Origin of the sequence: Lactobacillus sp. MRS-253-APC-2B (assembly GCF_012843675.1) — a bacterium.
GTDB classification, from domain to species: Bacteria; Bacillota; Bacilli; order Lactobacillales; family Lactobacillaceae; genus Limosilactobacillus; species Limosilactobacillus pulli.
Genome location: NZ_JABAFO010000002.1, coordinates 115344 through 217503, shown reverse-complemented (window position 1 = coordinate 217503; position 102160 = coordinate 115344). Strand labels below are relative to the sequence as shown.

Sequence of the window (102160 nt, the reverse complement as noted above, 5' to 3'; positions counted from 1 at the left end):
ACGTAGTGGATGATCTGCGAAACCTTGCGCATGCCGCTGGCTGGATCTTTTTCTGGCTCCACTTGACTGTAGTGGTGACGCAGATAAATCGTAAACAACTGGTAGTTTTGATCATCATTGTCAAATCTCAGCTGTTCTCCCTTGGCTTGTGCGGCGGCTTGAGCCTGAGCAAAACCGTCACTGACTAAAACGTACTTGCCGGCTGGGTTGGTCTGAGCATCGTAGACCAGCTGGCTGAGCTGATTCTTGGTGTCATAATTGATCTGTTCATTGGTCTTGCCCTTTGCTTCATCGTAGGCCACCAGTGAGCCGCCATTATCGATGTCGACATACTTAATAATTGCCATCTGATCGTTTGGGCTGTAGGTTACGATGTCTAACAGATCAATTGGCGAATCATACTTGTCGTTGTCCATGGTCAGCGGACTGTATGACAGAATCGTCACGTCTGGCGTGTAGCCTTTGATCGTTGGGGAGGAAACATCGACAAACTTGCCTTGCCGTTCATCGGTCGTCCAGACGCCATTCCAGTCAATCATGCCGGTTACCATGTCCAAATCCCCAGTCTGTTTAAATGTCATGTCTTTGCCAGCATATGGATCAGCTGCCTGAGTACCATCCGCATATTGGTAAAGCACCGTCTGCTTAATGGTTTTCTCACGGTTGGCTGACTGCTTTAGAATATGATGCTTTAAATGAACGACAAACGTCTGATCAACCTGGCCGTCCAAGTCAAAGACAATGCCATCCTTCGTGCCATCGCTGACCAGATCATACTGACCGGTTGGATTGGTTTGTTCATTGTAGATCAGCTGATTCAACGTCGCAGCTGAGTCATAGCTGCTCTTTGCTCCAGACTTACCCGTCGTCTGCTCCATCGTAACGACTTTTTCATTGCTGTCATCATCAACATAATTAATGTTGGCCAGCTGGTCGTCGATAATGTAGTAGACCGTATCAGCAACCGTGAAGACCCCGTCACTGGCTTTGTCAAACGTATCCGCATCAATAACAACCGTCTTAGGACTAAGCGTATTAACGTTTAAATGATAGCCGGGAATCAATTCGGCAATGGCATCATAGACCGCGCCGTGCGTCAGGATCAGCTCGCCAAATTGGGCTTGATCCTTGTATGAGGCGTCATAAACGATCGTATGTGTGACCCGATCCTCATCGCCGGTTTGTTCAAAGGTCAAATCGGCAGCTGGGTCATGATAGTCAGATGCCGCCTTTTGCCCCTGCTTTGGTCCATCCCGAAAGACATAATGCACGACCCGCTGAACCTTAACCGGACGCGTAACCGTTGCATGACGATGCTTGAGGTAGACGACAAAGCTTTGGGAAACGTTATCATCATCATCAAACCGGATTGGCTGGCCGCCCGTTTCGTCGTTAACCAGTTCGTACCCTTTTTCTTCCCAAGCTTTTATCTCATCACCTGTCGTGTAGTCGCTTAATTGATTGCTGGAACCAGTCAGATTCTTTTCGCCAATGATGGTCCCAGTATCCTGGTCGAAGTATTCAATGTAGGCTGACTGCCGGTTGGCGGTATAGACAACTTGCTTGTAAACGTTCAGATTCTGATTGTAGTTATCGTTGTTAACCGTAATGGCAATCTCATCAATCTGACCAGGAACCGCCTTATAACCTTTAATCGTTGGTGAAGGTACGGCAGCAAACTTTTGAGTTGGCGTCCACTTGCCATTCCAGTCAACGATATTGTTAACCAGATCCTTGACCCCATCCTGGTTGAAGCTCAGTTCTTTGGTTACCTGCTGATCGCTAAGCACGACGCCGTCTTTTACGTAGTCGATGGTTTCGGTAACGGTCTTAGTGCGAGAGTCCTTTTTGGTTTCATGGCCAAAGTAGACATAGAAGACCTGATCTTCATCATCATGATCAAAGACGATCTCTTGGCCATTCGTTTCATCGGTCAGCAGTTGGTAGTGCAGCTTTTTGAGGCCCTCGATCATGTCGGTCGTCGTGTAGCCGCTGTTCATGTCGGACAAGCCGCTGAGTTCCTTGAAAAGCAGCTGACTGCCAGCTGGTGTCGTACCATCGATAAAGTAAACCGTAGCTTTTTGCGGTTGGGCCGTATACGTCACGGTCTCGTTGACAACCACCGTTTTTTGGTCAAAAGCATCTTCAGTTGGCTTGATCTCAGCAGCTGATACGACTGCCTTGTCATATTCATAGCCATCCATCTTTGGGGAAGCAATTTCCGTAAAGGTTTGCGGATCAAGCTTGTCCCAGGTAACATGCTTGTTGACGCGATCTTGAATCCCATTTTGTGTAAACGTAAGCGTCTGCGTAATCGGCGTAAAAGCGTTTTGACCCGCCTTGCCGCCATTGCCATAAACATAGGTAATAACCCGCTGGTAGGTGACATTGCGCGAAGGTGCTTTAGTGGTGCCGTGCTTGAAGTGAACCTCAAAGCTTTGATCGGCAGCATCATTGGCATCAAAGATCACATTTTGACCATTAGTGCCATCGCTGACCTTAACGTAACCCATCTGTTCGTAGCTGGCAATCGCTAACTTCGTATTGTAGCCACTGTCTGCGTTGGAGTCGCCCCTCAGAGTCAAGGTTGACATTTGCCGATCGTTTGCGTCTTTAGCATCGTCATCAATAAAGGTGATCGTTGCCGTCTGTAATTTAGGCATGTAGAGAATCGTATGCTCCAGCGTGTTATCCTGCTGCCAGTTGTCATTGGTGATCGCTGATGACTCGCCAACGATCTGATCAGGGTTAAGGGCAGTGTAGCCAGTGATCATCGGTGCCTGAACCGAATCAAAATCAGCCTGCGTCCATTCGTTCCAAGTTGTCGTGCCGTCAACCAGGTCGTGCGTCCCAGTTTGGCTAGCCTGCTTGGTGATGACCGTATCTTCAGCCAGCTTGCGTCCATCAGTCGACTGGTAGTGAATAATCTGCTTGACGTTTGCGGTTCGAGAAACGGTTTCCGTCTTGTGATCAAGGTAGACATGGTAGACCGTCAATTTGCCATTATCTGGAAATTTGATGCCATCTTGCGTCTCATCCTTAACGATCGTGTAGTTTTTGTAGTTCGTCAGCTTATTTTTAATGAAATCCTGAGCACTATAAGTCTGATGCTCGCCGGTCTTACCTTCCAAAGACTCAGCAGCGATCTCATTATTGGTTTTTTTGTCAATGTAGACGATCGCGACGTTTTGCGAGTCGGCAAAGTAGGTAACCGTCCGATAGATATCCAGATCCGTGTCATAGTTGTCATTGGTAATGGTGATCATATGCTCCGGCTCGCTGGCATAGTCATAGTGGTAGCCAGCAATCGTTGGCGTGTCAACCTTGGCCAGCGTCTGAGCAGCTGACCAGTCACCATTCCAGTCCGTTGTCTTAGTGACCCTGTCTAACTGACCACTCTGCTTAAACGTCAGCTCTTTGTGGTACGGATCATGTGCTTGACTGCCGTTTTCATATTGATACTTGATTTCTTCAACGACCGTCTTAGCCCTTTGTGTATCTTCATAGCCATGCTTTAGATGAACGGCATAGATCTGATCATTTGGATCGTCTGAAGAATTGAATTTCAGCGCTGCTCCGCCAGTATCATCAGAAACCAGCTCATAACCTTGGCCAAGATAGTTTTTAATCGTTTCAGTCGTGCTGTAGTTGGCGCTGGCGTTTGAATAGCCGTTTAAGAGCTTGTTTGCCAGCTGCTTGCCCGTGGTATCGTCAATATACGAGACTGAAATGTACTGCCGATTTGGCGAATAGGTGATCGTTCCTTCAAACTGTCCGTTCACAAAGTTAGCGTTGGTAACGGTAATCTTACGTTGAGCAATCGTTTGAATGTCTGGCGTGTAGCCGGCGATCGGTTTGGCTGCTACTTCCTTAAAATACTGGGTCTCAGAATAGCCGCTGTTCCAATCAGTCTGATCGGTTACCAGATCCTTGACCCCATTTTGCGTAAACGTCAGCGTGTTGATCTGGTCCCTAGGCTGCTGATGGTTATCGCTGAACTTAAAGTGAATGATCTGCTTAACGTCAACTGAGCGCGTTACTTCTTTTGTCTTGTGCTTTAAGACGATTTTAAAGATCTGATCTTGGCCGGCATCATCATTAAAAACAATCCCGTTGCTGGTTTCATCAGAAACAACCTCGTAGTTGGCATACTTGGCCAAGATTTGGTTGCGAATGCTCGTGTAGTCCAGTTTTTGATTGGAAAGCCCAGTCTGCGTATCAGTATCCAGCTCTTTATCGTTATCTGAGCCGTCGATATATTTGATCAGCGCGGTCTGCTTGAGCGGCGTGTAGTTGACCGTAAACGAGTAGGTCTTGCCTTTTTGATCAAACGTTGCGGCATCAACCGTCACGCTCTTAGCCGAAATCTCGTCAACAGAAACGGCATAGCCTTTCAAATTTGGCGTGGTAACTGCTTTAAATGATTTGATCTGTTTCCAGTCTTGATTCCAGGTCGTTGTATTAGTAACGTTATCAGTTACGCCATCCTGTTCAAAGACAAGCTCTTTGGTCAGCGGGTTGGCTTGCTTCAGCAGGCTCTGGTCGACCAGCGTGTCGTCTGGATAATTGGCATCGCCTTTGTAGGCATACCTGATCTCTTCAGTGACTTTCATCGTCCGACTCGTATTCGTCGTCTGATGCTTCAGATGAACCTCCAGAACCTGGTTGTTGCTGATGTCGTCTTCATCCAAGACTGGTTGGTTTCCGTTGGTGGCATCCGATACCAAGACATAATGCTGCCCTAGATACTTGCTGATCGTCGCTGTGGTCGTGTAGTCCAGCGTCTGACCTGATTGACCGGTTCCCGTCCAGTATTCAAGGACTTGATGCGTTGTGTCGTCAATATAGTTGACTACCAGGATCTGACTCTTGCCGACATAGATAATGTCATGGTGAACGTTTAGCGACTGACCATAGTTGGCATCAGTAACCGTGATTGCCACAGCATCAACTTTGGCCACATCAGGTGTGTAGCCGACCAGTACCGGCGAGACTACCTCTTTAAAAGTCTGGGTTGGTGTCCAATTCCCGTTCCAGGCCGTCTGATCGGTATACAGATCATGTACCCCCGATTCGTTAAAGGTCAGCGTAGCCGTGTAGACTGGAATCTGGTTTTTGACGTCGACATATTTGGTCGTGCCATTCAGCTGCTTGATGGCCTTATGGTGTTCGATCGTTTCGGTAACGGTCTTGGTTCGCTTGACGGTTTCGGTTTCATGAACGAAATGCACGAAATAGGTCTGCTTGCTTTGATCGTCCTTGTCGAAGATGATGTTTTGACCATTCGTGTCGTCACTGACCAATTTGAGATGCTTCTTAACGTATTCAGCAATCGCGGCCTCCGTGTTTCGACCACTGTCAGCCCCGGAATTACCGGAGAATTCCTTAACGGCTAGATCTTGGTTGGTCGTATCGTCATGATAGATAACCTTGACCGCCTGTTTATTTGGCACGTAGGTTACCGTCTCGGTTGAGTCATTATCGGTTGCCTTGATCGTTGTCCCAGCTACCGTCAGTTTATCAGCCGTATAGCCATTGATTTTTGGCGAGTCTTTTTGCTCAACGTTTTGGGCAGCAATCTTGCTCCAATCTTCCCAAATCGTGGTACCAGTTACGCGATCACGATCACCGGTCCGCGTAAACGTTACGCTTTGTTCAACCGATGGCGCGGCTTTGCCATCACCTTGGTAGTAGTAGTCGATCGTGCGCTTGACCGTTTTTTGACCATTGGCTAGATCCGTCTTACCGTCAACAGTTTCATGATGATGCTTTAAGACGACCTGGTAGACCTGGTCAACATTGGCATTGCTGTCATAGACGGCACCAGCTGGGAAACCGTCTTTGACCAGATCATACTTGCCATTTGGATTCGTCTTGGCATCGTAGACCAGCTGCTTGAGCTGATCAGCCGTCTCGAAATTGATTGGCTGCCCGTCATAGTCCGTCAACGTGCCGCTGCTGAAGATCACCTGATTGCCGCTGTCTTGATCAATGAAGTCAATCTGAGCTTTTTGCTTAGCCCGGTAGACAACGGTAATGTCTTGATCCAAAGAAGTTATGTATTTGGTTGGGTTAAAGGTATAATCCGTAACCGCGACGCCATTGATAAACGGTACGAAGCCCGCAATCGTCGGCAGCGTGACATCCGCCGCGCTGGTCGCGTCATCCGGATCGTTAGCGTATTGTGTTTTGGTTTTTTTAGCCGCATCAAACGCCGCGTCAGTTGAATCAATCACCAAGCTGCCCAGCTTTTTGTAGACATATTGTACATTGCGGGTCTGTGGGATGTAGATGTTGCTGATTGTTAGACGGCCGCCACTGCCAGAATTGACGGTAACTGACGATTTTGCTCCGCTTGGCGCCAATGTGTAGGAACCGCGCAGACGATTATTATAGTAGTAGTCTGCGCGCATCGTCCCGTCAGCACCGGTTTGAGTGAAGTCAACCCTATCGCCATTATGCCAGTTTTTGGTGTATGTATCGCCGATCTTGCCAAACTCAGACATGTAGCCGCTGCTGTTGCTAGGTACGGTTTCATAGTAGCCATTGACGACCTTCCCGCCAGTCGTGGTGTAGATTTGGCCGCTTAACCCTTGCTGAACGTGGCTTTGAGCAATCTGCTTGCCGTTGTCGTCAACATAGGACGTGGTCTGCGTCACCAGCTTAGGAATCATAAAACTGAGAATCGTGTAGTAGGTACTGTCAGAAACCGCGCCCCCTTGGTTGACGTTAAAACGCGGACTCCAGCTGTAGTATGTACTGAAATCATCGGGATTGCCAATGACGCCTGAATAATGGTCATTATAGATGCGACCCAGATATATGCTTAGCCATGAATCTTTACTTGTTCTAACGTTATATTCGTAGTCATCCTCTTTAATCGTATAACTATTGAGCGGGATTTTATTGGTAGAATCAAGAATCGTTACGTACAAGATCCCGCTACCAGAACGATCCGTAGACAAGACGATGTTATACTCACCAGTCCTACGAGTTCGATTATTACGGCTGGTAGCCCAAAAGAAAGTGTAATGGTCGGTAAGAGGATCAACGTACATTGAGCTTGGGTATTCAGGATCCTTGACTGAAAAAACTGCTGCCGTATCGTTAAGACCATTAGCGACCAGGCTATTGGCAATTGCATCCGCGCTGACAGCTGGCGTTGCTGCAGCCGACTCCAGATTAAACGTAACCGTCTTAGCCATGCTTGCTTGACTGTTGACGGCTAGCTGACTCGTGGCTCCATTCTTGGATGTGGCAGCCGCTTGACTATTGGCTGCTGATTGACTGGTTGGCGACACCTGACTTGCCGATCCGGTACTGGATGCAGCTGCTTGGCTAGATGCCGCGGCCTGGCTAGCTATCGATGACGTTGGGCCGGATTCTGACGCAGTCGTTGAAGCCGGCGTCTGACTTACCGTCGTTGCAGCAGCGCGGTCTGCTGATGTCGCGGCTGACCGAGCAGAAGCGGTTGCCGCCATGCTGGATGTCGATGCCGATTGCGCCTTAGCAGCTGTCGAACTCGTCAGTGAATTTACGGTTGAAGCAGCAGAACTGCTGGCTGCCGTATTGGCTGACAATGTAACTGCACTGCTGCTTGACGTGGCCGCCCGATTCTGCAGATTAACGGCCGGCTCAGCAGTACTGGCGGCAGCGGCATGATTCGTCGTCATCGTCATAGGCGCGATCGTAAAAGTAAACGTCACGATCGCGGCAAAGGCCCACTGCTTGCCATCTTTATACATTTTGTAATGTATTTTTTCATCATGCATATTGACTTCCCCCATTCACTTTTGGATTGCAGAAACACTCCCTGCTATCCTTAAGCCTATTTAATTGCAATCCGACTAATTTTAAGAAAAAGTATATAAACAATTTCTTTCTTATTCTAAAAATAGCGCTGATAAACAAAGAATTAAACTTTAATTTTTTACTTTTTTCTATACATCGCGTCCTTTGTTAAGCGTTTACAAATAATTGTTTATAAAAAAATAAATATCATTTTATAAACAGATGATTTTTTTTTCATAATTCACAATACCCGCTCTTTTTGAAAAGTTTTATTGGCCGTAACCGCTTTACCGCCATCCAAAAGCGAGGGTGCATCAACGATAATCTAATTAACATTTTTAATGTTGCCGCCTAATTAAAAAGACCCAGCCAGTCTGCTGAGCCTCATCTGATAATTAACTTTTTTCATGTCGAAGCATCATAAAGAGTCCTACTGGCAAAATCACGAACCCAATCGCCATGCCGATGATCGCAAACCAGTTTGGCACGATGCCTTGAGCAGTACTGATGCCAAACTCGCCGACCCAATCAAACTTGAACAGCAAAAAAATCGTCAAGGCAACCGACAATACCGGCAGCAATACGTCCGTCAGCCAGTTCCGCTCTGCTTTAAGCACTGGTTCGACATTGGTTCCCCGATAAAAACGAATCACGCCCAATGGAATCACGATAAACTCAAAGAACCGCACCATGGCACTCAGTACGATAATTGCCGTCATGTTATATTGAAAAGCCATCGGTATAAAGATTGCCAAAGCCAGCGTAATTATAAACGGATAAACCGGAAAGTCATGTCTGGTTCGCTTGGCTAGCCATTGCGGTGCTTGATGCTCTTTAGCCATGGCCTCCAAAACCCGCGGTGTGTGGAATGAAGCCGCGAGATTAATCCCGAACATGGAAATCAGCGCGCCCAGCTCAATCAAGATCCGCAGCCAACGTGCCTGAAAAATTGCGGCAATGGCAACGACCTGCTTGGTTTTGACAATTGCTGCTGGATTGATTGCCATTGCCACTAGGATGGTGCCGATATAGACCAGCGCTATCACCATAATTACCAGTGGAATGGCTCGGGGCAGATTCTTTTGCGGATCCTTCATGTCTTCAGAGCCGCTTGCCACGCTCTCAAAACCAGTAAAAGCATAGAAGGCGGCAATAACCGCCATCACCAAGCCAGACGTCGTGAACTTGGGAATCAAAGGCTGTCCATTGGCGGCTTTAAGCGTGTCCAGTTCGTGAAAATGACTGACGCCGGTTTTTAAAAAGACAATGATTCCCGCAACGATGATCAAGCCCAGCGCTAGCAGCTTGCCGATGGTTGCCAGGTTGCTGGCCCAGGTTAAGAAGCGCTGTCCAAAGAAATTGATCAGTAAAATAATCGCCATTAAGACAACAAAGCCCCAGGTAATGTTTTTAAAGCTGGTTGAGTCAGCACCAAAAATCGAAAGCGTGCTCTTGATTACACCAACGCCCATCACGCCCCAGGCCACGCTGGCTGAAAAGAATCGCACGACACCCATGTAAAAGCCCATATTCTCGCCATAGGCTGCCTTAGCATAGGAATAGGCCGCACCGCTTTTGGTAACGTACTTGGCTGCCGCGGCAAACGTCAAGGCCAGCATCGCCGCAAAAACCGCCGCGATCAGATAGACCAGTGGCGCCTTGGTTCCCACCATGGTCACGACCGAACCTGGCGTCAAAAAGATTCCTGAGCCGATAATTGAATTGATTGCTAATAGAACAATCGACCAAAAGCCCAGTTTGTCAGTTTTATTCTGCATGTTCATTCCCGCCTTTCCAACTGGCGCGACTGATAAGATAACTAAACAGCCGGTTCATCTCGGACTGATGAGCGTGCAGCATTTCAGGATGCCATTGCACGCCGATAACCGTTCCCGTTTCATTTTCAATTCCCTCATAGACGCCATCTTGTGCCAAAGCATTCACCTTTAGTCCCTTGCCAACTTTTTTAATCAGCTGATGGTGGTAGGAATTAACCCGCAGTCTGGGTGTCTGAGCAAAAATCTTTGCCAGATGCGTGTCGCTGACCAGTTTTACTTGATGCGTCGCCTGCCACCATGGCGTATCGCCCTGCCAATGCTTGAGCGTCGGCACCGGATAGTATTTAAGATCCTGATAGAGCGAACCGCCATAAAAGACGTTGATCAGCTGCGCACCCCGGCAGATGCCCAGCACCGGGATGCCGCGTTTTTCCGCCAGCTTCAACAGCCGCATATCAAACTGGTCGCGCGCTTGCCAAACCGTGCCTTGTTCGGGCTGCGGCTCTTCGCCATAGTTTGCCGAGTCAATGTCTTGACCGCCTGAAAGAATCAAGGCATCAACCAGTTCCAGCTGAGACTCGGTTACGTCGGCATCCTCATTGAACGGAATAATCAATGGTACCCCGCCGTTTTTAATAACCGCCTCACTATAGTCTTTATTGACGTAGCTGCGACGATAGCCAACAAAGGGCCCAACGTTTTTAGTCAGTTCACTGCCTGAAATGCCAATTACCGGCTTTTTCATAAACTCTGCTCCTTTTAGTAAAATAAAAGGGACCACTGACGCGCCGCCAGTAGTCCCTTGACTCAATCAGCAACCGGTCGCGGCTGCCTTATTTGGTCTTGCAATCTGATGGCAGAGCAAAAAACATGCGGCAATGCATGCAGCATGGACAGCACATTTTTTGCATCATCATTTGAGCAGCCATCAGTTCACCTCATCATTTTTTAATAGTCTAAGAATATTCCAATCAGTAACGTTTGTCAATACAAACTCGGTTAGCCCTGATCGTGATGGTCATCTTGTTTTTTCGGCATTCCTTGATGATCGCTCAAGTCAATCACCATTGAGCGCGGTTTTTGAGGCCGATCACCATCTTTGGGCGGCTGCCAGTTAAAGTGCCGAATCAAAAGTGAAAGTGGTGGAATCAGCAGCATGTAGAGCAGGGCCGTCAGCAGCGTCGTTGGCAAAGCCAGCCGCATAAATGGCATGATCCCACTGCCATGTGCAAATGCATCCCCGGCAATCCCGCAGAGCACCTCGGCTGTAATCCATTGTGAGATTCCGGCCGCCACTCCAACACCAATCGCCTGCCGATGCGTTACCTTGATATCGCGCGGCAATTGCCAGCCAATTAAGGCACTGATCATAATCATGTCAACCATCATATCCAGCGCGGTCATCCAATCTGCTTTTCCCAGCAGAATCAAGATTATCGTAGCGACAGTCGTAATTCCAGCCCCCCAGCGCAGATTCAGGCCCACCATTGAACTCAAGCCGATAATTCCGGCCAATTCAATGGCTACCTGACCTTTTGGCAATGGCGTTGACAGGCGCAACAGACCAACAATCACCATTAAAGCCGTTAGCACCAGCGCCCAGAGACCATCTTTCGTTCGCTGCTGCATAGGCTAATCCAGTGGCTTTTTAGCCGTATCCTGCATCCAGGCCAGAGCCAAGGCGCCTTGTCCCAGGTGTACGCCGATGACCGGACCAAAGTAGCTCAGTTCAAAATGAATATCGGGATGGTCGGCCTGCAGCTTATCCAGCCATTTTTGACCTTCTTCAGGACAGTTGGCATGCAGCACCATGGCCCGGACTGGATAGTCAAGCTTGGCCAAGTCTTCGTCAAAAATCTGCTCACAGCGTGCTTTGGCTTTTTTCATTGAACGCACCTTTTCAAACGCCTCGATCGCATAGTTTTGCGTGTGCATCGTCAAAAGCGGCTTAATCTTCAAAATGGAGCCAATAAAAGCTGAAGCATTGGAAAGCCGTCCACCACGGACCAGGTTTTGCAAATCGTCTACGACAAAAACGTTATTAAAGGTGTCACGATACTCGCTAACTTTTTTGACAATATCGTCCAGATCGTCACCCTGTTCAGCTAACTTGGCTGCTTCTAAAGCCAGATATCCCATCATCTTGACCGTCAGATGCGAATCAAATGGTACGATTTTGATCGTATCCTTCATATCTTCGGCAATCTGGGCAATCGTGTTGAGTAGACCGGAAATTGCCTTGGTCAAATGAATGCTGATCACCGCATCGTAGCCCTCATCTGCCAGCTTTTGGTAGGTTTCCATCAAAAGACCGATTGAAGGCTGAGACGTACTTGGAAATGACTTGGAGTGGGCCAGCTTGTCGTAGAATTCCTCTGTTGTAATATCAACGCCTTCTTGGTAGCTTTGACCATCGATCACCAGTGGAATCGGTACGACCGTAATATGATTATCCGCAGCTTCTTGTGGGGTTAAATAAGCGGTACTGTCGGTTACAACCGCGATTTTCATTGAGTTCTCCTCCAGTATGATTGCAAATTTAGAATAATATTTTAGAAAAATAATAGCATGATAAAACTGCCGACCTCAAAATAAGGTCTGCATTTAAATAGGATAGCACATTCAGCGCCTAAAACCAATTTTATGGCAGCCGATTGACACAGATCTGGCCAATCACTTCAGCAAACCCAGCCTTAATTTGGTCAGAAACGTTAATCCACGTTATAATAGACTAGTTATGCAAAAGCAAAGGAGCGATCAAAATGCCATTTGACGGTTTTTTCACCCATGCCATGGTCCACGAGCTTAATCAAACGCTGCAAGGTGGCCGTGTCTCCAAGGTCAATCAGCCATATCCAGCCGAAATGGTGATGGTAATTCGAGCCAATCGCCATAACTACTCACTGCTGATTTCAGCCAATCCATCCTATCCACGCATTCAAATTACCCAGATCCCATATCAAAACCCTGCCGTTCCCAGCAACTTTGCCATGACCATGCGCAAATATCTGGAAGGAGCGCTGGTCAAGGAAGTCACCCAGGTTGAAAACGACCGCATTATTAAGCTGACCTTTTCAACTTTAGATGAGTTGGGCGACCCACTGGAGTTGGTGATGATGGTTGAAATCATGGCGCGTCACAGCAACGTTACCCTGGTTAATGCCAAGACCGGCAAGATCATTGATGCCATCAAGCATGTCGGCAGCGACGTCAATCGCGTTCGTCTGCTCTTGCCCGGTGCAACTTTCATCATGCCGCCCAAACAAAAACGATTCAATCCCTACCTGCCCAACCAGATTTATTCTGATCTGGCCCGTGACTTAAAAAACGATTCCGCCCAGCTGGCTAAAGAACTGCAGCAAAGCTATCAGGGTCTGGCACCAGAAACTGCTAAAGAAATGGCGGCTGAGCTGTTAGCCAGTGACAATCTGCCCAGCGCCTACCAGTCGTTTTTGCGTCACTTTGAAAATCCCGCTCCGGTCTTGATCACCAATGAAAAGAACAAGACCAGTTTTGCGGCATTTGCGCCAATTAATACCGCGGGCCTTGTTCTACAGTCGTTTGCCACGCTTTCTGAGCTCTTGGACGCCTATTACGTCAATAAGGCGCAGTCTGATCGGACCAAAGAGCTGGCTGGTCAGGTCCTCAAAGTCGTGCATAATGAACTGAAAAAAGATCAGCGTAAAATGAAGAAATTTCAAAAAGAACTGGCTGATGCCGCCGATGCTGATCGCTACCGGATTCGCGGCGAGCTTTTGACCACCTGGCTGCACCAGGTTCCTCGTGGCGCTAAATCCGTTGAGTTACCTAATTTTTATGATGAGAACAAACCGTTAAAGATTACTCTGCAGCCAGATCTTTCGCCTTCACGCAATGCTCAGAAGTACTTTACGCGCTACAACAAGCTCAAGGCCTCGGTTAAGTACGTTAATGAGCAGATGGCCATCACGCAAAAAGAAATTGATTATTTCGAAACGATTCTCAGCCAGATCGATCTGGCCAATCCCAGCGACGTTCAAGAAATTCGCTTGGAGCTGCAGCAGCAAGGCTATATCAAAGCCAAGCACAAAAAAGGCAAAAAGCAGCGCAAGATTCCCGTTTCCAAACCTGAAGTCTTCCACGCTACTGATGGCACGGTTATTTTGGTCGGCAAAAACAATCTTCAAAATGACCGGTTGAGCTTCAAGACAGCCAATAAAAACGAAATCTGGCTACACGTCAAGGATATGCCAGGCTCGCATGTCGTCATTCGCGATACCACCAACCCTAGCGAAGAAACGATTCTGCAGGCGGCTCAACTGGCTGCCTGGTTCTCTAAAGGACGTGACTCTGCCCATGTGCCGGTTGACTATCTGCCAGTCAAGAATCTGCACAAGCCAAGCGGGGCCAAGCCGGGATTCGTAACCTTCCGTGGCCAAAAGACGCTGTCCGTCACGCCTAAAAAGCTGCCCAACTAATAAAAAGGACTTTGATGTGATACATCAGAGTCCTTTTGTATTTAGATTAGACTAAATAAGTCTGCTTGATTAATAGTTACCGGTAAACATTGCTTCGGCCTTAGGTGGCTGATATTCACCAAAGTAGTCGGCAAAATTCAGGTCCAGATAGTCGCATAGATCTTTAACCTCAGTCATTGTCTTGTCAATGACCGGAATGCCGTTTTCCTTACGATCGGCCATAGCCAAAACCTCTTTTTCACCATGCGTGTAGATGCGGTCATGACCATTGGCCTTAGCCGAATCACGCAGCTTTTGCAAATATTGCGACAGATGCTCACTGATAGTCTGACCATCGCCAAACGCATCTAGATTAATCGCCATAAAGCCATGACAGATACCGGATTTACCGTTTTGCATAGTTGATTCTGAAGTCATCCCCAGCGAAAGAATCGAAGAGAAGATCTCAGCAACCATCCCATTGCCATAACCCTTGTGTGAGCCCAATGTTTCAGTATTACCGCCCAGTGGCATGATCCCACCGCCGTTTTTGTGCACAATGTTGTTTAAAACGTCAGCTGCATCATTGGTTGGCTCACCATTGGCATCAAGTGCCCAGCCATCAGGCAGCGGCTGATTCAGCTTGTTGTACATTTCCAGCTTGCCCCGTGTTACGACCGTTGTTGAGGCATCAAACAAAAAATCATATGGTTTGGCTGGCAGACACCATGCTTGTGGGTTGGAGCCAATCATTGATTCTTTGCCAAACGTTGGTACCATAATGGCTTCGCTGTTGGTACAAGAAAAGCCCAACATGCCTTCTTTAGCTGCCATCTTGGCGTAATAGCCGGCAATGCCATAGTGGTTGGAATTACGTACTGAAACAATCCCCACGCCTGCCTGCTTGGCTTTTTTTATCGCCAGTTCCATTGCAAAATGTCCATTGAGCTGGCCCATACCATCATGACCATCAATGACTGCCGAAACCGGGGTTTCAAAAATGACTTCCGGTTCGGCATCGACCTTCATCGTTCCCTTTTGAATTCCTTTATAATAACGGACCATACGCTGCATGCCATGACTTTGAATGCCATACATATCTGCAGTCAATAAGACGTCAGTAATGATGGCAGCTTGTTTTTCGCTAAAGCCAAACTTTTGAAAGGCATCCATGCAAAGATGATCGAGCTGTTCGTAGGAAAACTTGACGACTTTATTTTCATTCATTTTGCAAGCTTCTTTCTGTTTATAAAACGTTTCACGACTTAACATGATTAAATCATAACACATTTTTATCCGGAATTTAAGCGCTTCCATTAATAAATATCAAATTTTTTGTATTTTTTACAAATTTAAAATTATTTGTAAAATAAAAGAGAGCAAGAAAAAGCTCCGCAAGGATGGCTAGGTTGGTCAAATGCTGATTTATCAGCGTTTGAACTGCCAGCTACTGCACTGAGGCATTATTATCCATAAAATAGTTAAGAGGTTGAGTTAATTCCCAGCCTCTTATCAATTTCAATCAAAATCCTCGCCATTCAAAAACTGCATCTGCCCGCCTAAAACGCGATTGATAGTTGGCTTTTGATGCTTGAGGTGCAGCGACTTGAATGGAAAGACTGCTCGGTAGACCGCCATTTTGGTTGTACCATTGGGAATCAGCGCCTCATTTAAGGCATCGCCATCAAGCCGTCCTAATGCCATCCGGACCGTAATCCCCGGTAGATTCAAACCTAATACCTTAGATAAAAAGGCAATCTCAGGCAGTGGCATATGCTGTATCAGCAGCTGCTTAAACGATCCATCAAAACGATGGACAAACACAACCTGATACAGCCCGGGCTCGCTTTGCTCACTGATGGCTTGGCTGCCCTGTTTTTCCAGCATTCCAAAATCAAGCGGCGTCAAGCGGGCCGGAAAACGCTGAGCGGTTGGCTGATAGCTCAGATCATCAGTTGACTGCAGATCGGCCGTAATCCCCAGTGGATAGACCAGCTGACCGTCAAACAGCGCGTTAAAGCTGTCCAATGGCTCACCGACTGCTAACGATGCCGGCCGCTGATCTTCAGGAATCTCGGCGATCTGAATATTTTTGGCAATTGGTCCCAGCTGATCGATCAGTTCATGACGACTGGCTGGGATCAAGACTACCTCGGGATGCTCAACGTCCAAAACGGCGCGGATATTTTCTGATTGCAGCGGCTCCAGATAGCGCTTGCGAGCCAGCATCGGCGCCAGGGTCACCGAACTGGGATTGTCGTTGACGATCACGGTCTGGTAGCCATGATCACGCAGCTCACGCAAAGTGTTGGCAACAAAGTAGTCACTGGCCGTACCATTTCCTAAACGCAGCGGACCGGTACCGACGACGACCGCAGTTGGTGATGGACTTGGACTGGCTTCGTCTTCCATTTCGTAGGTTGAGTAAAAGACACTGGTATGTTGATCAAATTCGCCAGCAGACGGTTCCAGCTCTTTAAAGGTTCGGTGAATGACCTGCTCATCACGCATTGCAACTACTCTGGTCGTTGGCCACTTCCAAATCTTGGCAATGCTTTCATCGCTCATGCCACAGTACTTGGCCTTTACCAACAGCTTGGCATCGCCAGGATGATTTTTGAGTTCGTCTTCTAAGCTTTGCATCTGACGCAGACAGGCAAAGTAATATGGGTCAATCTTGGTCAGCTCGGTTAGCTCATCATCCGTGTAGCCACGCCGTAAAGCTGCCAGCAATGTAAACAGACGTCCGGCCTGCGGATGAATCAAAAGCTGCACCAATTCGTCATCTGAAAGCTGGTCTTGCTTAGCCAGTCGTGAATCCTGCTCAAGGCGTGGAAAATCACTAATCGCCTTAAACATCGCTTCAGTCAGGCTGCGTCCTACGCCAATCATGGTACCAGTTGACTTTTTACGCGTCCCCAACTGACGATCAGCATCGGGTAATTCCGCAAAGGGCCAGACCGGCATCCGTACGGCCACATGATCCATGATCGGTTCCGTAACGGCAGCATGCTTGTAATAGCCATGGTCTAGGTGAATATTGCGCAATGTCTTACCAGCATACAGCTCGCCACAGACGCTTTGCAGCGCATATCCAGTGGCAGTAGCCGCAAAAGCCGTTAAGCGATCAAAATAAGGATTGTTCTTGATTACATAAAACTTGCCATTAGCCTGATCCAAAGCGAACTGCACGTGGTTGACCCCAACAATTCTAAGTTTGCGCGTAATGGCAAATGCCGTGTCGCGCATATCTTGAATTTCACGGTCAAGCAGCGTCTGGGCCGGAGCGATGGCGATTGAGTCACCCGCATGAATGCCAATTGGATCAATATCTTCAACACAGGCCAGCTGCATCATCGTACCAAAACTGTCTCTTAAGACCACGACCTCGATTTCCTTAAACCCGGCTAAGCTTTGCTGAACGGTAATCTGTCCCGAGCGCGATTGCCTTAGTCCAACTGCCACGGCCCGTTTAAGCTCTTCTTGGTCATGTACCAAAGAGCGCCAGCCAGGCCCCTTAGGTAAAACCGAGCGTACAATAATTGGATAGCCGACCCGGTTGACCATTTCTAAGGCATCCACAAAATTATCGACCTTTGAGATAGCCTTGGTGGGGACCTTAAGATTATGCAGCGTCTTGCCAAGCAGCATGGGATTGTTGATCTGGCGAATCGTCGCTTCTGGGACACCGATCAATTCAATGTCATCAGCCTGCAGAATTCCCGTCTCGCCGACTGCCTGCATTAATTCAAAGGCCCGGCGGCCACCAAGCGTCGGGATAATCGCATCGGGATGATATTCATTGATTGTATCAACGACGTTTTCAACCGTCAGCGACTTGATGCAGGCATGGTCAATGGCATCAGGACAATCCAGAGTAAATGAAAATGGGTTGTCGTCAATTAAGATCGTCTCAAAGCCTTCAGCTTTTAAGACACTGGCCACCTGAAAAGCGGCTGCATCCAGCTCATCGCCATGCTCGATGCTGTCTGCACCTGCACCGATCAGAAGTACTTTTTTCATGGTCAGTCCCCCTCTCGCTGCTTCATAACGTCCATAAATTCATCAAAAAGATTATTGGTTTCATCCGGCCCCGGCGCACCATCCGGGAAAAACTGCACAGAAAACGCCGGATATTGGCGATGCCGCAATCCTTGCACCGTACCGTCAAGCATATCGACGTAGGTAATAAAAAGCTGTGAGCGATCGACTGAGTTGCGCCGAATCACATAGCCTTCACCTTGCGAAGCAAAGACGATATGATCGGTAATAATCTCTCTGATTGGGTGATTCATACCATGGTGCTCGGTTGCCAAGCGCTCGACCTTACAGCCATTGGCCAGGGCAAACAGCTCATGACCTAGGCCAATGGCAAATAGTGGTACCTTAGCCTCAACCTGTCTGATCATTTCCAGCACTGAACGCTTCAAAGATTCTGGATTGCCTGGACCACTGGATAGGACAACGCCATCCGGATCAAGTCGTAAAATATCGTCAACGCTGGCTGTGTATGGTAATACGGTTACGTTGCACTTGCGCCGCGAAAGCTCTCTTAAGATCCCGTTTTTAAGACCAAAGTCAATCACGACCACGCTTAAACCGATATCAGGATTAGGAAACGGTTTTGGCGTAGCAACCTGAGCCACCTGCTGATTGGTCAAAACGGTGGCATGCAGCTGATCAAACGCATGATCATCAGGAACTGGCACGATGCTGCCCTTCATCGGCTTGCCAACCTTGCGCAGATGTCTGACAATGGCCCGCGTGTCAACGTTGGTCACGCCTGGAATGTTCATCTGCTTGAGATACTGATCCAAAGTCGTGCCATGCCGACGCTCCTTTAATGGTGCCAGATTGCGGCAGACAACACCCTTGATTGAAGGCACAATCGACTCATAGATGTTGCGTTGAATTCCATAGTTGCCAATATTGGGGTTGGTAAAAACGACGATTTGATTATGGTAGATTTGGTTGGTAATGATTTCTTGATATCCCGTCATGCTGGTATTAAAAACCATCTCACCAAACGTTATGGCAGGCGAGCCAAATCCCTCACCCTCAAAGATGGAGCCATCCTCAAATATCAAATATCTTGCTGTCATCCAATCTCATCTCACTTTGCAGCCGCCAATTGTCTATTCATCCCGGCGGTCAGTTTTGTCTAAATGCTCAAGCATCTTGGTAAAATAGTCTGGTAATGGTGCGGTAAAAGTCATCTCCTGACCGGTCCGTGGGTGTTTAAAGCCCAGCAGGCCCGCATGCAGATACTGTCCTGGTCCAGCCAGCGTCTTACGCGGTCCATACAAGGGATCGCCAGCCAATGGATGGCCGATATAGGCCATGTGAACCCGTATCTGGTGCGTACGGCCAGTTTCCAGACGGCATTTAACCAAGGTATAGTGCCGGTAACGCTTCACTACCTCAAAATGCGTAACAGCATGGCGGCCATCCATTACGACGGCCTGCTTCTTGCGGTCTTTTTTAGATCGACCCAGTGGCGCATCAATTGTCCCCTGGTCTTCTTTGATTACTCCATGAACCAGTGCGACATACTCACGCTGGTTAGTCTTGGCCTTTAGCTGGGCGGCCAGACTACGATGAGCCAGATCATTTTTGGCCACCATCAAAAGTCCCGAAGTGTCCTTATCGATGCGGTGCACGATACCAGGTCGAAACTCGCCGTTGATTGTTGAAAGCGGCGAATGGTAAAGCAATGCATTGACCAGGGTATGCCCAGGATGCCCAGGAGCAGGGTGGACCACCATCCCCGCTGGCTTGTTGACAACGATTACGTCATCATCTTCATAGACAATATCTAAAGGGATATCTTCCGGCTCTAGATCAATCGTTTGTGGTGCTTCAGGAATGATTTTGACCACATCGCCGGCTTTTAGCTTATACTTGGTTTTAACGACCTGACCATTGACGGTTACATGGCCATCTTCAATCCATTTTTGCAGCTGCGAGCGGGAAACGTCGCTTAAAAAATGGCCTAAAACCTTATCAATGCGACCAGTCAGATCCGCGTCAATCTCAATTTGTCGTTCTTCGTTCATTTGTGATCATCCTCTTTCAGTACTACGATCAGCATGATAAACACGCCGATCGTCAGACAGGCATCAGCAACGTTGAAGACTGGAAAATTGACGTTTTGCAGCGCAAACATGTCCACCACATATCCTTGGCTGAGCCGATCAATAAAGTTGCCGACCGCGCCGGCCATAATCAAAGACAGTCCCGTCATCATCCAGGCTGCGGTTTTATTTTTCCACATCAGCCAAGCAACTACGATAATAGCAATTACCGTTATGATCGCAAAGAACCATTGGCGTCCCTCCAGCATGCTCCAGGCAGCCCCGGTATTATGCAGATTATCCAGATCAAGCAGCCCCGGTATCAAGGTTTTGCTGCTGTTTAAAGGAATATTTTGAGTAACCCAGTGCTTAACTGCTTGATCAATCGCCACCAAGGCAACAATCAAAACCAGGTACCATGGCAATAACGACTTGTTTTTTATATGCTTTCGTTTGGTCTTACTCATGATCTTTTTTCACCGCGTTGCCTAGAGTAATCTTTAGCGAATTAATCGAGCGCGCCGAAAACGTAAACGTCATGACCTCACCATTAACCGTCATTGTCAGCGTATGCTTGGTAAAGCGTGGCTGGCGAATGTCCTTTAGTGGAATCACCAAAAAGCGGTTCTGCAGCATCCGGTCAAATACCATTTTGGTTGGCGTAACCAAAACTGAGCGACGACCGATCGCCAAAACTGCTAGAATAATAAAGATCGCCAAAAGCAAGGCCGTAATCCAGTTAAAATGGGTAATTTCAAGCCAGACCACGACACCGGCGATCCCAATTAAAAGCAACCAGCACCATTGAATCGTGGCCGTGGTTAAATCCGGCTGATAAAAGTAGCGTTTTTCTTCTTCCAAAAATTTCACTCCCTAATCAATTCCGAGGTAATCAAATGATCAAATTATATACCGATGCTGCTACCAAAGGTAATCCGGGCCCGACCGGACTGGGAATCCTAATCGTCAAAGATGGCAATCAGCAACAGCTTAAGTCTTTTTTGCCGCTTGCTTCCAATCATCAAGGTGAGTTCGCCGCGGCAATTCAAGGTTTTTCCTATTTAAAAAAGCATTTTTCCAATCAAGAAACCGTACTGTTTTATACCGACAGTCGTCTATTAAGCGATGCCGTAGGTAAGGAACATGCGCGTCACTATGAAAAAGAATTGGACGAGCTTTTGGCCAGCATGGATGATTTCAAAATGGTCGTCATACAGTGGGTTCCCGAAAAAGAAAACCAAGGTGCTCACCAATTGGCTAATCAAGCTTTACATGAGCAGACTAATCAAGCTGACCATCAGTAATCAGTATAACAAACTTTGTCCAGTTCTGATCAATAATCCACTGGTCGCAATAATTTCTTAACCGCCCTCATCTTACTATATGTAAATTAAGCATTCATGCATTATTTTTAGTCGAAAAAATCGCCCTGCCTTGCAGACAGGACGATTTTTTCGACTATTTGGGTTACTCAATTACAATGTAGGATTTGATCGTCTTACGGTCAGCCATATCGCGATAGGCCTCATTGATCTGATCCAGCGTGTAGGTTTTGGTAAACACTTTGCCTGGATTGATCTGACCATCCAAAACCGCCTTTAAGAGCACGTTTTTGTCATAGGTCGTTACACTTGCTGAACCACCTGTCAAAGCAATATTGCGGGCAAACAGCGTGAATGGATCAACATTGCCATGAGGTACGCCAATGCGACTGACGTGACCACCATTATGAACGACCGCCAGGCATTGATTGATCGAGGCTTCAGAACCAACGCAGTCCAAGGCTGCATCAGCCCCGCCACCAAGCAGCTCTTTGACTTTTTGCGCGCCTTCTTCGCCACGTTCAGCAACATAGGCCGTTGCACCAAATTCCTGGGCCAGTTTTTGCCGATCCTCATGCCGACTCATAATTACAACTTGTGAGGCACCCATCATCTTGGCTGCAATCACGGCACATTGACCAACCGCGCCATCACCAACAACGACAACGCGGTCACCATGCTTGACATCAGCCGTTCTGGCAGCATGGTAGCCGGTTGCCATGACATCGGCCAGCGTCATAAATGATTTCATCATCCCTTCACTGTAGTCGGCTGGCTGACCAGGAATCTTGACCAGTGCCCAGTTGCCATAAGTAAACCGAATATATTCAGATTGAAAGCCATTGCTCCAGTTGGAATAGCCCTGGTGCTCATCACAGGTTCCGTCATAGCCAGCCAAACAGGCAGCACAATGTCCACAGCCATGCGTGAACGGCGCAATGACAAAATCACCTGGCTTGACCGTCGTAATTGCACTGCCAACTTCTTCAACGATGCCCAGCGCCTCATGACCGTCATTGATGGAGTTCTTCTCTTTTGCATCGCCTTGTGAATAGGACCACAGATCCGATCCACAAACACAGGTGCGAATCACGCGAATGATCACATCATCATCTGCCTGCAGCGTTGGCTTTGCAACTTCTTTGATTACCATTTTGCCAGGTTCTGCAAAGATTGCTGTTTTCATAATGGTTCCTCCTGTTTGGATAATCAACGCATCTAATCATCATTACAGGATTATCATATTCCTTAAAGTGTACTTTAAGTCAACCCCAAGCAAAACGACCCGCCTAATATTAGACGAGTCATTTTAACTATAGTGCCTGCGTGGCAAATGAGCGGCTCTCCAAGGCCTTGAGCAGCGCGTTGACGGTATCCAGTGCCGTCAGCAGCGGAATATTATGCTCAATGGCCGTTTGCCGAATCACAAAGCCATCCGAAGCCTTTTCATAGTCATGCTCCATGGTATTGATAACCAGATCCACGTCATTGTTCTTTAACACGTCTAAAATGTTGGCCCGCTTGGTATCTGCTTCATGCAGCTTGCCAACCGTCGTAACGTGCAGTCCAAACTGCTTTAAAAAGTCGGCCGTACCATCCGTTGCCAAAATTCGGTAGCCGATCTTGGCAAAGCGCTTGGCCAATGGCAGAATTACTTCCTTGTCGCGGTCCTCAATCGTCAGCAGCACGTTGCCATAGTCCGGCAGATGCATCTTGGCGCCTTCAAATGCTTTGTAGAGTGCCTTTTCAAACGTTTGATCGCTACCCATGACCTCACCAGTAGACTTCATCTCAGGCCCCAGGTAGCTGTCAACATCATCCAGCTTATTAAAGCTAAAGACGGGGGCCTTGACATGAATGGTCTTGGATTCTGGGTACAGTCCATCCTCAAATCCCTGGCTGGCCAGCGACTCGCCTAAGATTACGCGAGTCGCTACTTGAGCCATTTCAATACCGGTAATCTTGCTTAAAAATGGTACTGTCCGACTGGCCCGCGGGTTAACCTCAAGAACGTACGCCTCATGGTTATGAATAATGAATTGAATGTTCATGATTCCCACGCACTTTAAGGCTACGCAGAGTTTTTTGGTGGCTGAAACGATCTGTGCCTTGATATCATCGTCAAAGCTTTGTGGCGGATAAACAGCCATCGAATCCCCAGAGTGAACGCCGGCCCGCTCGATATGCTCCATGATCCCTGGCAAAAGCACTTCTTTGCCGTCACAGATCGCGTCAACCTCACATTCACGACCTTGAAGATAAGCATCAACCAAAATTGGGTGATCCTCAGCAGCTGGTGCGTTTTGGCTGAGATATTCATGCAGCTCTTTTTCGTTATATACGATCTCCATCGCCTTACCGCCTAAAACATAACTTGGCCGAACTAACACTGGGTAGCCAATCTCCTTGGCCGCTTTTAAGACGCCGACCCCCGTCGTAGCAGTGAGTCCGATTGGCTGCTTGAGCTTGAGATCCTTAATTACCTGGTCAAACACTTCCCGGTCCTCGGCGGCATCTAGATCCTTGACGGTCGTCCCCAGAATCTTGACGCCATGTTCAGCCAGGCCAGCTGCCAGATTAATCGCCGTCTGACCACCAAACTGAACGATGACACCCATTGGCTTTTCCAGATCAATTACATTTAAGACATCTTCTAGTGTCAGCGGCTCAAAGTAAAGCTTGTCGGAAACCGAAAAGTCGGTAGAGACCGTCTCAGGATTGGAATTCATGACAATGGCCTCATAGCCCAAACGTTGAATCGCCTTGACACTGTGAACGGTCGCATAGTCAAACTCAACCCCCTGCCCGATCCGGATTGGACCCGAGCCAATTACCAGAACGGATGGTCGCTCACTTTTGACGCTTTCGTTTTCATGATCATAGGTGCTATAGAAATAAGGGGTCTGTGATTCAAACTCGGCTGCACACGTATCCACCATCTTGTAGACCGGTACGATGCCGTTTTGCAATCGCAGTTGCCGTACACTGTCGGCATCAGTCTGCCACAGATCGGCAATTGTTGGATCAGAAAAGCCGTATTGCTTGGCCAGTTTTAACGTTGCGGCATCGTTGGGATTTTCTTTGATCTGTTCTTCTAATTCAACGATGTGCTTAATGATATCCAAGAAGTAGACCGTAATCTTGGTTAATTCATGCAGGTCCGCCAGACTGTAGCCACGCCGCAGCGCCTCAGCCAAATAAAAGATGCGATCGTCTTGAACATGTACCAGCTTATCTTCTAATTCGGTATCGGTTGCCTGCTGAGCCGCTTTTGAAAACAGGTCTTTTTGATCGATTTCCAAAGAACGAACGGCTTTTTGAAAGGCCTCTTCACAATTGCGCCCGATTGCCATGACCTCACCAGTGGCTTTCATTTGGCTGCCTAAGCGGCGATCGGCATGGGTAAACTTATCAAAGGGCCAGCGTGGGATCTTGCAGACTACGTAGTCTAAGGCCGGTTCAAATTCGGCAAACGTCGTCCCGGTAACCGGATTTTTGATTTCATCTAAAGTCAGACCAACGGCAATCTTCGCAGCCATCTTGGCAATCGGATACCCAGTCGCCTTGGAGGCCAGGGCCGAGGAACGCGATACCCGCGGATTAACTTCGATTACGTTGTATTGATAGCTGTTGGGATCCAATGCCAGCTGAACGTTGCAGCCTCCCTCAATCTTAAGCGCCCGAATCAGCTTGAGTGCGCAGTCACGCAGCATCTGATATTCACGGTCGGAAAGCGTCTGACAAGGTGCAAACACGATCGAATCGCCAGTGTGAATACCAACCGGATCAAAGTTTTCCATGCAGCAGACCACCATGGCATTGTCAGCGGCGTCACGCATTACCTCAAATTCGATTTCTTTATAGCCGGCAATCGATTTTTCAATCAAACACTGCGTTGCTGGTGACAAATCAAGGCCGTTGGCGGCAATGGTCTTTAATTCATCGTCATTATGGCACATGCCACCACCAGTGCCACCCATCGTAAACGCAGGCCGTACAATGACTGGATAGCCAATCTCATGAGCAAACTCAAGGGCCTCATCAACCGTGGCCACCGTCTTGGAGGCAGGCACGGGCTCGTTTAAACGCTGCATCAGCTCTTTGAATTTTTCCCGGTCCTCGGCCTCATCAATCGAATCCAGCTTGGTACCCAGCATCTGAATGTTCAATTCATCCAAGATCCCCGTCTTGCCCAGCGCCACTGCCAGGTTCAAGCCGATCTGTCCCCCCAGAGTCGGCAGGATTGCATCTGGATATTCCTGGCGAATAATGCGCGAAACCGATTCGACCGTTAATGGCTCAATATAGACGTGATCGGCAATTTCCGTGTCCGTCATGATCGTTGCCGGATTAGAGTTAACCAGTACCGTTTCATAGCCTTCTTCGCGCAGGGCCATGCAGGCCTGGGTTCCTGAGTAGTCAAACTCGGCTGCCTGACCAATGATGATTGGACCAGAGCCGATTACCAAAATTTTATGAATATCTGTCCGTTTAGGCATTGGTGCGTGCTTCCTTTCGTTGATCTACCATGCTGATAAAGTCGTCAAACAAACCGTCGGCATCATGCGGACCTGGGGCGGCATCTGGGTGAAACTGAACCGAGAATGCCGGATATTGACGATGCCGCAGTCCTTCAACGGTACCGTCGTTGATCTCGATATGCGTAATCATCAGCTTTTCTTTATCGATTGAAGCTGGATCAACCGCGTAACCATGATTTTGTGAAGTAAACACGATCTGACCAGAGGCGATGTCTCTGACTGGATGATTGAATCCGCGGTGACCAAACTTCATCTTGTAGGTACTGGCACCATTGGCCAAGGCAAAAATCTGATGTCCCATGCAGATGCCAAAGACCGGCAGATGCTTTTCAATCTCAGCAACCATTTTGGCAGCCGCTGTCATTTCTTCAGGGTTGCCAGGGCCATTTGAAAGCAGCACGCCATCAGGATGCAGATTTAAGATCTCTTGAGCAGTTGTTGAATATGGCACCACGATCGTATTACATTCTCGTTTTGCCAGTTCGCGCAAAATACTGTGCTTGGCCCCAAAGTCAACGACCACGATATTGCGCTTGGTCCCAGGATTAGGATAAAGCGTCTTGGTTGAGACTTGGCTGATAATGCCTTGGGTTGGGTTTTGCGTCTTTAATTCATCAATCAGGCTGGCTGCATTTTCGATTGAGTCGACGATTCGTCCCCGCAGCGTGCCGAAATGCCGCAGCTTGCGAACCAATTCACGTGTATCGATGCCCTGCAGTCCTGGAATGTTCATTTTTTCCAAAAAGGCCGGCAGAGTATCCTGCATGCGCCAGTTGCTTGGAATACGGGCTACCTGCCGACAGATGACGCCCTTGATCTGTGGCTGCAGCGATTCAAAATCGTCCAGCGTTACGCCATAGTTGCCGATCAGTGGATTGGTAAATACCAGGATCTGATTGGCATATGATTGATCGGTAATCGCTTCTTGATAACCAGTCATCCCCGTGGTGAAGACGACTTCGCCCGTGGTTTGAACATCGGCACCGAAGCCTTCGCCCTCATAGATTGAGCCATCCTCCATAATCAAATAACGTTTCATTGCAATCTCCCTTTTCTAAACGATCTCAATCAAGCCCGTGCCATTTCGTTTTGCTTGATTAAAACGACGCTGTCTTGACCATCAATCTCGCTTACATTAACCTTTACGCGCTCCTGCATGGACGTAGGAATGTTCTTGCCGACAAAGTCAGGTCGAATCGGCAGCTCACGATGTCCCCGATCCACCAGTACCGCCACCTGCACTCTTTGTGGCCGTCCCTGGTCCATAATGGCATCCAATGCTGCTCGTGTCGTGCGGCCGGTAAAGAATACGTCATCGACCAATACCACGCGCTGATCGTTGATGTCGGCACCCAGCTTTAGATCTTCATTGCTAACGGTCGGTCGTCGATCATCGCGATAGTTGGTAACGTCCAGCTCACCAACCGGTACCTGCACGTTTTCCAGTTTCTGCAGCTGATCGGCAATGCGGCGCGCCAAATAGACTCCCCGCGTCTTGATCCCAACCAGAACCAGATTCTGCGTACCCTTATTGCTTTCGACAATTTCGTAGGTGATTCGCGTTAAGGCCCGTTTCATGGCCATCGCATCATAAAATTCTTTCATTTCGCCAAACTCCTTACAAAATTTGTCCAATAAAAAAGCACTGCCTCACGACTCGTGAACCAGTGCTCCAACATATTGTTTAAAAAACGCGACCAAACGTCGACCAAATTTAAACGATACTGCCTTGCTAGCCTCACGGGACTAAATTTAAAGGACATATAGATTGTTATTTAATTTAATGGATAGCTATGCGTTTGTCAAGCATATTTCTAAAATTAATGATTATTGTTTCAAAATCAAGCGCTTACATATTAATCAGAAAAAACGTTTTTTTAGACCTTATACGCTTAAATTTGACCATCTTTTTGCATTTATCTTTGCTGATATTCTCATTTATTTAAATAAATTAAATCATTTTACTTTGATTGTTTAATGATTTTTATTCATTTTTTATACATCAGTAGATATTAAAAAAGCCCGATGCAATTTCGCATCAGACTTCTTGATTACTCAGTATAGTAAAGCAGACAGCAGGCACCTAGGCCCGTGTGCGTGGCAATAATTGGTACCGTTTCACGAACAACGATTGGCAGATCGGGGCAGATTGCCTGAACCTTTTCTTTTAAGCGCTCAACTTCGCTCATTCCCTCAACGTGTGAGATACCAACGCCTAAAACTTTAGGGCCATTTGCCATCTCATCTAAGATCTTGTCCCATTCCTTATGAATGGCCTTCATCCCGCGGCCTTTAGAAGCCACGTGAATCTCACCATCATAGACTTGGAGCATAACCTTGATATTCATAAAGCGTGACAGGGCACCGGCAAATTTGCTGATTCGGCCACCCGCAACCAGGTTGTCGAGATTGTCGATTGCCAGATAAAGCTTACTCTTTTGAAAGACGTCTTTCATCTTGGCAATTGCATCAGCAACCGTTCCGCCATTCTCAATGACTTTAGCGGCTTCAATAATTTGAAACGCCATGCAGCGATCAGTAGTTTGACAATCATAAACCGTTACCTTGGTTTTCGTCATGTTGGCAGCCTGTTCAGCAGCATGAACCGTACCGCTGATCGATGCCATCATCGTTACGCACAGCACCTCGCTGCCGTCTTCACCTGCCTGGTCAAAGGCATCAACGAACTTGCCAATCGGCGGCTGTGAGGTCTTAGGTAGCGACTTGGCATTTTTCATCATCGTTGGAAACTGATCATTGGTGATCGTTTCTCGTTCAACGTAAACCGTCCCGTCAATCATTACTGACAGCGGTACGATCGTAATATCATATTTCTTAATTTCTTCGTCGGTAAGGCCAGCTGAAGAGTCAGCCACAATTTTAATCTTTGACATGGAAATTACCCACTTCCTGATCAAGTTTGATATAATGTATCTAGTATCGAAAACTAGATACATTATTTTTAAGACTAAATACATTATAAACTTAGTCTACTGGGCTTGCAAACCGCCTTTATAATTAACTTTAGTATAGCAGAAATACCGGCTGATTTCACCGCCGAGCACTTTGCGAAAGGAGCCATCTATTTTCAATGAAAAACTCAACATCACGTCACCAAACGCTTTTGATTGAGATTGCCAATGCCATTACGCACGGGGTTGGTGCCGCCTTAGCCATTGCCGGGCTGGTAATTTTGATCGTGCGCGCTGCCCATACCGGTAATCCAATGCGCATCGTTACCTTTTCGATCTACGGAGCCGCTTTGGTACTGTTCTTTTTGGCCTCAACGCTGTTTCACTCACTGATCTTCACACGTGCCAAACGCGTTTTTCAGATTCTGGACCATGATATGATCTATCTGGTGATCGCTGCCAGCTACACGCCTTATTGTCTGGTTGCCATTAAAGGCTGGCAGGGCTGGACGCTGTTTGGCATCATTTGGGCCATGGCTGCCTGCGGTATCGTCTATAAAAGCATCTGGTTTCAAAAGAAAAGCAAATGGTCAACGATTTTTTACGTGATTATGGGCTGGATGTGCGTACTGGCATTCTGGCCGCTGTGGCATGCATTGGGACCGGTTGGCTTTGGTCTGCTTTTGGCAGGCGGCATCACCTATACTCTGGGTGCTCTGCTCTATAGCATGCCAACGCGCTACACGCATCTGATCTGGCATCTTTTCGTTATGGTCGGCACGGCATTCATCTACTTTTCAATTTTGTTTTACGTTTAGTTCTTAACCCAGTGCTCAAAGCGACAGTCAGGAATCTTTTCTGGCTGATCGCTTTTTATTTTTTCAGTATCAACCAGGTGCCAAGCCTGATAGTCAATTTCCGGCATCTTGGTATCACCGCCAAAACGCTGCTCAACAACCGTGCGATAAAGATCCCCCGCCATTGGCAGCAAGTTTTGATAAATCTGCGCCCCACCGATAACAAAGCAGTGCTGATCTGCCAATCGATCATTGAGCAATTTCTGCAGCTCATCAACACTGTGAATTACCGTAATCCCAGAATCGTCAAGCTCTTGATGAGTCAAGACAATGTTTTCACGCTTGGGCAGTGGCCGGCCAATCGACTTAAACGTATTGGCCCCCATAATAACGGGATGATTGAGCGTAACAGCCTTAAAATGCTTCAGATCGGCTGGCAAATGCCATGGCATAGTACCATTTTTGCCGATATAGCCATCTGGATCCTGGGCCCAGATAAAGTCAAGCTGATTCATAAAAACACCTCTTAGACGGCTACTGGAGCCTTGATACCGGCCTCATGCTCATAGTTTTCCAGCTTGATGTCGGTCATTTCGTATTGATCAACCGGCTTAGGATCATCAGGCAAAATCAGTTTTGGTGCTGGATGTGGCGTCCGGGAAAGCTGTTCTTTGATCTGATCGATATGGTTGCTGTAGATGTGGGCATCCCCTAATGTGTGCACGAACTCGCCCACGCCCAGACCACACTCTTTGGCAATCATGTGGGTCAAAAGCGCGTAGCTGGCGATGTTGAACGGCACGCCCAAAAAGATGTCGGCACTGCGTTGATACAGCTGACAACTCAGCTTGCCGTCATTGACGTAGAACTGAAACATCGTGTGACAAGGTGGCAATGCCATGCTGTCAACATCTTCAGGATTCCAGGCCGAAACGATCATCCGCCGTGAATCCGGCGTCGTCTTGATCTGTTCAATGACTTTGGCAATCTGATCAATGTAATGTCCATCACTGGTCTTCCAATGGCGCCATTGTGAGCCATAGACCAATCCTAAATCACCATATTTTTTAGCAAACTCGTCATCGTTTAAGATACGCTCACAAAAGGCATTCTTCTCAGCCAAATAAACCTTTTTAAATTCAGGATCCTTTAACCAGCGGTGACCGAAGTCCGTCATATCAGGGCCCTTATATTCCGGACTTTCAACCCATTTTTTAAAGGCCCATTCATCCCAGATATGATTTTTATGCTGCAGCAGGAAGCGAATATTGGTATCACCGCGCAAAAACCACAACAGCTCGCTTTTTACCAGGCCAAATGGAACAAACTTGGTGGTCAGAATCGGAAAGCCGGCGTTGAGGTCAAAATGCATCTGATAGCCAAATACTGAGCGCGTCCCCGTTCCTGTCCGGTCGCTTTTTTCGTGGCCATGTTCCAGCACATAGCGAGCCAGATCCAGGTACTGCTGCTCATTATCATTGATTGCCATGTCTTATCTTCCTTTCAATCATCAAATAAGTTTCATTCTAGCACATCACTGCGATAGGCGCGTCTATTTTACTATTCATCTACGAATTCGCTAAGATACTCCCAGCGTTCGGTCTTGTCTGCCAAGGCTTTTTGCACTTCATTCAATTCTTTTTGCAGCTCAGCCAACTTGGCATAGTTGTCACCATTTGCGGCCATTTCATTTTCGATTTGTTTTTGACGTTCGTCTAGCTGATCGATCTCTTCGTCAATATGGTCCCATTCCAGTTTTTCAGCATAGGTCAGTTTGGTCTTAGCCTTGTTTTCTTTAACAGGCTTAACGGCAGCTGCTGTTTTCTTAGCAGCTGCCTTGGCTGCGAATTTGGCCGCCTGAGCTGCTTGAGCATCGGCCTGGGCCTTTTTGAGATATTCTGTGTAATAGCCGCGATAGCGTTCAATCTTACCCTGACCATGGAAGATCAGTAAGTTGTCGGCTACCTTGTCCAAGAAGTAGCGGTCGTGAGAAACGGTAATGACCGTACCTGCAAAGTCGTCTAAATAGTCTTCCAAAACAGTCAGTGTGCCGATATCCAAATCATTGGTCGGTTCATCCAACAGCAGAACGTTTGGCTGCTGCATTAAGATCTTTAACAGATACAGCCGCCGCTTTTCACCACCAGAAAGCTTACGAATCAAGGTACCATGCATGAAACGTGGGAACAAGAAACGCTCCAGCAGCTGCGTGACGTTGACGTGATTGCCATTTTTATCAACCACGTCATCGGCAACCTCGCTCAGATAACTGATCATGCGCTTGTCGTCATCGATACCCTCAGTCTGCTGCGTGTAGTATCCCAGCTTAACGGTCTCACCAATCTTTAAAACGCCCGAATCAAGTTTGGTCCGGTTCGCAATGACGTTTAAAAGCGAAGTCTTGCCGGCACCATTTTCACCAGTAATGCCGATCCGATCGCCAGCCTGTACCAGCCAGTTAAAGTGATCCAAAATCTCATGATCACCATATTTTAGACAGGCATCTTTCATCTCGATTACGTCCTTGCCGAGACGCTGAGAACCCAATTCAATAGAAATGTCCTCATCAACCTTAAGCTTGCCTAGGTTGTCTTTTAATTCGTTGAAACGATTGATGCGTCCTTTTTGCTTGGTTGAGCGAGCCTTGGCACCATGCCGCATCCAGGCCAGTTCTTTTTTGTAAAGTGCCTGCCGTTTGTGTTCGCCTTCTTGAGCCAACTCAACGCGTTCGGCTTTTTGGGCCACAAAATCTTGATAGTTGCCATCATAGTGATACAGCTTGCCAAACGACAGCTCCCAAACATGATTGGCAACCTGATCCAAAAAGTAACGGTCATGCGTAACGACCAGCACGGCCCCGCGATAGCTGGCCAGATAGTCTTGCAGCCACATGATTGAATCAATATCCAAGTGGTTGGTTGGCTCATCCAGCATCAAAAGATCCGGTTCTTGAATCAAAACCTGAGCCAAGCCGACTCGCTTACGCTGACCACCGGAGAGCTCCTTGATTTTTTGGTTGGCGTCATTGATCTTCAGCTGCGTCAAAATCGTCTTGACGCGGCTGTCGGCTTCCCAGGCATCTTCTTGATCCATGGCTGCCTGCATTTTGGTAAAACGATCGCTTAATTTAGGATCTTCAGGATGCGCGCTAAAATCCAGCAAGGCTTTTTCATACTGCCGAATCGTTTGAAAGACCGGCTGGCCCCCTGCAAACACAGCATCCATGATGGTTTTTTCTTCGTCGAGATCTGGCTGCTGCTTCAAATATCCAATCGAATAATCGCTGGGCTTGATGATCTCGCCTGATTCAGCGTTGACTGCCCCACTGATAACGTTTAATAGCGAGGTTTTACCGCTGCCGTTGGTACCGATCAATCCAATCCGATCCTGTTCGTTGATAATAAACGAAACGTCTTTAAACAGCGTTTTTTCGCCATACGTGCTGGTTAGATTTTCAGCTCTTAATGTTTTCATTAATCTTCCTCTTTTGCTAATTGTGCAGCTGCCGCCAACAAAGCATTTTGATCATTGGGCAGACTGCGATCCAAGACCCGCTGCTGCAATTGATGCAAAATCTGCCCCATCTTTGGCCCAGGCTTGACATGCGCCAGTTTGATCAGCTGACCGCCATTAACTGCCAGCTCTTTTGTACTTTTAATCGGCAAAGCCTGATAGCGATCGCGCAAATCAAGTTCTTCTAGGCTGTGACCAAACATTGCCGCCACGCGATTGGCACTGAGCAGCAGTCGGTCGCCAGTGTCAAACAAGAGCTTGGGCGTCAATTGATCGTTTAAGATTGCTTGGACGGCTGGTACGATTTTTTGGACGTCGCTGATCAGATCATTGGATGTCTTCCAAGCCTTTAAAAATGCATTGCGCTGGGGATGATCAAACCGTATGACCTGCATCAGCACTGCCCATGCTTCGGCTTCGGTTTTCAGATGCCATTGCTTAAGGTCCAAAAGCCGCTCCAGAGCCGTTTTTTGATCGGCCAATCTTGGACAGTAGCGGTATAGATCAGTAACGAGCAGGTCCTTGAGGCCAGCGGTTGGATTTTGACCAAGCAAAAGCTTCTCAAATTCAACGCGAATCCGTTCAATGGCAATCTTTTCTAGGAGCGGTGCATTTTCTTGAATGCCTTGTCTGGTCTTTTCATCAATCTGAAAGTCAAGCTTGCTGGCAAAGCGGACCGCCCGCATCATGCGCAGCGCGTCTTCATGAAAGCGTTCGGCTGGCTCACCGACTGCCTTGATCAAGTGCCGTTTTAAGTCGCCCAGGCCATCAAACAAATCGATGACCTCACCGTTTTCCTTCAATGCTAAAGCATTAATCGTAAAATCACGCCGCCTTAGATCCTCAGCCAGCGAGCGAACGAACGTAACTGAATCGGGACGCCGAAAGTCCTGGTAGCCTGATTCAGTTCGAAAAGTGGTGGTCTCATAGCCAACGCCATGATCCAAAATCATAACCGTACCATGCTCAATACCGGTATCGACCGTGCGGGTAAAAATATGCTTGATTTCAGCAGGATAGGCACTGGTGGCAATATCAATGTCGTGAATCTCATCACCCAAGATCGTATCACGTACGCAGCCACCGACAAAATATGCCTCAAAACCGGCCTGCTCAATGCGCTGTAAAATTGGACGCGCAGGTTCAAAGATGGCCGGCAGTTTCTCGATTTTCACGGATATCATTTCCTTATTGCGTGGATTTGGTTGTCATAACCAGTCCTAACTATTTTAGCAAACTTTAGAGAAGTCGAAAACGAGAACTACGATTTACTATTGATCGGCATTAAACAATACGATAATCCAAATAATAATTGATCAGCCTATCGTGAACCTCAGCCAGATAAATGTTAGGCAATTCTAAGTTTGATTGCTTGCTCTGCGTTTGGTTTGGCGTTATTGTTAAGGTAAATCAATACTGCTTAATTCAAATCAGAAAGGAGCTTACTTTTGGATCAATACCCTTACCAAGCGGCGTTTCATCGTGAATTAAAAGCTAGGGGCCGGGCACCGATGACCATTGATGCCTATGATGCCACACTGCGGCAACTGTTCAACTATTTGGAAGATCAGCGCCCCGGCTATGCCCATGATCCAAGCGCCAAAAACGTTACCGAAACCGACGTCCGGGCCTATCTGAACTGGCTGCGTGATGAGCAAGACATTACGCTGGCAACTTTTAACAAGGTCCTTTCCCAGCTCAGTCGCTATTTCCGCTTTTTGTTTACGCATCAATTAATCGATACCTACCCTACGCTGACCATTCACGGCAAGGCCACCAAGCCCAATCAGCATCTTTCAACTAAGTGGCTGCTTAAATTAGACGATATTTTGGCTGATGATCAGATTCAATACTTTACCCGCGCCGTTTTGTTTTTAAGCAGTCGCGGCTATACGGTCAGCGAGTTTTTGCAGCCGGGCTTTGGCGATGTCTGGCGCAGTCTCCAGCCGAAAAACGAGGCTGAAAAACGATTTATGACGGCATTTGATGAATATATCGCTCCCATCCAGCAGCTGCAGCACTGTCAGGATATTTTTTTAAAGCAGCGACTCAACCGTGAGCATCCCTGGATCAGCAATGCCGGATTGTTCAAATACCTCAAAGCCGATGAGGAATATCTGGGCATCCGCTTGGCACCCAAGTATCTGCATCAAAGCTATATTCTTTATCAGCTTGCCCAGCATCGCAATGCTACGCCCCAAGAGCTGCAGACCATGCTGAGGCTGAATCCACAATCACTGCTCTACTATCAGCGCCTGCTGCTGCAGATCAAATAAACTTTCCAATCAAAAGAGAGTGAGAAAAAACTCCGAAAATCAGCTTGCAACCGATTTTCGGAGTTTGTCTTCGAACCTCCGCAAGGATGGCTAGGTAGTTCAAATACTGATTTATCAGTGTTTGAACTGCCAGCCAGCTACTGTGCTGAGGCATTATTATCCATAGAGGTTGAGTTAATTTCCAGCCTCTTTTCAATTACTGCAGCTGTGCATTTTTGACTGGCTGAATCAAAACATTTCTTGATCCAAGCGCTCCTGCATTTCACTGTCGGTAGGATTAAGCCGCACATAATGCTCCAGTTCGTCGATCATTAAGTCGCGCTGACCGGTTTCTTGATAAAAACTGATGAGATTCTTTAAGAAATCCAGATTCTCATTGTAGCTTGACATCGCCGCTTGGTAGCATTGCCCTGCTAAATCGTATTTCTCCAATGCCTGATATGATACTGCCAGATTCCAGTAGAGCTGCGGATCAACCTCATCATCTTTGATCAGCGGTGCAATCAATTCAACGTTTGCCTGATGCTCACCTTGTTTAACCAACAGATTGCTGTATTCCAAAGTAATCGTCAGATTGTCTGGATCCAGCTCATGGGCTTTTTGCAGATACTTTTGCATCAGTTTGAGATCGTCAACGTGACTGGCCATTTTGGCAGCCAATTCAAAGAGATGCTCGTTGTACTGATCCACGCCGAGTCCTTCTTGAACAGTCTTTAAAGCAGCCTCATACTGCTGCGTCTGCTCATAGGATCGTGCCAATGCTGGATAGGCCGAGGCATACTGATCATCATCTTTGATCAGATCGGTCAGCGTTTGAATCGCATCCTTGTGCTCACCCAATTCGAGCTGTGTCAGCCCGGTCTGAAAACGGACGTCGCTGGTCTGATACTCGGGCGCTACTTGTTTGAGATAGCCCAGTGCCTGCTCATAGTGACCGCTTTGAGCATAGGCCATCCCCAGCCGTGCCGCGATATCAACTTTGGCAAATTCAACGGCCCCGGTTTGAATCAAGGCAAAGTAAAATGGAATTGCCTTGTCAAACTGACCAACCAGATAATAAAACTCACCCATGGCAAACAAAACGGCCGGTTCTTCAGGAGCTGCCTGATAAGCCTGTTTGAGCTTGGTCTCAGTTACTTCAAACTGTCCCTCGGTTTGATAAAGATCAGCTGCCACCAATAATGCCTGGACATAGGCTGGTGAGTCCGGCGCAATCTGTGTTAAATAGGCCAGCGCCTCATCGTTGTGACCATTGTCGATGGCAATCTCGGCCAAAGACGTTCGCAATTCATCTTCATCTGGATAGCGCTCCAAAAGCTTCAGATAGGCACGGCGAGCTTGGGGCATCAATCCCAGTGCATAAAGCTGCTCCGCCAAATTGTACAAAATCTCATCATCGTCTTTGCGTAAGGCCCAGGCGAATTCTTTTTGGGCGGTTTCCATATCGCCATCTTCAATTGCCTGGAGACATTTTTCGGAAAAAGTCACGCTATTTCCCCCTTAATTAATCATGCTTATTTAGTTTAACATAAAATCAGCATCAATCCCTTGTCAAAGCATCGTTGGACCAACTCGACGGTCTAATCTTAGTAATGTTATCCATGATTAAAACGTCATCAAGATTTTGGTAACCGACCGGGCATTGCGTTTCAATTGGTATCATTGCTTTATTATTGCTGTCGCCAGTGCTCACATTCGGCGCGGCGATCTAAAACTACGGCTGACATAAAAAGCGACGACCGTCAAAAACGATCGTCGCTTCATTTTTTTTACCGTCGTTAATTACTTAACGGCGTCCTTCAAAGCTTTGCCCGGCTTGAATGCTGGAACCTTGCTTGCAGGGATTTCAATTTCTTGTCCAGTTTGTGGGTTGCGGCCTTTGCGTGCGGCACGTTGCCGTACTTCAAAGTTACCAAAACCGATTAATTGAACCTTTTCACCCTTGGCCAGAGATGCTTGGATGGAACTGAAGACAGCGTCTACAGCAGCCGTAGCATCCTTCTTCGTCAGACCAGTTGCCGTAGCAACGTCGCTAACCAGTTGTGCTTTGTTTGCCATGTGTTTCACCTCCCACCATTGACGATGGAAATTTCCCCGTCATAGGATCAGTTAATTTTGAGTGGTCCAAAATTAACGAAACAATAACGTTTCACGCATCATTTCAAAAACTAGATTAGCATAGTGAAACCGCGCTGACAAGCGGTTTATAGGACTTTTTAAATGAAAATTCAATGAAACGCTGATTTGCGAACGTTATCATGTTCATATGCCTCTTTTGATCGCTTCGGCTGCCAAAAAATGACTTAAAGTCCCTTTTCACTAAAGCTGGTCCGGCTTGATTTTTGATGCAAAAAACATCATTATGCTATTTACGCTTACGTTTAATCAAATGAATCGGCGTTCCTGAGAAATCAAATGCTTGACGAATCTGGTTTTCCAGATAACGCGCATATGAGAAGTGCATCAGATCCGGATCGTTGACAAAAATAACAAACGTTGGCGGTTCAATCGCCACCTGGGTTGCATAGTAGACGCGCAGCCGCCGACCATTCGTACTTGGCGTTGGGTTGGCTGCAATGGCATCCATGATTACATCGTTAAGTACGGATGACTGAATACGACGCCGACTGTGATCGTAGACCTCCTCAATCATCTTAGGCAATTTGAGCAGCCGTTGCCGCGTCTTAGCGGAAACAAAGATGATTGGGGCATAGCTAAGGTATTGGAATTCTTGACGAATCAGGTTGGTAAAGTCGGTCATCGTACGTTGATCACGGTCAGGAATCGTATCCCACTTGTTGACTACGATGATGATCCCCTTGCCAGCTTCATGAGCATACCCAGCAATGTGCTTGTCCAGCTCGCGAATCCCCTCTTCGGCATTCAAAACGACCAGCACGACATCACTGCCGTCAATCGCCCGCATCGAACGCATCAGAGCATATCGTTCGGTATTTTCATAGAGCTTGCCTTTTTTCTTAATTCCGGCCGTATCGACCATCGTAAATTCACGGCCATCCGCCTTAAAATGCGTATCAATGGCATCACGCGTTGTCCCAGCAATATTGGATACAATAACTCGATCCTCACCCAGCATGGCATTGACGATCGAAGACTTGCCAACGTTGGGCCGGCCAATCAAACTAAAGTGAATCGTGTCGTCTTCATCGTTGGCGACATTTTCAGGGAAGTTTTTGATGACGGCATCCAACAAATCCCCAACGCCGACTCCATGCACGCTGGAAACTGGATATGGCTCGCCCAGGCCCAGTGAATAAAAGTCATACACATCGGAACGTCGCTCTGGATTGTCGACCTTATTGACCGCCAAAACAACTGGCTTGTCAGACCGGTACAGAATTTGAGCAACCTGCTCATCGGCATCGGTAACGCCGCTACGCACGTCGACCACCATTACGATAACATCAGCCTCGTCAATCGCCACTTCGGCCTGCTCTCTAATCTGAGTCGACAACGGTTGATCGGACATCTCAATCCCACCAGTATCGATCAGACTAAAATGCTTGCCCAGCCATTCACCATGCGCATAGATCCGGTCGCGCGTCACACCTGGCGTATCCTCAACGATTGAGATTCGTTCGCCGGCAATTCGATTAAACAGCGTAGATTTACCAACGTTGGGGCGACCAACGATGGCTACGATTGGATTTGCCATAAATCGGCACCTTCTTTCTAATTAGATTTATTTTGATTGATCTCAGATATTTTAGCGTTCCCTTCAACCGATTGCCAAAGGGCCCTAACGAAAAAACAAAGCTGGGAAAAATCCCAGCTTTGCTCTTAACGCAATGTTAAATTACTTGCGAGCGTTCTTCAGTTCGTCACCGATCAGATCGCCCAGCGTAAAGCCGTTTTCTTCTTCTGGCATGTTGGCCTTGTAGTCGTTGTTACGACGACGAGGGCGACGGTTGCCGCCACGGTGGCCTTCGTTGTTGTCAGAACCAGCTGGCTTTTCTTCCAGTGCCTTGATGGACAGACCAAGACGTTGGTGTTCAGGGTCAACGTTCAGAACCTTAACCTTGACTTCTTCGCCTGGCTTCAGAACATCAGCTGGCGTAGCAATGTGCTTGTGGGAGATTTGGGAAATGTGTACCAAACCTTCAACGCCAGGGAATACTTCAACAAAAGCACCAAAGCTGGTCAGGCGCTTAACAGTACCAGTCAGAACTGCGCCAACTGGAGCCTTGTCTTGAATGTCATCCCATGGTCCAGGCAGCGTTTGCTTGATGGACAGGGAAATACGTTCGCGTTCTGGGTCAACGCTCAGAACCTTAACCTTAACGTCTTGGCCAACTTCCAGAACGTCAGATGGCTTGTCAACGTGGTCGTAGGAAATTTCAGAAACGTGAACCAGACCGTCTACGCCACCAAGGTCGATGAAGGCACCAAAGTTGGTCATCCGAGCTACCTTACCTTCGACAACGTCGCCAGGTTGCAGTTCAGAGAAGACCTTCTTAGCAGCTTCTTCGTGTTGAGCTTGAACGATTTCCTTGTGAGAAAGAATCAGGCGATTGTCGCTTGGTTCGATTTCAACAATCTTGAATTCAAGTTCTTGACCTTTGAATTGGTTCAAGTCTTCAACGTAGTGGTCAGTAATCATTGAGGCAGGTACGAAACCACGAACGCCGGCATCTACAACCAGACCACCCTTAACAGCTTGGGTAACCTTAGCCGTGATCGTTTCACCAGCTTCGAATTTCTTTTCCAGATCGTCCCATACCTTCATGGCTTCCAAGCGCCGGTGTGAAAGCAGGTAACTGCCGTTTTCCTTGTCGCTGCCAATCTTGGAGATGACAACCAGGTCCAGTTCGTCGCCGACCTTCACAACCGTGTTGATGTCTTCAACGGGCTTGGAAGACAGTTGGTTAGCCGGGACAACCCCTTCAACACCTGAGTCTTCAATACCAACGATCGCTTGACGATCATCAATTTGCAGTACCTTGCCCTTAACAACATCGCCAACCTTAACTTCTTTGATGCTGTCGAGCGCTTCTAACATCGCGTCTTTGTTTTCGTTTTCAGCCATTAAAAAAAATCCTCCTTGCAACAATCAACTCTAGGCACTATTTTACTAGAGTTGAACCAAGTTTACCAGTGTTTAGAATTAATTGTCCTGGTTTTTTTTGATCAGTGCGCTGATTTCATCAACTACCTGATCAATCGTTAAGCTCGTCGTATCAATTAAAATCGCATCTTTGGCCTGGGTCAGCGGCGAGACTTTGCGCGTAGAATCTTTTTGATCCCGCAGCTTGATGGCTGCTTCCAGTTCAGCCAATGATTGCGTAGCTAAGCCTTTTTGCAGGTTTTCTTCATAACGACGCCGTGCCCGCTCATGAGCACTGGCAACCAAAAATACCTTGACCTGCGCATTAGGGAGCACCGTTGTTCCAATGTCACGGCCGTCCATTACGATACCACCAGCCTGCGCGATTTGACGCTGCTGTTCAACCATTTGCTCGCGAACCTCAGGAATCGCGGCTACTGCCGAAACGTTGGCTGCAATTTGTTCAGTGCGGATGTCTTTGGTGACTTCATGACCGTCAACGAACACGCGCTGATCCGGCTCACCAGGTTCAAACGTAATCTTGATCTGGCGAGCCAGCTCAATAACGTCCTTGGTATCACTGACGGCAATCCCATTTTTCAATGCCGCCCACGTTACTGACCGATACATGGCACCCGTATCACAGTAAACATAGCCAAATCGCTTGGCAATGATTTTGGCAACCGTGCTTTTGCCCGATGAAGCTGGACCATCAATGGCCACTTGCAATCCTTTTTCCATAAAAATTCAAATTCCCCTTTTATTTGACCCGCAGCCGCTGGCCTGGATGCAGCGGTGCATTGGGTGATATGTTGTTGAGACTGGCCAGTTCCGCAACCGTCAGTCCATTATTAGCCGCCACGCGATAGATACCCTGTCCTGATTCAACCGTGGCATACTTAGCACCACTTTGACTGGTTGATGAGGTACTGGCAGCCGTACTTGACGTTGAGCTGCTCTGAGTACTGGTAATGCTGGTTGGCTCAGCCTCATTCTCGCTGCTTTTGGCCTGCGACTTGGCAGAGGCTGTCTTGGACTGGGATTTAGCTTTTGTTTTAGACTTCGCGTGGCTGGACGCTTTTTTTACCTTGCTCGATGTGGCTTGAGCAACCTTTTCCGTTTGCTGCGGATGATTGAAGGACTGCTCATGATGTACCCAATAAATGATTGGGGTTGCTGCCAAAATCACGATTAAAACGATCAGAATCGTCGTGATTCGTGAATTATGCGAGCTTTGCTTACGATGGGCCGTACGCGACAGGTGACCGGAATCATCAAGATCTTGATTGTCCTCAAAGGTCTTGTCCCAAAGCTTACCGGCCTCCTGACGATGGTCCTCACGTCGTTCACTCATTAACGAACGCTCCTTTATATTTCAGTGATTGAATCGATTGTAGCGCAAAAAAGCCATGCCTGTCTAGCCAGATTTCGATTCCTTGGCAAACAGAATTCGCAGCTGCTTTTGCCAGTCCCATTGATCAGCGATAACTAGAGCTGGGGGAGTTGGTAGTTTGAGGTCACTCAGCTGCCAGTCATTTTGATGACAATCACAGCAAACATTTTCTTCAACCGGCCGTTCACCAAAATAACGCATGATCTTGGCCCGCCGGCACCGTGTTTCATTAACGTAGTCAAGCATTGCCCCTAACTGCCGCTCCGTAAGCTGGCTTCTTTTTTTAAGCATGGTGTAAAGCTTTGCATAAGCCCAGCCATGCGCTAGATAAAACTCGATCAGTTCAGCCTGTGGGCCCAGTGCCTGACTTGGCAGCTCATGTTTTTGCACCTTTTCAACGACTATCTGACTGGGCAGCTCAATTTGGCTAAGCTGTCTTGGGATCTGTTCATCACCAGGTGCGTACATCAGCAAGGCCAGCGCCGGTTTTTGATTACGGCCGGCGCGCCCAATTTCTTGAACGTAGCTTTCCAGACTGCCCGGCAAATGATAATGAATGACATAGCGAATATCATCCTTATCAATACCCATCCCAAACGCACTGGTGGCACAGACAATCTGCAGCTGGCCATGCATGAACTGTTGTTGTATGCGAAACCGATCGATTGCCGAGATGCCAGCGTGATATGCCGCAACCCCAAATCCAGTTGCTGCTGCCAGCTCACCAGCCAGTTCATTAGCTAAGCGGCGGCTGGAAAAGTAGACGATCCCACCACCACCCAGCTGATGCAGCCACTGAGACAGATGCTTGCGCTTTTCTTGATCGTTGGCTACCCGATCGACTGCCAAAAAGATGTTGGGACGATTGACCGAACGAATTACTTTTTTGACCCGTTCGTAATTAAGATCCATCTTTTGTAAAATATCAGCTTGAACGCGTGGCGTCGCCGTGGCCGTTAACAACAGGATCGGTGGATTTTGCAGTTCTTTTTTAATATTTTTGAGCAATAGGTACTCAGGACGAAAATCCGGCCCCCATTGTGAAATACAGTGTGCTTCGTCAATTACCAACAGACTGATCTGACAATTTCTTAGCGCTTGTTTAATCGGCGGCTGAGCCAAAATCTCTGGTGAAGCAAAAATAAAGCGATAGCTGCGCAGATTCTTTAAGACCTGCTGCCTTGATCGGCCAGTCAATGTGGCATTCAGCATCACAACGCTGCGCTCACCTCGCTGACGCAACCGATCAACTTGATCCTGCATTAAAGAGATCAGCGGCGAAACGATCAAGACGCTGCCAGCCATTAAATAACCCGGTAGTTGATAAAGCAGCGTCTTACCCGCGCCGGTTGGCAGTACTGCCAGGACGTCTTCTCGCTTTAAGACGGCCTCAATTGTCTCTTTTTGACCAGGTCGAAATTCGTCAAAGCCAAATCGCTGCTTGAGTGTTTGATAAAGTATATCTTCATTCATCATTTTGGCCCCCTTTGATAATCTGGAAAAGCCGATACTCAAAAAAGGCCTGCTCATTTTGGGCTTTGTCAGCTGTGGTTAATGGCTCAGCAACCGGTGGCATAAACGTCCAGTCAGCCGGTACGCCATGATAGCGTTCAGTCAGTTGCCGAACCTGTTTGGGATCAATCAAACGCTTAAGATCGATTAAACGTGGCATAAAGATCGCTGCTTCCAAGATGTGTTCACGAATCGTTCCCAGTTTTAGCCGCCTTTTTTGACTGATCCGATCAATAGACATCCCCTGCTCAAACATTTGCAGCGTTACTGCAGCACTATGATTAAGCGGCGTTTCATGCAGGCGATCAGCCAATAATTGATTCATTAAGCTGCCAGGCTGATTGAGTGCCAGATAGCCAATTCCCAGCCAGATATCGCGCTCCATAACCATAATCTCATCAGTCGAAGCATCCAGGGCCAAAGCTGCCTGGTCAAGCGTCCAGCCCGTTGCTTGATAACCAGGTAAGGAAAAAACCAGCAGTTTGGCCAGCCTTTCATCCAGCTTGGCCAGATTAAAAGCCGCCTGCTGTAGTTCCTGATCCCAATTATCGATGATTTGAACTCGGTTTTTATAAAACCACTGGCGGACAAAATAAAGTTCGGCCGGTGCCAGATTCAATGGAACATAATGGTTCTGGTGGTAGGCAAATTGACTGACCGCTTGCGTTGCCAATAAGACGCGCGGAGCCAGCTGATCAGTTCTGCCCAGCCAAAACCAGTCACCGAGCCGCGGCTGATAATGTGTCTTTAAAAATTTTTCTTTTTCAGCAATGCCATTGGGGGTGAGCCAAGCCAGCTGATCATCTACTTTGACCAAGCCTGCCTGCGTCATTTGAGCGAGCCATTGTTCAAAGTCATTGACCGTCAGTCTCGGAGCAGCTCCCAGCCACTTTAAAATACCGTATTCGCGTGCCCAAAACAATGTTGCCACCGTCCGCTTGTTTTTGACGGTATTGCGCAGGACCGCCGTTCTTCTGGGCTGATCGGTCAACATTTCAATAAAATAGCTCTTCATTGTTTCACCCCCTCAAGATACTATATGCTGATTTTACGAAATTTCATCAAACAAAAAAAGACTGCCACCGTCTTATCCGCATGCCAATTAAAATTGGTCTTGGATCCTCCGTTAGCAGTCGTCTGGTTAATGTTACATTTGATGCTTAGCCAGCCAATTGGACAGGCGCATTGCCAAAAGCGAGGAGACCCCGCCAACCAAAAGGCCTTTGATAAGGTTAAAAGGTACTACACCCAATGCCACCAAAGAAGCGATCGGCATCGTTGGCTTCCAGCCCCAAATCTTCATGTAAAGCGGCGTCAGAACCCACAGATTAAGTAAAGACATTACAACCGTCAAAACCAGCGTCCCGGATACGGTTCCCAGCAAGTAGCGACGTGCCGGCTTCAGCGAGGCCTTCTTAGCTGCCCAGGCAAATGGCAGCATCAAGGCCAAAGAAGAAATAAAGTCACTGCCGACCCCCAGCAGCTCACCAATCGAAAAGCCGTAGACCAATGCATGAATCAAGCACTTGATGGCTGCGATAATGATACCGCCGACTGGACCATAGATCAGCGTTCCCAGCAATACGGGTATGTCAGAAAAGTCCAGCTTTAGATAAGCGGCAACCGGAACGATTGGAAACTCCAGCATCATCAATACAAATGCCAGTGCGCTCAAGCAGGCGATCCCAGCCAGGCGCTGGATACGGATACGAGAAACTGTCATGATTAAAACCTCCCAAAATTGAAGGTCATCTCCGGGGCTGCTCGCCCAACGAAAAAAGCCGCTGATGAAAACGGTTCATCAGCGGCTGTCATTGATTTCGTATAAGCGAAAATCTTCTATATACCAGACTATACTGTCGGCACCTGGAATTACGCCAGGTTCCACCGATAACCAATCTGTCATCGGGTTGCGGGCTTTTACCGCCGGTCGGGAATCACACCCTGCCTTGAAGATAAACCTATTATTAAATTAATTTCATGAACGATTACACTATAGCATAAGCAAACTTTTTCTTCAATTTGATGCTTATAGTTTTTTTAAGGCATTGATCTCATCCATCTTCAGCTCACGCCATTGACCGCCTGGCAGTCCCTTTAGATTTAGAATGCCATCACTTTCCCGCGTCAGTTTTTGAACCGGGTGACCGACCGCCTTAAACATCTTTTTAACCTGGTGATAGCGGCCTTCGTGAATCGTCAGCCGCACGACCGAGACACGATGTTCCTTGTCAACTTTAAGCAGCTTGGGTTTGGCCTCTTTGGTCTTTTTACCATCGATCATCACGCCATGACGCAGCTGTTCCAGATCATGGTTGGAAATCAAGCCCTTAACCTTGGCAACGTAGGTCTTTTCAATCTCAAACTTAGGATGCATGAGCTTGTTGGCCAGTGCGCCATCATTGGTCAGCAGCAAAACGCCCGTCGTATCGTAATCCAGTCGTCCAACCGGATAAATACGCGAGGTTACGCCGCCGTCTTTTAAAATATCGACCACGGTGCGGCGACCATGCTCATCATGAGCTGACGTGATAACACCCCGCGGCTTATTGAGCAGGTAGTATTCCGGCTGCTCACGCTCTAGTGGAACGCCGTCAACCGTTACCTGATCACTGGAGCTGACCTTGGTGCCCAGTTCAGTAACCAGCTTGCCATTGACCTTGACGTGGCCTTGAGCAATCAGTTTCTCCGAGGCCCGTCGACTGGCCACGCCGGCCTCAGCCATTGCTTTTTGGAGTCTTTCCATCTTCATTTTCTGATATTTCCTTTCTCATTTGTCGCGACTGCAGTGCCCGCAAGAAGATATCGCCATCCAAGTCTTCTGGCTGCAGATTTTTGTCTAGAGCCGGCAGCTCATCCAATGTCGTCAAACCAAAGTAGTCCAAAAAGGCCGGCGTCGTAACATATAAAAACGGACGTCCTGGAACTGCCAGGCGACCGTGCGTCTCAACCAAGCCGCGCGCCGTCAGCTTTTGAAGCGATCCAGAGCTTTGTACGCCACGAATCTCATCAATTTCAAGACGCGTCAATGGCTGCTTATAAGCAACGATGGCCAATACCTCCAGCAACGTTTGGGTAAGCGGCGTTGTCAGCGGCTCTTCAAAGTAGTGCTGCATGACGTCGGCCAATTGGGCCTTGGTTGCCAATCGATAGACCGAGTCGCTGTCCAAAAGCGTTAAGGCACAGTTTTCATCTTGCTGATATTTTTCTTTTAACTGCGCAATCATCTCCAGAACTGCCGGTTTCAAATATCCCGTAACCTTAGACAGATCTCCTAGCGAGATGCCTTCATCGCCACTGATAAACAGCAGACCTTCAATTTCAGCTAATGGGTTCAAGCTTAATCTTCCTCACTTATTTTTCCAGGCGTCAAAATCAATGGTGCAAACCGGGCCGCTTGATGCAAAACGACGCGGCGATGTTTGGCCAGTTCTAAAACGGCTAAAAACGTCGTCACCAGATTATCACGCGTTTTTAGATCCTCAAACAGTTCCTCAAAAGCAACTGCTCCTTGTCTGACTCGCTGCATGACAAACTGAATTCGCTCTTCAACGGTCGTCTTTTCTGGCGCCACGGTAGCCGTTTCGGGCTCAAGTGCCTGGTGTCGTTTCAAAACCTGCTCAAAAGCTTCTTTGAGCTGTTCGAGCGTTGTTCCAGGTGCCGTTTGAGAGTGAATAAATTCCGCTGGCACCGCCATCGCTGTACGCGTAAACTCTTTTTGCCGAAAAGCCTCTTTATCCTTGAGCTTTTCAGCAGCCTGTTTGTAACGCTGATATTCCAGCAGCTGTTCAACCAGCTCTTCACGTGGATCCTCTTCAATTGGTTCCTCATCTTCTGGTACGGACGGCTTAGGCAAAAGCATCTGGCTCTTAATCGCCATTAAAGTTGCTGCCATGACGAAATACTCACCGGCAACCTCTAGTTGATGCTGCTGCATCTGACGCAGATATTGCATGTATTGTCCCGTAATCTCAGCAATCTGAATGTCATAGATATCCATTTCAGACTGACGAATCAAATGCAGCAATAGATCAAGTGGGCCCTCAAAATCCGCAAGCTTGATGTTGGGCTGGTATGGGTGCTGCAGCAGCTGATTTTCATTGTTTTTCATTCGTTTTCTCCCAATTTGTAATCAAAGGCTGCGTAGCCATGGTTCCCATCAAGCGCCGATTGGCATACTTTTGGTGCAGCGCCGTTAAAAAGGCATAGACGTTTTTGCCTGAACGCTCGCTGGGCAGAAACGAAATTCGGCGAATCAAAACATACTCTGGTCCCAGTTCGATAATGGCCGCACCGCTGAAATCGCCATCCTCATCATTTTGCCACAGATAAATCGGGTTGCCGACCCCCAGTGACCAATCCACTTCCTCAGCCACGCGATCATAATCATGCAGGCTGGGAATAAATGACAAAATACCCAGAATGATTTTACGATAGTCCTTGCGATATGGCACCAGCATAATTATTCCACCTCGTTTATTGATTGGGGATGATACTGCCGATACTGAGCAGCCAGGTGAACGTCATCGCTTGGTGCATAGCGTTCCGTCGTACTCAGCGACTGATGACCAAGCATTATTTGAACGGCCCTGAGATCGGCCCCATTGACCAGCATTTCGTGGGCAAAAGTGGCCCTTAAGACATCCGGCGTTACGTCCAATTCCAATTCAGCCCGGCTACCGGCTGAGCGCAATTTTTGCCAGATTGCTTGACGAGTCAAGGACTGACCCCGATTGTTCAAGAAGAAAACGTCGGTGTCATCACGCATCAGTTTAAAACGAGACTCATCAGCGTAGCGCTTGAGCCATTTCGTGCATTCATCACTGATTGGCACGACCCTGGTGCGTCCTGATCGATCATGCGGCATAACCAGCTGTGCATTTAGGTCAATATCTGCTACCTTAAGACTCAGCAGTTCGTTGACGCGCATTCCGGTTGCATACAGCAGCTCAAAAATTGCTCGATCCCGCAGTCCGGTTCGATTGTTAACGTTTGGTACGGCTAAAAGAGCCGCAATCTGGCTGGTCGACATAACGGGGGTCTGTTTAGCCGGAATAGCCGCAGTCGTCAAATTAGCCAAAGGGTCAACATCAACCCGACCCATCTGACGCAGATACTTATAGAGCTGACGCAGACTGACGATATGACGATTGATGGTTTCTCTAGCCACGCCCTGTTGTTTTAGCTGATCCAAAAAAGCCATGACTGCCGTTTGATCAACATCTTGCCAGTCAGCATGCGTATCTTGTAAATAGCGAACGGCATCCAAAAGATCACGCTGGTAACTGGTGATAGTATTTTGGGCCAGCCGATTTTCGATTTTCAGTTGTTTGATATAGTCGGCAGCAGCCGGTTGCAGCGGTGCTTTACTCATTATTTATCATCTGGATCCTTAATTAAAATCAGCTTGCCATTGACCATGCTGACCATTCTTGCCTTCAAGAGATGACCAACCGCGCGTTTGAACTGGCCCTTGCTGATGCCAAACTCTTGCCGAATTGCCTCGGGATCACTCTTGTCAGTAAACGGCAGCGTATGGTCAGGCGTGCGACGCAGCATCTCCAAAAGCATCTGAGCATCTTCGCCGATTGCCTGGTAGGCACGCGGCTTTAACGAAAGATTAAGACTGCCATGACTTGATAGACCGATTACTCGTGCCGAGATTCGCTGACCTAATCTAGGCTCTTGATCACGCTCGCTTGGGTGAATGAAGCCCAGGCAGTAGTCATCTGTAATCACAAACGTTCCTGCCATCTTCAAGCGATAGACAGTTGCCTTAACGTCCTTGTTTTTCATCCGGGGATCCGGGCGATTGGCGATGGCTTCAAAAACGCTCTCATCTGCCAACTGGCCCCAGATTCGATTTTTATCGTCAACCTTAAGCGCCATCATCAAGCGATCGCCTTTTTGCGGCCATAGATGCTTGAGACTTGGCAGATCATCCAATGAAACAACGATGTCTTTATTAGGCAGACCAATATCGACAAAGACGCCCAAGTCGCGCCGAACACCAACAACCGTCCCAAAATCATAATGATCAACTTGCACCGTTGGAATATGCTGGCAGGTCATTTGCAGCTGGTGATTTTCATTTTCATAGACAAAGCCGCGAACGGAACCACCAATATGCAGAACTTGAGGGCTTTCATCCTTGGGCAGGCGATAGGTTTGACCGTTGCGCGCAGGCTGTACGAAATAATCATGGTCGTTTTCGTCGATCATTACGGCATCGACGACTTTGCCAAGTACTGAATTTATCATTTTATCATCCTTAATTTTCTCAGTTGGGTATCTAGCCTATTTTACATAATATTAGAACAAAATAAAAGCAAAGGAGTAAAAAAACCGCCTGTCTAATGACAGACGGTTTTTGCGGATGAAATAATCAAGACTACTTGATCGTTTCAACCCGCATCAGGTTGGTTGCACCTGGCGTGCCCATAGGAACACCGGCAACCACGATGATCTTGTCGCCCTTCTTGGCAAAACCAAGTTCAACTGCCTTCTTAGCAGCCAGAGCAAACATTTCATCAGTGTCAGCTGGCTTGTCAACAACGTATGGTTGAACACCCCAGTTAACCATCAGACCACGTTCAGTCCGTTCATCAAACGTCAAAGCCAGAATGTCGGCGTTTGGACGGTACTTGGAGATCATACGGGCCGTGTAGCCTGAAGAAGTAGCGGCTACGATAACCTTGATGTCAAGGTCCTTAGCGGCTTGGGCAACTGCAGAACCGATCGTTTCCGTAACGTCGCTCTTGTCAAAGTTGAACGTTTCCGTACCGAACAGGTCCAGGTTGTTTTCAGCCTTAACGTCGATGCGAGCCATCGTAGAAACGGCTTCTACTGGCCAGTCACCGTTGGCACTTTCACCAGACAGCATCGTTGCATCAGTACCATCAAAGACAGCGTTGGCAACGTCAGAAACTTCGGCACGCGTTGGGCGTGGGTTTTCTTCCATGGAGTCCAGCATTTGGGTAGCCGTGATAACTGGCTTGCCCATTTCGTTGCAGCGGCGAATCATCTTCTTTTGTACCAATGGCACGTTTTCAGCTGGGATTTCAACACCCATGTCACCACGTGGAACCATCAGACCATCAGCAACTTGCATAATTGCTTCGAAGTTGTCGATACCTTCTTGAGATTCGATCTTAGGGAAGATTTGAACGTCTTCCATGTTCTTTTCCTTCAGCAGTGCACGAATGTCTTCGATATCTTCTGGCTTACGAACGAAGGAAGCGGCGATGTAGTTGATACCTTGTTCCAGACCAAAACGAATGTCGCTAGAGTCCTTTTCCGTGATACCAGGCAGGTTGATGGAAACGCCAGGTGCGTTGACACCCTTGCGTGAACCCAGCAGACCATGGTTTTGAACCGTGCAGACCAGTTCATGGTTAGCTTCGTCCTTTTCGTCGATGATCATGTCGATCAGACCATCATCAAACAGAACGTGGCCGCCAACGTGAACGTCATCGTACAGACCTGGGTAGGTAACAGCAATCTTTTCGTGCGTACCTTCAATGGAGTCGTCCATTGAGATCCGAACCTTGTCACCAGCATTGAATTCGATCTTACCGTCTTTTTCAACAGTAGTACGAATTTCAGCACCCTTAGTGTCCAACATCAGACCAACGTGCTTACCGGTGATTTCTTGAGCCTTCTTAACATTGTTCATCCGGCCCAGGTGTTCTGGGTGATCACCGTGTGAGAAGTTGAAACGGAAAATGTTGGCACCAGCATTGATCAGCTTTACAATCGTGTCAACATCAGTACTTGCAGGACCAAGGGTACTTACAATCTTGGTTTTCTTCATAAGTGACATCTCTCCTTTGCATTAATGCAGAAACTGCGCCATTGCGCACCTCATTTGCACAACACTTATCATAGCACTTTTTAAATTCGTTGTCTTTACTAATTGCATTAAGAAAACGCTAACACTTTAATTATTTTTGACGCTGGCAACAAACCATTTCATGGCACGGATTGATAAACCACGTTGCTGACTCCCAAAAGATCAATCAGTCCCTTTTTAGTAGCTTCATCCCCATTGAGCCACTGACTGCGCGGCAGCAGCTGCGTCTGCTTTTTTTCAGGATAATAAACCATTACTGGTACATTGCCATGGTGAAGCTTGATAAATTCCTGCAGCTGAGCAGAAAGCTGCGGTGTCAAGACACCAGGTCGCAACTGCAGAAACCAGCGCGTCTTGGCTGGCGCCGATCCACGCTCATCAGCAGCCGAAGCCAGCTGAATTCGACTGGCCAGCAGCTGCAGACTGCCATTACGATTTTCCACTCGGCCGCTGATAATCAAGACATTGCGCGCAGCAACCAGTTCTTGGTAGCGCTGGAACTGTTTTGGAAAAACCGTTACCTCAATACTGCCGGTTTCATCAGAGGCACTGATAAATGCCATGGGCTGACGCGTTTTTTTGGTATTGATCGTCTTAACGCGACTGACATATAAGATCAAAGTCGCATTCATCCCCTCTTTAAGCTGAGTGACCTTGACCGCATGCAGCTGATTGGCCAAAGCCCGATACTGGCTGACGGGATGTCCCGACAAGTAGATGCCCAGATACTCATGCTCTTTTTCCAGCCGCTGTGCCAAAGGATACTCCGGCCGCGCCGGGATCGTCGTCTGAAAAGTATCGTTGCCCATCAGCGCTTGATTAAACTCAGCTCCGTCAATCAAGTCCGGCAAGGCATCAATCATCTCAGCCCGGTTGCTGCCCAAATGATCAAAAGCACCGGCATAAATCAGCGGCGCAATCAGTTCGACTTTTCTAAATTTAACGTCGATGCGGCCAATAAAGTCGGCCAGATTGGCAAACGGTTTTTGTTTTCGCTGATCGATAACCGCTTTGATCAGATCGCGTCGGATGCCCTTAATCATTGCAAGGCCAAACAAGACCCGACCCTGGTACAGACTAAAGTCGGCCTGGCTGAAGTTGATATTGGGACCGATAATTGCCACGCCAAACGATCTGGCATCCTCAAAATAGGCGCGCATTTTTTCTGAACCAGCATGGGCATTCAATAATGCGGCAAAAAACGCTGGTGTAAAATGACACTTCAAATAAGCCATTTCAAAGGCCATCATCGAATAAGCCACGGCATGGGAACGATTGAAGCCATAGTTGGCAAAACGATCAATATAATCAAAGACCTGCTCGGCAACCGTCTTGGAATAGCCATTGGCAATCGCGCCTTGCACAAAGCGACCACGCATTTTTTCCATTACATCTTGCTTTTTCTTGCTCATCGCCCGCCGCAAAAGATCGGCCTGCCCCAGTGTAAAGCCAGCCATCTTAGCTGCCAGTTGCATGACCTGCTCTTGATAGACCAAAATCCCATAGGTTGGTGCCAGAATCGGTGCCAGCGATGGATCAGGCAGACTGACCTTTTCACGACCCTCTTTACGGGCGATAAAATGCGTAATGTTGTCCATTGGTCCAGGACGATACAGCGCGTTGACGGCCACGATCATTTCAAAGTTTTCGGGATGCAGCCGTATCAATACCTGCCGAATCCCGCTTGACTCAAATTGAAAAATTCCTTCCGTTGCTCCTTTTTGAAACAGCTGAAGGGTCAATGGATCATTGAGACTGATTTTTCGCAGATTAAAATCTGGTTGGCTCTTTTCGACCAGTCGCAAAGCCGCATCCATGATCGACAGGTTTCGCAATCCCAAAAAGTCCATCTTCAAAAGGCCCAATGCCTCAACCGTATCTTTGGGAAACTGCGTCATCAACAGGCCATCACTGCCGTTTTGCAATGGTACCAGTTGATTCAAAGGATCCTGGGACAAAACGATTCCGGCCGCGTGCGTGGAATAATGACGCGGTAGTCCCTCAATCCGCAGTGCGGTTTTCATTAAAAGCGCGTTTTGTGAAGAATCGCTGAGCAGATTATTGAGCGATCGCGATTCATTTAAGGCTTGCTGCAACGTAATCTTGGGCAGATTGGGAACGGCGCGGGCCAGCTCATCGATAGCATAGACTGGCATGCCAAAAACCCGGCCCACGTCCCTGACAGCCTGCTTGGCACCAAACGTCCCAAACGTGATGATCTGAGCAACTCGGCTATGACCATACTTTTGGTGAACATAAGCCAACACCTCATCACGCCGATTGTCAGGCAGGTCAAGGTCGATATCCGGCATCTGCGCCCGTTCCGGATTTAAGAACCGTTCGAACAGCAATTGGTATTTTAATGGATCAACCTCGGTAATCGCCAAAACATAGGCAACCAGCGAACCAGCCGCCGAGCCTCGTCCTGGATCAGTCGCCATTTTCTGCTGGTGAACGAAGCGCATAACGTCCCAGACAATCAGAAAATAATCGTCAAACCCCATTTCATGAATCGTCGTCAGCTCACTTTGCAGCCGCTTTTGATAGTCAGCCAAGGTATATCCTGGTGCCAATGGTCGTTTCTGAAGTCCCGCCTGACACAGTGACTTTAGATAATCCGCGGCACTCTGCTGATCTGGTGTTGGAAACTTGGGTAAGACAGGCTTTTGAAACCGAACCTCAACAGCGCATTCTTGAGCGATTCTAGTCGTTTGTTCAACTGCATTTTCAAATCCCGAATCCAAGAATGCCTGGCTGAGCTTTTCTTGTTCAGGCAGTGCGCGACTGATTGATTGATGTGCCTGAAAAAACGGATTGGCCATCTTAGTTCCCGCATCAATATGGCGCAACACATCAGCCGCAAATGCATCGTCGTCTTCTAAATATTCAACCCGTGGTGCAGCTGCCAACGATACATCATAATGTTGTGCCGTTTGTTTGATCTGCTCACGCTGAATGGCATCAAGTTCCAGATCAACGCCCAGCCAAAGATGCCCGGCCGTAGCTTCAATCATTGCCGGCAGCCACTGATCAATCAATGACTGGTCAAGTGTCAATGGCTGCGCGGGTAGGATCAAATCCAGATCGTTTAGATAAGGCTTGATCTCCTGATGCGTCAAAAATCGTGTTTGTGCCTGCGTCTGTTTGAGCGTCGACAGCTGCATCAAATTGAGATAGCCTGCCTGCGTCCGCGCCAAAAACAAGACTTCCAGGCCTCTAGTGGTCATGGCCGCAGTCTTTAGATGCAGCCGTAGTCCCAATAAAGGCTTGATACCGGCTGCTTTGGCGGCATTGTAAAAATCAATCGCACCATACATCACGTTCCAATCAGCCAAAGCTACGGCATGATACCCCTTGGCCTTGGCTCCTTGCACCAGCTCTTGCGGGCGCAACGGACTCTGCAATAGACTATAGGTGCTGATTACGTTAAGCGGCACTAGTTCCATTCGTGATCCATCCTTTCACTTAAAAATTATAGCAGAAGCCGCCGCCAAAAAACGTACCGTTGCATCAATAAAAGGGAGTAAGAAAAAACGTCGAAAATCGGTAGCAAACTGATTTTCAGCGTTTGGCCCGCCAGGCTAACATGCTGGGGCAATATTATCTATAAAATAGTTAGGCAATTGATCTCTTTAACTCGTTTAGCCATGTTTTTTCATCCAGTTCAAGATTTCTTGATATACTTCTCGACGGCGCGATGGTTCGTTTAAAACCTGATGTCTTAAACATGGGTAAACATGCAGTTCTTTATCTACCGAAGCGATTTCACGATAACTGTCCATTGAGTCATCGACACTGACCACGCCATCTTCGGCACCATGCAGAACCAAAACCGGATCCACAAAATCAGCAGCATGCGATTTATTAAACGCAACCAGATCCAAAGCCGCATTCAGCAGTGATCCTTTAATTACGGTTAGATTCAAGGGATCGTCTTGATAGTCTTTTCGCATCCAGGCACTGCTGTTGCTTCGATCACCAAAACTGCCACTGATTGTCTCATCAGTTTTAAAATGATGAACTGGTCCAAAGATCTGATTATGATATCTCGTTAAGGCCCCAACGGAAATAATGCCATTGACCGTTGCTGGATATTTGGCACCAAATGCCATCGCCGTGCCGCCGCCCAGACTGTGACCAACGACAAAGATTGGCAGATGCGGCGTGTTTTTTTTGGCCCAATCGACAACGGTTTTAAGATCATCGGGAAAATGGTTAAAGTCGCCATAAACGCCATGTGCCCCAGGAGTCTGACCATGACCGCGATGATCATAGCGGTAAACGGCAACATGATGGGCAACAAACCAGTTGGTCAGATAGTCATAGCGCCCTTGATGTCCACCTAGACCATGCACGACTACCAAAACAGCTTGTAGTGCCAGTGGCCGATTCTGTTTTACAAACAACTGCTGATGATCTGGGGTCTTAATCAGCAGCTGAGATTCACCGATCGCTTCTGACATAGTTCTTCCTCCCTCAATTAGAAAATCATTAAAATTATAACATAATTCCGAGGGAGTAAATCATATACTGTCAAAGAATATCAAAGCGCTGATATTATAAGCTTCTATTAACTACCCAAATCATCAAATGATGTAATACCTTATCAAAAATTTCCCCTTTTTCCCCCTTAAGCGCTCTCTGTACGGCCAAACTTGGTAGTTTTCTGAGATTATTAGAGAAATTTTAATGAATCAAACTGTCGGGCACGGCCGTTACCTGAAATTAAGGTAACGGTTTTTTTGTTACGTATAGATAGATTTATCAACGAATTGTTCGTTGATCAGCTGCAACCAGTATAGCATATTTGATCTTGGTTGCAGCCGAAAAAACGACAACTTTTTTTGCTGAAGTGATGAAATCACTTCGCGCAAATTGTTGTCGTTAGCGAGGCTAGTAATTGGCTTGAAAAGTCAATTAGGCCGAGCTTTTTGATCAAACTTTTTGTTAAAAAGTTTGTCTAAGGGGTCAAGGGGAGCGAAGCAGTCCCTTTGCAAGCATTCTTTGTAGCTATATGTAATATAGTCTACAAAAGAGGGTGCTTGCCTTCAATATAGTGTTCTTTATTGACAAGCGAGCGGTTAGCGAAGCTTGGAGATTAAGAACACTAGCACAAGAACGCGATTGAATAATGAGCGTTAAGGTGCTTCGTTCTTGCCAGCAGCATGAGCGAAAAGCGAGTGCTGAGGGCTTAGAACGCTAAGCAGGAACGCGATTGCGTAATGAGCGTTCAGGCGTCGTATTCTTTTAAATCAATAGATAATTAGAAGTGTTATGATCCCGAATAAAGAGATTCTAGCGTCAAAGTTTCGTCATAATTTCAGTTGAATAAAAAAAACGCTAGAAATCAACGTTTTCAGCAACGTAATTTCTAACATTTTTTGTTTTGAGACTGTTTCTCAGCCTCTTATGTTCTGTCATCATTTAAATGATAAATATTTTGATACTATAAAGTTGAACACTATTGCAAAGATCTGGATTATGCATATCCAAAATAAATTATTCAATCTATAACCTGTCAAATAATTAATACCTATAATAGAATCCAAAGCATAAGCCAACGTATTTAATTTAAACACAGCGATAAAAAAAGCATAGTACTTTTCTATTGCTAAAAAGGTAATTAACATATCAGCAAACATAACAACTATTCGTCCGCTAAAAAATGTAATTAGCTGGTAAACTAGAGATTTTGATTTTTGTTTAGTAAAAACAAATCTCCTATTTACATAAAAAGCAAAGAAAATAGTCAAAATTTCAGTGATTGTTGCTGAAAGAACAGGTGTTACAAATGTATCTAATAATAATCTGACGACAAAATAAAATACTGTTGTTACAATTCCCCAGAATAAATACTTTATCTTTTCATTCTTGATAAGCTTAAGTACAGGTTTATTTACTGACAAGATCTAAATACCATGAAACCATTGCCAACCTGCGCCCCAGTAATGCTTCATTACTTTTTTAGAAGAAGCACTAACATAGTTAGCGTTTTGTCCAGCATTAAGTTGCACTAATGGGACAACTGCAAAAACAGCAACCATAACGGCAACAATGCAAGCCTTACTCATTTTATTCAGTTTCAAGATTACTCACCTCCTTAATTCTGAAAGTATACCACATAATGACTAAAATAATTATTAAAAGTCCTATTTTTAACAAATGACTACAATTGTGTACTTTTAAAAAGTTAGAAAAGTTTTTCCTCCGTTCCAAAATCTGTTTCTGAAATATCTTTCCTATTATTCCATTCATCAACAGATGGAATATTTTTAGACTTCAAATGGGGCTTCTCTGTTTTTTCTGGTACGTCATTTTTCTTTTTTGGTAGAACAATAATATCATAGTCATGCAATACGTCCTTTAAGCTGTCTAAATTTGTCTTTTCCAACAGCATCTTGCGGACTTTTTCGCCATAAATTTCCTTGTCATGCTTTTCCGCGGCTGCTAGTTGCTTTTTGATCGCCGCAATATCATATCTGGATGTCATCTTCTGTACCTCTTTCCTCGATTTCTAACAGCTCTAAGCCGTTCAGCATTCTTTTTCTGTCTCTCAACAGCCTCATCAACAATGCCAGATAGCCTTTTAGCCTGTCGTTTGGCAATACCGTTGATTTTCTTCAACTGCTCCGGCGTTGCTTTCTCCAGGGCCTCTTTCTCTCTACCTGAAAATTCAAACTGCCTTCCTGACCATACGCCTTGATCAATCATGACCAGGTACTGCGTCATATCGGCCGTAGCAGCTATTAGCGGATTGCTACTGTTCTCCGGCAACTCGTCCCTCAGCGTTACAGCCACGATTGCTTTAGGCGCAGCAGTCTTTTTCGATTGCTCAGCCACCTTAGCAACCAAACACATTTGTTGTTCCAGATCCTTATAGCTTTTAACGTCAAATTGTCTTATTTTATTTTGAAAGCGTTTCATTTCAGCTTTTCGACGTTCAAAATCGGCTCTCAGATGCTTCATTAAGGCAATTGATCGGTCAACTGCTTGTTGAATGCTTCTAACAAGCTCAATAACCGCTTGTTTTCTAGCTCCAACTCGCTCAACTCTTTCTCCTGCATCTCCAACGCTCTGTTCCAATTGCTGCTGATGGTTTTGAACTGCATCAATTGTTGATCGTCTAACGTCAAGACGAACTGATCTAGCAGCTTCTCTTGCTCGCTCTTGTTGTTCTCGTTGCTGTTTGATTTCTTGTTCATATCCATCTACACTCTCCCTCTCGTAATTCGTGCCCAGGCGCTTCCCACGGCTGATCCGCTTTTTACCCTCTTCGTCAATGAAGGCATAGCTTATTCCATTCTGCCCGCGTCGTCTCACGTCAACGCCTCTTGCTTTCAGGGCATCTTCTAGATTGATGTTCTTCTTCCTGATCTCAGCCAGCGCTTCATCAATTCTAGTCCTAAGGTCATTCTTCCACACGTATTGGCCCTTTAGCTCCAATTCGCGCTCGCTAATCGTCTTTTTAACTTTTTTGGAACGTTCCTGAGTAATCTTAAGGCCATATTCACGACAGACAGCATCATTGATCTCACGAAAGCTACGCCACTCTTGATCCAGGTTGTCAACCGTCCACTGCTTGCTATCATGAAGATTGGTTTTATTTACAATGATATGGTTGTGCAGCTTATGGCCTTTTCCGTCAACATGTGTATATACAGCAATTTGATAAGGAGGATAATAGCCGTCTTGGTTTTCATCATCAAGCCCGCCGAAAGCCCGCCTGGCAAATTCATAACCAATATCATTGCATATTTGCCAATTCTCAGGGCTTGTGATGTCCAGGTCATCAGCCGAGAATGATTGTATGATTCTGACCGCTTGATTTTTTACCGTATCGCCATTAGCATGCTGTCTCACTGCCTTCATTTCAGCATTCGCATAGGTTGGACTGATGTTAATACCGCTTCTGACAACCGCCCGATCATTGTTTTTCAATGCTCCAGGCGGGCAGCCATGCTTAATCAACCAGTCTTTAGTCTCCTGTTTCATTCGATTAGACCCTAAAGCATAGCTGATGGCTGCTGCTGCACTCTTAGCTCGGTTCATCTTAATCGTAGCCAAACATGAGCCACCTCCTTATCTAGTGCTTCCAACTGGTCTTTAACAGCAATCCATTCCTCCTCTGCGACTTCGCTTTTGGACTGATTCAGACGCCTGGCAATCTGGTTGATATTGTTGCCTATACGGGATAGATCAACGATTATCTTATGGTATTCGTCGTCCGCCAGCTTCGGTTCTTTCAATTTTGAGCGCATTACTAAGTGCTTACAATACTTAGGCACAGACAAGCCCATAATGCGTGCCGAAGCCTGGATTTTAGCATACTCGGCCTCGTTAACCCTAATATTAACCTGATGATTATCAGTTCTTGGCATCTTCCTGCCTCCTCTTAATACCATGGCTTCCCATTATATTTGGTATTGTCTAAATCAATATGCTCCCAGCCCCCATATTTTTTGATATAAAGCTGCTTCAGGCGTTCATACTCAGCTTCATCTACGGGTTTTGTATCGCGCTCCAAATAATAGAAGTATGGCATTTCGGCCAAATAGAATGGATCATCTGCGCTGTTGTCATTGTCATAACGGTATTTTTCAACATGAAAGCCGTTATCAGAATTAATAATCTTACGGTGACAATCATGCAGCCATTGATATGAGGTCCTTGCATTCTCATACTCAAGCTCCAGCTGTCGTTTTTTCTCTTCCTCCAGTTTTGCCTTTTTCTTAGCTTTCTCGCGTCGCATGCGCTCTGTCTTACTCATTACTTTTGTTTCGGCTTCTTCAAAATATAAGGCCTGACCGCCGCCATAATGGTTAGACCAACTTATTAACTCTCCCGTCGCGTTCTTTCGCAACTGCCGCTGCTTCTTCAGCCATTGCTTTTCCGTGAGAAGATGTTCATACGTATGCCTCTTAATATTGCCTTTTTCATCTTTGATTATGATTTCACGATACATTTTTTTGCTCCTCTCTCTTTCACCCCTCAATGAGGTTAGGTTTGCACACGCAACACCGGTCTCATTGAGGGGTATTCCGGCGATCACGCCGGATCAGACGCTATTTTTATAGCAGAAGGTAACCAAATATCTCTTGGTAGGTAAATATTTGAAAAAATTCTAGATAAATATGGTAATGCGGTGAGGTTCGGTAATGTTCAATAAGATTCGGTGAGGTTTTATGTTCAACCTCACCGCTCCAGTAATGTGCCTAACACTTACTCTCCCAAGGGTTTTGGCGAAAACCCTCACCAAAACAATACACTACCTCACCAAACCTCACCGCGCCGGTAATGTACCTAGCGCTTACTCTCCCATGGGTTTTGGCGAAAACCTCACCGCCTCACCGCTTTTTACGGATTTTTTTAAATTTAATCGCCTGGTTGACGTCTGGAACCCGTCTTGACGTATAGCCATAATCATCATCTTGGTGGTTTTAATTTTTGGTGTTACCAATTGATTTCAGGCGAAGCACTGAAAGAAAATTCAGCAAACCAAGAATGCCGTCATATCAACGTTTGTTGATGATCAAAATGAATTATGCTTTTGTAGCGCGGAGAAACTCTAGAAATTGGTAACTTGGTAACAGCGAAACGAAATGCCGTCATATCAACGTTTGTAGGACTAAATTTGTTACTTTTAATTGGTAGCTGTTACCTTTTAGTCCTAGCGCTAAAAAACAATTGGTAACAGTTACCGATTATTGGTAACAGATAAATGCCGTCATATCAACGTTTATAGCTATTGTTACCAAGTTACCGATTCGTTCAGTTGTTGTGCCGTGGCGTGAAAAGTGCTGATTGTGTTAATAGCAAAAACGTTCATGAATGCCGTCATATCAACGTTTATAGCCATTGTTACCAACTCAAATGATATTGGTAACAGTGAAAATGATTAGTAACAGCAAAAGTAATTGGTAACAATTGGTAACACTCAATTCAATATAGATCGGATCCATATTTTTCAATTCGACGAACGCCAACATAACATTTGTGCTGCTTGCCGTTGATACGAACGTTCTTATTCGGTTCAATACCTCGGTTTTTCATTTCAACGTTGAATTTTGTTATACCAAGGTGCTGCACGCCGCTATCTTTACAGTAACGAACATAGTTGTTGTATAGCATCGCCGTTTGCTCACGATATACTTTTTGATCTTCGCCAAGTTCACAGTTTTCAGCAAGCCAGTTGCCAATTACGTCGTTTGCCTGGATCCATTCCTTGGCCCGCTGCTCCATGAATTCAGTCATTGGCAGTCTTGGCTCTACCATATTCTTGGCGTTTTGCAACGCAGATTTGTAAGCAACCAAGCATTCACGCACGAATGCTGGCTTATCGCGCTCGAATTGATCCATTGAGTATTTTTCTTTGAAGCCCTTGATACGACGCCATTCAATGATAATTGGCCGTCGCTCCATTCCGTGTGAAGTATCACTGAATGAAGGCAGATTGTTGCATGTAAAGATCAGCTTGGCTTCATTTGTAAATTCGAACGGATCCTTACCTTTATATTCGGCTGTCATACGATTACCGCCGGTCAGCCGCTTTAAAATATTAGTTTCTTTTATAAAACCGTTACCTATATCATCTGAGTAGTTCAACTCTTTTCGGTTGAGCTTCGCTAAGTTAAAACGTGCCTTATCGCTGTCTCCTAAAGCGCCTAAGTCAACATTCGCTACATTGCCTTGCCCGAATAAATTCTCAACCATATTAAGCATGGTTGACTTACCTTCACCGCCATTTCCATAAATCAGCAAAAAATGTTGGAATTCCTTGTAGCTTCCGGCCATGGCCCAACCGATATATGCTTTAAATACTTCTACAGCTTTTTGATCCCCTTCGCTTCTCAAAAGTCCTTGATCATCGCGCTTAGCATTGGGATCAACAATTGATTCTTTAAGCCACCGATCCCATACTGTCTCTTCTTCAGAAATTTCACCCAGGTCATATTCGTGATTCTGCAGAATATAATTGTCATACTTGTTGGGCAATATTTTATCCTTATCCAAATCGTATGTTCCGTTTTTAAAAACGACCAGGTGTCTATTTCTGCTTTCGAGAGCAAATTTATCTGTTAAGCTTTCATCAACACCCTTGCTCGTGGTGATATTCGACACGATCGCTGAAACCACGCTACCCGACATAATACCAATTTCACTTTCAAGTACTTCCGGAATAATTTTTTTCAAATGACGATCAGCGTGTGTATGCCATTGCTTTTTATTTGGCTCCCACCAGAAGCCGTGGGGGTCGAAGAGATTAAAAGTAAAATGATATTTGTTCATCAAATAATTAGCTAAATTAAGTAATTTAACCTTGATCTTGCCGTCCTCGTCTTTGGTGTACAGCCAATTGTTAATAACAATTACTTTATTATTCTTCTTTTTCTCCATTGTTGTTTTTTCCTCCATTTTCTTGTAAAATGAAGGCAATAAATGTGTCTGGTCGAGTGCTTGCGTAACTCGGCTTTTTTATTGCCTTCTTGCTTACTTTTCGTCAGTAACAACTTCATGAGCTTTCATAAAGCTATCAATAGCTGTTTTGCTAACCCTCATTGTTTTACCAACCTTGATGACTGGCATTCCCGCTTTGATCAAGTCATATACGACGTGCTTTGAGCCATATCCAAGGTACTTAGCAGCATCAGTCAGGCTAAAATATTCTTGCTCCATATCTCACATCTCCTTTCTTTTTTATTTAATTTAAATAAAAATTGATGGGCGACAAGTTTCGCCACGTTCTTTTTGTTTAACCTCGTTCCAACCTTGGAACGAGGTTGCGGCAAAAGTAGTATCATTGAATTAAATCAATAGAATTTTGATTGATCCTTTAGCTATGCGCGTGCCCGGCAGCCGTAAATTCATAGAAAGAAGGATCAATCATGTGGACTGAACCCACAAAAACCGGCAAAGTAAAGTTTGTCGAACAATTCAAAAACCCTCTGACGCTCAAGTACACGCGCGTATCAATTACAATGGACAAAGAAACCAATACTACGCGCAAGCTGGCGCAGCAGACCCTAAACAAGCGAATTGAAGAGAAGCTTCGTCATCTTGCAGACGGTCAGATCAAAGAAGGTGTTACATTCGGTGAGCTGATTGAAGAATTTGATCAATACTACAAACGTACGGTTAAGCCTTCAACTTTTGCATCTTGGAAAGTTTTCAAAGCTTGTGTTTTAAAAAACTTTAATTCTGATATCTTAGTTTCTAAAATCACCAATAAATATCTGACCAACACGCTAGAAGCCATGATCTATCAGCGCGGATATAACAATGCTTACGTTGGCGCGATCAAGTCCAAAATCAATCAGATAATGCGCTATGCGTACCGGCATGACTATATCGCAGCCCCAATTGGTCAGCTTGAGATCAATTGGAAACGCAATAACTCAGCGAAAAGCATTGAAGACAAGTACCTTGATGATGAAGAGGTTAAACAGGTCCTAGAAGCTGTTAGATCCGTCAATCCAATGTACGCTGATGTCTTGTTGTGGCAATATCTTACGGGTATGCGGATCGGTGAGGTTCTCGCCTTACAAGCCAAGAAAATTTTTCAAGAGGATGGCAAGTGGTTTGTCAAAATTGACTGCACTCTTGAATATTCCAAAAGGCAAAAAAGCGAGTTTACAATTAGCAGCACGCCCAAAACTCAAAGCAGCAACCGTACCATTCTTCTACCAGATGAAGCAGTCAGAATTTATCGCCTTTATAGTTTGGGCAAGCAGCCTGATGACCTTTTATTTAGTATTCAAACTAAAACCGGTGTTTTTATTCACCCCCTTTCAATAGATAATCGGCTTAAAATCGTTCAAGAAATTTTGGAATTAGACAAACCGCTGTCGACTCATATTTTTCGCCACACCCACGCTTCCAAGTTAGCTGAGCTAGGCGTCCCAATTGAGCTGATCTCAAAACGGTTGGGTCATAAAGATTCCGCCATTACGCGCCAGATCTATCTGCATGTAACAAAAAAGACCGCTGAACGATACAGCGGTCTGATTAATAGTCTTGACGTATAATTTTCCCCTTCAATGTCTCTCGCATCTTTTTAACCGGTCTGTAACCGTTGAAAGCATTGATATAAAGGCATTCGTGTAATGAGAATTAGATTCATAACATCATTTTCACATTTAGGACGTTAATCTTTAGAAAGTTTTGTCAATCAAATCATGAGCCGTTCAATCATCCAATGGGTCGGGGCTGATCGCTGAGAATCAGACATCACCAACTCAGACGGATTGCCCACGATGTTTACTGCGACAGCTGAGCCGAAAAGCTTTTGATTCACGATACTCAATTCAATCTTTTTATGATAAAATATTCTTGTATATAACTAAGGGGTGAACTAAAATGCGTACAATTGGCAAAGAAATCATGATCATTATCTGGAGCTTTATCCTGGGTGACGTTTTGGGCTACATCGCTGGTCAACTGGAAGGCGCCACGGTCAACTACACAACCGCTGGGATCGTTGCCGTAGTTGTAGCATTATTGGCAACCAACTGCATTTCCCTGATTTCAAAGCAGGCTAACCCAGACAAGGCTGCTAAATAATTTATTTCTGCAATTATAAAAAGAGCACTGAGAATTCATCTCGGTGCTCTTTTTTATCGTTCAAAACCGCACAGCGTATAGCCGTCAGCAATTGCTTGTCCCTGTGTCATCGTCTCAACCGTTTTGGAGCGAGACAATGCCCGACAGTTGCGATTCAAATGATACTTGGTACCGTTTGGCGTAACGTAGACGGTTGCCTGATCATTGCTGCCCTGCTCTGCAGTCGTATCGCTGACCTTTGAAACCACCGCTGGCGCAGAGCTGGCTGCCTGAGCATTACTATCAACCGTACTGGTACCGTCAGCATAGTTGAGCGTGACGCCATCTTGAACGTTAAAGATATAAACGTTAAAGCTGACCGCCTGGCTGTTAACCGATTGTGCCTGCATGTGCACGCCGCGCGCCAACAGCTCATCGCCTCGAAAAACCGGCGTAACCTGATAACGCACATAATCATTTGGATTAGCCCGCAGATAGTCGGCTACCTCGTCTTCATAGCGTACCATCTCGGGATCATTCAGCGAGCGCGTTCCCGTAATCAGATTTTTCCAGTTGTTGTTTTGACCCGTCAGCTGGTAGCCAATCAGATGCGATCGATTATATAAATAGCCGCCCTTGATTTTTTTGTTGTGCCAACCGGTTGGATCAACAGTCAGCGGCTCGCGCTTGGCCTTTGGCATCAAAGAACGATTAAGCAGTGCATTAGCCTGCGTGGCCCGGTTCAAACGATCTAAATTGCCATACTGCTGCCAGGCACCATGACTGGTATCTAAGTCCTCATTGCTAAACGTCGGCTGGCCGTTATTAACGCTGATTGTCTGAGTACCTTGATAATCGAGCTGAGCCAGCTGCTCATCAGATTGACTGGAAGACGCAGCTGCCTGCTTTTTGACCCGCTGCGACTGATGCTTTGCCTGCTTTTTGGCGGCCAAAGCGACAGTCGACTGAACCGAGCTTGTCATTGAAGGCTGCGGTAACGATAGACCGACTCCCAAGGCCAGCAACGGCACCAACATTATCTTTAGAATTTTATTTTCCATTGAACACTCCCCCAGAATCAACAAAAAAGGAGCGATCTTATTTCAATCGCTCCATCTCTAATTTTAGAGTAACACATTTTCAGCAATCCCGCGACTCTTTTCTATTTTGAACCAATTTAGACTAACCAGCTGTTATAATGCCTAAACAAAAGTAAGTGAGGCAGCTTTTAATGAAGGTTATTTTTGTCTGCTTAGGCAACATCTGCCGCTCACCAATGGCTGAATCCATGTTTCATCAAGTGGTGATTGATGCCGGATTGGCTGATCAGATTCAGATTGACTCAGCCGGTACCAGCGACATTGCAGCCGGCTCGCCAGCTGACTCCAGAACCAAGGCCGTCCTTGCCGAACACGATTTATCAGCAGATGGACTGATTGCGCGGCAGTTAAATGATCAAGACTTTTATGATGCCGACTACATTTTGGTAATGGATCAGATGAATATGCTGGATGCCCGCTCCATGGCACCAGCTGGTTTGGCTGACAAGGTTCATGGAATCTATATGGCTGTAGCTGGCAAAGAGGATCACTGGATTGTCGATCCTTGGATTACGCATCGTTTCCATGATACGTACGAGTCATTAAGCGAAGCACTGCCAGCCTGGCTGAAACGAATCGGGCTTAAAGAGATGGCTGTTATAATATCACAACTAAAAGTCAGACGCGTCAATTCGGCTGCTAGATCGTTGCCAATGGCTGCTTTTGCTTTGGTGACGGAAAGGCCTGCTCTAATTTTAAAAGCTCGGCGTCACTAAATTCAATCTCACCCGCAGCCACGTTTTGTTCGGCATGTTTTGGATTGCTGGATTGTGGAATCGTTAACGTGTTGCCGCAGCGAATGGTCCAGGCCAGCATGATCTGATAAACCGTAGCATGATGGACTGCCGCCAGCTTCTTAAGCGTTGGATTATTACTCAAGCGTCCACTAAGCGAATCAGCTTGCGCAACCGGTGAATAAGCAATCAATGGCAGTTGATGATCCTTTTGCCAGGCCAGCAGATCATACTCAATACCACGGCGATCTAGATTGTAAAGATCTTCATTAGCCGCGCAGTTGATGCCATTTGGCAAGGCAAAGAGCTCTTTGAGATCGGCCACATCGAAATTGGAAACGCCCCAAGCGCGAATCTTGCCTGCCTGCTTAACCCGTTCTAATTCAGCCACGGTTTCAGCCAACGGAATCTGCCCGCGCCAGTGCAATAGATACAGATCAAAATAATCGGTACCAACGTTTTTCAAACTGCGATCCAGACTTTTTTCCAACTGCGCACGGCCGGCATTTTGCGGCAGTACCTTGTCGATGATAAACAAATCTTCCCGTTCAAACGGTTTGATAGCTTGAGCAACCAGTCGTTCCGCGTTGCCGTTGCCATACATTTCGGCCGTATCAATTGCCCGAGCTCCTGCTTTGATACCAGCTTGCAGCGCCTTGATTTCTTGTTCGGTTTTAACAGGATCATCTCCCATATGCCAGGTACCCAGACCAACTGCTGGCAAGACGCGTTGATTAATCGTAACGGTTTGCATCTTCATCATCCTTTCTGATTGAGGTTGTTTGTTTCAGCTTATCACCGTTGGCCAAATGATGACAGCGTTTTCTAAAATTCAGTTAAAAAGCCCGCCGCGAGTTTGCGACGGGCTTTTTAACTATTTTTCTTGTGCCGTCAGCTTGGCGATTTCAACCAAGACATCCAATGCTTTTTCCATGGTCTGCAAAGAAACGTACTCAAAGCGTGAGTGCATGTTCTCGCCACCAGCAAACAGGTTTGGCGTTGGTAATCCTAAATAGGAGATTGTCGAACCATCCGTGCCGCCACGAACCGGATAGATCACTGGTTTGATATCCAGATTTTCCATCGCCTGCTTGGCAATTTCAACGACTTCCATGTGATCTTTGAGCGCATCTTTTAAGTTGTAGTATTGATCGTACAGCTTCATCTGAATGCGATCCTCACCCAGCTTTTGATTCAGCTGTGCCACGATCTGCATTAGATTCTTTTTACGATTCTCAAACTTTTGCCGGTCATGATCGCGAATCAGATAGGTCATCTCGGCATGATCAACACCGCCATTAAACTTGTAAAGGTGATAAAAGCCTTCACGACCTTCAGTTTCTTCGGCACGGTCATGTTCTGGCAGACGATTATGCAGATCAATACCGACTTGAATGGCATTGATCATCGTTCCTTTAGCGACCCCAGTGTGCACGTCTTTGCCCGTAATCGTGATCTCAGCCTGAGCAGCATTAAACGTTTCGTATTCCAGCTCACCCAGTGGACCGCCATCGACCGTGTAGGCAAAGTCAGCGCCAAAGTCCTTGACGTCAAAGTGATCGGCTCCGGTTCCGATTTCTTCATCCGGACCCAGCCCAATTTGAATCGTACCATGCTTGATTTCAGGATGCTGCAAAAGATACGAAGCCATTGTAACAATCTCGGCCACGCCTGATTTGTCATCAGCACCCAGCAGCGTCCGGCCATCCGTGGTAATCAAAGTATCATGAGCATACTTTTTTAACGATGGGAACTCAGCTGGTGAAAGCTGGTAGCCGCTATCAGAAAGTGCAATATCTGATTGACCATCATAGTCTTCCACAACCTGTGGCAAAACATGATCAGCATTGAAATCAGCCGTATCAACATGAGCAATGAAACCAACAACCGGCGCATCATGATCCAGATTGCTTGGAATCGTTGCCAGAAGATACGAATTCTTGGGATGAATCCGCACGTTGCTTAATCCCAATTCCTTAAGCTCTTGGGCCAGCTGATTTAAAAAGGCCGTTTCCTTAGGGCTGGAAGGTACCGTATCTGACTTTGGATCAGAGCGTGTTTCAACTTTGACGTACTTTAAAAACCGCGGCAACAGTTCAGGATATGTTTGTTCTGTCAAATCTATCACCTTTTCTTTACAAATCAATCACTACTATCGATTAAATCAACTTTAGCACTTTTTGACAGTTATGTTGGACTTTTTTGATCTATCTGACAATAAATTCAAAAGGTTCCGTATTAACCTCAGAAGTAATGACCTCAAAGTCCCAGCCGTTTTCTTGACGCCACTTTTCAAGCAAAGCTGCTAAACGATCTTGGCAAACGACCTCAATATGATGTCCAGCATCCACAACCGTTAAGTGATTGGCAATCATATCATGGGCAAAGTGATAGCTGACATCTCCAGTTACATAGGCATCGGCACCACGTTTTTTAGCCAGCTGCCAAAAATCCTGTCCCGAACCGCCTAAAACGGCTACCCGCTTGATCAGCTGCTTTTGATCCATTGGGTTGACAATCAGTCGTGCACCCTTTAGATCAAGCTTTTCTAGGCACCATTGACCAAACGCCGCTGGGCTCATCGGCTGCACCAGCTCACCAATACGGCCCATGCCATAATCGCGACCCGAGATGGGATCAACACCCGTCAGCTGCAGTGGCTCAACGTCAGTTAATTCTAATTGATCAGCCAGCCAATCGTTCATACCGCCATTGGCATTGTCAAGATTGGTATGCGCAGCATAGACCGTAATATCATGATTCAAAAGCGCTTGGTACATGGCAATCTGGGGGTCGCGTACATCCAAGGTCTTAACGGCATGAAACATAGCGGGATGATGGTTGAAGATAAAATCAACCTGTTTTTCGATAGCTTCTTTAACTACCTCAGGGCGACAGTCCAGCGCTACCATGACCCGCCTAACCTTGCGCTCGGGATTGCCCAGCTGCAGGCCAACATGATCCCAAGACTCGGCTAGTTTAGGATTGGCAAACAGTTCAAAGCGTTGAATGATATCATTAACGGTTGTCATTTGATCACCTCTTTGATCATCTGCATCTCTTTTTCAAATTCGCGAATCTTTTCAACTGGCGGCTGGGCAGCTTTTTGCATCTGCTTGATCGCCGTTTCCTGCCGCGCTAATTCAGCCTGCCATTCCTTTTTAAAGGCCGGACTGTCCTGCTCCAGTAGAAATGGACCAAACTTGAGCTCACGGTCGTTATAGGCAAACGGCACAATCGATGGCTCAGCCATAATAATTTCATAGATGTGATCGTCTTCTTCGACAACTTCTTCAGCCATGATCTGCCAGCGATTGGTCAACAGCCATTCTCGGACGCGCTCGCCGCCAACGTTAGGCTGCAGGACCAGCCGCTTGACGCCGGAAAGCTTGCTTTGATCGGCATCTAAAATCTTGGCAATCAAGGTTCCACCCATTCCGGCAATCGTAATCGTATCAACATGATCAGCAGGATGGATAGCAGCCAGTCCATCGGCTAAGCGTGGCTGAATCACATCGGTCAGCCCTAACTGGTTGATCTCATGGGCAGCATTTTCGTAGGGACCTTTGACGACCTCACCGGCTACGGCATACTCAATCTGGTGATTCAATGCCAGATGGGCCGGCAAATAGGCATGATCTGAGCCGATATCAGCCATGCGGGCTCCTTTAGGCACATAGCTGGCAACACGCGCCAATCGTAATGAAAGATGGTTGGCATCCATAAATAAATCTTCCTTCCTGATTCCAAATTATATTTCCAGTATAACAAAAAAATCCGTCCCGCAATCAGCAAGACGGATTTTCAATTTAAGGCAGTTTCTGAGTTCAACGTATCTTAATTAGACCAGACCCAGTGCTACCAGGCGCTCGGCATTTTCAACCGTGTTCCAGGCAGCTCCCTTCAACAGATTGTCAGCTACAACCCACATGTTGAAGGCACCCTTGTTTTCATAATCAGGACGAATCCGACCAACAAACGTTTCCCGCTTGCCAACCGCATTGATTGGCTGTGGGTAGATCTGATGAGCAATGTCATCTTCCAAAACGTTGCCAGGGAAGTCAGCCACAACCCGCATAATATCTTGAGCCGTAGCCGATTCATCCTCAACCGTAAAGTAGACGCTTTCGCCGTGTGCGATCGGAACCGGTACCCGGACACAAGTAGCCGTAACCTTAATGTCTTGTGAGTTCATGTCGCCAAGCATGATCTTCTTGGTTTCATGAATCATCTTCCATTCTTCGTGTGAGTAGCCGGATTCCTCCAAAACGTCAATCTGTGGCAACAGGTTGAAAGCCAGTGGATAGTGCTTCTTGTCGCCTTTAGTTGGCAGAATATGAGCATCTGCCTGCATGTCCTTGCCATCCAAAAAGTCTTGGGCTTCTTGATACATTTCGTTTAAAGCGGATTGACCAGCACCAGAGGCTGCCTGATAAGTGGAAACCACGATCTGCTTTAAGCCGAAGTTGCGGCGAACTGGTTCCAAAGCCATTACCATTTGAATCGTGGAACAGTTAGGATTGGCCACGATGCCATGGTGACCCTTCAAAGCTGCTTCGTTGACTTCTGGTACGACCAACGGCACATCCGGCTCCATCCGAAAGGCACTGGTGTTGTCAACACAGACCGCCCCGCGCTTAACGGCTTCTGGCAAGAACTTTTTGGAAACCGATCCGCCAGCTGAGGACAATACAATGTCGACACCATCAAATGATTCCGGAGTGGTTTCTTCAACAGTTACCGGCTGGCCCTTAAACTGCAGGGTCTTACCGGCTGATTTCTTGGATGCCAACAGCTTAACGTGCTTGACAGGAATCGTGGACTGGGCTAATTGTTCAATCATCCGCGTGCCAACCGCCCCCGTGGCACCCAGAATTGCGACATTGTATTGCTTACTCATATTAGAATCGCTCCTTTAGTTCTTTGCGTTAACCTTTTCAATAAATGGCTTCATGCGTTCCATGGCCGTGTGCAGATCCTCATCAGAAGCCGCGTATGACAGCCGAACCCAGCCAGCACCACCAGCACCAAATGCGTTGCCTGGCGTTACGCCGACTTGAGCCTCCTTGGCCAGATCCAAGGCGAACTGCATGTCGTCCGTACCATAGCTGGCTGGAATCTTAGCGAAGATGTAGAACGCGCCTTGTGGTGGAACCGTTTCGATGCCCATGTCGTTTAAGGACTTCAAAACATAGTCCCGCCGTTTTTGGTAGATGGCCCGGGCCTTGACCGGATCTTCTTCCCCGTTGTTGTAGGCTTCAATAGCCGCAGCCTGCGTTGAGTCGGTAATTGAGGTTACCAAGAATGAGTGCAGCTTGGTAATGTTGTCAATGGCTTCTTTAGGACCGGCAAAGTAACCCATTCGGTAGCCGGTCATGGCATGTGACTTAGACAAACCAGAGATAAAGATCGTCCGGTCTGGCAGCAATGTAGCCATCGAGGTGTGCTCAACGCCGTAGACCAGGTCACTGTAGATTTCATCGGCAAAAACGTACAGATGATGATCCGCAATCACCTTGGCCAAACCTTCCAGCACGTCGCGTGGGTATTCGCGACCGGTTGGGTTGACTGGGTAGTTGAGCAAAACCGCCTTAACGGCAGGACCTTCTTTTTTCAAAACGTTTTCCAACAGCTCTGGCGTCAAGACGAAATCGTCCTCAGAAACGTCAACCTGCACTGGCGTCCCACCTGCCAGAGAAACCAGCGGGAAGTACAGTGAAAAGGCCGGCGTTGGAATAATCACCTTGTCGCCTTCATTGATCAGAGAAAAGATCGTTGCTGCCAGGGCCTCGGTCGCACCAACCGTAGCAACGATTTCCGTTTCTGGATCATAGTGCACGCCGCGTGTCCGTTCCAGATAGCCGCTGATGGCTTCACGCAGCTCAATCTTGCCGCGGTTGGACGTGTAGTGCGAGTCGTTGTCAACGATGCTTTGCACGGCTGCCTGCTTAACGTGTTCAGGAACGTTAAGATCAGGTTCGCCAATCGTCAGCTTAACGATGCCTGGAATCTTGGACACGTGAGCATCAAAAGAGCGGATTCCAGATGGTGAGATTGCGGCCACGCGTGGGTTGACCGTTTCATTAAGATCTTTTGCTAGAGTTGGCATAAACAAATTTCCCCTTTACATCAAAGAATATTTTCCAAACCGACAACCAGTTCATTCAGCGACGCAACCTTTTGCAAGGCTACCTTAACGCCGCTCATAAACGAGCCCCGATCAAATGAATCCTGACGAATGGTCAATGCCTCGCCCATGCCGCCAAACAGCACCTGCTCATGGGCAATGTAGCCAGGCAGCCGAACGGAATGAATCCGAATACCTTGATAGTCGCCACCACGGACGTTGGCCAGCGTTTCAACCTCGTCTGGATTGCTTTGGTGCGGCTTGCGATTTTGGGCGATCATCTTAGCCGTACTCAAAGCTGTTCCGGATGGTGCATCTTTTTTATCAGCATGGTGCATTTCGATTACTTCCACGTCTGGGAAATACTTGGCAGCCTCCTTGGCAAACTTCATCAGCAATACGGCCGACATACCAAAGTTTGGTGCAATCAAGCCACCCAGCTGATTGGCTTTAGCAAGGTTCTTTAACTCAGCTTCTTGCTCATCAGTCAGTCCTGTCGTGCCGACGATTGGCCGCATGCCGTGACTCAATGCGAACTTGACGTTTTCGTAAACCGCGCTGGGCACGGTAAAGTCAATCCAGACATCAGCTACTTGATCGGGAATCGCTACTAAGTCATTAAAAATCTGTACGTCATCATTTAGATTGTAGCGTTCCGGATCGTCACGGTCGACTTGTGGCGAAAACGCGGCAACGATTTGAAAATCCGTCATGCCATTGACCAGATCAACGGCCTTTTGTCCCATTGCACCAGCAAACCCAGCGATCAGTACACTAGTCATCAACATCACCCTTTCCAAGATCTAATGGCAATTCATGAAACAGCGCGTCTTCAGGCAAAGACAGTGCCTTAGCCAGCGCCTGCTTCTCATCGTCATTCAAAGTAGCGATTGGCAGACGGCAGCCACCCACGCCAAAGCCTTGTGCGTTCAAGACTGCCTTGACCGGCGATGGCGATGGATACATAAACAGCGCAGCCATCCTTGGCGTCAGCCAACGCTGCAGACGGGCGGCAGCCTGCCAATTACCATTATACAATTGATCATACATTTCCCGCATCTGGGCACAATAATTATGCGAGGCAACCGAGATTACACCATTAGCTCCTAAAACGCGGGCCGTCAATGCTTGAGCGTCCTCACCGGTAAAGACTTGGAAATCCTCATCCTTGTGATCGATCACGTACTGCATTTCTTCTAACGAGGCGCATTGCTTAACGGCCTTGATGTTTTCATGATGTGAAAGCTCCACGATCGTTTCGGCGGCCATCTTAACGCCGGTTCGGCCAGGAATGTTATAGATCACGATTGGCAACTTGGACTGATCTGCTACCGCCGTAAAGTGGGCAATCATGCCACGCTGATTAGGCTTGTTGTATGGCGGTACCACGACCAGCGCATAGTCAATGCCTTCGATCTCAGCTACTTCATTGGTGAAGGCAATCGTTTCGGCAGTATTGTTGCTGCCAGTGCCGGCAATTACCGGAACGCGGCCATCAATGATCTTAGCAAACTCACGATACAGAGCGAGCTTTTCGTCATGGCTGAGCGTTGGCGTCTCACCAGTCGTACCGCCAATGACAAAACCATTGCTGCCCTGTTCGATCAAATGGTTGGTCAGCTTGGCCAAACTGGCAAAGTCCAATTCATTTTGTTCATTAAATGGTGTTACGATGGCAGTTAACAAATCAGCATCTTGTAAATTCATAGTTAAATCCCCCTAGTTTTGCATACGATAGTTCAAAAATCCGGTAATAGCATCCACGCCCCGTTTAATAGCGCGTTCATCCGGTTTTAAGGTTGCCGAATGCAACTGTGAGTCATCTTCAACTCCCAGCCAAAACATGGTGCCGGGAAACTTGGCCAGCAGATAGCCAAAGTCTTCACCGGTCATGGCTGGCGCAGTTTCGATAAATTCAACGCCAGCAGCCTGTTTCATATATTCAATAAAGCGTTTGGTCAGTTCGGGATTGTTTTCAACGGGCCAGTAGCCACCTTGATTCAACTGCAGGTCAACTTCAACGTTAAAACTTTTGGCAATTCCTTCACAGACGTCTTTTAAACGCTGATCGATCTTCAAAATCATTTCCTGCGTCAGGCCGCGAATCGTGCCTTCCAGATGGGCATGACCGGCAATCACGTTGCGAATCGTACCGGCTTGTACCTTGCCCAGCGTGATCACGCCGCTTTGAATCGGATCAATGCTGCGTGAAATGATCGTCTGAACCTGCATGATCAAAGACGCCATCGCCACGACCGTATCATTGGCATCCTGTGGGAAGGCCGCGTGACCGCCTTTACCGGTAATATCAATGTTGACTTCAGTCGTGCCAGCAAACAGCGTCCCCATGCGGCAGCCAATCGCTCCGGCCGGCAGATCCGGGTTGTCGTGCAAACCATAAAATTCATCAGGCTTCCACTTGCCTTCAAACAGCCCTTGTTCATAGGCCAGCTTACCGCCATTTTCGCTTTCCTCCGCCGGCTGAAAGAAAAACAGCAGATTGTCTTTAGGCTGATGCTCGCTAAACCAGCTTAAGACACCCAAAGCAACCGTCATGTGGATATCGTGGCCACAGGCATGCATAACGCCCGGATGCTTGGAAGCAAACGGCAATCCCGTTTTTTCCTCAACCGGCAAGGCATCAATATCGGTTCGATAGCCGATCGTTCTGGTTGGCTGACTGCCGTGCACTAAAACCATCAATGCAGTCGGCAGTTTTTCCGGTTGGCGAATTTCCAGATGAGTCTGGTCTAACCCTCTGATCGTATCCAATAAGTAGTCATGCGTCTGAAATTCTTTAAGTGCCAATTCCGGAATCTGGTGCAGATCGCGACGAATCTTGATTAATTGTGCTTCATTTAATTCGGTCATTGTTCATCACAGCTTCCGCAGATCTTCTTCCAGACCGGTCTTTGATTCGGTCTTGTCGTCAACGTTTTTGATGAACTTGGCTGGCACGCCGGCTACAACCGTATGTGGCGCAACGTCTTGGGTTACGACGGCACCGGCAGCAATGACGGCCCCTTCCCCAACATGCACGCCTTCGATCACAACGGCATTGGCACCAATCAAAACGTTGTCATCGATTCGGACCGGTTCAGCTGATGCAGGTTCGATCACACCAGCCAAGACAGCTCCCGCACCGACGTGACAGTGCTTGCCAACGATGGCCCGGCCACCAAGCACGGCTCCCATGTCGATCATGGAATCGGCACCGATTTCAGCACCAATGTTGATGATTGCGCCCATCATGATAACGGCATTGTCGCCAATCAGTACTTGGTCGCGAATCAAGGCGCCCGGTTCGATCCGAGCATTGATCCCCTTGAGATCCAGCAATGGTACCGCCGAGTTGCGCGCATCGTTTTCCACGCGGTAGTCTTCGATTTGGGCTGCATTGGCATCCAAAAATGGCTTAACATCGGCCCAGTCGCCAAACAAAACGCCGGTATGGGCTTCTAAGAAACTTTGAATCGTTTCAGGAACGTTTAAAGCTGTCAGATTACCCTTAACGAATACTTTTACGGGCGTCTTTTTAGGGGCATTGCCAATGTAGTTGATGATACTTTGTGCGTCTAATTGTGCCATTTAGATTAACTCCAATCTTTTTTCTACTATATTATTAATATCTATTTAGGCTTGTGGGTAGGAACGGTCAAGATGAACCAGATCATCAAGCGATTCGCGTTCAATTACCAGGTGAGCCTGACCATTTTCAGCAAAGACCACTGCCGGCCGCGGATTACGGTTATAATTAGAAGCCATCGCATATCCATAGGCTCCCGTATCCAGCATTGCCAAAACATCGCCTGGCTTGGTTTTTGGCAATGGCTGATGCTGACTCAAGATATCGCCGGATTCACAATACTTCCCGGCTAAGCGAACCGTTTCTTCGTTTTCAGCCTGTGGATCAGCTGCCAGAACCGTTTCATACTCGGCTTCATACAATGCTGGACGAATATTGTCACCCATCCCGCCATCGATCATGACATATGGCATCAAACCAGGAACGTCTTTACGCGAACCGACCGTGTAAAGATTATAGCCGGCCGGACCAGCGATTGAGCGACCTGGTTCGATCCAAACCGCGGGCATCTTTAAGTTCAGCTTTTGGGTTTCTTCCTTAATAGTTTCGATGATTGCTGCTACAAAATCTTCCGGTTTTAATGGATGATCAGCACTGACATAGCGAATCCCGAAACCACCACCAACATTGACGATTTCTGGCTCATAGCCAAACTTGTCACGCCAGTGAGCTGCAATCTCAACCAGTTTGGCAGCCGCCATCTGAAAGCCATTTAATTCAAAAATCTGCGAGCCGATGTGAGCATGCAGTCCCTTCATATTCATCCGTGGACTGGCCAGAATCTTTTGCAAGGCTTCATCAGCCTGACCCGATTGCAGATCAAAGCCAAACTTGCTGTCGACCTGACCAGTTTGAATATACTTATTCGTATGTGCGGAAATCCCCGGTGTGATCCGCATCATAACGTCGATTGACTGATCACGGCTGGCCAGTACTTCATTAAGCAGCTCAATTTCATGGAAGTTGTCGATCACGATCATGCCGACATGGTGATCAACGGCCATTTCCAATTCGGCCCGCGATTTGTTGTTGCCATGAAAAGATACGTTTTCCATTGGGAAGTTGGCTTTGATTGCCGTATAGAGCTCACCGGCCGAAACCACATCGACATGACCGCCTTCATGAGCTACAACCTGGTACATGGCAATCGCGGCAAACGCCTTGCTGGCATAGCTGACCGCGTAGTCAACCTGACGCTGCTCAAACACCTTTTTAAAAGCACGAATCTGGCGACGAATCTGGGCCACGTCGTAAACTACCAGCGGCGTGCCATATTCCTTGGCTAGTTCGAGCGAGTCAACGCCGCCAATGGTCAAATGACCTGCGGCATTGATCTGATCCGGTGCAATCTGAGAATTCATAATCTAAAACCTCCGTTGTTTTGACGGGGAAAACGCTAAGAAAAAATCCATTGTTCGTGCGCGCACAAACAACGGATCCCATTTTCAAAAAGCCACCCACTGCGGCTGTTGTCAAATTTAATCTGATTGGTCGATAGCGCTCCGCGAAGTTTTTCTCCGCGACAGTCCGTGACTTGTTCAGCCACGCCCCAGCAATCAGGCTGCGACCCAGTCTGAAAGCTTCGGCAGTCGTCCCTTTCCCGTACGATCAATGTCTGGTCTGCGACTAACATACGGTACTAATGTTGACTGCGCCTCTTCGATTTACTAGTAAGTCTATAATTAAGTTTCATAATCGTCAAGACAATTCTAATAATTTTTCTCATTTATTTTTTCTACTATGATTTGTAAAACGTTTATGCTATCAGAATTCAAAAAAGCAGGCTTGCAAGGATGCCAATAAATGTTAGAATCCTATTAAATTAATTCGCGTTCTTTAGACTATTTTCAACGCACAAAGGAGTCTGTAATATGAAAGTTGTAAAGTTCGGTGGCACGTCATTAGCTACGGGTGCCGCCGTTAAGCAGGCATTGAACATCATCACGGCTGACCCAGCTCGTCAAATCATTGTGGTTTCGGCTCCTGGTAAACGACACGATGGCGATATCAAAGTAACCGACCTTTTGATTCGCTATGCCAATGAAACGATCAATGGCGAAGACACCGCTAAAACCGTTCAAGAAATTTTTGAACGCTATGAAGCAATCGGTCACTTTTTTGATTTGCCGGATGAAAAGCTTAAGGTCATCAAAGAGCTGCTGGCTGACCTACCCAAAAAGGAATACCCTAATGATGAATACCTTATGGCGGCTTTCAAGGCTCATGGCGAGCGACTCAATGCTCGTTTGATTGCTATGGTAATGAATCATTTGGGCATCAAGGCACGGTTCGTTGATCCAACTGAAGCCGGCATTATGGTTACCGGGGCTCCCAACGATGCAATCGTCAATCCTGAAACTTACCGCAACCTGGCCAATTTCAAGTATGAAGTCTACGATCGGCTGGTCTTTCCAGGATTTTTCGGCATCACGCCTTCCGGTCATATCGCAACGTTCTCACGGGGCGGCTCCGATATTACCGGCGCGATCCTGGCTCGTGGATTCCATGCTCGGCTGTATGAGAACTTTACCGATGTGGATGCAATCTTTTCGGCCAATCCAAATGTCGTTGACAATCCTGAACCAATCCGGACGATGACTTATCGTGAAATGCGTGAACTTTCCTATGCCGGCTTTTCGGTTTTCCATGACGAGGCCTTGATTCCCGCCATTCAAGGGCAGATTCCCATTAACGTCAAAAACACACATGCACCAGAAAAGCCTGGTACCATGATCGTTCCTGAAAAAGGATTCAAACCGGAAAACATCATCACTGGGGTCGCTTCGGGCAAGCATTTTTCGGCACTTTATCTGCACAAGTATCTCTTAAACAAAGAAGCCGGCTTCACCCTGCGCATTCTGGATATTCTGGAAAAGCACAACGTTCCTTATGAGCACATGCCATCTGGGATCGATGATATTTCGATTATCTTTGACAAAAAGTTTTTGAATGATCAATTGATTGACGTTTTGTGCGATGAGATTCAAAATAAGATCAATCCCGATCGTCTGGAATGGATTGACGACTACTCCATTACCATGATCGTCGGTGAAGGAATGCGTGATCGCGTTGGCGCTGCTGCCGGCATTTTGCAGCCATTAGCCGATGCCCACATCTCGCTGCAGATGATCAACCAAGGGGCCTCTCAGATCTCAATCATGCTGGGGACCAAGCGAGCAGATGCTGATAAAGCCGTTCAGGTCATCTATCACCAATTCTTCGCAAACTAATTAGACAAAGAGGTATTTTTATGACAGAGCTACTAAAGGTTCACGGATCGCAAAATCAGTTCTTTATCCTGGATCAGACAACGCTGGAACAACCACTCACCGATGCTGAGCTACAGACACTTGCTCCTAGAATCACCAATCCCCAGACTGGCCTTTTAGGCGGCGCGGATGGCATCCTGGTTGTCAATCAGCCAACTAAAGCCGGAGCCCTGGCACAAATGCGTGTCATCAACGCCGATGGCAGCGAGGCATCTATGTGCGGTAATGGGCTGCGTACCGTGGCCCGCTATCTGGCAGAAAAATTTGATCAAGACGAGTTCCAGGTTGATACGCGCGATGCCAACCTGCTTGTTCGGCGCCAGCCTGATTTTGCGCCGGGCGTACCTGCTTTTGCCGTTGAGATCTCACCCGTCCGCTTTAACAAAGAAGCCTTGCCGTTTGACAATCTGGGCCATGAACGGCTGCTTGATACGCTGGTTCCCGAGTTTATTCCTGGACTGCGTTTTACCAGCATCGCGGTTCCTAATCCACATCTGATCAGTTTTGTTTCAGCCGCTGAATTGTCCGATAACGTTTTAGGCGTCTTAGGTGAACGACTGAATGGTCAAAACCCATATTTCCCTGATGGCGTCAACGTAAACTTTGCCCAGATTCTGAATGAAAACGAGCTATTCGTACGGACGTTTGAACGCGGCGTCGGCTTTACCAATGCCTGCGGGACCGGGATGTCAGCAACCTCATTGGCCTTCGCGCTGACACATCCTGAACTGGCGCATTTCGACGTGCCAATGACCATCTACAACCCTGGCGGCATGGTCAAGACCATCGTTCACCATCAAGCTGATCACTACTGGATTGAACTGGTCGGCAATGCCACCTTCACGCATCATGTTACGGTTGCCGAAGCCGCGCTGCATCAAGCAAGCTTTGCGGATGCTCAAACCAGCGCAACTGGTGAAGAAACGGCTTATGAAAAGTTTGTTGCGGATTTACCGCACGTTAACGATCTACAAATTGGAAAATAAGCATTGACAACGAACATTAATATTGTTTACACTTAGTTTATCAATTATTATTCAACCTTTAATCTGGTCCCGTGAGGCCTCCAAGGATGTTCGTTAAAATAAAATCTTCGCCCTTTTTAGGGAGGACATTATTTGCATCGTCACTGGTCTCACTTGGCCAGTGACGATTTTTTTCTTTGGGGGTAACACCATGCAAAACGACAATGATCAGATTACCAGCATCGCGATGCATCAACGCAAGACCTCAACCTGGGATATGTTTGCGACCTGGGTTGGCGCCAATGCCAACAATGGCACGTGGTTCGTTGGCGGGGTTTTGGCAGCTTGCGGCTTTTCAGTCGCCATGAACGTGCTAGTTCTGTCATCGGCACTTTCCTACGTCTTTTTGAGTCTAATTGGCTACATTGGCTATCAGACCGGCGTATCAACCATGGCCGTCAGCCGAGCCTCATTTGGGGTTCGCGGCAGCTATCTGCCATCTTTAGTCAACCTGACGCAGTTTATTGGCTGGACGGCCGTCAATACGTTTATCGCGGCCCAATCCGTCAGTCTGCTTTTAAACGATCTGCTTGGCTGGCCAGTCTGGGGGAAGCCAGGCGGTTGGAAAGGCATCGTTGCCGGGATCGTCGTCATGAGCATTTTACACATCATCAGTATCGCCAGCGGTTCGCGTTCCGTACAGATGATTGAGCGCTTGGGAATCATCTTGGTTTTGATCTTTGTCATCTGGGAATCGGTAGTCGTATTAAAGACCGTGCCATTCTCACACATTGTTTCTTGGAAGGTGCCAGCCAGCGCTAAAATGGCAACTGGGGCCGCTGTTGACTACGTTGCCGCCTTCAACCTGGCTTGGGTAACCGCTGGGGCGGACTTTACCCGTTTCACGCCAAAAAAGCACAACTCCACGCTGACGCCGTTTTTCGGTGCCATGGTCGGTGTGATCTGGTTTGCCTTTATCGGTCTGATCTCAACCATCAGTATCGCCATTACCTCTGGTGCCTATAATGCCAACAACTCCGATCCAAGTACCATCGCCAGTCAATTAGGGCTGGGGGTCGTAGCCCTTTTGGTTATCATCTTAACTTCGATGACTGCCAATGCCGTTAACCTCTTGGCAGCCGGTTCGGCACTTTCCAATATCTTTACCAAAATCAAACTGAAGTACTCACTTTGGATCGTTGCCATCGTTGCTACCATTGTTACGTTTATTCCAATGATTATCGGTAGTTTTCTTGACACGTTTACCGCTTTCTTGGATTATGTAGGTATGGTACTGGGACCAATCATTGCCATTATCTGTACCGACTTTTACCTGCGCTGCCACAAGAAATACGATGTCACTCAGCTGGCCAAGAAAAACGGCAGCTACTGGTATTCCCACGGGATCAACTGGTCAGCCGTGGCTACCTGGGTCATCGGCACGGTACTGTTCTTGATTCTGCACAACGTTGCTGCCCTCAAGAACACGATCGGGGCAACGTTCTTGGTTATGTTGATCAGTGGTGCCATTTATTATGTCTTAATGCTTATGTTTAATCGAAAGGTCGCGTAATCTATGCTGATTAAAAACGTTCATGTAGACAATCAAAAAAATGCTGTTGACGTCCGGATTGAAGACGGCAAGTTTAAAGAAATCAAGGTCGGTCTAATTGCTAACCCTGGCGAAGAAGTCATCGATGGCCAAGGCAAGGTATTATTGCCGCCATTTATCGACTCGCATGTTCACTTGGATGCCACGCTGACAGCCGGTCAGCCTGAATGGAACGAAACGGGAACCTTGTTTGACGGGATTCGTATCTGGTCGGAGCGTAAAAAGGACCTGACGATTCAAGACGTCAAAGAACGGGCCAAAAAGACGCTGCTCAACATGGTAAGTCATGGGATTCAACACGTCCGCAGCCACGTTGACGTTACTGATCCTCACCTGATTGCTTTGCAGGCACTTTTGGAATTAAAGCATGAGATGCAAGACGTTGTTGATCTGCAGCTGGTCGCTTTCCCTCAAGAAGGCATCCTCTCTTACCCACACGGTAAAAAGCTGATGAAGCAGGCCGTTAAAGAAGGTGCCGATGTCGTTGGTGGCATTCCGCACTTTGAATTTACGACCGAATATGGCTGGAAATCAGTCAAGTTCCTAGTCAAGCTAGCCGAAAAATACAACAAGCTGGTTGACGTTCACTGTGATGAGATTGACGATCCTGCCTCCCGCAATCTGGAAGTATTAGCAACGATGGCCTACAAAACCGGTCTTACCGATATGGTCACCGCCAGCCACACCACGGCCATGGGATCATATAACGATGCTTACACCTACAAGCTGTTCCGCTTATTAAAGATGTCAAACATCAACTTTGTCTCCAATCCATTGGTCAACATGCACCTGGGCGGCCGTTTTGACACCTATCCAAAGCGCCGTGGACTGACACGGATCAAGGAACTGGATGCAGCCAACATCAACGTCTCATTTGGTGAAGATGACATTCAAGATCCATGGAATCCGCTTGGCAATGGCAACATGCTCGATTCGGTCTCAATGGGTGTTTATGCTGCTCACTTGATGGGCTACAGCCAGCTGCAGGACTCATTTAAGTTTGTGACCTACAACGCTGCCAAGACTCTGCACATTGCTGATCAATATGGTATCAAAGAAGGCCTTGATGCCAACTGTATCCTGTTAAACGCTGAAGACTTCTACAACGCCTTAAACAAGCATGTCGAAGTCCTCTACAATATTCGTCATGGCAAGGTACTGGCTAAGACGACGCCTGCCGAGACGACGCTTAACCTGCCAGACAGTTTGAAATAAGACTTACAAACACTAAATAACCCGCCATCCAAGCTTTCGGACGGCGGGTTTTATATTGGAAATGGGTGTGATGTTATTGATTGGCTGCTTAGCCTGTCAGCACGAAGCTTTCACCGATCATTTTCATTATGGTATCATCACTCAACCGATCATCTAACACCACTGAGATCCAGTAGCGATGATTCATATGGTACGCTGGAAAAACGCTTTTGGCATCAATTGGCAACGAATTGCTCTTTAAGTTGATCACATCAACAAATTGTTCATCATTATCCTTGGTCAATAGACTGCGCTTAATATTCATGATCAATCCAAACCACTTGCCTGAATCAAGATGACGAAAAACGCCGTTATCTTGATTCTGTTTAGAATGCCAAGGAAAATCCGGTTTCACGTGGTACTTTTGCTTGATCAATTCTGTAATTGTTTGATAAGCGGGACTGTTCAGTAGTTCTCGCAGAATATGACCGCCAACTTCACCCGTAGCGCCTAAAAGAATTGTAGTTTGATTAGACATGAATTTTTTCTTTTATAGTTAGATTTGATGATTTCATTTTAGATAAAATCATCCTGTTTCTGAACATCTTTACGCGTCATCGTCTAATCAATTCATGCCAATTTGCAAAAAAATCCCCACTTCAATTTTGAAGCAGGGAATCGATCTTCATCAATTCGACCTGATAAAGATCCTTTATAACTCGGATTATTCCAAGAAGTCCTTTAATTGCTTGGAACGTGATGGGTGGCGCAGCTTACGCAAAGCTTTGGCCTCGATTTGACGAATCCGTTCCCGCGTAACGCCAAAGACCTTACCGACTTCTTCCAGCGTGCGCGTCCGGCCATCATCAAGACCAAAACGCAGCCGTAAGACATTTTCTTCACGGTCAGTCAGCGTATCCAGTACGTTTTCCAGCTGTTTTTTCATCATTTCATAAGCAGCATGGTCAGCCGGACTGGTAGCATCCTGGTCTTCGATAAAGTCACCCAGGTGCGAGTCGTCCTCTTCACCGATTGGCGTTTCCAAAGAGACCGGTTCTTGCGCAATCTTGAGAATTTCACGTACCTTCTTGGTTGGCATGTCCATTTCGGCACCGATTTCTTCTGGTAATGGTTCCCGGCCAAGATCCTGCAGCAGTTGACGCTGAATCCGGATCAGCTTGTTGATGGTTTCAACCATGTGTACCGGAATCCGAATCGTCCGCGCCTGGTCGGCAATGGCCCGCGTAATGGCCTGACGAATCCACCAGGTAGCGTAGGTCGAGAACTTGAATCCTTTCCGATAGTCGAACTTTTCAACGGCCTTCATCAGCCCCATGTTCCCTTCTTGAATCAGATCCAAGAACTGCATGCCACGCCCTACGTAGCGCTTGGCAATGGAAACTACCAGACGCAGGTTGGCTTCGGCCAGTTCCTGTTTAGCCTGCTCGTCGCCTTTTTCGATGCGCTGAGCCAGGGCAATTTCTTCATCAGCCGTCAACAGGTTGACCCGACCAATTTCTTTTAAGTACATCCGCACCGGATCATTGATCTTGACGTTGGTTGGCGCTGACGTGTCCTTTAAGGCTTTATTGGACAGTTTTTCCGTTGCCTTGAGCGCACGTGGATCCGGATCACCCTTTTCGTCAACGACGCTGATTCCGGCATCTTCAACGTTTTGCAGCAGATTGTCCATCCCCTGGGCATTTAAGCCAAACGGAGTCGCGATCTGGTCAGTCAAGTCATCGTACTGAATTTCCTTGGCCTTCTTGTAGCTTCTGATCAGCTTGCCGACAGCTTTGTCGTATTCAGTTTGATCAAAGTCGGCTTTGTTGGAAATTACCATGTCTTTCTTTTTGCTGTTTGCCATTATTAACTGGTCTCCTCCGTTTTTAATCGTTGCTTTTGGCCATAAAGCTCAATCAGCTCTACAGTCAACTGGGTGATTAGTTCTTGATTGCTCCGTGCCTTGGCTTCCTGCAGCGACAGTTTAACCTGAGCAATCTTTTGTGTTAAGGGTGTTTTTTGCATAATGATGCGCAGACAGTCATCAATTGCTTCTGGCGACAGCGCCGCTTGCGCATCTAGTCCATCTAACTGCGTTAACGTTGCTTTAAGGGCCGGATCATCAACATAGTCCAAAAAGCTGGCCAATTCGTATTCATCATGCTCAGTAAAATAATTCAATGCCAACTGGTACAGATGACGATACTGGTCATGAATAAAGTCAAAATCAGGCATAGCCTTCAGCTGAGCTCTGACGCCATAATCATGCAGCACGGCCACCAATAACAGGCGTTCGGCTCGTTCCGTTTGATCAAGCGCCAATGACTGCTGTTCGCTGGCCGTCAGCACAACGGCCTGTGGTGCTGGTTGGGCCGTAGCCTGGTGTTTTTTTCGATTATAGCGGCCATAACGCTGACCTTGGCTGCCATTAAACTGTCGCCGTCCTGGTATGACCGCTGAATCATCAGACCACTGTTCCCCTGGTGGTGTTGGATTTGGCACAGCAACTGGCGGCTGTTTTTTCACTTGCACGGCCAGCTGCTGCTGCAGGTTTTGTGGGCTGAGTTGAAATTCCTTGGCCAATTGCTGAATATACACATCGCGGGCTACTGGGTCGCTAACCTTGGCAATTACGCCAATAGCTGCATTCAGATAGCTCAACAGCTCAGCCTGATTGCTCAGATTCAGCCCTTGCCTTAGATAGCGCAGTCGAAATGCCGTTGGCGTCTCTTCGGTATTCTTGAGATATTCCCGAAACCGCGCCCCACCATTTTGCTGGATGTATTCATCCGGGTCCTGCCCGGTTGGCAATTGAACGACCCGCAGCCTAAGCTGATTGGCAACCGGGCTGGCCTCGATCAGCTTTAGGGCCCGTTCAATGGCGTTTTGTCCTGGGGCATCGCCATCATAGCAAATGTCCAGCTGATTGGTGGTCTTGACGATCATTGACAGCTGCTCATCAGTCAGGCTGGTCCCCATTGAGGCAATTCCATTTGAAACCCCGGCTCCATATGCCGAGATCACGTCCATGTAGCCTTCAAAAAGCAACAGTTTCCCATTCTCTCTGGCTGCCTTCTTGGCAAGATCAAAATTAAAGATCAGACGCCGCTTGTTGAAGATCGGTGTCTCTGGACTGTTGAGATACTTAGGTGAATCAGCACTCTTTTGCAGCAATCGTCCCGAAAAGGCAACCGGTCTTCCCTGACCATCCTTTAGTGGGAACATGACACGATCAAAAAAGCGATCATGCAGGCTGCCATCCCGATTCTCAGTAAACAATCCCGAGCGTCGCAGCAGCTGATAGTCGTGGCCCTCTTTTTCCAAAACGACCTTTAGGACTTCTTCTTTGGGTGCATATCCAAGGTTGAATTGGTCAATCAGTTCCTGGGTCAGCCCCCGTTTTTTGAGATAGCGCCGCGCGGGTTCACCAGCTGGCGTATTCATCAAAATATGGTGATAGAGTCGCATTGCCGTTTGATGCAGCTTGATCAACTGGCTTTGCTGCGAGTCAGGTGCTTGACTTTGCCGCGCCTCGTCATTAGCCTGAAAATCACTTGGCAAAGTCACGCTGCCAAGTTTGGCCACCTGCTCGACAGCTTGCGGAAACGATAGGTGATGCAGCTCCATCAAAAAATCAAAAACCGATCCTGATCGATGACAGCTAAAGCAATAAAAGAACTGCTTTTGCTCGCTGACTGAAAACGATGGCGTATTGTCCTCGTGAAACGGACAGTGCCCAACCAGATTCTTTCCCTGCCGCTGCAGCTGCACGTCTTGGCTGATGACATCAGCAATATCAACGGACTGCCGCACCTGGTCAATCAGTTCCTGTGAAAGTCGCGCCATTCGTTCACCCCATTTCTCACGAATAGTAGCAAAAGGTCGCCTCCATTAGGAATGCGACCTTCGACGACTCTAGGCAGTATTTGACACACTACCTAATATACCTATTTAATATGATACCACAAGTCTTTGACAAAACAATTTATTTGCCAGATAAACCAAAACTATTTAACGATCAGCTTATCCAGGTTGCCCAGTACGTAGACGTCATCAGCCAGCTGTTTCAATAGTGCCAGCCGGTTGTTGCGGATGTCTTCGTCCTTGTCCATAATCATGTTTTCTTCGAAGTAGCTGGTGATTACCGGTGCCATGGCCCGCAGATCGGCAAAGTTTTGCTCCAGAGTCTGGTCAGCCCACTTTTCGTTCAATCCGTTGACCCGATCAAACAGCTGCTTTTCAGATGGGTTCTGGAACTTGGCTGGATCAATAGTTGGTACGCCATCCTTGAAGTCGGCTTTTTTGGCAATCCGCAGCACCCGCGTCAAGGCTTCAATATCTTCTTTAAAGCCTTCGTCATCCTTGTGTGCATCAATGGTTTCAGCTGCAGCCAAGACATTGGCAACGTCTTCGGATTTAGTATCAACAACGGCATCGATCACGTCATAGCGCAGATCCTGCGTGTTGAAGAATTGCTTGAGCCGGTCCAAGAAGAAGGCGTGTACTTGGTCAGCATTGTGCTGAACGTCAAATGATGGCGTCAATTCCTTAGCAGCCAGGGCAGCGGCAAATTCGTCAGCCATTCCCATCACCGGCAGATGCCAGCCGCGTGCAGCAATGATCCGCACAATCCCGTATGCTTGACGGCGCAGTGCATATGGGTCGTTGGAGCCGCTTGGAATCATATCAACGGCAAAGAAGCTGATGATGCTGTCGAGCTTGTCGGCAATGGCCAGTACGGCACCAATCTTGCTTTCTGGCAGATCACCTTCAGCTGAGATTGGCATGTAGTGTTCCTTGATGGCTGCTGCTACATCGGCTTTTTCGCCCAGCAGCTTGGCGTAGATCTCACCCATGATCCCTTGCAGCTCAGAGAATTCACCAACCATTTGCGTAGTCAGGTCAAACTTGTAGATGTGAGCGGCCCGATCTAAATCGGCCAGCTCTGCATCATTAAAGTTCAGCTTTTGGCCAAGCAGTTGAGCCAATACTGCCGTGCGTGCCATCTTATCGTACATTGAGCTGATCTTGTCATGGAAGCTGACCTTCTTTAAGCGTTCCACGTATTGATCGATCGTAATCTTTTGGTCCTCTTCATAAAAGAACTTGGCATCTTCCAAACGTGGTACCAGCACCCGTTCGTTACCCTTGATCACGTTTTCCAGGTATTCGCTGTTACCATTGCGGACCGCAATAAAGTGTGGCAAAAGCTTGCCTTCATGATCACGTACGCAGAAGAAGCGCTGGTTGTCTTTCATGGAGGTAATCAGAACCTCTTCAGGCAGCACCAGGTACTTTTCGTCAAACGAACCGGCAAATGAGGTTGGCCATTCAACCAGATTGTTGACTTCTTCCAGCAGTTCTTCATCCCAGTCGATAACCCAGTCGTTTTCAGCCAGGATCTGGTCAATTTGCGACTTGATCAAAGCCTTGCGCTGCTTTTGGTTGGCAATGACAAAATCATCATGCAAAGCGGCTTCGTAGTCCTCGGCATTCTTGATCTCGATATCGTGGCCCAAGAAACGGTGACCCCGCGTCTCGCGGTCAGCGATAACGTCCAGGATGGCAAATGGCACGACCTCGTCATCCAAAAGCGATACCAGCCAGCGAATTGGCCGTACGAACTGCAGCGAGTGGTGGCCCCACTTCATCATGGTTGGGAAGTTCATGGATTCGATGACATTCTTTAAGCCCGGCAGCACTTGGTCTACCGGCTTACCGGCAACATGCTTTTCAACGTAGACATATTCGACGCCCTTGATTTCTTTAAACTCAATGTCATCAACGCTGACGCCTTGACCACGCGTAAAGCCGATTGCCGCCTTGGTCCAGTTGCCATCAGCGTCTTGGGCGATCTTTTTGGCCGGGCCCTTTACGGATTCGTTGACATCGGGCTGTTTGTCGGCCAGGCCGGAAATCAGCAGGGCCAAGCGACGCGGCGTGGCAAATTCCTGAATCTTTTCAAAGTCAATGCGCTGTTCCTTCAAGTATTGGGCTACGCGCTCATGCAGTTGCTTGATGCTTGGCGTTACGACATGCGCAGGCATTTCTTCAAGCCCAATTTCCAACAGATATGAATGTGCCATTTACTTGTCCTCCTTCTTAGCCTTGGCAGCCTGCTTAGCTGCCCGTGCCGCTGCTTTTTCCGCCAGCTTGGTGTACTTTTCAACCGTTGCCTGACGCTCTTTTTCATCGTGAATCAATGGGAAGCCCAGCTTACGACGTTCTTCAACAAACGCCTTGGCAATCGACTTGGCCATGATCCGGATCCGGTGTAGATAGCCGGCCCGCTCGGTAACGGAAACTGCCCCGCGCGCATCCAACAGATTAAACGTGTGGCTGCACTTCAAAACGTAATCGTACGCTGGGTGTACCAGACCAAGCTTGATCAAGCGTTTGGCTTCTGCTTCATAGTCGTTGAATTCTTGGAGCAGCATGTCTTGGTTGCTTTCTTCAAAACTGTACTTGGAGTGCTCGTATTCAGGTTCTTTAAAGATATCACCGTACTTAACGCCGTCTGCCCATTCCAGATCATAGACGCTGTCAACGTTTTGGATGTATTCAGCTAATCGTTCCAGACCATAAGTAACTTCGGCTGCTACTGGATCCATCTGCAGTTCACCAACCACTTGGAAGTAGGTAAACTGCGTAACTTCCATTCCATCAAGCCAGATTTCCCAACCAACGCCGGCACAGCCCATTGAAGGGTTTTCCCAGTTGTCTTCAACAAAACGGATATCATGTTCCAATGGCTCAATGCCCAGCTGCTTTAAACTGCCTAAATAAAGCTCTTGAATATTGTCTGGTGATGGCTTCATTAAAACCTGGAACTGGTGGTGCTGGTAAAGCCGGTTCGGGTTTTCACCATAACGTCCATCGGCAGGCCGCCGTGATGGCTCAACGTAGGCTACGTTCCATGGTTCAGGACCGATTGCCCGCAAGAAGGTATATGGGCTCATCGTCCCGGCACCCTTTTCGTTGTCGTAGGCCTGCATCAGCATGCAACCTTGATCGGTCCAATACTTTTCAAGAGTAAAAATGATCTCTTGAACGGTGAGTTTCTTTGACATAATCTGACTCCTTTCAACGTAAAAAGTCCCCACAATGGCCAGTTGGACTGGTCATTGCAGGGACGAAGTTAATTCGCGGTTCCACCCTGCTTTTCTGCATCTTAAATACAGAACAGCTTAATTAAGCGACTGTTAAAGTGCCACGCTGCCCGATCGTTATCATGGCTTTCACCATCCCATGATCGCTTTGGTTCGACAGTAGACAGCGACTCTTTGTCATCGTCGATTAGATTTAAATTTAGTTGCCTCTTTATCATAGACAACTGCTTTGGACTTGTCAATTTTCAGAGCGAAGATTTTTCAATTGATTTTCCCAGGTCGCCATTTGATCAATGAATCGCTTGCTCTTTAAATGCAGACCTAGCTCATCGTCATAGATACGATCCAGCGTATAGCGCAGGCGCTTTTTGACGCTTTGATCAACCTGAATCCGATTGATCTGTGCCAGATTCAAGCCGGCAAACAGCTGCAGGTAGCCAACCGTCCGGCGATCCAGATGAAACCTTCGCTCATCTAAATTCCAATGCCGACTGCACAGCATCCCCCCATTGGCTTCGGAAAAATCCAGGGGCCGATCATTTTGACCACAGACCGTGCAGCGATCCCAGGTCTGAGCCGCTCCCAACAGCGGTAAAAACTGGACTTCCAAGACATTGGCCACGATTTGCGGATCTTGCCCCTTGTCGATTAGATTAAGCGCCGATTCAACCTGATGAAACCAGCCGCCAATTGAGCGTCCTTCTTCAAAAGTCGCATCGACCAGCTCCAAAATGTAAGTTGCATAGGCGCTGCGCAGGGGATCTTCGCCCAGATGCACGTACTGGCGCGTATCGCGAGCCGCGCTCAAATAGCTCAGCGACCCGTCATCAGCCAGCCAGCCGGTATACTGACCATGGGTAAATGGCAAAATATCGCTGGTAATCTTGGCATGGGAGCGATTGCCGCCCCGCACGAAAAACATCATTGGTCCGCGCTTATCGGTTAAAAACTTGACCAGCAGATCACGTTCCTTGTATGGTCGCCGATACATAACGATACCGGCAAAGGACGTGTTTTCCCGCGCCATGGTCTCAGCCCCTTTTAATAGTCGGTGTTGCGATAGCCGTAGTCTTTGAGCATGGCCGACTTGTCCCGCCAGCCGGGTACGACCTTGACCCACAGCTGCAAGTAGACCCGATCGCCCAACAAATGCTCGATGTCTTTTCTGGCCATGGTACCGATTTGTTTAAGCATCTGGCCTTTTTTGCCAATGATGATGCCTTTTTGACCAGGACGCTCCACGATAATGTTGGCATTGATGTGAATCGTCTCGTCATCTTGGCGCTTGACTGACATAACATCGACGGCAACCGAATGTGGTACTTCCTGACGCGTCATCATAAAGACTTTTTCTCTAATCATTTCAGCAATTACGAAGCGCTCGGGGTGGTCGCTGATCTGATCGCTTGGATAATACTGCGGACCGTTTGGCAGCTGCTCGACCAGCTTGTTAATCAAGGCATTGACGTTGTTGCCATTTAATGCCGAAACGGGTACGACGTCAGCAAACTTGACCGTACCGTCTTCAAACTGCTTAACGATGCCTGGTAGCTCGTTAGGGTGCACCTTGTCAATTTTGTTGACGACCAGATAGATCGGTTTTTTAACCTGTTTGAGTCGTTCCATGATGAAGTTGTCGCCAGGGCCGCGTTTTTCATCAGCTGCGACCACGTACAAGACCGCATCGACTTCATCCAATGCGGACAGCGTTGAGCGCTCCATAAAGTCGCCCAGCTTGGTTTGCGGCTTGTGCACCCCTGGCGTATCGATAAAGACGATCTGCGCCTCATTAGTCGTATAGATTCCTTGAATCTTGTTGCGCGTCGTTTGGGCCACGTTACTCATGATGGCAACCTTTTGACCAACGACATAGTTTAAAAGCGTTGACTTGCCGACGTTGGGCCGACCAATCAAAGCTACAAAACCAGATTTAAAATTTGGATTGTCCATAATTGTCCTTTCTTAACGTTTAAATACCAAACAAAGCCCTTAGTTTGGGCCAGAAGATAAACAACCCGACCAGCACCGCGTAAAAGGCCGCCAATAAAACGACCCCCGCAGCAATGTCTTTGGCATACTTGGCATCCAGATCATAATGATGGTGCACGACCAGGTCCACCAATTCTTCAACGATCGTATTGGCAAATTCAGCGGCAAACACAACAAAAATCGCTGAAAGCAGCCACAGCCACTCAAAAACGTTGACCTGCAGCCAAAACGCCACAATTATCACCAAAATAGCCGCAACGATGTGAAAGCGCATGTTGCGTTCTTTTTTGACGACATCTTTGACCCCATCCCAGGCATGTCCCAGTGCCTGAATGAAATGGCGATTTTTTTCAACCTGATGCTTATCTTGGGAGCCCATAGCCATTTAAAATCTCCTCTTGCAGCTTAAACATTTTTTCTTCATCGTCTTTTTGCTCGTGATCATAGCCATTTAGATGCAAAAAGCCATGCACGATCAAAAAGCCCAGCTCACGATCGGCAGAGTGCCCTAGAAATCTAGCCTGCTCAGCAACCTTGTCAATTGAGATGAACAAGTCGCCTAGATTTTCCGGAATCTGGGCTGCCAATTCTGGATCCAGTAAAATTGGTGAGTCATCGCTGTCATCCTCTAAAGCAAAGCTCAAAACGTCGGTTGCCCGATCAACGCCACGATACTGGGCATTCAGCTTTCTAATCTGCGGATTATGGACAAAGGTCAAAGAGATCTCCGTATTGTCCTTTAATTCAAGATACTTAGCGGCATAGTCTAAAATGTCATGTGCCAGCTGCAATTGTGATTGACTGACGGCGTGATCGTCGGTTTGGTCGTAGATTTCAATATCCATTATTTTTTCTCCAAAGTCTGCTGCTCATCATTTTCATAAGCCGTAATGATCCGCGCTACAACTGGATGCCGAACCACATCCGCCGCACTGAAGCGCACAAATTCAATCGATGGGACGTCTTTTAAAATCTTCGGGGCTGAGATCAAGCCACTGCGCGTTCCCCTTGGCAAGTCGATTTGAGAAACGTCACCATTGACGACCATTTTAGAGCCAAAGCCCAGTCGCGTTAAAAACATCTTCATCTGGGCATTGGTAGTGTTTTGAGCCTCATCCAAAATTACAAAGGCATTGTCCAGCGTCCGACCCCGCATGTAGGCTAAAGGCGCAATCTCAATCGTCCCGCGATCAATCAAACGCTCCACGTGATCGGCGCCAAAGATTTCGTTTAAGGCATCATAGATCGGCCGCAGATATGGATCAACCTTTTCTTTCAGATCACCTGGCAAAAATCCCAGACTCTCACCAGCTTCAACAGCCGGCCGCGTTAAAATGATCCGCTCAACCTCGCCGCGTTTTAAAGCCGCTACGGCCATCGCTACTGCCAGGTAGGTCTTACCAGTACCGGCCGGCCCGATGCCAAACGTAATATCATTGTCTTTAACGGCATGCACATATTGCCGCTGACCAAAATTTTTGACCCGAATCGACCGCCCCTTGCGATCCTTGATAATCGTTTCACTGTACAGATCGCTAAAGTACTGCAGCGTCCCGCGATGAGCCATCTTCATCGCACTGACGATATCCGTGCTGCTTAAACTGATGCCATGATGCAATAGATCCACCAGCTGCTCTAAGACATCATAGGTTAGATGAACGTCTTCATCTTCACCGCTGATTTTCAAATCGGTGCCAAACGGATTGATGGTTACGTTCATGCCTTCTTCTAAAAGCACCACGAATTTGTCCTGCGCACCCAAAAGTCCTAGTTCAATTTCAGGGCTTTCAATGCGAAAAGTCATTTCTGTCAAATGAAAAATTCCCCTTTGCTTTTGTTTTAATCAATACCATCAAAAATTATAACATAGCAAGCTATAATCCGCATAAACCGCAGCACGGCAAAAGAAAAGAGGCTGGGAATCAACTCAACCTCTTAACTACGAATCGATAATAATGCCTCAGCGCAGCAGCTGACTGGCATCTATTACGCTCTTTTATTACTTGACGCTGATTACTTCTTCAGAGCATCCTTAACGGTCTGGTTGACCACCTTGCCATCAGCCTTGCCCTTAACCTTAGGCATTACGGACTTCATCACTTTACCAAAGTCCTTCATGCTGTCGGCACCGGTAGCGGCAACGGCCTCATCAACGATCTGCTTGATCTCGTCATCGGAGAGCTGCTTTGGCATGTACTTTTCAACGACTTTCATCTCAGCCTTGGTCTTATCAACCAGGTCTTGGCGCTTAGCAGTCACGAATTCTTCCAGTGATTCCTTGCGCTGCTTGTATTCGCGAGCCATTACCGAGTTTTCTTCATCTTCGCTCAGTTCATGGCCCAGCTTGATCTTTTCGTTTTGAACCGCTGCTTTAAGCATCCGAACCGTACTCAGGGTTTCCTTGTCCTTTTCCTTCATTGCGGCAACCATGTCTTTAGTCAGCTTATCCAATAGACTCATTTCAAGTTCCTCCCGTTTCGTAATTATATACAAAAAAGCCCCTGGTGAATGAAACATTCGCCCAGGAGCTGCAGCATTTTAGTGGCGACGCTTGTTCTTGCGCTTCCGAGCTGCTTCAGATTTCAACTTACGTTTTACGCTTGGCTTTTCGTAAAATTCACGCTTGCGGTATTCTTGCAGCGTTCCGTTCCGTGAAACCGTACGCTTAAAGCGTCGAAGAGCGTCGTCTAACGATTCATTCTTGCGAACGATAGTCTTTGACATTGTTGATTCCCTCCCTCCGAGCTTAGAATTCCGTACTGTTGCGATTAAAAGCGTCTAATTGACTGCTTCAATCTTATCACTACGAATGATATTATACTTAATCAAAAAAAAAGCGTCAACTGCTTTTTTGAAAAATTTTGGCTAATTTTCAGAATGACTCAGTCGTTCCATAAAAATCGGATCAAATTTACTGCTTAAAATCATCTTGATCTCTTCTCCATATGGCGCCACCTTTTTCTTGGGATTATCGGCCAATGGTACCCATGGCGTTTCCATAATTTTTGGTACCTGCGTCAATTGTGGATGGTGAGCAATGTAATTGAGTGCATCAAAGCCGATCGTCCCCATGCCGATATTGGCGTGCCGGTCTTTATGGCTGCCCTGCGGATTTTTGGAGTCGTTAAGGTGTACGACCTGCAGCTTTTCAATCCCCAATACGTGATCAAATTCATTTAAGACGCCGTCAAAGTCATTTTTGACATCATAGCCGGCATCATTGGTGTGACAAGTATCAAACGTAACCGAAAGCTTTTCGTTGTAGGTTACCTGGTCCATAATTTCGGCAATCTGCTCAAATGAGATGCCGACCTCGGTCCCTTTGCCGGCCATCGTTTCAATGGCAATCTGCGGCTTTTGATCCGGCGTAATGATTTCATTTAGTCCCTGAGCAATTTGATGCAGTGCTGCCGTAGCTCCGGCACCGACATGGGCCCCAGGATGCAGCGTAATCTGCGTTGCCCCGATTGCTGTAGCCCGTTCAACTTCCTGGCGCAAAAAATCCACGCCAAAGGCAAAGTTCTGGGGCTTAAGCGTATTGCCCAGATTGACGATGTATGGTGCATGCACCACCAGATGACTGAAGCCGTGTTCTTCGATATAGGCGCGGCCTTCAGGAATCTTCATTTCATCGAGTGGCTTGCGCTTGGTATTTTGTGGAGCTCCGGTATAAACCATAAAAGTATTGGCCCCATAACTGGCTGCTTCTTGAGCAGAGCCCAGCAGCATTTTGGGCGCTTTAAGACTGACATGTGAGCCAATCAGCATTTGATCGCATCCTTTCTTAAATCAGCATGTTTCTTTATTTTAGCGTATTTTATCGCTACAATGAAATTATTGACTCATTCGCTGTTAAGGAGGAATTGAAATGGCGAAAAAACGCATCTACGTTCCCAAAAACAAAACCAATGGCGAAAAAAAGGGCGACCGTAAGATCTGGGTGGAAAACGTCAAATTTTTAACCACCGATGAGTATCATGAGCTGCAAGAAGCCATCCGTCAATATTCGCGGCCTGAATTGGTAAATCGCAACCTGCTCTTGATCTCAATTGCACTCAACAATGGCCTGCGTGCTTCTGACGTGGTTACGCTGCGAGTTGGTCACGTCAAGAACAAAACCCAGACGCGGATCATCGAGCAAAAGACCGGCAAGGCCAAGACGCTTTATTGGAACAACTGTCTGGCTGAAATCATCAACTATCTGAATGAATTGGACTTTAAAGACGACAATGACTGGCTGTTTCCCGGCAGACAAGATGGTCATTTTTCAGTCCACGGCTTTTACCAGATGCTGCAGCGAATCGCACGCAAGTCGGGTGACGAAAAACTGGTTGCCAAACTAGGGACGCACTCGTTTCGCAAGACGTTTGGCCGCCAGCTGTATAAAGATGGTGTCAACATCGAAATCATCTCACAATTGTTCAACCACTCCTCAGAGCGCAACACTCGCCATTATCTAGGAATTGAGCAAGAAGATCTCGATAAGGTAGTTAGAAACTTCAAGCTTGAATAACTGTCGGACAGTACCTTTGCAATGTCAATAACCCAGCAGTCTATTAGGCACCGCTTAAAACCACTCATTACGCAAAAAAGATCCGCCAGTTCAGCGGATCTTTTTTAATGCATTGATTTAGTCTGCTTGATCTTCGTCTTCAGCTGGAACTTCCAGACGCAGTTCTTCCAGCTGCTGATCACTGACGCGTGCCGGTGCCGCCGTCAATGGCTCAACTGCCTTTGAGTTCTTAGGGAAGGCGATGACGTCACGAATGCTGTCAGCTTGTGACAAGAACATAACCCAGCGATCCAGCCCGATTGCCAGACCACCCTCTGGCGGCATCCCCAATTCCAAAGCCTTAATCAAGAAGCCAAAGCGGGCCTGCGCCTTTTCCTTGCTGTAGCCCAGTGCCTTAAAGACCTTTTCTTGAATCTCAGGGTCGTGGATACGGATGGAACCGCCCCCGATTTCTTGACCATTCAAGACGATGTCGTAGCTTTGCGCGTGCGCCTGATGAGGGTCCTCGCCGTCTTCCAAATAGTGCAGATCTTCTGGATTCAGCATCGTGAATGGGTGGTGAGCCGCAATCCACTTGCCAAAGCCTTCATCATATTCAAACATTGGCCAGTTGACGATCCAGACATAGTTCCATTGGTTAGGATCCGTCAAGCCCAGTTCTTCGGCAAAGTGATTCCGCAAATAACCCAGTGAGTCGCAGACCACGTGGAAAGAACCTGCCACGATTAAAATCAGGTCGCCTTCCTTAGCACCCAGCGCTTCATTTAATTCTGCCGCTTGATCGTTTAAGAACTTGGCTACCGGACCGTTATAGCCATCTGCGCCAACCTTGACCCAAGCCAGGCCCTTGGCGTTGTAGCGCTTGATGTAGTCTTCTTGCTTGCTGATGTCTTTACGTGAGTACTTGTCGGCTCCACCGGGTACGACGATTGCCCGAACATAGTTGCCTGCTGCCACTGTACTGCTGAACACCTTAAATGAGCTGTCCTTAACCAGGTCACTGATGTCATGAATCAGCATGTCAAAACGCGTGTCAGGCTTGTCGGTACCATACTTGTCCATGGCTTCTTGCCATTCCATGCGTGGGAACGGCGTCTTAACGTCAATGTCCAATACTTCTTTCATGACGTCTTTGATCAGGCCTTCCGTCATGTCTTGGATTTCTTCTGGCGTAGCAAAGCTCATTTCCGTATCGATCTGGGTAAACTCTGGCTGCCGGTCACCACGCAGGTCCTCGTCACGGAAACACTTGGCAATCTGGTAGTACTTGTCGACCCCTGCGGCCATCAAAAGCTGTTTGAACAGTTGTGGTGATTGTGGCAGCGCATAGAAACTGCCTGGGTAGACCCGTGAAGGTACGATATAGTCACGAGCCCCTTCTGGCGTTGAACGCGTCAGTTCTGGCGTTTCAACATCCAAAAAGCCGTTCTTTTCAAAGTAGCGGTGAACGACATGTGTAACCTTGCTTCGTAGCATCAAGCGCTTCATCATTTCAGGCCGGCGCAGGTCAAGGTAGCGGTATTTCAAGCGCAGTTCTTCAGAAGCATCAACGTCGTCAACAATTTCAAACGGCATTGGCTTGGACTTGGCTAAGATGCTGGCTTCTTTGACCTCAATTTCGATCTTGCCCGTCTTCATGTCTGGGTTGACTTCTTTACGTGCCCGCACCAGACCATGCGCTTCAATAACGTATTGATTCCGAACCTGGTTGGCAACTTCAAAAGCAGCCGGATCGATCTTTTCATCAAAGACCAGCTGGACGATGCCGGAGCGGTCCCATAAATCAATAAAAATCAGGCCACCCAGATTACGACGCTTGGCAACCCAGCCCTTAACGACGACTGCTTGGCCAATTTGTTGTTCGCTGGTTTCGCCAGCATAATTGGTACGCTTCATGTTTTGATTACCCCTTTGTCTGTTCTTGATAAACGGCTTTAAAATCAGCAAACACTTGATCCAATGGCAGCGTGGTTTCCTCACCGGTTGCCATTACCTTAAAGTGAACCGTGTTGCTTTCCAGTTCTTTTTGACCAATCGTCAAGACGACCTTGGCATTTTCCTTGGCAGCCGTCTTAAACTGAGCTTTCGGCTTGCGGTTCAAGTAGTCGCGTTCGGCAACAAAACCGGCATCCCGAGCAGCCTCAACCAGTTTGAAGCTGGCGACGTTGGTTGCTTCACCAATCCCAACGACATAAACGTCCAGATCCGGATCGGCCTTTTTAAGCAGCCCTTCTTCGTTAAGCAAAAGCATCAGGCGTTCCAGGCCAATCCCAAAGCCAACCCCTGGCGTGTCCGGACCGCCTAATTCTTCAACCAGTCCACTGTAGCGACCACCACCACAAATCGTCGTGTAGCCCTGACCAAGCGACTTGGCTTGGACCATCACTTCAAAGATCGTGTGGTTGTAGTAGTCCAAACCGCGCACCATGGTTGGGTCAACCGTGTAGTCGATGTTTAATTCATCCAGCATTTTCTTGACCAGCGCAAAGTGCTTTTGGGCATCATCAGTCAAATAATCCAGAATAGATGGTGCATCATCAACGAACTGCTTGTCGCGTGGATCCTTGCTGTCCAAAACCCGCAATGGATTCTTTTCCAGCCGTTCTTGGGAGTCTTCACTCAATTCATCATAATGTGGCTTCAAGTAGTCAATCAATGCCTGACGATAGGTATCACGCGTTTTTTGATCACCCAGCGTATTGATGGCCACGCGCAGACCCGTTAAGCCCAGCTGCTTGAACAGGCGCAGCGCCATAGTTATTACTTCCACGTCAACGGCTGGATTGTCGCTGCCAAATGCTTCGACCCCGATCTGGTGGAACTCACGCTGCCGACCAGACTGGGGCCGCTCATAGCGAAACATTGGGCCCATGTAGTAAACCTTGTATGGCTTGTTGTATTCCGGACCATACAGCTTGTTTTCAACATAGGCACGCACCACGCCGGCCGTACCTTCTGGGCGCAGTGCCACGTGACGATCACCTTTGTCTTTAAAGTCGTACATTTCCTTGGTGACGACGTCTGAGGTCTCCCCAGCCGAACGAGCAAAAATATTGTAGTTTTCAAAAATTGGCGTGCGAATGCCACGGTAGCCGTAGCGCGCAAAGATTTCACGAGCCAGTTTCTCAACGGCTTCCCACTGAGCGGATTCGCCCGGTAAAATATCAGCCGTGCCTTTTGGGCGTTGATAGCGCATTAGTTCTCTCCTCCATTGATTGTCAGTCGATTAAAAAAAGCACCCCTGCTGCTGCAAGGGTGCTTGAATGCACGGTACCACCTTGGGTTTACTCTTGGGTAACGTAGCTTCGACGGGGTCTTGACCCTGCCTCCAAAGCGTCACTCGGCAGCCAATCGACAGGGCTTGCACCAGTTCCCCGCTCGCTGAAAGCTATGGCAGACCGAACATTCTTTTTCATCGGCATCTCTAAATTTAATTACTTACTTAGCCTACTAGGCTTGAGCAGTTTAGTCAATAGGCCAGCCGCGAATTAGTCTTGATTTTCCAATTAATGCTTTCTAAACTTATCTTAATGATTCATAACAAAGGAGAAAAAATCTTGAAGTTTCCTCGTCCTGCCAAAGCTGTCCTGGTTGCGATCAGCATGGCATTAATTGCAATTGTCATGGTGGTCGCGCTGACGTTTTCACGGACGACCACCATTCAAACCAGCGGGCTCAACGTACGGACCGGTCCTGGGCTGGACTATTCGACGATCGGCACGCTCAAAAAAGGTCAGCGCGTTACGATTTTAAAAACGCGCAACTCATGGTATAAGATTCGGCTAAGCGATCAGCGCTTTGGCTGGGTCGCCAGCTGGCTGATTCACCCCAAGTCCAATCTCGAGCATGTTTCCAATCTTTCTGAGGCAACGATTGTCATTGATCCTGGTCATGGCGGTTCCGATTCGGGAGCTGAATATAAAGACAGCACCAAGGCCCGCTATATGGAAAAAACCTACACATTGCAGCTGGCCAATCGCGTTGCTCAAGAATTGCGGCTGCGGGGCGCGCATGTCATCATGACGCGCGACTCGGATCGTTACGTTGGCCTCAAACCGCGACCAGCTCTTGCTGAAAGCATGCATGCCAATGCCTTTATCAGTTTCCACTTTGATTCTTCGCCTTCACGCAACGAGGCTTCCGGATTTACGACCTACTATTATCACAAAGGAGCCTCCAAAAAATTAGCCAAGGCATTGAACCAGCAAATGAACAATTTGCCATTGACCAATCGTGGCATTGAATTTGGCGACTTCTTGGTCATTCGCGACAACACCCGCCCCGCCGTTTTATGCGAGATGGGCTACATCAACTCAACCAAAGACTTCAACCAGATCAAAAGTGCCAGCTATCAGCAAAAAGTAGCCCGCGACATTGCCAAGGGACTAAACGACTACTTCAAGAATTAATTCTGAAAGGAAGTTGATCTTATGTCTGCATACCGTCTCAATCAAAAGTGGCTCAGCCAACTGCCATTTCGTCAGATTACGGAGTGCCGGCCCGTGTCTGGCGGCGACATCAACGCAGCCTACCAAATCAAGGCTGATCAAAGAACCTATTTTCTTAAGGTTCAGCCCAATCATCCTGCCAGCTATTTTGATCATGAAAAACGCGGCCTAGAAGAAATCGGTGCCTTAGTCAAAACGCCGGCCCCGCTTGCCCAAGGACAGATTCAAAATGATGCCTACCTGGCTTTGGAATGGATCGAAAGCGGCAGCGGCTCGCAGGCTGATCTAGGACGAGCAGTCGCCAAAATGCACGCCCAGCACGCCAAACGGTTCGGCTTTTATGAAAATCATCAAACCAAAGCACTGATTAAAAACAATGCCTGGAACGACAGCTGGCGTGACTTTTATATTAAGCAGCGCTTGGATCCTGAAGTTGCCGTAGCCAAGGAAAAAAGTCGCTGGAACGATTGGCGTGAGGCGCACTATCAAAAGATGCGCCAAGCTTTTTGTGATTATTATGATCAGCACGAAGTTGTTCCCAGCCTTTTACACGGCGATCTGTGGGCCGGCAACTATATGTTTGACGATGCTGGTCAGCCGGTCTTGATCGATCCGGATGCCGTTTATGGCGATCGCGAGTTCGATCTGGCGATGACCACGATTTTTGGCGGCTTTGAATTTTCATTCTATCAAGCCTATGAACAGGCCTATCC

General features: G+C 47.3%; 85 protein-coding genes, 1 pseudogene and 2 riboswitches (1 of these 88 running past the window's edge). Of the genes and pseudogenes, 14 read left to right on the top strand and 72 right to left on the bottom strand.

Annotated features, from left to right (window positions below):
• The 5 genes from HF864_RS02555 to HF864_RS02535 form a co-directional block, all read right to left on the bottom strand.
• On the bottom strand, positions 1–7772 hold a 7772-nt coding region (locus HF864_RS02555), incomplete at its 3' end, for a KxYKxGKxW signal peptide domain-containing protein (protein ID WP_169461545.1).
• A 414-nt stretch (positions 7773–8186) separates the two neighbouring features.
• Complete coding sequence (locus tag HF864_RS02550) at positions 8187–9575, bottom strand: APC family permease (protein WP_169461544.1); 1389 nt, start codon at positions 9573–9575, stop codon at positions 8187–8189.
• Positions 9559–10314, bottom strand: a complete 756-nt coding sequence (locus HF864_RS02545) for a gamma-glutamyl-gamma-aminobutyrate hydrolase family protein (RefSeq protein ID WP_169461543.1) — start codon at positions 10312–10314, stop codon at positions 9559–9561. Before HF864_RS02545 ends, HF864_RS02550 begins: the two co-directional genes overlap by 17 nt.
• A 254-nt stretch (positions 10315–10568) precedes the next feature.
• On the bottom strand, positions 10569–11198 hold the full coding sequence (locus tag HF864_RS02540) for a hypothetical protein (protein ID WP_169461542.1): 630 nt from the start codon (positions 11196–11198) through the stop codon (positions 10569–10571).
• 3 nt (positions 11199–11201) lie between these two features.
• Complete coding sequence (locus HF864_RS02535; RefSeq protein WP_169461541.1) at positions 11202–12080, bottom strand: DegV family protein; 879 nt, start codon at positions 12078–12080, stop codon at positions 11202–11204.
• A 251-nt stretch (positions 12081–12331) separates the two neighbouring features.
• Between HF864_RS02535 and HF864_RS02530 the strand changes: the two genes are divergently transcribed.
• The gene (locus HF864_RS02530) at positions 12332–14026 is read left to right on the top strand and encodes an NFACT RNA binding domain-containing protein (protein ID WP_169461540.1); all 1695 of its coding nucleotides are present in this window, start codon (positions 12332–12334) and stop codon (positions 14024–14026) included.
• Between the two features lie 69 nt (positions 14027–14095).
• Here HF864_RS02530 and HF864_RS02525 read toward each other — a convergent pair whose 3' ends face one another.
• The 6 genes from HF864_RS02525 to HF864_RS02500 all read right to left on the bottom strand — a co-directional run bounded on the left by HF864_RS02525 (position 14096) and on the right by HF864_RS02500 (position 20940).
• Entirely contained in the window at positions 14096–15232 is a 1137-nt protein-coding gene (locus tag HF864_RS02525) for an Ldh family oxidoreductase (RefSeq protein WP_169461539.1), read from the bottom strand.
• A 291-nt stretch (positions 15233–15523) separates the two neighbouring features.
• Positions 15524–18028, bottom strand: coding sequence for an ATP-grasp domain-containing protein (locus HF864_RS02520; RefSeq protein ID WP_169461538.1), 2505 nt, complete (start codon positions 18026–18028; stop codon positions 15524–15526).
• A gap of 2 nt (positions 18029–18030) precedes the next feature.
• Positions 18031–19107 (bottom strand): carbamoyl phosphate synthase small subunit, encoded by a 1077-nt coding sequence (locus tag HF864_RS02515; RefSeq protein WP_169461537.1) that lies wholly within the window; start codon positions 19105–19107, stop codon positions 18031–18033.
• A 33-nt stretch (positions 19108–19140) separates the two neighbouring features.
• Complete coding sequence (locus HF864_RS02510) at positions 19141–20061, bottom strand: RluA family pseudouridine synthase (protein ID WP_169461536.1); 921 nt, start codon at positions 20059–20061, stop codon at positions 19141–19143.
• Complete coding sequence (lspA, locus tag HF864_RS02505) at positions 20058–20546, bottom strand: signal peptidase II (RefSeq protein WP_169461535.1); 489 nt, start codon at positions 20544–20546, stop codon at positions 20058–20060. The genes HF864_RS02510 and lspA overlap by 4 nt, the downstream gene beginning before the upstream one ends.
• Positions 20539–20940, bottom strand: a complete 402-nt coding sequence (locus HF864_RS02500) for an EbsA family protein (protein WP_169461534.1) — start codon at positions 20938–20940, stop codon at positions 20539–20541. Before HF864_RS02500 ends, lspA begins: the two co-directional genes overlap by 8 nt.
• Before the next feature lie 35 nt (positions 20941–20975).
• Here HF864_RS02500 and HF864_RS02495 point away from each other — a divergent pair, with 35 nt between their 5' ends.
• A complete protein-coding gene (locus HF864_RS02495; protein ID WP_169461533.1) occupies positions 20976–21383 on the top strand; it encodes a ribonuclease HI family protein in 408 nt (135 codons plus the stop codon).
• 163 nt (positions 21384–21546) lie between these two features.
• Here the strand turns inward: HF864_RS02495 and HF864_RS02490 are convergent, their stop codons facing one another.
• The 5 genes from HF864_RS02490 to HF864_RS02470 all read right to left on the bottom strand — a co-directional run bounded on the left by HF864_RS02490 (position 21547) and on the right by HF864_RS02470 (position 28836).
• The gene (locus HF864_RS02490; protein WP_169461532.1) at positions 21547–22587 is read right to left on the bottom strand and encodes a zinc-binding dehydrogenase; all 1041 of its coding nucleotides are present in this window, start codon (positions 22585–22587) and stop codon (positions 21547–21549) included.
• 127 nt (positions 22588–22714) lie between these two features.
• Entirely contained in the window at positions 22715–25900 is a 3186-nt protein-coding gene (gene carB, locus HF864_RS02485) for a carbamoyl-phosphate synthase large subunit (RefSeq protein ID WP_169461531.1), read from the bottom strand.
• The gene (locus HF864_RS02480) at positions 25893–26981 is read right to left on the bottom strand and encodes a carbamoyl phosphate synthase small subunit (RefSeq protein ID WP_169461530.1); all 1089 of its coding nucleotides are present in this window, start codon (positions 26979–26981) and stop codon (positions 25893–25895) included. Before HF864_RS02480 ends, carB begins: the two co-directional genes overlap by 8 nt.
• A gap of 29 nt (positions 26982–27010) precedes the next feature.
• Entirely contained in the window at positions 27011–27547 is a 537-nt protein-coding gene (gene pyrR, locus HF864_RS02475) for a bifunctional pyr operon transcriptional regulator/uracil phosphoribosyltransferase PyrR (protein WP_169461529.1), read from the bottom strand.
• A gap of 446 nt (positions 27548–27993) precedes the next feature.
• Positions 27994–28836, bottom strand: a complete 843-nt coding sequence (locus HF864_RS02470; protein ID WP_169461528.1) for a DegV family protein — start codon at positions 28834–28836, stop codon at positions 27994–27996.
• Between the two features lie 197 nt (positions 28837–29033).
• On the opposite strand from HF864_RS02470, the gene HF864_RS02465 reads away from it, so the two are divergent.
• Entirely contained in the window at positions 29034–29672 is a 639-nt protein-coding gene (locus HF864_RS02465; RefSeq protein ID WP_169461527.1) for a hemolysin III family protein, read from the top strand.
• Here the strand turns inward: HF864_RS02465 and HF864_RS02460 are convergent.
• The 4 genes from HF864_RS02460 to HF864_RS02445 form a co-directional block, all read right to left on the bottom strand.
• A complete protein-coding gene (locus tag HF864_RS02460) occupies positions 29669–30166 on the bottom strand; it encodes a dihydrofolate reductase (protein ID WP_169461526.1) in 498 nt (165 codons plus the stop codon). The genes HF864_RS02465 and HF864_RS02460 overlap by 4 nt on opposite strands.
• A gap of 11 nt (positions 30167–30177) precedes the next feature.
• The gene (locus HF864_RS02455; protein ID WP_169461525.1) at positions 30178–31140 is read right to left on the bottom strand and encodes a thymidylate synthase; all 963 of its coding nucleotides are present in this window, start codon (positions 31138–31140) and stop codon (positions 30178–30180) included.
• A gap of 71 nt (positions 31141–31211) precedes the next feature.
• Positions 31212–33125, bottom strand: a complete 1914-nt coding sequence (locus HF864_RS02450) for an ABC-F family ATP-binding cassette domain-containing protein (protein WP_169461524.1) — start codon at positions 33123–33125, stop codon at positions 31212–31214.
• On the bottom strand, positions 33125–34339 hold the full coding sequence (locus HF864_RS02445) for a CCA tRNA nucleotidyltransferase (RefSeq protein WP_169461523.1): 1215 nt from the start codon (positions 34337–34339) through the stop codon (positions 33125–33127). The genes HF864_RS02450 and HF864_RS02445 overlap by 1 nt, the downstream gene beginning before the upstream one ends.
• A 273-nt stretch (positions 34340–34612) precedes the next feature.
• On the opposite strand from HF864_RS02445, the gene HF864_RS02440 reads away from it, so the two are divergent.
• Entirely contained in the window at positions 34613–35440 is an 828-nt protein-coding gene (locus HF864_RS02440) for a site-specific integrase (RefSeq protein WP_240936853.1), read from the top strand.
• A gap of 228 nt (positions 35441–35668) precedes the next feature.
• Here the strand turns inward: HF864_RS02440 and HF864_RS02435 are convergent, their stop codons facing one another.
• The 25 genes from HF864_RS02435 to HF864_RS02310 form a co-directional block, all read right to left on the bottom strand.
• The gene (locus HF864_RS02435) at positions 35669–36928 is read right to left on the bottom strand and encodes a tetratricopeptide repeat protein (RefSeq protein WP_169461522.1); all 1260 of its coding nucleotides are present in this window, start codon (positions 36926–36928) and stop codon (positions 35669–35671) included.
• 294 nt (positions 36929–37222) lie between these two features.
• Positions 37223–37498 carry an HU family DNA-binding protein gene (locus tag HF864_RS02430; RefSeq protein WP_033934753.1) on the bottom strand — a complete coding sequence of 92 codons (276 nt, stop codon included), beginning with the start codon at positions 37496–37498 and terminating at the stop codon, positions 37223–37225.
• Positions 37499–37805: 307 nt separating this feature from the next.
• Positions 37806–39116, bottom strand: a complete 1311-nt coding sequence (der, locus tag HF864_RS02425; RefSeq protein ID WP_169461521.1) for a ribosome biogenesis GTPase Der — start codon at positions 39114–39116, stop codon at positions 37806–37808.
• A 141-nt stretch (positions 39117–39257) separates the two neighbouring features.
• Positions 39258–40487 (bottom strand): 30S ribosomal protein S1, encoded by a 1230-nt coding sequence (rpsA, locus tag HF864_RS02420; RefSeq protein WP_033934755.1) that lies wholly within the window; start codon positions 40485–40487, stop codon positions 39258–39260.
• 78 nt (positions 40488–40565) lie between these two features.
• A complete protein-coding gene (gene cmk / locus HF864_RS02415; protein WP_169461520.1) occupies positions 40566–41246 on the bottom strand; it encodes a (d)CMP kinase in 681 nt (226 codons plus the stop codon).
• Positions 41247–41265: 19 nt separating this feature from the next.
• Positions 41266–41859, bottom strand: coding sequence for a LysM domain-containing protein (locus tag HF864_RS02410; protein WP_169461519.1), 594 nt, complete (start codon positions 41857–41859; stop codon positions 41266–41268).
• A gap of 63 nt (positions 41860–41922) precedes the next feature.
• Positions 41923–43371, bottom strand: coding sequence for an ATP-dependent DNA helicase RecQ (locus HF864_RS02405; protein ID WP_240936852.1), 1449 nt, complete (start codon positions 43369–43371; stop codon positions 41923–41925).
• On the bottom strand, positions 43364–44425 hold the full coding sequence (locus HF864_RS02400; RefSeq protein WP_169461517.1) for a helix-turn-helix domain-containing protein: 1062 nt from the start codon (positions 44423–44425) through the stop codon (positions 43364–43366). Before HF864_RS02400 ends, HF864_RS02405 begins: the two co-directional genes overlap by 8 nt.
• A gap of 132 nt (positions 44426–44557) precedes the next feature.
• Positions 44558–45133, bottom strand: coding sequence for an ECF transporter S component (locus HF864_RS02395; RefSeq protein ID WP_169461516.1), 576 nt, complete (start codon positions 45131–45133; stop codon positions 44558–44560).
• A 107-nt stretch (positions 45134–45240) separates the two neighbouring features.
• Positions 45241–45371, bottom strand: a riboswitch (FMN riboswitch).
• A 68-nt stretch (positions 45372–45439) separates the two neighbouring features.
• Entirely contained in the window at positions 45440–46156 is a 717-nt protein-coding gene (locus HF864_RS02390) for a pseudouridine synthase (protein WP_169461552.1), read from the bottom strand.
• The gene (scpB, locus tag HF864_RS02385) at positions 46128–46748 is read right to left on the bottom strand and encodes an SMC-Scp complex subunit ScpB (RefSeq protein ID WP_205882259.1); all 621 of its coding nucleotides are present in this window, start codon (positions 46746–46748) and stop codon (positions 46128–46130) included. Before scpB ends, HF864_RS02390 begins: the two co-directional genes overlap by 29 nt.
• 2 nt (positions 46749–46750) lie before the next feature.
• The gene (locus HF864_RS02380; RefSeq protein ID WP_169461515.1) at positions 46751–47521 is read right to left on the bottom strand and encodes a segregation/condensation protein A; all 771 of its coding nucleotides are present in this window, start codon (positions 47519–47521) and stop codon (positions 46751–46753) included.
• Complete coding sequence (locus HF864_RS02375) at positions 47508–47870, bottom strand: reductase (RefSeq protein WP_169461514.1); 363 nt, start codon at positions 47868–47870, stop codon at positions 47508–47510. The genes HF864_RS02380 and HF864_RS02375 overlap by 14 nt, the downstream gene beginning before the upstream one ends.
• A gap of 2 nt (positions 47871–47872) precedes the next feature.
• Positions 47873–48784 carry a tyrosine-type recombinase/integrase gene (locus HF864_RS02370; protein WP_169461513.1) on the bottom strand — a complete coding sequence of 304 codons (912 nt, stop codon included), beginning with the start codon at positions 48782–48784 and terminating at the stop codon, positions 47873–47875.
• Complete coding sequence (locus HF864_RS02365) at positions 48784–49668, bottom strand: S1-like domain-containing RNA-binding protein (protein WP_169461551.1); 885 nt, start codon at positions 49666–49668, stop codon at positions 48784–48786. The genes HF864_RS02370 and HF864_RS02365 overlap by 1 nt, the downstream gene beginning before the upstream one ends.
• A gap of 133 nt (positions 49669–49801) precedes the next feature.
• Positions 49802–51223, bottom strand: a complete 1422-nt coding sequence (gene pyk, locus HF864_RS02360; protein WP_169461512.1) for a pyruvate kinase — start codon at positions 51221–51223, stop codon at positions 49802–49804.
• A gap of 158 nt (positions 51224–51381) precedes the next feature.
• A complete protein-coding gene (gene dnaE, locus HF864_RS02355; protein WP_169461511.1) occupies positions 51382–54708 on the bottom strand; it encodes a DNA polymerase III subunit alpha in 3327 nt (1108 codons plus the stop codon).
• A gap of 195 nt (positions 54709–54903) precedes the next feature.
• Positions 54904–55725 (bottom strand): alpha/beta hydrolase, encoded by an 822-nt coding sequence (locus HF864_RS02350; protein WP_169461510.1) that lies wholly within the window; start codon positions 55723–55725, stop codon positions 54904–54906.
• A 1446-nt stretch (positions 55726–57171) separates the two neighbouring features.
• A complete protein-coding gene (locus tag HF864_RS02340; protein ID WP_158423331.1) occupies positions 57172–57348 on the bottom strand; it encodes a hypothetical protein in 177 nt (58 codons plus the stop codon).
• Positions 57349–57452: 104 nt separating this feature from the next.
• Complete coding sequence (locus HF864_RS02335; protein ID WP_045025420.1) at positions 57453–57752, bottom strand: hypothetical protein; 300 nt, start codon at positions 57750–57752, stop codon at positions 57453–57455.
• Entirely contained in the window at positions 57749–59326 is a 1578-nt protein-coding gene (locus HF864_RS02330; RefSeq protein ID WP_169461509.1) for a relaxase/mobilization nuclease domain-containing protein, read from the bottom strand. Before HF864_RS02330 ends, HF864_RS02335 begins: the two co-directional genes overlap by 4 nt.
• The gene (gene mobC / locus HF864_RS02325; protein ID WP_045025422.1) at positions 59308–59640 is read right to left on the bottom strand and encodes a plasmid mobilization relaxosome protein MobC; all 333 of its coding nucleotides are present in this window, start codon (positions 59638–59640) and stop codon (positions 59308–59310) included. The genes HF864_RS02330 and mobC overlap by 19 nt, the downstream gene beginning before the upstream one ends.
• Before the next feature lie 14 nt (positions 59641–59654).
• A complete protein-coding gene (locus HF864_RS02320) occupies positions 59655–60224 on the bottom strand; it encodes a hypothetical protein (RefSeq protein ID WP_080890491.1) in 570 nt (189 codons plus the stop codon).
• Positions 60225–61201: 977 nt separating this feature from the next.
• Complete coding sequence (locus HF864_RS02315) at positions 61202–62656, bottom strand: phage/plasmid primase, P4 family (RefSeq protein ID WP_169461508.1); 1455 nt, start codon at positions 62654–62656, stop codon at positions 61202–61204.
• Between the two features lie 93 nt (positions 62657–62749).
• The gene (locus tag HF864_RS02310; RefSeq protein ID WP_045025425.1) at positions 62750–62935 is read right to left on the bottom strand and encodes a helix-turn-helix domain-containing protein; all 186 of its coding nucleotides are present in this window, start codon (positions 62933–62935) and stop codon (positions 62750–62752) included.
• A gap of 302 nt (positions 62936–63237) precedes the next feature.
• On the opposite strand from HF864_RS02310, the gene HF864_RS02305 reads away from it, so the two are divergent.
• Positions 63238–64284 carry a site-specific integrase gene (locus tag HF864_RS02305; RefSeq protein WP_169461507.1) on the top strand — a complete coding sequence of 349 codons (1047 nt, stop codon included), beginning with the start codon at positions 63238–63240 and terminating at the stop codon, positions 64282–64284.
• Positions 64285–64615: 331 nt separating this feature from the next.
• Entirely contained in the window at positions 64616–64819 is a 204-nt protein-coding gene (locus HF864_RS02300; protein WP_169461506.1) for a YjzD family protein, read from the top strand.
• Positions 64820–64872: 53 nt separating this feature from the next.
• Here the strand turns inward: HF864_RS02300 and HF864_RS02295 are convergent, their stop codons facing one another.
• Positions 64873–65859 carry a DNA/RNA non-specific endonuclease gene (locus tag HF864_RS02295; protein WP_205882257.1) on the bottom strand — a complete coding sequence of 329 codons (987 nt, stop codon included), beginning with the start codon at positions 65857–65859 and terminating at the stop codon, positions 64873–64875.
• Positions 65860–66029: 170 nt separating this feature from the next.
• On the opposite strand from HF864_RS02295, the pseudogene HF864_RS02290 reads away from it, so the two are divergent.
• Positions 66030–66491 (top strand): annotated as a pseudogene (locus HF864_RS02290) (low molecular weight protein-tyrosine-phosphatase); the annotation flags it as partial.
• Positions 66492–66537: 46 nt separating this feature from the next.
• Here HF864_RS02290 and HF864_RS02285 read toward each other — a convergent pair.
• The 11 genes from HF864_RS02285 to lysA all read right to left on the bottom strand — a co-directional run bounded on the left by HF864_RS02285 (position 66538) and on the right by lysA (position 77706).
• Complete coding sequence (locus HF864_RS02285) at positions 66538–67386, bottom strand: aldo/keto reductase (RefSeq protein WP_169461504.1); 849 nt, start codon at positions 67384–67386, stop codon at positions 66538–66540.
• A gap of 120 nt (positions 67387–67506) precedes the next feature.
• A complete protein-coding gene (gene pepT, locus HF864_RS02280; protein ID WP_169461503.1) occupies positions 67507–68751 on the bottom strand; it encodes a peptidase T in 1245 nt (414 codons plus the stop codon).
• An 88-nt stretch (positions 68752–68839) separates the two neighbouring features.
• Positions 68840–69664, bottom strand: coding sequence for a Nif3-like dinuclear metal center hexameric protein (locus tag HF864_RS02275; RefSeq protein WP_169461502.1), 825 nt, complete (start codon positions 69662–69664; stop codon positions 68840–68842).
• Positions 69661–70356, bottom strand: coding sequence for a tRNA (adenine(22)-N(1))-methyltransferase TrmK (locus tag HF864_RS02270; RefSeq protein WP_169461501.1), 696 nt, complete (start codon positions 70354–70356; stop codon positions 69661–69663). Before HF864_RS02270 ends, HF864_RS02275 begins: the two co-directional genes overlap by 4 nt.
• 117 nt (positions 70357–70473) lie before the next feature.
• The gene (locus HF864_RS02265) at positions 70474–71532 is read right to left on the bottom strand and encodes an aspartate-semialdehyde dehydrogenase (RefSeq protein WP_169461500.1); all 1059 of its coding nucleotides are present in this window, start codon (positions 71530–71532) and stop codon (positions 70474–70476) included.
• Positions 71533–71547: 15 nt separating this feature from the next.
• Complete coding sequence (locus tag HF864_RS02260; protein WP_169461499.1) at positions 71548–72741, bottom strand: aminotransferase class I/II-fold pyridoxal phosphate-dependent enzyme; 1194 nt, start codon at positions 72739–72741, stop codon at positions 71548–71550.
• Positions 72742–72761: 20 nt separating this feature from the next.
• On the bottom strand, positions 72762–73544 hold the full coding sequence (gene dapB / locus HF864_RS02255) for a 4-hydroxy-tetrahydrodipicolinate reductase (RefSeq protein ID WP_169461498.1): 783 nt from the start codon (positions 73542–73544) through the stop codon (positions 72762–72764).
• Complete coding sequence (gene dapA, locus HF864_RS02250) at positions 73534–74466, bottom strand: 4-hydroxy-tetrahydrodipicolinate synthase (protein WP_169461497.1); 933 nt, start codon at positions 74464–74466, stop codon at positions 73534–73536. Before dapA ends, dapB begins: the two co-directional genes overlap by 11 nt.
• A gap of 12 nt (positions 74467–74478) precedes the next feature.
• Positions 74479–75630 (bottom strand): N-acetyldiaminopimelate deacetylase, encoded by a 1152-nt coding sequence (locus HF864_RS02245; RefSeq protein WP_169461496.1) that lies wholly within the window; start codon positions 75628–75630, stop codon positions 74479–74481.
• 6 nt (positions 75631–75636) lie between these two features.
• Complete coding sequence (gene dapD / locus HF864_RS02240) at positions 75637–76347, bottom strand: 2,3,4,5-tetrahydropyridine-2,6-dicarboxylate N-acetyltransferase (RefSeq protein ID WP_169461495.1); 711 nt, start codon at positions 76345–76347, stop codon at positions 75637–75639.
• A 45-nt stretch (positions 76348–76392) separates the two neighbouring features.
• Positions 76393–77706, bottom strand: coding sequence for a diaminopimelate decarboxylase (lysA, locus tag HF864_RS02235; RefSeq protein WP_169461494.1), 1314 nt, complete (start codon positions 77704–77706; stop codon positions 76393–76395).
• Between the two features lie 126 nt (positions 77707–77832).
• Positions 77833–78012, bottom strand: a riboswitch (Lysine riboswitch).
• A 204-nt stretch (positions 78013–78216) separates the two neighbouring features.
• Between lysA and HF864_RS02230 the strand changes: the two genes are divergently transcribed.
• From HF864_RS02230 to codA, 4 genes are all read left to right on the top strand, one after another.
• Positions 78217–79575, top strand: coding sequence for an aspartate kinase (locus HF864_RS02230; RefSeq protein ID WP_169461493.1), 1359 nt, complete (start codon positions 78217–78219; stop codon positions 79573–79575).
• A 20-nt stretch (positions 79576–79595) separates the two neighbouring features.
• Positions 79596–80600 carry a diaminopimelate epimerase gene (gene dapF / locus HF864_RS02225; protein WP_169461492.1) on the top strand — a complete coding sequence of 335 codons (1005 nt, stop codon included), beginning with the start codon at positions 79596–79598 and terminating at the stop codon, positions 80598–80600.
• A 190-nt stretch (positions 80601–80790) separates the two neighbouring features.
• Complete coding sequence (locus HF864_RS02220; RefSeq protein WP_169461491.1) at positions 80791–82152, top strand: cytosine permease; 1362 nt, start codon at positions 80791–80793, stop codon at positions 82150–82152.
• Positions 82153–82155: 3 nt separating this feature from the next.
• The gene (gene codA / locus HF864_RS02215; RefSeq protein WP_169461490.1) at positions 82156–83406 is read left to right on the top strand and encodes a cytosine deaminase; all 1251 of its coding nucleotides are present in this window, start codon (positions 82156–82158) and stop codon (positions 83404–83406) included.
• Positions 83407–83494: 88 nt separating this feature from the next.
• Here codA and HF864_RS02210 read toward each other — a convergent pair whose 3' ends face one another.
• The 13 genes from HF864_RS02210 to HF864_RS02150 all read right to left on the bottom strand — a co-directional run bounded on the left by HF864_RS02210 (position 83495) and on the right by HF864_RS02150 (position 96254).
• Positions 83495–83923 (bottom strand): MmcQ/YjbR family DNA-binding protein, encoded by a 429-nt coding sequence (locus HF864_RS02210; RefSeq protein ID WP_169461489.1) that lies wholly within the window; start codon positions 83921–83923, stop codon positions 83495–83497.
• Between the two features lie 186 nt (positions 83924–84109).
• Positions 84110–85252 carry an RNA polymerase sigma factor RpoD gene (gene rpoD / locus HF864_RS02205; RefSeq protein ID WP_169461488.1) on the bottom strand — a complete coding sequence of 381 codons (1143 nt, stop codon included), beginning with the start codon at positions 85250–85252 and terminating at the stop codon, positions 84110–84112.
• A gap of 2 nt (positions 85253–85254) precedes the next feature.
• Positions 85255–87234, bottom strand: a complete 1980-nt coding sequence (dnaG, locus tag HF864_RS02200; RefSeq protein ID WP_169461487.1) for a DNA primase — start codon at positions 87232–87234, stop codon at positions 85255–85257.
• A gap of 161 nt (positions 87235–87395) precedes the next feature.
• Entirely contained in the window at positions 87396–89474 is a 2079-nt protein-coding gene (gene glyS / locus HF864_RS02195; protein WP_169461486.1) for a glycine--tRNA ligase subunit beta, read from the bottom strand.
• On the bottom strand, positions 89475–90458 hold the full coding sequence (gene glyQ, locus HF864_RS02190) for a glycine--tRNA ligase subunit alpha (RefSeq protein WP_169461485.1): 984 nt from the start codon (positions 90456–90458) through the stop codon (positions 89475–89477).
• 277 nt (positions 90459–90735) lie between these two features.
• On the bottom strand, positions 90736–91524 hold the full coding sequence (gene recO / locus HF864_RS02185; protein ID WP_169461484.1) for a DNA repair protein RecO: 789 nt from the start codon (positions 91522–91524) through the stop codon (positions 90736–90738).
• Between the two features lie 14 nt (positions 91525–91538).
• Complete coding sequence (gene era, locus HF864_RS02180) at positions 91539–92447, bottom strand: GTPase Era (protein WP_169461483.1); 909 nt, start codon at positions 92445–92447, stop codon at positions 91539–91541.
• A 19-nt stretch (positions 92448–92466) separates the two neighbouring features.
• Entirely contained in the window at positions 92467–92865 is a 399-nt protein-coding gene (locus HF864_RS02175) for a diacylglycerol kinase family protein (protein ID WP_205882264.1), read from the bottom strand.
• Positions 92849–93331: an rRNA maturation RNase YbeY gene (gene ybeY, locus HF864_RS02170; protein WP_169461481.1), complete on the bottom strand. Its 483-nt coding sequence runs from the start codon at positions 93329–93331 to the stop codon at positions 92849–92851. The genes HF864_RS02175 and ybeY overlap by 17 nt, the downstream gene beginning before the upstream one ends.
• Complete coding sequence (locus HF864_RS02165; RefSeq protein WP_169461549.1) at positions 93331–94290, bottom strand: PhoH family protein; 960 nt, start codon at positions 94288–94290, stop codon at positions 93331–93333. The genes ybeY and HF864_RS02165 overlap by 1 nt, the downstream gene beginning before the upstream one ends.
• Before the next feature lie 209 nt (positions 94291–94499).
• Positions 94500–94946 carry a GatB/YqeY domain-containing protein gene (locus HF864_RS02160; protein ID WP_169461480.1) on the bottom strand — a complete coding sequence of 149 codons (447 nt, stop codon included), beginning with the start codon at positions 94944–94946 and terminating at the stop codon, positions 94500–94502.
• Positions 94947–95024: 78 nt separating this feature from the next.
• Positions 95025–95210 (bottom strand): 30S ribosomal protein S21, encoded by a 186-nt coding sequence (rpsU, locus tag HF864_RS02155; RefSeq protein ID WP_033935611.1) that lies wholly within the window; start codon positions 95208–95210, stop codon positions 95025–95027.
• 141 nt (positions 95211–95351) lie between these two features.
• Positions 95352–96254 (bottom strand): deoxyribonuclease IV, encoded by a 903-nt coding sequence (locus tag HF864_RS02150; protein ID WP_169461479.1) that lies wholly within the window; start codon positions 96252–96254, stop codon positions 95352–95354.
• Positions 96255–96354: 100 nt separating this feature from the next.
• Here HF864_RS02150 and HF864_RS02145 point away from each other — a divergent pair, with 100 nt between their 5' ends.
• The gene (locus tag HF864_RS02145) at positions 96355–96999 is read left to right on the top strand and encodes a site-specific integrase (protein ID WP_169461478.1); all 645 of its coding nucleotides are present in this window, start codon (positions 96355–96357) and stop codon (positions 96997–96999) included.
• A 117-nt stretch (positions 97000–97116) separates the two neighbouring features.
• On the opposite strand, the gene aspS is transcribed toward HF864_RS02145, so the two are convergent.
• Positions 97117–98895, bottom strand: coding sequence for an aspartate--tRNA ligase (gene aspS, locus HF864_RS02140; protein ID WP_169461477.1), 1779 nt, complete (start codon positions 98893–98895; stop codon positions 97117–97119).
• Between the two features lie 7 nt (positions 98896–98902).
• Entirely contained in the window at positions 98903–100195 is a 1293-nt protein-coding gene (gene hisS / locus HF864_RS02135; RefSeq protein WP_169461476.1) for a histidine--tRNA ligase, read from the bottom strand.
• 361 nt (positions 100196–100556) lie between these two features.
• Here hisS and HF864_RS02130 point away from each other — a divergent pair, with 361 nt between their 5' ends.
• Both HF864_RS02130 and HF864_RS02125 read left to right on the top strand, forming a co-directional pair.
• Complete coding sequence (locus tag HF864_RS02130; RefSeq protein ID WP_240936851.1) at positions 100557–101408, top strand: N-acetylmuramoyl-L-alanine amidase; 852 nt, start codon at positions 100557–100559, stop codon at positions 101406–101408.
• A gap of 21 nt (positions 101409–101429) precedes the next feature.
• A protein-coding gene (locus tag HF864_RS02125) for a fructosamine kinase family protein (protein WP_169461475.1) crosses the window boundary here: on the top strand, positions 101430–102160 show its 5' portion. It continues 121 nt past the right edge of the window; only the first 731 of its 852 coding nucleotides appear in the window; its start codon is at positions 101430–101432; the stop codon falls past the right edge of the window.

Excerpts from the sequence above, each read along its gene's own strand:
- rpoD (WP_169461488.1), bottom strand. The coding sequence starts at position 85,252 with ATGGCAAACAGCAAAAAGAAAGACATGGTAATTTCCAACAAAGCCGAC.
- HF864_RS02410 (WP_169461519.1), bottom strand. The coding sequence starts at position 41,859 with ATGAGTGAACGACGTGAGGACCATCGTCAGGAGGCCGGTAAGCTTTGG.
- HF864_RS02300 (WP_169461506.1), top strand. The coding sequence starts at position 64,616 with ATGCGTACAATTGGCAAAGAAATCATGATCATTATCTGGAGCTTTATC.
- glyS (WP_169461486.1), bottom strand. The coding sequence starts at position 89,474 with ATGGCACATTCATATCTGTTGGAAATTGGGCTTGAAGAAATGCCTGCG.
- aspS (WP_169461477.1), bottom strand. The coding sequence starts at position 98,895 with ATGAAGCGTACCAATTATGCTGGCGAAACCAGCGAACAACAAATTGGC.
- HF864_RS02295 (WP_205882257.1), bottom strand. The coding sequence starts at position 65,859 with ATGGAAAATAAAATTCTAAAGATAATGTTGGTGCCGTTGCTGGCCTTG.
- HF864_RS02270 (WP_169461501.1), bottom strand. The coding sequence starts at position 70,356 with ATGGATGCCAACCATCTTTCATTACGATTGGCGCGTGTTGCCAGCTAT.
- HF864_RS02210 (WP_169461489.1), bottom strand. The coding sequence starts at position 83,923 with ATGTCTAATCAAACTACAATTCTTTTAGGCGCTACGGGTGAAGTTGGC.
- HF864_RS02460 (WP_169461526.1), bottom strand. The coding sequence starts at position 30,166 with ATGAATCAGCTTGACTTTATCTGGGCCCAGGATCCAGATGGCTATATC.
- HF864_RS02430 (WP_033934753.1), bottom strand. The coding sequence starts at position 37,498 with ATGGCAAACAAAGCACAACTGGTTAGCGACGTTGCTACGGCAACTGGT.
- HF864_RS02350 (WP_169461510.1), bottom strand. The coding sequence starts at position 55,725 with ATGTCAGAAGCGATCGGTGAATCTCAGCTGCTGATTAAGACCCCAGAT.
- HF864_RS02175 (WP_205882264.1), bottom strand. The coding sequence starts at position 92,865 with ATGGGCTCCCAAGATAAGCATCAGGTTGAAAAAAATCGCCATTTCATT.
- HF864_RS02310 (WP_045025425.1), bottom strand. The coding sequence starts at position 62,935 with ATGGAGCAAGAATATTTTAGCCTGACTGATGCTGCTAAGTACCTTGGA.
- HF864_RS02390 (WP_169461552.1), bottom strand. The coding sequence starts at position 46,156 with ATGGAAAGACTCCAAAAAGCAATGGCTGAGGCCGGCGTGGCCAGTCGA.
- pyrR (WP_169461529.1), bottom strand. The coding sequence starts at position 27,547 with ATGAAAGAATTTTATGATGCGATGGCCATGAAACGGGCCTTAACGCGA.
- HF864_RS02145 (WP_169461478.1), top strand. The coding sequence starts at position 96,355 with ATGGCGAAAAAACGCATCTACGTTCCCAAAAACAAAACCAATGGCGAA.
- HF864_RS02480 (WP_169461530.1), bottom strand. The coding sequence starts at position 26,981 with ATGAAACGTTATTTGATTATGGAGGATGGCTCAATCTATGAGGGCGAA.
- HF864_RS02510 (WP_169461536.1), bottom strand. The coding sequence starts at position 20,061 with ATGAACGAAGAACGACAAATTGAGATTGACGCGGATCTGACTGGTCGC.
- HF864_RS02380 (WP_169461515.1), bottom strand. The coding sequence starts at position 47,521 with ATGAAAAACAATGAAAATCAGCTGCTGCAGCACCCATACCAGCCCAAC.
- dnaE (WP_169461511.1), bottom strand. The coding sequence starts at position 54,708 with ATGGAACTAGTGCCGCTTAACGTAATCAGCACCTATAGTCTATTGCAG.
- HF864_RS02545 (WP_169461543.1), bottom strand. The coding sequence starts at position 10,314 with ATGAAAAAGCCGGTAATTGGCATTTCAGGCAGTGAACTGACTAAAAAC.
- dapF (WP_169461492.1), top strand. The coding sequence starts at position 79,596 with ATGACAGAGCTACTAAAGGTTCACGGATCGCAAAATCAGTTCTTTATC.
- HF864_RS02395 (WP_169461516.1), bottom strand. The coding sequence starts at position 45,133 with ATGACAGTTTCTCGTATCCGTATCCAGCGCCTGGCTGGGATCGCCTGC.
- HF864_RS02465 (WP_169461527.1), top strand. The coding sequence starts at position 29,034 with ATGAAAAACTCAACATCACGTCACCAAACGCTTTTGATTGAGATTGCC.
- HF864_RS02305 (WP_169461507.1), top strand. The coding sequence starts at position 63,238 with ATGGACAAAGAAACCAATACTACGCGCAAGCTGGCGCAGCAGACCCTA.
- HF864_RS02405 (WP_240936852.1), bottom strand. The coding sequence starts at position 43,371 with ATGAATGAAGATATACTTTATCAAACACTCAAGCAGCGATTTGGCTTT.
- HF864_RS02315 (WP_169461508.1), bottom strand. The coding sequence starts at position 62,656 with ATGGAGAAAAAGAAGAATAATAAAGTAATTGTTATTAACAATTGGCTG.
- lysA (WP_169461494.1), bottom strand. The coding sequence starts at position 77,706 with ATGAATTCTCAGATTGCACCGGATCAGATCAATGCCGCAGGTCATTTG.
- dapD (WP_169461495.1), bottom strand. The coding sequence starts at position 76,347 with ATGGCACAATTAGACGCACAAAGTATCATCAACTACATTGGCAATGCC.
- HF864_RS02370 (WP_169461513.1), bottom strand. The coding sequence starts at position 48,784 with ATGAGTAAAGCACCGCTGCAACCGGCTGCTGCCGACTATATCAAACAA.
- HF864_RS02520 (WP_169461538.1), bottom strand. The coding sequence starts at position 18,028 with ATGAAAAAAGTACTTCTGATCGGTGCAGGTGCAGACAGCATCGAGCAT.
- HF864_RS02495 (WP_169461533.1), top strand. The coding sequence starts at position 20,976 with ATGATCAAATTATATACCGATGCTGCTACCAAAGGTAATCCGGGCCCG.
- HF864_RS02540 (WP_169461542.1), bottom strand. The coding sequence starts at position 11,198 with ATGCAGCAGCGAACGAAAGATGGTCTCTGGGCGCTGGTGCTAACGGCT.
- HF864_RS02285 (WP_169461504.1), bottom strand. The coding sequence starts at position 67,386 with ATGCAAACCGTTACGATTAATCAACGCGTCTTGCCAGCAGTTGGTCTG.
- HF864_RS02160 (WP_169461480.1), bottom strand. The coding sequence starts at position 94,946 with ATGAGTCTATTGGATAAGCTGACTAAAGACATGGTTGCCGCAATGAAG.
- era (WP_169461483.1), bottom strand. The coding sequence starts at position 92,447 with ATGGACAATCCAAATTTTAAATCTGGTTTTGTAGCTTTGATTGGTCGG.
- dnaG (WP_169461487.1), bottom strand. The coding sequence starts at position 87,234 with ATGGCGCGACTTTCACAGGAACTGATTGACCAGGTGCGGCAGTCCGTT.
- HF864_RS02165 (WP_169461549.1), bottom strand. The coding sequence starts at position 94,290 with ATGACTTTTCGCATTGAAAGCCCTGAAATTGAACTAGGACTTTTGGGT.
- codA (WP_169461490.1), top strand. The coding sequence starts at position 82,156 with ATGCTGATTAAAAACGTTCATGTAGACAATCAAAAAAATGCTGTTGAC.
- HF864_RS02275 (WP_169461502.1), bottom strand. The coding sequence starts at position 69,664 with ATGACAACCGTTAATGATATCATTCAACGCTTTGAACTGTTTGCCAAT.
- HF864_RS02515 (WP_169461537.1), bottom strand. The coding sequence starts at position 19,107 with ATGACAGCAAGATATTTGATATTTGAGGATGGCTCCATCTTTGAGGGT.
- mobC (WP_045025422.1), bottom strand. The coding sequence starts at position 59,640 with ATGCCAAGAACTGATAATCATCAGGTTAATATTAGGGTTAACGAGGCC.
- glyQ (WP_169461485.1), bottom strand. The coding sequence starts at position 90,458 with ATGTCAAAGAAACTCACCGTTCAAGAGATCATTTTTACTCTTGAAAAG.
- carB (WP_169461531.1), bottom strand. The coding sequence starts at position 25,900 with ATGCCTAAACGGACAGATATTCATAAAATTTTGGTAATCGGCTCTGGT.
- HF864_RS02335 (WP_045025420.1), bottom strand. The coding sequence starts at position 57,752 with ATGACATCCAGATATGATATTGCGGCGATCAAAAAGCAACTAGCAGCC.
- hisS (WP_169461476.1), bottom strand. The coding sequence starts at position 100,195 with ATGCGCTATCAACGCCCAAAAGGCACGGCTGATATTTTACCGGGCGAA.
- der (WP_169461521.1), bottom strand. The coding sequence starts at position 39,116 with ATGGCAAATCCAATCGTAGCCATCGTTGGTCGCCCCAACGTTGGTAAA.
- dapA (WP_169461497.1), bottom strand. The coding sequence starts at position 74,466 with ATGAATTTACAAGATGCTGATTTGTTAACTGCCATCGTAACACCATTT.
- HF864_RS02455 (WP_169461525.1), bottom strand. The coding sequence starts at position 31,140 with ATGGCAATCAATGATAATGAGCAGCAGTACCTGGATCTGGCTCGCTAT.
- pyk (WP_169461512.1), bottom strand. The coding sequence starts at position 51,223 with ATGAAGAAAACCAAGATTGTAAGTACCCTTGGTCCTGCAAGTACTGAT.
- HF864_RS02450 (WP_169461524.1), bottom strand. The coding sequence starts at position 33,125 with ATGAAAACATTAAGAGCTGAAAATCTAACCAGCACGTATGGCGAAAAA.
- HF864_RS02265 (WP_169461500.1), bottom strand. The coding sequence starts at position 71,532 with ATGAGTAAGCAATACAATGTCGCAATTCTGGGTGCCACGGGGGCGGTT.
- HF864_RS02260 (WP_169461499.1), bottom strand. The coding sequence starts at position 72,741 with ATGCCAACTCTAGCAAAAGATCTTAATGAAACGGTCAACCCACGCGTG.
- ybeY (WP_169461481.1), bottom strand. The coding sequence starts at position 93,331 with ATGGATATTGAAATCTACGACCAAACCGACGATCACGCCGTCAGTCAA.
- HF864_RS02535 (WP_169461541.1), bottom strand. The coding sequence starts at position 12,080 with ATGAAAATCGCGGTTGTAACCGACAGTACCGCTTATTTAACCCCACAA.
- rpsU (WP_033935611.1), bottom strand. The coding sequence starts at position 95,210 with ATGTCAAAGACTATCGTTCGCAAGAATGAATCGTTAGACGACGCTCTT.
- HF864_RS02525 (WP_169461539.1), bottom strand. The coding sequence starts at position 15,232 with ATGAATGAAAATAAAGTCGTCAAGTTTTCCTACGAACAGCTCGATCAT.
- HF864_RS02490 (WP_169461532.1), bottom strand. The coding sequence starts at position 22,587 with ATGAAAACAGCAATCTTTGCAGAACCTGGCAAAATGGTAATCAAAGAA.
- HF864_RS02530 (WP_169461540.1), top strand. The coding sequence starts at position 12,332 with ATGCCATTTGACGGTTTTTTCACCCATGCCATGGTCCACGAGCTTAAT.
- HF864_RS02320 (WP_080890491.1), bottom strand. The coding sequence starts at position 60,224 with ATGTATCGTGAAATCATAATCAAAGATGAAAAAGGCAATATTAAGAGG.
- lspA (WP_169461535.1), bottom strand. The coding sequence starts at position 20,546 with ATGAGTAAGACCAAACGAAAGCATATAAAAAACAAGTCGTTATTGCCA.
- HF864_RS02230 (WP_169461493.1), top strand. The coding sequence starts at position 78,217 with ATGAAAGTTGTAAAGTTCGGTGGCACGTCATTAGCTACGGGTGCCGCC.
- HF864_RS02245 (WP_169461496.1), bottom strand. The coding sequence starts at position 75,630 with ATGACCGAATTAAATGAAGCACAATTAATCAAGATTCGTCGCGATCTG.
- HF864_RS02375 (WP_169461514.1), bottom strand. The coding sequence starts at position 47,870 with ATGCTGGTGCCATATCGCAAGGACTATCGTAAAATCATTCTGGGTATT.
- cmk (WP_169461520.1), bottom strand. The coding sequence starts at position 41,246 with ATGGAAAAAGGATTGCAAGTGGCCATTGATGGTCCAGCTTCATCGGGC.
- HF864_RS02150 (WP_169461479.1), bottom strand. The coding sequence starts at position 96,254 with ATGCTGATTGGCTCACATGTCAGTCTTAAAGCGCCCAAAATGCTGCTG.
- HF864_RS02400 (WP_169461517.1), bottom strand. The coding sequence starts at position 44,425 with ATGAAGAGCTATTTTATTGAAATGTTGACCGATCAGCCCAGAAGAACG.
- HF864_RS02470 (WP_169461528.1), bottom strand. The coding sequence starts at position 28,836 with ATGTCAAAGATTAAAATTGTGGCTGACTCTTCAGCTGGCCTTACCGAC.
- HF864_RS02550 (WP_169461544.1), bottom strand. The coding sequence starts at position 9,575 with ATGAACATGCAGAATAAAACTGACAAACTGGGCTTTTGGTCGATTGTT.
- rpsA (WP_033934755.1), bottom strand. The coding sequence starts at position 40,487 with ATGGCTGAAAACGAAAACAAAGACGCGATGTTAGAAGCGCTCGACAGC.
- recO (WP_169461484.1), bottom strand. The coding sequence starts at position 91,524 with ATGGCGCGGGAAAACACGTCCTTTGCCGGTATCGTTATGTATCGGCGA.
- HF864_RS02220 (WP_169461491.1), top strand. The coding sequence starts at position 80,791 with ATGCAAAACGACAATGATCAGATTACCAGCATCGCGATGCATCAACGC.